Annotated in this window: 33 protein-coding genes (2 of these 33 only partly in view); 14 read left to right on the top strand and 19 right to left on the bottom strand. The window is 55.0% G+C overall.

The genetic code is table 11. The annotated features are described in order from the left end of the window. Positions 1-586, bottom strand: partial view of a thymidylate synthase gene (locus THICY_RS01630; protein ID WP_013834874.1) — the 5' portion only. The gene continues 248 nt to the left of window position 1, outside the view; 586 of the gene's 834 nt are visible here — the first part of the coding sequence; its start codon is at positions 584-586; the stop codon falls past the left edge of the window. Next, positions 583-1,398, bottom strand: coding sequence for a prolipoprotein diacylglyceryl transferase (lgt, locus tag THICY_RS01625; RefSeq protein WP_013834873.1), 816 nt, complete (start codon positions 1,396-1,398; stop codon positions 583-585). The genes THICY_RS01630 and lgt overlap by 4 nt, the downstream gene beginning before the upstream one ends. A 169-nt stretch (positions 1,399-1,567) precedes the next feature. Between lgt and THICY_RS01620 the strand changes: the two genes are divergently transcribed. The 4 genes from THICY_RS01620 to THICY_RS01605 are packed head-to-tail and all read left to right on the top strand — an operon-like array spanning position 1,568 to position 5,568. Continuing rightward, positions 1,568-1,933 (top strand): amphi-Trp domain-containing protein, encoded by a 366-nt coding sequence (locus THICY_RS01620; RefSeq protein ID WP_013834872.1) that lies wholly within the window; start codon positions 1,568-1,570, stop codon positions 1,931-1,933. Then, a complete protein-coding gene (locus THICY_RS01615) occupies positions 1,930-3,528 on the top strand; it encodes an aminoglycoside phosphotransferase family protein (protein ID WP_013834871.1) in 1,599 nt (532 codons plus the stop codon). Before THICY_RS01620 ends, THICY_RS01615 begins: the two co-directional genes overlap by 4 nt. After that, on the top strand, positions 3,515-4,438 hold the full coding sequence (locus THICY_RS01610; protein WP_013834870.1) for a GAK system ATP-grasp enzyme: 924 nt from the start codon (positions 3,515-3,517) through the stop codon (positions 4,436-4,438). Before THICY_RS01615 ends, THICY_RS01610 begins: the two co-directional genes overlap by 14 nt. A gap of 8 nt (positions 4,439-4,446) precedes the next feature. Next, positions 4,447-5,568 carry an HprK-related kinase B gene (locus THICY_RS01605; protein WP_013834869.1) on the top strand — a complete coding sequence of 374 codons (1,122 nt, stop codon included), beginning with the start codon at positions 4,447-4,449 and terminating at the stop codon, positions 5,566-5,568. Between the two features lie 13 nt (positions 5,569-5,581). On the opposite strand, the gene arsJ is transcribed toward THICY_RS01605, so the two are convergent. Both arsJ and THICY_RS01595 read right to left on the bottom strand, forming a co-directional pair. Further along, positions 5,582-6,784: an organoarsenical effux MFS transporter ArsJ gene (arsJ, locus tag THICY_RS01600; protein ID WP_013834868.1), complete on the bottom strand. Its 1,203-nt coding sequence runs from the start codon at positions 6,782-6,784 to the stop codon at positions 5,582-5,584. Next, positions 6,784-7,806, bottom strand: coding sequence for an ArsJ-associated glyceraldehyde-3-phosphate dehydrogenase (locus tag THICY_RS01595; protein WP_013834867.1), 1,023 nt, complete (start codon positions 7,804-7,806; stop codon positions 6,784-6,786). The genes arsJ and THICY_RS01595 overlap by 1 nt, the downstream gene beginning before the upstream one ends. A gap of 152 nt (positions 7,807-7,958) precedes the next feature. Between THICY_RS01595 and THICY_RS01590 the strand changes: the two genes are divergently transcribed. The 3 genes from THICY_RS01590 to THICY_RS01580 are packed head-to-tail and all read left to right on the top strand — an operon-like array spanning position 7,959 to position 10,046. Next, on the top strand, positions 7,959-8,294 hold the full coding sequence (locus THICY_RS01590) for an ArsR/SmtB family transcription factor (protein ID WP_013834866.1): 336 nt from the start codon (positions 7,959-7,961) through the stop codon (positions 8,292-8,294). Next, positions 8,288-9,511: a YeeE/YedE family protein gene (locus THICY_RS01585; RefSeq protein WP_013834865.1), complete on the top strand. Its 1,224-nt coding sequence runs from the start codon at positions 8,288-8,290 to the stop codon at positions 9,509-9,511. The genes THICY_RS01590 and THICY_RS01585 overlap by 7 nt, the downstream gene beginning before the upstream one ends. A 10-nt stretch (positions 9,512-9,521) precedes the next feature. Further along, complete coding sequence (locus THICY_RS01580) at positions 9,522-10,046, top strand: DsrE/DsrF/DrsH-like family protein (RefSeq protein WP_013834864.1); 525 nt, start codon at positions 9,522-9,524, stop codon at positions 10,044-10,046. Here THICY_RS01580 and THICY_RS01575 read toward each other — a convergent pair whose 3' ends face one another. The 3 genes from THICY_RS01575 to ppk2 are packed head-to-tail and all read right to left on the bottom strand — an operon-like array spanning position 10,047 to position 12,315. Continuing rightward, entirely contained in the window at positions 10,047-11,204 is a 1,158-nt protein-coding gene (locus THICY_RS01575; protein WP_013834863.1) for an MBL fold metallo-hydrolase, read from the bottom strand. 58 nt (positions 11,205-11,262) lie between these two features. After that, complete coding sequence (locus THICY_RS01570) at positions 11,263-11,490, bottom strand: hypothetical protein (RefSeq protein ID WP_013834862.1); 228 nt, start codon at positions 11,488-11,490, stop codon at positions 11,263-11,265. A 30-nt stretch (positions 11,491-11,520) separates the two neighbouring features. Then, on the bottom strand, positions 11,521-12,315 hold the full coding sequence (gene ppk2, locus THICY_RS01565; protein WP_013834861.1) for a polyphosphate kinase 2: 795 nt from the start codon (positions 12,313-12,315) through the stop codon (positions 11,521-11,523). 127 nt (positions 12,316-12,442) lie between these two features. Between ppk2 and THICY_RS01560 the strand changes: the two genes are divergently transcribed. Then, positions 12,443-13,135: a YggS family pyridoxal phosphate-dependent enzyme gene (locus THICY_RS01560; protein ID WP_013834860.1), complete on the top strand. Its 693-nt coding sequence runs from the start codon at positions 12,443-12,445 to the stop codon at positions 13,133-13,135. Here THICY_RS01560 and THICY_RS01555 read toward each other — a convergent pair. Together THICY_RS01555 and THICY_RS01550 are read right to left on the bottom strand one after the other, a co-directional pair. Further along, entirely contained in the window at positions 13,132-14,472 is a 1,341-nt protein-coding gene (locus THICY_RS01555; RefSeq protein WP_013834859.1) for a type II toxin-antitoxin system HipA family toxin, read from the bottom strand. The two genes, THICY_RS01560 and THICY_RS01555, sit on opposite strands and share 4 nt — an antisense overlap. Then, a complete protein-coding gene (locus THICY_RS01550; RefSeq protein ID WP_013834858.1) occupies positions 14,462-14,752 on the bottom strand; it encodes a helix-turn-helix domain-containing protein in 291 nt (96 codons plus the stop codon). Before THICY_RS01550 ends, THICY_RS01555 begins: the two co-directional genes overlap by 11 nt. Positions 14,753-15,033: 281 nt before the next feature. Between THICY_RS01550 and THICY_RS01545 the strand changes: the two genes are divergently transcribed. Further along, the gene (locus tag THICY_RS01545; protein ID WP_013834857.1) at positions 15,034-16,365 is read left to right on the top strand and encodes a dihydroorotase; all 1,332 of its coding nucleotides are present in this window, start codon (positions 15,034-15,036) and stop codon (positions 16,363-16,365) included. A 10-nt stretch (positions 16,366-16,375) separates the two neighbouring features. After that, entirely contained in the window at positions 16,376-17,746 is a 1,371-nt protein-coding gene (locus THICY_RS01540; RefSeq protein WP_013834856.1) for an NAD-dependent succinate-semialdehyde dehydrogenase, read from the top strand. A gap of 9 nt (positions 17,747-17,755) precedes the next feature. Here THICY_RS01540 and THICY_RS01535 read toward each other — a convergent pair whose 3' ends face one another. Together THICY_RS01535 and gcvH are read right to left on the bottom strand one after the other, a co-directional pair. Beyond that, the gene (locus THICY_RS01535; RefSeq protein WP_013834855.1) at positions 17,756-18,955 is read right to left on the bottom strand and encodes a class I SAM-dependent rRNA methyltransferase; all 1,200 of its coding nucleotides are present in this window, start codon (positions 18,953-18,955) and stop codon (positions 17,756-17,758) included. Next, positions 18,948-19,334, bottom strand: coding sequence for a glycine cleavage system protein GcvH (gcvH, locus tag THICY_RS01530; RefSeq protein WP_013834854.1), 387 nt, complete (start codon positions 19,332-19,334; stop codon positions 18,948-18,950). The genes THICY_RS01535 and gcvH overlap by 8 nt, the downstream gene beginning before the upstream one ends. Before the next feature lie 123 nt (positions 19,335-19,457). Between gcvH and ggt the strand changes: the two genes are divergently transcribed. Then, positions 19,458-21,143 carry a gamma-glutamyltransferase gene (ggt, locus tag THICY_RS01525; RefSeq protein WP_013834853.1) on the top strand — a complete coding sequence of 562 codons (1,686 nt, stop codon included), beginning with the start codon at positions 19,458-19,460 and terminating at the stop codon, positions 21,141-21,143. A gap of 9 nt (positions 21,144-21,152) precedes the next feature. Here ggt and folM read toward each other — a convergent pair whose 3' ends face one another. Continuing rightward, a complete protein-coding gene (folM, locus tag THICY_RS01520) occupies positions 21,153-21,884 on the bottom strand; it encodes a dihydromonapterin reductase (RefSeq protein WP_013834852.1) in 732 nt (243 codons plus the stop codon). Positions 21,885-21,982: 98 nt separating this feature from the next. Here folM and THICY_RS01515 point away from each other — a divergent pair, with 98 nt between their 5' ends. Genes THICY_RS01515 through THICY_RS01505 form a run of 3 tightly spaced genes read left to right on the top strand, consistent with a single transcriptional unit; the run spans position 21,983 to position 24,170 of the window. Continuing rightward, entirely contained in the window at positions 21,983-22,843 is an 861-nt protein-coding gene (locus THICY_RS01515) for a TIGR01777 family oxidoreductase (protein WP_013834851.1), read from the top strand. Beyond that, positions 22,836-23,666, top strand: coding sequence for a bifunctional DNA-formamidopyrimidine glycosylase/DNA-(apurinic or apyrimidinic site) lyase (gene mutM, locus THICY_RS01510; protein ID WP_013834850.1), 831 nt, complete (start codon positions 22,836-22,838; stop codon positions 23,664-23,666). The genes THICY_RS01515 and mutM overlap by 8 nt, the downstream gene beginning before the upstream one ends. Positions 23,667-23,693: 27 nt before the next feature. Next, the gene (locus THICY_RS01505) at positions 23,694-24,170 is read left to right on the top strand and encodes a hypothetical protein (RefSeq protein WP_013834849.1); all 477 of its coding nucleotides are present in this window, start codon (positions 23,694-23,696) and stop codon (positions 24,168-24,170) included. 11 nt (positions 24,171-24,181) lie between these two features. Here THICY_RS01505 and THICY_RS01500 read toward each other — a convergent pair whose 3' ends face one another. The 7 genes from THICY_RS01500 to THICY_RS01470 all read right to left on the bottom strand — a co-directional run. Further along, positions 24,182-24,787, bottom strand: a complete 606-nt coding sequence (locus THICY_RS01500; RefSeq protein ID WP_013834848.1) for an energy transducer TonB — start codon at positions 24,785-24,787, stop codon at positions 24,182-24,184. Beyond that, complete coding sequence (locus THICY_RS01495) at positions 24,788-25,171, bottom strand: biopolymer transporter ExbD (protein ID WP_013834847.1); 384 nt, start codon at positions 25,169-25,171, stop codon at positions 24,788-24,790. Further along, positions 25,172-25,528, bottom strand: a complete 357-nt coding sequence (locus THICY_RS01490; protein ID WP_013834846.1) for a biopolymer transporter ExbD — start codon at positions 25,526-25,528, stop codon at positions 25,172-25,174. Positions 25,529-25,544: 16 nt separating this feature from the next. Then, positions 25,545-26,207 (bottom strand): MotA/TolQ/ExbB proton channel family protein, encoded by a 663-nt coding sequence (locus THICY_RS01485; RefSeq protein ID WP_013834845.1) that lies wholly within the window; start codon positions 26,205-26,207, stop codon positions 25,545-25,547. 62 nt (positions 26,208-26,269) lie between these two features. Further along, positions 26,270-113,878 (bottom strand): YDG domain-containing protein, encoded by an 87,609-nt coding sequence (locus THICY_RS01480; RefSeq protein WP_013834844.1) that lies wholly within the window; start codon positions 113,876-113,878, stop codon positions 26,270-26,272. A 176-nt stretch (positions 113,879-114,054) separates the two neighbouring features. Then, the gene (gene dut / locus THICY_RS01475) at positions 114,055-114,516 is read right to left on the bottom strand and encodes a dUTP diphosphatase (RefSeq protein ID WP_013834843.1); all 462 of its coding nucleotides are present in this window, start codon (positions 114,514-114,516) and stop codon (positions 114,055-114,057) included. 96 nt (positions 114,517-114,612) lie between these two features. Further along, positions 114,613-115,343: the 3' portion of a SapC family protein gene (locus THICY_RS01470; protein ID WP_013834842.1), read on the bottom strand. Its footprint extends 70 nt past the window's final position; only the last 731 of its 801 coding nucleotides appear in the window; the start codon falls outside the window, past its right edge — the gene reads right to left on this strand; it ends in the stop codon at positions 114,613-114,615.

Here is a 115,343-nt window from a genome sequence, read left to right as displayed (position 1 = left end):
ACGCATAACTGGCAATATTAAACGGCACCCCTAAAAAGGTATCGGCACTGCGTTGATAAAGCTGACAAGATAAACGGCCATTGGCAACATAAAATTGGAAAAACGCATGGCAGGTTGCCAACGCCATTTTGCTGTTTTCAACATTTGCTTGCGGGCTAATGGACTCGTCCGGCAAGTCGGCCGGGTTCCACGCGGTGACAATCATCCGACGACTATTCGGATTGGTTTTCAAGGTGTCAATCACTTGCTGAATCTGATTAATCACTTCGCCATTCGGGCTTTGCCAGGCAACCCATTGCTTGCCATACAGCGGGCCTAAATCGCCCGACTCGGTCGCCCATTCATCCCAAATGCGAACTTGGTTGTCTTTAAGGTATTGAATATTGGTATCGCCTGATAAAAACCACAACAATTCATGAATAATCGAACGGATATGCAATTTTTTGGTGGTCACCAATGGGAAGCCCTGCTGTAAATCAAAGCGCATTTGATAACCAAACACCGACAGGGTGCCGGTACCGGTTCGATCCCCCTTATGCACCCCGTGATCAATAATGTGCTGCAATAAATCTAAATATTGTTTCATCTGTTTTTTACTCCATTAACCAAGCCTGGTTGTTGACGGTACGCCCAAACCATTAACACCACGCCAATCACAATCATCGGCAAGGACAAAATCATACCCATGGTGAGCCAGTCACCGGCGAGATAGCCGATGTGGGCATCCGGGGCACGGAAGAATTCGGCGATAATGCGGAACACTCCGTAAAGTGCTAAGAACAAACCCGCCACCGAACCGGCTGGACGCGGCTTAGACGAGTACCACCAGAGCAACGCAAATAATACCAAGCCCTCTAAAAGCGCCTGCAACAGTTGGCTTGGATATTTCTGCACCATGGTATTCAACATCGGGTCATAGACCCACATCCCAAGTGGCGACTCGGTGATTTTGCCCCAGAGTTCACCATTAATATAGTTACCAATTCGGCCCAAACCTAAACCAATCGTCACTAAAGGTGCGACAAAATCAGCCACTGAGAGAATCGACAGCCCTTGTTTGCGGGCAAACAACCACATCGCTAGGGTAACGCCTAATAAGCCGCCATGAAACGACATACCGCCCTGCCAGACCATAAACAACGACAGCGGATTGGCCACCAGGCCTGCAAAGTCGTAAAACAACGCATAGCCGATCCGACCACCAAGCACCACGCCCAAGGCCGAATAAAACAGTAGGTCGCCAACCTTGTCTTTATCCCAGATCGGCGAAGATTTCGCGCGATACAGTCCGAGCAACCAAGCGGCACCAAACCCCAGTACATACATCAGTCCGTACCAGTGAATGGCAATAGGCCCTAATGCCAAGGCAACCGGATCAATTTCTGGGTAGCTCCACATTTGCAGCCTCTTGGATAAAAAATAATTAAAGTATACTAGTTTAAACCAATGACCTTGCAGCGACAATCAGATATAAGGCAAACCCAAAGGGCATACTATAAAACATAGTTTAATCGCACTGTCATATTCAGGCTTTAAATTAAGCACTAGGTAATAAGGTAAGTCACCCATGAGTAAAAACGATAAATCCACAAAATCCAGTCCTAATGTGTTTGAGCACCAGTCATTGCAAAGCTTAGACGCCGTACTCGATTATCTAGACACCATTCGCGATGGCTTTAAACAAGGTCATCTTCAACTCAGCCAAGAAGACGATAAGGTCACCTTAACGCCAAAAGGCTTAACACGGGTCAAAATCAAGGCCAAACAAGCCAAACAGCATCAAGAAATTCGGATTACCCTCGCCTGGATTCCTGATGAAATAGCAGGCGAGCATGATCAAGCCGATGCTTTATTGTTAAGCAGCAAAGTAAGTCGCAAATCAAAGACGTCAAAAAAGACCAAGAAAAAACACACTGACCGAGATAAGGCATGAGACAACAAACTGTTACGCCGGATGCGCTCATTTTTTTATTTCTTGAGTTGCAAAAACAAGTCCAGTGGCTGCTGAAAGGCTTACAAAACAATGCCCCAGAGAGCATTAACAAAAGCCAAACACGAACGGCTTATATCAATAATTATCTCAACCAATTAGGTGCCGAACTTGCGACATTGTCCCAGCCCATTTCGTGGGCTCAACTCGGTTTCCATGGCCAGCAAGCCAGTCAACAGATTTCAACTCTCGCAAGACTGGCTCAAAGTAAATCGGTAAAAATCGAGGCATCAAAAGCGCGCCTTAAATCACTAAAAAATACATTAAGCTTAACCGACAGCCTATTACAATCATTGATTGAAACATTAAAACAACCTGGAACGCCGGTTACCTCCGTTAATCGAGTTAAAAGCCAGTTACATCAACTCGAGCTATTTTCTGTCAAACAACCTGACACTATAAACGAATATAAGTTAACCCTCTGTTTAGCCCAGTTAACAGCGCAACTGAGTCAGCTTGCTGAACGTATCACCCACTTACAGGTAGGAATCCATTCACAGCCAGAACAGCTGCGTGCCGTGCAAGCTACCCTAGCTCAAATAGAATCCGATACCCTGTCGACCGACACAAATGAGTTCCAATTGGAAACCCTCGCACATACCAAGTCCGGCTGCGTTATCAGCAAGGTCGCTGCTCAGCACGAACCCGGTGCGCCGCTAGGGGTCGTCAAACAAGGACAGCGGATCAAAATCAAACAAGAAAAAAACCAATTTGCGCGCTGGCAAGATTATGCACCAGACCTAGTGCCTGACCTTTATGGCTACCACCGTGACGGCGACCAAGCGGCATTATTCGTAGAGTTTTTAGATGGCATTCGACTCGACCACTGGCTCACCCAAGCAAAACCCAAAGGCTATTTAGCCAGCTTAGCACTCGTCTGCGAACGACTTGAGAGCCTATGGCTAAATCAATCTAAACCTCTACCCAAAGAGGGTGCATCCGGCTTTATGCCACAACTCGATGCCCGCTTAAACGATGTTTGGCATGTTCACGCCAATTTCAAAAAAGAATGGCACCAACTCGGCGCCCTAAAAGGCATTAAATTACGTCAATTAATCAAGCAAGCACATAAACTTGAACAAGAGTTAATGCCACAAAAACATTACTTTTGTCACGGTGATCTCAACTTGGACAATGTGTTATTTCGCCCTGACGACCAGCAAATCTTCCTGGTTGATTTGCATCGCTCCGGATACCATGACTACTTACAAGACATCGCGGTGCTTATGGTGTCGCACTTTCGATTACAAGTCTATGACACCGAACATCGCCAACTGATAGGTCAAAGTATGCGCCAACTTTATCAATTTGCGCAAAATTTTGCGGACTCGCAAGGTGACCCCTTTATACATCCACGCTTAGCCCTTGGTTTAGCACGCTCGTTTATCACCTCTACACGCTTTGTATTAGATGAAACCCATGCTCGAGCACTCTTTGACCGGGGGCGCTTACTATTAACATTATTGCTAGACTACGCCAGCATCAAAGACCCTGCCGACTTTCGGATAGATACGGAGATTTTTTATGGTCCCTACTAAGCTCTCACCACGACACCGTGATTTAAAAATTGCCGTCGTAGGCATTCCGGGCAAATGGTCTAGTGAGCTACTTGCTGACGCGCTGGCGGCACATACCGGGTTTAAGCTTATTATTGATTTAGGCGAGGTATCGGCCGATCTAACAAACAACCGCTTAATCTATCGCGGACAAGATCTAACTGAGCTGGATGCCCTAGTGATTAAAAAAGCCGCTACCCGTTATCACCCTGGCATGATTGATCGTTTAGAAATGCTACGGATTGCTGAAGCACAAGGGGTTAAGGTTTTCTCGTCTGCCGAAAAAATTATCCGTCTGGTTGATCGTCTCAGTTGTACAGTGGCATTACGCCAAGCGGATATACCCATGCCACAAACCCTGGTCACTGAAAATCTTGATGCGGCTTTAGAGGCGGTACACAGCCTTGGAGAGGTCATTCTAAAGCCGTTATTTTCAACTAAAGCGAAGGGCATGGTTTTATTATCAGCACAAACGCCTCTTAAAAAATTACGCGAACAATTGTTCGATTTTCAAAAAGAACAGGGTTTTTTTTATATCCAACAAAAAATCCATTTGCCCAATCAAGACTTAGGCTTGATGTTTTTAGGCGGCCAATACCAGGGCACCTATGCGCGAGTGAATCAAAAACACGCTTGGACAACCAGCACAGAAACCGGCGGCAAATATGCCCCAGCTGAACCCCAAGCTGAAACGCTAGCCATAGCAGAGCGCGCGCAAGCCGTGTTCAAATTAGATTTCACCACCGTGGATATGGCCGAAACAGCCGATGGACCTATGTGCTTTGAAGTCTCTGCATTTGGCGGCTTTAAAGGCGCTTACGATGCGCTAGGTATCAATATCGCCGAGCGATATGCCGACTATGTTATTCAACAACTGCAAGCAACAAAATAGCTGACCGCATGACGATAACGAACACCCCTAAAACCCAACTGATTAGCCTTAATGACTGGCAGTTGTTAATTCACAGCTATGACCCTGAATTACCGGCGCTACTCGCCGAATATTTTGGCGGATTAGTCAGCGATGACCAACAGGCGATACTTGCCTACCTGCAACAAGATTATGCAGCCATTCTAACCCTGCATTGCCGCCCTGCCCATCAGCTGGCTCAGCTTTATGCCTTACCCTGGCAGGATTGGCAACGCGAGCCTGGCAAACAAGGGCGAAAAGAAGCCATTTATGATCTCAGTCCCAATGATCGTTTAATCTACAAGGTGCGCACAGGATTAATCTTTTGGCAACATCCCACCCAGCTACGCGCACTGGGTGACTTGTTGGCCCATCCTAATCAAGTGATTAATTTTATTCTCAGCCAGTATCTGAGCTGGCGGTTGAATCAAAGTAGCTGTGATAACAGCGCCTTACTCGGGCATTGTGCCGCCTTGCACTACCGCAATTACGGCATTGCTATTGCTGGATTTTCAGGTGGGGGTAAATCTACACTCATGTTGCATCTGCTGCGCGAAGGCGATGCCTTTATTAGCAACGACCGCGTTGTGTTGCAACGTTGTCATCAACAAAATTCGAGTGAAAACCCAATCACTTGTTACGGCATTCCGAAACAACCCCGGGTTAACCCAGGCACGCTACTCAACAACCCCGCGTTAAGCGGCATTTTGCCCGATCCAGAGCCTTATGCGGCACTAAGCGAGTCGGCATTGCGTGCGCTGGAAGAAAAATACGACGTCATGGTGGCTAGACACTTTCCAAAGCAACCCTATCAGACTAGCACCGCGCTTGATCTACTGATTATTTTGGATTGGCAGACGAACTCCAGCGAACCGACGCAATTGGTACCGCTCAATATCCACGCCGAACCGAAATATCTATCGGCGATTATGAAACCCGCCGGCCCGTTTTACCAAGACGCACAAGGTAGAACGCCCACACAAGCGCAAAGTCCTAATCCACAAGATTATTTACAGCTATTGCAAAACGGCACCATCCTGCGCTTAACCGGCAAGGTTGATTTTGATGCCGCCAAAGTCGCGATTGATACCTTCATAGCCAACCAACATTAGCCAACCCACATAATCAAGCAGGCTTATTTACATCAGGCTTTTTAACATCCATCTTAATTACCACCAGGCCTGCTATTAACACAAACAGCGCCGAAATCGCTAAACAGGCTTCCATTCCCGCTACCTGATACACATAACCGGATAACAGGGTTCCAACCAAACGGCCAGCCGCATTGGCCATGTAATAAAAACCGACATCTTTAGACGTGCCATCGTGACTCGCAATCGACACGATTAAATAGGAATGCACCGCTGAATTGAGCGCAAACAACACCCCAAATATCAATAGCCCAACGACGATGACCGTTTGTGGCGCCCAATCTAGCAGCAAAGCCATCACCAGCGGTACGCCAGCCAAACTCAGCGCTAACAATCGTGCGGTACCGGCACTGGGATTTTTACCCGATTTCCAGCCGGTCAGTTTCGGTGATAAGGCTTGCACGATCCCATAGCCGATCACCCAGAGCGCCAAATAGGCACCCACATAGGTGTGACTCCATTCTAATACCGACACCAAAAACACCGGTAAAGCAACTACAAACCAAACATCGCGGGCACCGAACAAGAAAAACCGCGCGCCTGACAGCCAATTAAGCTGGGGATTCTTAGCAAACATTTCATCAAACTTTGGCTTGTTTTTGGCTTTGCCCAGCCGCCCATCCAACAGCAACATGGAAATCACTAAAAACACTGTCAGTACACTCGCCATAATCCACATAGCGACCGCAAAACCGACCCAAGCTAACAACAGCGCGCCCACAAAAAAACCCACCCCTTTCAAAGCATTTTTAGAGCCGGTTAACAGCGTCACCCAGCGATAAAGCTGGCCGGATTGATCGGAAGCGAGATTCTTAATCGCGCTTTTGGCACTCATTTTATTTAAGTCTTTCGCAATGCCCGACAAGGCCTGCGCAATCATCACATAAACCACACCGAGCCATTCAGCAGGTACGGTCAACATCAGCAAAGCGCCCACCTGCAACGCCAAGCCAATGTTCATGGTGACATTCAAACCCCAGCGTGCGCCTAACCAGCCGCCGACGAGATTGGTGACGATGCCAAAAAACTCATAAAACAAAAACAGCAACGCGATTTCTAGCGGGCTGTAACCCAACTGCCAAAAATACAGCACCACCAACATCCGCAGCGCGCCATCGGTAATGGTGAAGGCCCAGTAATTACCGGTTACTAGGCCATATTGTTGCAAGGGACTCATTAGCAGGCCTGGTTCAATTTGGCGGCTTTAATCGCCAATTCCACCCAACGCGCGACATAGCCGACTTCGTTGTCATACCAAGCCAACACCTTTACTTGAGTGCCATTGACTACCAGGGTAGATAAGCCATCGATCACCGACGAGCAACGCTCACCCTCATAATCTGCCGATACTAAAGGGCGCATTTCAAGACCTAAAATCCCTTGTAAATAACTTTGTGAGGCTTGCTCAAACAGGCCATTGACCTCCGCCACACTGGTGTCACGATCCATCTCCATCACCAAATCGGTTAGCGAGGCGTTCATAAATGGCACCCGCACCGCCAGGCCATTTAATTTGCCGTTAAGCTCCGGAAAAATTGTGCCAATTGCGGTTGCCGAGCCGGTGGTGGTGGGAATTAGCGATTGAAAACTGGCGCGAGCGCGACGTAAATCGGCATGACCATGGTCTACCACCTTTTGGGTATTGGTGAGATTATGCATGGTGGTAATGGTGCCGTGTTTAATACCAATCTGTTCATGCAGCACCTTAATGACTGGCGCAATGCAATTGGTGGTACAGGATGCACCGGTAATAATCGGATCTTGTCCGGGCACAAAAATATCATCGTTAATGCCCATCACAATGTTTTTAATGCCTTCCTTCATCGGTGCCGCAACAACCACCTGCTTAACGCCCTGATCTAAATAGGCTTGCAAGCTGGCCAGGGTTCTAAATTTACCGGTCGCTTCCAGCACCACATCCAATGCCATTTCACCCCAAGCGGTATCTTCAATCGCCTTGTTCATCGAATAGCCAATCACCTGCCCCGCCACTTCAATCGACTGGCCATCGGCACTCGGCTTGGCTTCATGCCACCAGCGCCCGTGCGCGGAATCAAAATTCATCAAGTGCGCCGAACTGGCCGCGTCACAAGCGGTTTCATTAATGTGCACCACTTCAACATCGTTGATTTCGATTAAATCCCGCAAGGCTAAACGCCCCATACGTCCAAAGCCATTAATTGCAACACGAATTGTCATATGTGTCCTTTCCGAAGTTTTAATTTGTGATAAGTTGGTTTGACTGCCTGGGCTTCGCTATAATTAATAAAAAGACAACTCAAGCGAGCAAGCAATCCATATATGCCTAAACAAATATTAACCGATTTAACCAATCTACGGGTTGCATTTTTATGACAACATCTAAGCTAGCTTTACAGCAATTGGCGGCGCACGGCAAAGTACTCAGTGACCCGGTGCGCCTGCGCTTGCTAACGCTTTTAGCCAGTCAACCAAGCTTGTGCGTCTGTGAATTAGTTAGCGCGACCAAATTGGGGCAAAGTCTCGTATCACGCCATTTGGCCTATCTAAAACGTCACGGTTGGGTCACGGCTAATCGCCATGGAGCATGGATGCACTATCAGCTGGTTTTGCCCTTACCACTGCCCATTGAAACCTGGCTAGATGCTTGGCAAACACATCCTGACTTCGCCGCCGATTTTTCCCGTCTGAGCCAACCGGTATGTTAGCTAACGTAATTTCGAAATGGCGCTTGCACTATAGCCTAGGACGCCAAATCAGTTTAGTCGGCTTTGTAAGCTTGATATCACTCGTATTAATCTGGCTAACTTTGCAGGGTGCTTGGGTGTCAGCCGGCCTGCTGATGATAGGCATGGGCTTAGGCGCGACCTTAAATTACTTTGTATTTGGTTTTAGTAGCAGTTGGCGCAAATCGATTTTAGAAGGCAACACACTCGGCGCACGAGCACAGGTGATTATGCTGGCGGCCGCGCTGTTGTTGTTCAGCCCGCTGATTTGGCTAGGACAGATGGGCGATACCCCCTTTCAGGGTCTGATTCGCCCCGCCGGTTGGTCGGTCATTTTGGGGGCATTTTTGTTTGGTATCGGTATGCAACTGGCCAGTAATTGTTCCTCCGGCACGCTGAATCGGGTGGGCCAATTACAAGCCTTACCCTTGGTAGCTTTAGTAATGATGTTTATTGGTGGCGTATTTGCAGCCTATACCTTCGGTTATTGGGATGCGTGGCCAGTAATAACACCCTGGTCCTTTACTCGCGATGCGGGCTTAGCAGGCCTGGTTATCAGCCTGCTGATACTCGCTGGACTTTATGCCTTGCTAATCCGCTACGAACGCCACCGCACCCAACAACTCACCCAACTGCTCAGCTGGGAACGCAAATTGGGCGCTCAAGGCTATGACAACCCCAAACGTGCCGGACAACTAGTCTTAGCAGGTCTGCTGCTGGCTGGACTGAGTATGCTCATTTTTATTTTGGCTGGCCAGCCCTGGTCAGTGGCGTCGGTCTTTGCACTTTGGCCATTTAAGTTGGCCGAATGGTGGGAACTGCATACCGGCTGGACATTATTCGATTGGTCATTTTGGGAAATTGCTGGGCATTATCAAGACCGCGTGGCTCGGCCAGTATGGTTAGATTCCGTCAGCATGACCACGCTTGGGGTGATACTCGGTGCGCTGGTCGTTACGTTATTTCAACCCAAACCGGTTAACAGTTTACCCGCAGGACAACAACCCATTGGTTATTATGCCCTCGGTGGCTTTTTAATGGGCCTAGGCGCGATGCTCTCTTATGGCTGCAATATTGGCGCACTGTTTAGCGGCATTGCCTCGGGGAGCTTGCATGGCTGGCTCTGGTTATTCGCCGCCCTGTTAGGCAATTGGCTTGCTTTACTTTGGCTTAATCGACACGCCCGCCAACCATCATAAGGATACTCAGATGACCGAGCAACAAGACCAACGTGAACAACTGACAATTATTCAAACCAAAGGCTCGCTGGATTGGGCTTACCCGAGTCTGATTCTTACCAGCACGGCTCGCACACTGGACCAAGAAGCGCATATTTTCTTTAGCTACTACGGCATCCGTTGCCTGCTCAAAGACACGCGCAGTTTACTCGTTTCGCCAGTTGGCAATCCCGCCATGCCGATTCGCTCACCGATTGGCTCGGCAGGTTTTAAAGCCATAGATTGGCGCGGCTACACCCCGGACTTGCTTTGGGCGCTACCCGGCATGACCCGCCTAGCCACCTGGGCGTTTAAACAACAATTGGCCAGCCACGGCCAACTGCCCTTTGAAGAAATGCGCGAATTGTGTTTAGACCTGGGCGTTAAAATGACCGCCTGCCAAATGAGCATGGAGCTATTAGGATTTAAAGCCGAGGATTTAATTAGCGGCATTGAATTTGCCGGAGCGGCCAGCTATCTCGCTGACTCAGCCCGACAACAAAGCTTGTTTATCTAGCTATTCATCAGCTAGAGTAGGATCGCTGACCTGCCCGGTGGTGATTTCATCAAACACACTTAGGGCATTGCGTAAAAACAACTGGCTATACATCGGGCGATCCTGATAGTCTGGCATAGCCACGTGCTGAGCCAAATCTTGCCGCGCGACCCCGTTGGCAATCGCTTGCTTAACCACCGCTTCCAAATCTTTAAAATAATCATAGGTTTGGCGGGTCAACTCGGTCAAATTCGTCGCGCCACCATGACCAGGAATCACCAGTAGATTGTCGAGATCACTCGAATGCGTAGTCACATAATCCACCATGCGCTCAAACGACGCTAACCATTCGCTATATGACGAACCATGTAGCAGGCCTGGTAAGCGCTCAACAAAGCCCAAATCGCCGGTAAATAAAATATTCTTACTGGGAATAAACGCCCCGGTCATGGTTGGCGTATGACCACCGCCAAAATTGACCAAATGCACTTCATCACCACTACCTTCATTAATAATTAACCGATCTTCAAATCGCGTGTAGCGATCGGCCACATTGCGCACCGGCTGAATCAGCAACGGGCCATATTCACTGACCCGTTGCACGGCACGATCAAAGCCACGCGTTTGCCAGAAATCCGCCGCCGCCTGCTCGCTGTAAAGATTACGCACCCCAACATCCATCCAATAGCTGGCGCCCAAATTGGCATGAGACTGGTAATTTTCAATCGCCAACCATTTGATCGGCATACTCGTGTGGCGTTGTAACTTTTGATGAAAGCTATAGGCAACCGCAGGATTCGATCCGGTGTTATACACAAAAATACCGGACTCCAACTCAACCGCGGTAATATTGTTATTTAAACCAAAATTTTCCAGCGTGCCCCACATCAACGCACCTTTGACAAAGAACACCCCTGGAGCGACCTGCTCAATCGCTGGAATCGGCAACACTCGACCAATATAGCCGTGCTGTTGTAATAAACGCTCATGCTGAGAAGCATAGTTTAAGATGGATTGTGCTAAAGCCGAATCACCCAACTGGGAGGCATAGTGTTTAAAGCCACGCGACCACTCATCCTCATAGGGCGATTGCGCTTGCGCTATTGGGGTCGTTAGCAGGCCTGCTGCTAGGGCGAAAATGACGCCTGAGTTGGCTTTTCGATAGATTTTTCGAAGCATGATGTATTCCTGTTTATTATTATCCCAACATCATACCCGATGACCTGCCGAATCCCCACTAATCTTCGGTGCGGCTGGCGCGCTTGCGCATTTTTTTCGCAACACCTTCTAGCTCTTTTGAAAACTCATGATAGGCATCGGAATGCACCACTTCCATCGCGGCATCAATCAGCAACTCGAGCTCTGCAAAATGCTCATCAGTAATCGTTTCAAGCTGAGGGGCATCCAGCATAATTTTAAATCGCTCTACCACTTCTTTGGCGTGACCTTTCATTTTGAGTGTCATTATTTATTCCTTTATGGACATTCACCATCATTAATCGTCTTGAAAAATATCATCACCACTCGATAATATCAAAGGGTCTGGCGCACCAACCACCGCTTCATCTTTGCCATCATAGGGTAGGCTATTTAAAATAAAACGCATACAGGCCAAACGCGCCCGTTTTTTATCATTGGATTTAATCACCGTCCACGGACATTGATTGGTATTGGTGTAAAAGAACATATCCTCTTTGGCCTTGGTGTAATCGTCCCAGCGATCTAAAGAAGCCAAATCCATCGGCGATAACTTCCACTGCTTTAACGGATCATTTTTACGTCCGGTAAAACGGCGTAACTGCTCTTTGCGCCCAACCGAAAACCAAAACTTCATCAAAATCACACCATCGGCAACCAGCATCCGCTCAACTTCCGGCACCTGGTGCATAAACTGGGTATATTGTTGCGGTGTTGCGAAACCCATCACCCGTTCAACGCCGGCTCGGTTATACCAAGACCGGTCAAACAGCACGATTTCGCCTTGCGTTGGCATATGTTCTAAATAACGCTGAAAATACCACTGACCTTTTTCACGCTCATTGGGTTTGTCCAAGGCCACCACTCGTGCGCCACGCGGATTCAAATGCTCCATCACCCGCTTAATGGTGCCACCCTTACCCGCCGCATCGCGCCCTTCAAACAACATCACAATTCGCTGGTCGGTTTCCTTAACCCACTTTTGCATTTTGAGTAACTCGATTTGCAAATCACGCTTCATGGCCTCATAGTCGTCACGGCCCAATTTATCATCATAAGGATAATTACTTTCACTGGATTTAACTTGCTTCACACACACTCCTTACCATCTTGTTTAAACTTATTTATTGCATAATTTAAGCTTAACAACTCAGCGCCGATTGCGCCAAACAAAATAATTAATCGGCTAGAATTAACCCAGTGAATGAAAAGGAAATACCATGTCGCCACAAGATTATGCCCACAACCTTGCCCAAGTTAATCAGCGCATTCAGCAGGCCTGCTTAGCGGCGGGTCGCCCAGCGACAAGCGTTAGCCTGCTCGCCGTCAGTAAAACCCAGCCCGAAAGCGCCGTTGCCGCGTTTCTCGCATTAGGGCAAACCGCGTTTGGTGAAAACTACCTGCAAGACGCACTACCCAAAATAACCGCACATCCCGATGCGCAGTGGCATTTTATTGGCCCCATTCAATCCAATAAAACCAAACCGATTGCCGAACATTTTGACTGGGTAGAAAGTGTCGACCGCTTAAAAATTGCCCAACGCTTAAGTGATCAACGCCCGAGTGACAAACCCGCATTGAATATTTTGTTGCAAATTAATATCAGTGAAGAAGCCAGTAAATCGGGATTTTTACCGAATGAACTCATGGCTGTTGCACAAGAGATTGCGCAATTACCAGGCCTGGTGATTCGAGGCTTAATGGCGATTCCCGCCGCAACCGATGACCCTGTTGCCCAGCGCCAACCCTTTGCACACATGCGCAGGCTGTTTGAACAACTGCAACAAACCCTGCCCAACCAACCGATCGACACGCTATCGATGGGCATGTCTGGCGACCTAGAAGCCGCTATTTTAGAAGGCAGTACCCAAGTTCGAATCGGCACCGATTTGTTTGGCGCGCGCCGAATCTAGAATGTGACCATATTTCTACGCTGATTCAATGTCTTAGCAATGGCAGATATTGTCGTTTTACTAACACCTTGTTGCTGTGCAAGCCAACTAAACTGGCTGATGGCTTCTGCCACGTCTTCAATGACTTGCTTTGCCTCATGCCAATTCGCAAAACCGGCACCTATAGCCAGTTTTTGCATCGCTTTAATCGGCGGCGCTTTACCATATCCCCCAAATGCGGTGGCGTGTTCGTTAAATGGATGTGGGCTGTAGGTTACATCGTAAAAGGGTGCCGGATTCCATTGACCATCGTCCGCTTGCAAAAACGCCCAGTTTTTACTGTGGTCGTCTTGGTTAGACGACAGCAGGTTAAAAATGGCGCGGCGAAATTGCAGTTGTCCAGCAGCTGGGGATTTACACAGCTGACGGCTGGCTTTGATTAAGTCAATGTAATCTAAACTTGGCGTTCGAAAGTCGGCACCCAGCAGCCCGCAGGCGCTGTGCATATGCAAGCGACCCGAACTGGGTTTACTGCCTGAATCAGTGTTCTCAACGACATAATCAAAACGCTTAAGCGCCAGCCACGCAGCCGCACCGCTTGTATGCGGCGCTTCAATGAGTTGCCAGTGCGGTGGTTGACACTTAGCCTGCTCGGCCATTTGCAAATAAACCGCCTCACACAAACCTTCTTCATGCCCGAGCGCGAGATTTTTCGAGGTAAACTTAATTAGCCAGGCCTCATCACCTGGCTGTGCATAGGTTCGACAATGCTGGACTTCCCCAGCAGGCATATAAATCTGCGCCTTGGGCCTTGCCCCACCCGAACTACCGCCGGCGACTAATGCGACCAACACCTGTTGAGTATGCCCATCTAACTCATCGTGGTTGTCGTCTATATAATCTGACATTGAAGCATCGAACAACGTTTGCGCTTCTAAGCCCAAAGTTGCTAAATCAATATCCACAAGTGTCGTGGCTGAAAACTCAGACACCGGAGCAAAAGACAATGCTCCCATGCCTTTATCACCGACAAAAGCCAGCCGGTCCATCGCCGTTAATTGATTCGGCAGGATGCCTTTTTGCCGGAAAATACGATCTTGTAACAGCATGCCCCAGCCGTCGGGCAGACAATCCGCAAATACGCCATGCAGGCCTTGATGCGGCTCTTTAGGTGCGGCTTGTACTTGCGTATGCGCTTGCAAGGTAAAAGGGGACAAATTGCCAAATTGCTGCAAATAGCTGTCTGCATACTGAAAAAAAACGCCTTGCCGATTCTGCGCCAAGACCCCTACAGTGACCTGCTCACCTGAGCTTAACCTACGAGTTACCCTGAGTTTTTGAATGGGTTTAAAACTCATCTTTTAGCACCTCATCAATGCTAGAGGGTGTAGTGATGCGCGCGTTGTTAGATTGTGTGAGCTGATAAAGCCTATCCAATGAGTCGAGGGTCTGCCAAAGCAACAGCAATTGACGAAATGAAATTTGCCCAGTCAGCTCAAATTTCTTAATGGTGGCCGCAGGTACGCAGCTTCTCTCTGCCAGTGCCGCGCGTGAAAGCTTTGCGCGTTGACGTAACTCACGCAAATAAGTCGCATAGGCTTGGCTTACATCGGTATCATCAAGTAAAATAAAATTCATCCGGCAACAACTAAATGGACACAGTTATATCCATTATAGCCTAATAAAACTAAAATTAGATGCTATGGTGTCTATTTTTTAATAAGGCATGGAAATGTTCAATGATAGTTGGTAGCGCTATTGACTCCATACTTTCGGCTTGTTTTAGGATCGTAACAATTTTACTTGTGTCGTTCAAAGGTAGGTTTACGACGACCTCTATTCAAACCATAGGCACGGATGACGAGTTCTTGTTAAACTAGTCATCCATTGCTTAATAGCTGATAACTGACGAGGTTCCCATGTCACGCACTCTAATAAAAAACGCCAGGATAGTTAACGAAAACACCCAGCAAGTTGCTGATGTACTGATCGAAAATGGTCGCATTGCCCAAATAGCGCCGCAGCTTCATATTAAAGCCGAACTTGAAATCAATGCCGAAGGCTTGCATCTGTTACCCGGCATGATTGATGATCAAGTGCACTTTCGGGAACCGGGTATTACCCACAAAGGCGATATCGGCACCGAATCACGCGCCGCGATTGCTGGCGGCACCACCAGTTATATGGAAATGCCCAATGTAAACCCGCCGTCAGTATCCGTTGAAGCACTGGAAGCCAAGTATGCGATTGGCGCGCAAAAATCCTGGGCCAACTATTCGTTTTATCTGGGCGGCACCAATGACAATGCCGACGAAGTCGCCAAGGTAAACCCCAAAAACGTCTGTGGCGTAAAAGTTTTTATGGGCTCGTCCACCGGTAATATGTTGGTGGATCAAGAAACTGCCCTGCGCGCGATTTTTAGTAACAGCCCGATTATTATCACCACCCACTGCGAAGACACGCCGATGATTAAAGCCAACGAAGAGGCGTTCCGCGAAAAATATGGTGACGATGTACCGATGAGCGCGCATCCGATTATTCGTAACCGCGAAGCCTGCTATAAATCGTCCGCTATGGCCGTCAAACTGGCACAAGAAACTGGTGCGCGCCTGCATATTTTGCATATCACCACCAAAGAAGAACTCGACCTATTCACGCCCGGTCCGCTAGCGGATAAAAAAATTACCGCGGAAGCCTGTGTGCACCATTTATGGTTTACCGATGGCGATTACGACACCAAAGGCTCGTTGGTGAAATGTAACCCGGCGGTAAAAACCCAAGCCGATCGTGATGCGATTCGCCAAGCGGTGATTGATGGCCGCATTGAAGTGATTGCCACCGACCACGCGCCGCATACTTGGGACGAAAAACAAAACAGCTATTTCAAAGCACCCGCAGGCCTGCCGCAAGTGCAACAGTCCTTGAGCGCGCTGCTCGACCTGTATCATCAAGGCGTGTTTACACTGGAACAGATTGTGGACCGCACCTCACACAATGTTGCGCGCCTGTTTGAGATTCAAGATCGCGGCTTTATTCGTGAAGGCTATTGGGCGGATTTGGTGCTGGTTGATCTCAACAAGCCACATACCGACACCAAAGCAAACAATTTATACAAATGTCAGTGGTCGCCCTGGGAAGGTCACACCTTTAAATCCAGCGTGGTCAAAACCCTGGTGAATGGTCGTGTCATGTATGACCAAGGGCAGTTTGCCGAGTTTGTGCCGGGCCAACGCTTATTATTTAATCGCTAAGGAGGCGCCTATGGCATTGCAATCCATTAACCCAGCAACCGGTGAAAAACTGGCCGAATTTGAAGCTTGGGACCAAGAGCGCTTGGACTTAGCGATTCGTCGTGCTAACGCCGAATTTTTGGAATGGTCGCAACGCACATCACTGGCCACCCGTTGCGAACTGATCAAAAATGCCGGCAAAATTTTGCGCGCACAACAAGATGAACTGGCCAAACTCATTACCCTGGAAATGGGCAAATCCATTAATGAAGCCAAAGCAGAAATTGAAAAATCGGCCTGGGTGTGTGATTTTTATGCCGAACACGGACCAAAATTTTTGGCCGACGAGCCGATTGCAACCGATGCCAGCAAAAGCTATATCTGTTACCAGCCGCTGGGCCTTGTTTTGGCAGTGATGCCGTGGAATTTTCCATTCTGGCAGGTGTTTCGTTTTGCCGCGCCGGCTTTAATTGCCGGCAACATCGGCTTGCTCAAGCACGCGTCCAATGTGCCGCAATGCGCCCAAGCCATTGAACGTATCTTTATTGAAGCAGGCCTGCCCGCCAGCGTTTTCACCAATTTAATGATTGGTTCGGATAAGGTTGAAAGCGTAATTCGCAGTCGCTATGTGCGCGCGGTCACCTTAACCGGTAGCGAGCCGGCTGGGCGGAAAGTAGCGGCGATTGCTGGTGAAGAATTGAAAAAAACCGTGCTAGAACTCGGCGGTTCCGATGCCTTTATTGTGATGAGTGATGCCGATATTCCGGCGGCAGTAGAAGCCGCGGTTACCAGCCGTTATCTGAACATGGGCCAAAGCTGTATTGCCGCGAAACGGTTTATTGTTGATACCTTCATTTACGAAGACTTTATTACCCGGCTTAAAACCGCGGTCGAATCCCGGTTTGTTGAAGGCGATCCACTGGATCCAGCAACGACTCTATGCCCAATGGCGCGCCAAGACTTATTGGATGAGTTGCATCAACAGGTGCAAACCTGTGTCGATTATGGCGCACGTTTAGTGACCGGCGGCTATCAACTGGATCGCCCTGGTTGCTATTATGCGCCAACGATTTTGGCCGATATTTCCAGTGCCATGCCGGCTTATCATGAAGAATTTTTTGGTCCCGTTGCGTTAATTTTTAAAGCCAGCGAACCGGCGCACGCGGTCGGTCTGGCTAATGCGACTCAGTTTGGTTTGGGGGGGTCGGTTTGGTCTAGCGATGGTGCGACCGCTGAAACCATGGCGCTACGAATGGAGTCAGGGGCGTGCTTTGTGAATGGCATGACCAAGTCTGATCCTCGCCTACCCTTTGGCGGCGTCAAAAACTCCGGCTATGGTCGCGAACTGTCTTATCACGGCATTCGCGAATTTACCAATATCAAATCGATTTGGATTAAATAGCTTGGAGTTTTACCACTTGGGCGCAACGCGGAAAAACAGAGTTTTTAAATACTCGGTTTCCGGAATCGCTGGGTGAATCGGATGATCGGGCGCTTGTCCGGCTTGATCAAATAAGGTGACGGTGCGATCCAGGTGACTGGCCGCGGCTTGCACCTGGCTAATCAAGGTCGCACGCGGCATATGATGCGAGCAGGACGCCGATACCAATACGCCATTGGGCACTAATAACCGCATCGCCAATTCATTAACCCGCCGGTAGCCCTCTGAGCCCGCTTTAAAATCTTTTTTACGCTTAACAAAAGCCGGCGGGTCAACGATGACCACATCAAACTTTTCGCCCTCGGTGGCCAGTGCCGTCAGTACTTCAAACGCATTACCTTGGTAACTGGTCACTTTATCGGCCACACCATTGCGTTCGGCATTCAGATGCACACCGTCTAAGGCCGCTTCGGAGGCATCGACACAAGCCACTTCGCTCGCACCGGCTACCGCCGCTAACACGCCCCATCCGCCCAAATAACTGAACACATCCAGCACGCGCTTACCCGCCACCAATTCGGCACAACGCGCACGCCCCGAACGATGATCATAAAACCAGCCGGTTTTTTGACCACCTAAACCGGGCACCACAAAATTCACGCCGTTTTCAATCAACGTGACCTGCTCGGGCAGCTCGCCATAGGCTAGGGCTTGATAGCGCTCTAATCCTTCCAACTCACGGCTGGCGGTATCATTACGCCACACCACGGCTTGTGGATGATAGAGATTAATCAACACTTGTAAGATATCGTCTTTACAAGCTTCCATACCGGCGGTGGTAATTTGGACGACAAACACATCGTTAAAACGATCAATCACCAGGCCTGGTACACCATCACTTTCGCCAAATACCAAACGATAATAAGGTTGGTCATAATTGAGTTCGCGTAAAGCTTGCGCTTGCTGAAAGCGCTTTTTGAAAAAGGTCATGCCTAGCTGATGCTTGGTATCACGACTAAACACCCGCGCACAAATCAAGCTATTGGGATTGACATACGCAAGTCCCAGCGCTTTGCCATTACTGGCTTCCACAATTACCTGCTCACCGGGGGCAAAGGCTTTTAGGGGCGTAAGTTGGGTATCCACTTCATTACTAAATACCCACATATGGCCTTGTTTGATGCGACGCTCTTCGTTTTTCTTTAGGCGCAGGGCCTTTAAATCAGCCATCAATTTCTGCCTGATAGTCGTCTGCGGTATATAAATCCTCTAATTCGCTCGCATCATCAGGCTTGATCTTAAATAACCAGCCGGCATCATAGGGTTCATCATTCACCAACTCCGGCTCATCCTCTAATGCTTCATTAACCGCAACAATTTCACCACTAATCGGCGCATGAATGTCTGAAGCCGTTTTAACCGATTCAAGCACCATAATATCATCACCGGCGCTGACACTCTCACCCACTTCTGGTAAATCAGCGTTCACCAAATCGCCCAACGACTCTTGCGCAAAGTCAGTAATCCCGACCACGGCTAAGCCCGTTTCATCAATATAAACCCATTCATGGGTAACGCAGTATTTTAGGTGTTCAGGTAGTCGGCTCATATTAGCATTCCACTATTTAAAGTTGCTATGTAAAAAAAATTTTAGCTATTATAACGGAGCTCGCCGCTTAAATCAGTATTGCAAGCCGGCTTCTGTCACACATCTGGTCAAAAGGTTTTAATTATGCGCTTTTATAAAGCCTCGCTCTTTCATATCGGCATCCTTTTTTTATTAGCCATGTCATCCGCGCACGCCTATCAGCACGCGGTCGCGATGCCCGACAGCTACTCGGCCAAGGTGGCACAACAGATACTCGACCGAGGTGGCAACGCGGTCGATGCCGCGGTGGCCGCGTCTTTTAGCTTAGCGGTAACCTATCCGGAAGCAGGCAACCTCGGTGGTGGTGGCTTTATGCTGATGCGCGTGCACCATCACGACTGGTTTTTAGATTACCGGGAAAGCGCGCCAGCCGCCGCACACCGCGATGTGTTTTTAAATGACGAGGGTAATGTCATCCCCTTTGCTTCGCTGTTAGGGCCAAAGTCCAGCGGCGTTCCAGGGCAAGTGATGGGCTTGTGGCAGGCGCATCAACGTTTTGGTCATTTGCGTTGGCAAGAAGTGTTAGCGCCGGCGATTGCATTAGCCGAACAAGGCTTTGTGATTTCGCCAGATCTGGTCGAGGTCGCCAGCTGGTACAGCGGTTGGTCCAGTGACAAGGGTTATACCAATAATTTTAATACCTATTTTGGCAATTTGGTGGTTGGCGAACGCTTAGTTCAACCCGAACTGGCGGCAACTCTTAAGCGTTTGGCTCGCGATGGCGTGCGTGAGTTTTACCACGGTGAAACCGCCGATTTAATTGTCGCGCATCAACAGCAGATTGGCGGCTTGATTACCCATCAGGACCTAGCAAATTATCACGCGATTTGGCGAGAACCTTTGAGTGTTGACTGGCAAGGCAAACGCGTCGTCTCGGCACCGCCCCCCAGCTCCGGTGGTGTTGCGCTAATTCAACTGCTGCAGATGGCCGAACAGCATCAAAACCCACTGCAGACCGAATCTCACAACTCCGCGCAGTACATTCACATTTTGGCCGAGCTGAAAAAACGCGCCTATGCCGACCGCGCCGAATACTTGGGCGACAGTGATTTTGTGACGGTGCCGATCGAAAAATTGCTTGATCCGGCTTATAGCCAACAGCGTGCTGACGAAATTAATCTCAACCAACCGAGCGATACCGAAGCGGTTGCACCAGGCCTGGGGCCTTGGCAGGAATCCGAACAAACCAGCCATTTTTCTATCGTCGATCGCTGGGGCAATGCCGTTGCCAGCACCTTTACCCTGAATATGCCGTTTGGTAATGGTTGGGTGGTGCCAGGTGCGGGGTTTTTGATGAATAATGAAATGGATGATTTTTCTGCTAAACCGGGCGTGCCGAATTTGTACGGTGTGATCGGTAATGATGCCAATGCCATTGCGCCCAACAAGCGGATGCTGTCTTCGATGAGTCCAACACTGGTGATCGCGGATCAAAAAATTGATGCCGTACTTGGCACGCCTGGCGGCTCGACGATTATCACCAGCGTGTTTCAAACACTGTTAAATTGGTACTGGTTTGATATGCCCTCGCAACAGGCGATTGATGCCACCCGAGTGCACCATCAACTTTGGCCTTCTCAACAAATTGGCTTTCACCCGAGTCTTGATGAAGATACCCAGCAACAATTGCGTGACATGGGCTATCAAGTCGAGGCACGACGCTTTTTTGGCGATATGCAGGTGATTAAGCGTCAAGCCGATGGCACCTTAGAAGCCGCATCGGATCAACGGGGTCGCGGTGAAAGTCGTGTGTGGCCGCAACCGCAATAGTTGTTGCGGCTACTTATTACTATCTAGGCGCTGGCCAACCAAGCGGCTACCGCCATCTAAGGACATAATCGTGCCGGTGGTGTAGGGGCTGTCCAACAAATAATCCACTGCTTGGCACAATACCTCGGCGCCCGGCTCCATAGGCAACAATAAGCGATCAAAACGGGCTTGACGATACTCGGCACTATCTTGCGGATGAAAGGTTAACAATGCTGGGGCAATCGCATTGACTTTGACCGCTGGCGCAAAGGCCTGCGCAAACGACAGGGTCATGTTTTCTAGTGCTGCTTTGGTGGCCATATAGGCAATTTTCGCCGGATGCCCTTGCACAACGCGCGCATCTGAAATACTGATAATGTCTTTGTTCGGCCCGTCACAGGCTTGTAACAACGGCAAGCAGGCCTGGTTCAACTCATAGGGCGCCCGCACGTGCACATCAAACTGTTTTTGCAGCGCATTCGGCTCGGAATCCGGCCACCAGAGCGACGCATTATGAATCAGCGCACGCATACTGCCCACCTGCTCCGTTAAACGCGACATTAAGCTCGCTACCGCATCGGCTTGGTTAAAATCGACCTGAAAACCGACCGCACCCGCATCCAGCAAAGCCTCTACGCCGGGTTTACGGGTACGATAGGTAAAGACCAGAGGGTAATCGCCTTGTGCTAACAGATGCTGCGCCAGAGCCAGCCCAATCCGTTGACCTGCGCCCGTAATCACAATTGCCTGTTCGAGTTTCACACTGCCTCCTGATTCCCTTCACAATTTAAACTATAATAAATGAAACAGAATTCTACTGTGTTGGCCTATCGCATAAAAGCGCAAAAAAGGAACAGATCATGAAGATTGTTATTCTCGGCGGCACCGGATTTGTAGGGAAACACCTAGCAAAACATTTATCCCAGCAAGGGCACCAGGTAACTGCGCAAGGGCGCTCGGCGTTCAAAGACCTCGATCACCTAACCCAGCTGATTGATGAACAAGACGTGGTGATACAACTGGCGGGCGCGAATATTGGCGAGCGCTGGAATGAAGCCTATAAAAAAGAACTCTATGACAGCCGTATCACAACCAGCGGCCTACTCAAAAAAGCCTTAGAAAAAGCCAACCAACCCCCACAACGTATTTTAGCGGCATCAGCGATTGGCATTTATCCACAACGCCCCTGCGGCCAACCGCTCGACGAACAATGCACGGATATAGACCCCGGGTTTTTAGGTCATCTTGGCCAGGCCTGGGAAATGGCCAATGCGCAACTGAGTCCCACGCCGCTGATTATGCGTTTTGGTGTCGTGCTAGGGCTTGATGGCGGTGCTTTAGCGAAAATGCTACCCGCGTTCCGTTTAGGCGGTGGCGGACCGGTCGCCGGTGGTCAGCAGTGTTTTAGTTGGATTCATATCGACGACCTGGTGGCGGCCATTAGCTGGGCGATTAACCACCCCGAACTGCAAGGGCCGATCAATATGTGCGCACCACAGCCACTGACTCAAGCCGAATTTGGCCGCGCCTTGGCGCATGCGTTAGGTCGCCCATTTTGGCTACCTATGCCCGAATTTGCGCTTAAGATGTTGTTTGGGGAAGGTGCGCAAGTGCTAACGCATAGCAGTTGTGTTGTGCCCTCGCGGCTGACCGAACTGGGCTTTCAATTCAAATACGCCGATGCCAAATCGGCATTAAGCCAGTTGGTTCGTCGTGCCTGAATTACCCGAGGTTGAAACCACCCTACGGGGTATTGCACCCAGCTTGACCGGTCAAACCGTTGCCGCCCTTCAGGTTCACCAAGGGCGCTTGCGTTGGCCAGTACCCACTGAATTGACCGAAAAATTAGCCCTGCAACCATTGTTGCATTTACGTCGCCGTGCCAAATACCTGCTGTTGGATTTTCCGACCGGCACGCTAATTATTCATCTGGGCATGTCGGGCTCGCTGCGGATTTTGCCGGTCGATACGCCGCGCAAAAAGCATGACCATATTGATTTAATCACCACCCAGGGACAAACCCTGCGCTACCACGACCCTCGGCGGTTTGGCGCTTGGTTATGGACCGAAGACACGGCGGAAAACCACCCACTGCTTAACCACCTCGGCCCCGAACCCTTAGACGATGCTTTTGATGCGAACTGGCTATTGCAACAGGCCAAAAACCGCAAAATACCGCTAAAAACACTGATTATGGATAATAAGGTGGTGGTTGGCGTGGGTAATATTTATGCCAATGAATCGTTATTTTTAGCAGGCCTGCACCCGAATATGGCCGCCAAAGATTTAAACTCGACGCAAGCCGAACGCTGGGTGATGATTATTAAACAGGTATTGGCGAAGGCCATTGAACAAGGCGGCACCACCCTGCGCGACTTTTACAATGCCGATGGACAAGCCGGGTATTTTAAACAGCATCTCTATGTTTATGGTCGCACTGGTCTGGCCTGCCAAGTTTGTGGCACGCGGCTAGAAAAAATGATTATTCAACAACGCGCCAGTGTGTTCTGCCCACAATGCCAACCCCTCATTACCAAACGCTAAAGAATACTTAACCAAGGATACTTAACCATGCCTGCTTTATCCGTTCACCTAACACGACTTCAACCACTCGCTGTAATGCTAGGCCTTGCGTTCGGTTTAGGCTTGCTGACGGCGTGCAGTGATTCCAATCAAGGCCCCAGCTGGCCGTTATTAACCGACTGTGACCTGCATCAGCAGGCCTGCCGCCACCAACAGAATAGTCAACAAGTTAACCTAAGCCTAAGCCCGCAACCGGTACCGATTGCACGACCTATTAACGTTCAAGTCGAACTAGCAGGTTTTGAGGATGTGAGCAAAATCGAGCTGGATATCGCCGGCATTAATATGTATATGGGCTATAACCGGGTTAACTTAAGTGCGGATACTGCTGACCTTTACACAGGGCAAACGATGCTCGCATTTTGCACCAACGAGGTGATGCAGTGGCAAGTCACCGTGCTCGTTCATGACCATGCCGGTCTGGTTACCCAAATCCCCTACCTACTGGAAACGCGCAATCGTTAATTGCCCAGTATTTAGCGTCTTGAACTGGTTACATACTCAAAATTAAATTCGCTGTCTTCTTGGTTCGGCGACGCCGGAAAAGGTGCCGCGCGACGAATATGATCCATGGCTAACTGATCGAGTCGCGCATCCCCTGAGCTACGAATGACTCTCAAGTCGAGAATTTGACCCGTGGGTGACAAGACAAACCGTAATTGGGCACGCCCTCTAAGATGATATGGCACCTGCGGGGTTCGCTGTATTCTTAATAAAACCTGGCGCGTATAGCTGAGTACCTCAGGTGAAAATTGATCCAGCCGTTGCTCTTCTGAAGGTTCTGGTTCTGGCACGGGTTCTGGCACGGGTTCTGGCACGGGTTCTGGCTCTGGCTCTGGCTCTGGCTCTGGCTCTGGCTCTGGCTCTGGCTCTGGCTCTGGCTCTGGCTCTGGCTCTGGCTCTGGCTCTGGCTCTGGCTCTGGTTCAATAATCGCCAGATCAATGATGGTTACGCTCGTTTCAACCGGCGAGGATGGCGGATACTTAGAACGTAAAACATCCCATAACAGAAAAACCCCAACATGAATCGCTACTGACAAAAAAACCGCCGTAACCAGCCATCTCCATCGGCGCTTGGTCATTTAAGAAGTCTCAACAACAATCACCAACTTCTGAACGCCATAGTCACGTAACAGTGTCGCAAAACGCATCAGGTCTGGTGCTAAAACATCGCGATCAGGTAGTAAGCGCACATACGCTTGCTCAGCAACGAGGTCAGGTAATTCGTCTAAAGCCACTTCGTTTTGATGATAATAAATTCGCCCATCCTGGGTTAAAATTAAAGACGGAATAGGCGACTCTGATTCAAGTTCTGCCAGGGTAATGGGGTTAATTGCAACGGCCCTCGGAGACGCAATAGTGCCGCTTACAATAAAAAAGATGAGCAACAAAAAAATGATATTAATCAATGCCACTGTCGATTCAAGCGGTTTTCTCTGCAAGGTATTTAGTCGACGAAGGTTCATTTAAAAGGCCTCAACTAAACGTGGCTGCCAACCTTTAACCTGGCCAATTCTCGCCATTAACTCAACCAGAGTTTGGGCGTTTACACTATCATCAAACGATAATAAAACGATACCTTGCTCCGTTTGCTGCAACATAGCTAATAGCGCTTCTATCGTTATAATGTCTTGTTCAAGCCTCAGAATATCGCCAGACACCTGCACCAACAGCGTTGTTTGCAATGATACGGTTTCAAGGGAGTGCGTGTCAGCGATGCCTGCCATATTAAATGCAATCGCCGCCTCACGGTTAAAGCTAGTGGTTAACATAAAAAATAACAGTAATAGAAAAATGACATCAATTAATGATGTCAGCGACATCCGCCTTCTACGAAAACTAAGCCGATTTGTCATCATGGGCCTGCGTTTCCAAGGGCGAACATAAACCGATATCAATCAACTGCATGGCCAGTTGGGACTCTCTTGCAACGCGCGACTCAAACCAGGTTAACACCATCGAAGTAGGCATCGCTACCGCAAGACCCATCGCCGTTGTTAATAGCGCCACCCATATCCCACCAGCTAATTCAGCGGCATCAACATTTGAACCCCCTGACTGCAGGGCTTGAAAGGCCACTATCATACCAAGCACGGTACCAAATAAACCCACTAATGGCGCCAGTTGAACTACCGTATCCAGAAAACGAAAGCCGGATTGTAGCCTGGCCAATAGCATTTCGGCCTCACCCGTTAATCGACCCCGCCAAGATTCAACCGCATGTTGTTGTTTAGCTTTTAGTACATTGGTTATCAACGGCTTCATATAATGCTGGGTCGCGGATAACTTTTCAGCCGCTTGCTGATCAGCGCCACGATCTATCAGCATGATGATGTCAGCAATCATTTGTTGTTGACCAACACCCCATTGCCTAAATCGAAACATTGTCAAAAAAATAACCGTCATGGTTACAATCGACAATGCAATCAATATCGCAACAACGGGGCCACCCAGAGTGACAAAGGTCAGTGCGTGTTCAACCCCTTGGTGCCATAGGTTCATAGCGAATATCCCTTGTTGTTAAAACACCTTAAAACTCATAAACTTTTAAGTTGCCTGTCACGCTAGTCAAACTCGAAGCGTAGCTCGGTTATTGCTTGATTACCCTCTTGATCAGTCACAATAATGACAACATCCAAGAAACGAATACCTTCTGGCGCTTGTCCTGTAAAGCTCCAATCTTCGGGTGAGAAGCTTAACCAATTTGGTAACGCTTCACCAGATGCCAGTCTTGCTGTAACCGATAGTATACTATCCGCATCACTATGTACAAAGGCCGCTCGTGGCAACTGGTAAACAAAGATCGCACCCGCACTAAACTGCTGTACGGTTGATGCCATAACGCTGACAAAGCCAGCTGGAATCGCACTCGGTGTCGCTGTTGCGCTTGCTACCACGGTGGTGGCCTCACTGACAACCCGCGTTGCTTGCTGTGTTGCACGCTCAACCACTTCAGCCGTAGATCGATCGGTTGGATCTGGCTGACCTGGCTGCTCCGTTACTGGCTGACCTGGCTGCTCCGTTCCTGGCTGCTCTGGTTGCTCCGTTCCTGGCTGCTCCGGTTGTTCCGTTCCTGGCTGCTCTGGTTGTTCCGTTCCTGGCTGCTCTAGCTGCTCCGTTCCTGGCTCGATACCCGTGCCATCACCGATTTCACCAATATCGCCAGGAATATCAACAGGATCAGGATTTAGCTCCGGATCTAGACCCGCACCAGGACCTGCCTCAATATTATCAATATCCAATGGCGCATTTAAGGCCTCAATAATGACTTCAGGCAGCTCGGCATCCGTTGATTCAGGCTGTGGTGCTAAGTAGACATTCTTGCGTCCACCTTCATCCGCAATCTTAAATTCAACGCCAGTCGACACATCTGTCTGATCACCACCTAGCAGAATAATTTCATGGAAGGTGGTGATGTTTTCTTTAACACCCACACCGCCCGCGAAATCGGCATCCACGCCATCGGCATCAACCGTCAAGCTAATGGTGGCTGCACCCAAGCTGTATAACTGACTCTCATTGCCCACAAGACCCTCGAAGTTAATCACAGGGTCACTGCTCACTGATGGTGACCCAATCGCAGCCACCAATAGGGTATGGGTGTTGAGACTTAGGTCATTCACCGTACCATTGAAGGTGATACTTGGGTTCTCAGAAATCAACGTCCGTGCATATAGCGGATCGTCGTTATATAACGAAGGCTCCATCTGCACACCCTCTTCATCTTCTTCAGGTTGGCCTAGGTAATCTTTACCTTCCATAACGTCTGCTACATTGCTGACGTAGTAGTCATATAAGAAACCTTCACTACCGTTATTGCCAATCCAAACAGCCCCGTTATAGGTCTGTGCATTGGCCGTCAGAATATCAGCTAGCAGATAAATGCGACCATCGCCATCAGCAGCATTGAGGGTTAAGTTCTTCAAGCGAGCGAACTCACCACTGCTGTCCCCAATAGTAATAATCTTGGAATCATCATCGGTAATAGCAAGCAGTGAATAGGCACCATCCACCGCGCCATCGAGACGACCCAAGAAGGAAATATGACCTTCAATTGCTTTCAGCGTAATGGTATCCGCATCGGCTAAGTTCGTACCCTCCTGATTTGGTGCCAGGGTCACATTACCGCGATAGATCTGATCGCCAGCCGTCACAACATCCGTAATCAAGGTCACCGGACCGAAGACCACCAGACGCTCTAACTCAACATCGTAAGCCATACCCAAACGAGCCTGGGTGCCCAGCGTGGTAATCTCTCCAAGATCCATGTTGCCGAAGGCCGTATTACTACCCGCAATGGTCGTGCTGGCATTCATCAGCGTGGTGCCACCGGTATAGCTATTATCACCGGCCAGCGTTAGCACGCCGCTACCGGCATTAATCAAGATACCTTCACCAACAATGTTCGATGAGTAGGTAATCTCATCCGAACGATTGAAGCGGACGATACCGTCGTTTTCAACGCTTGTAATCACTTGACCATCCATGAGGGTGTACTCTGGGCCGGCAACTTCAACGGCATTGTCAAAGGTGACCACGATACCCTCAGGAATATACACATTCGCGACGTTATACATATCAGGTATTGCGCCATCTGCCCAATTATTTGGATTCGACCAGCTGCCATTACCTTCTAAGACCCAGGCAACACTCTCACGCTGGGTAATAACCCCATCGGTACCAATTAACGGCTCAATATTGCTGATGAAGTAATTCAAGGCATCGTCACCCGCTAATGTGATATCAATGGTGTAGCCAATATTTTCACCCACATGGCGCGATTCAAACGTACCATCTGGCGTTACCACAACATTATCGTCAGCCAAAATAGTATCGTCTGCATAGGTCACATTCAGCGCAACACCTTCCATAGTGTTATTACCATCGTAGACCTTCGTGATATCGTTAATGGTAATCGCCTGCGTGGCATCAATGGCTTTCGCAAGCACATTCAGACCACCGACCAACTCAACGCGATTGACGCCACCAGAATACGCAACAGACTCTAGGTCAATAGCGAGCTGATAGCCACCCGCTTTCAAGAAGCCTGCGCCGCTGAGCTGCGCTTCATCTTGCAGTAGATTAAAGCTAATCTGGCCGTTATTTGGAATGCCCGTTACCACAATTTCGTTACCCGAACGAACAACGGACAAGTCACCAAAGACATTGCTACCATCGCTATAGCGCGCACTTAAGCCAGCGTAGTTTGGCTGAACCCCATAAGTGACGGTTTGCGTCGGCGCACTCACAATCACACCAGATTCAACAATGGTGTAATCGCCTTGTACAAAGTTCACATTGTAGTTGGTAGAATCAAGCCCTGAACCAACCAATACATTTTGGTACACGCCTGGGGTTGAAACGTTGGCATTGGTACGATTAATCGCCAAGTCACCGGTCAAGTCATCGAGCGTATCACCATTGCGCCAGCCCGAGCCAACGACACCTTGGAAACCAGCCTGATCGGATTCAATCTCAAAGCGTGCGTCATTCACCACCAATAGGGTTAAGTCGGCCCGCTCGATAGTCACATCACTGGTCGCAAAGGTAATATTGTAGTTTTCTAAGCCATTACCTACCGCAGAGGTGCCGATGATGCTATTGGTATAGACCCCCGCATTGGCTGTGCCAATCACACTGCCATAGGTATTGCCCTCATAGGTGAACTGTGCCGTAATCGAAGAAATGGAATCCCCATTAATTAAGTCATCCGCCGTGGCTGCAACAGCACGCAGATTTAACGGCGTACCATAGGTGGTTGTTACTGGTGCCGCAGTCACCACCAAGTCCCGCGCAATCACTTCTAGCGTTACCGGATCAAGCTGGATGCGGTAGTTGCGACCGGCATCAAGCGTACCTTGCGTAATCGCATAGCTACCCACGCCATCGGCCGAGCCCGCTGTGCCATCAAACAGACGCACCACACTAGACAAGGCACCCGAAACAACCTCTTCATCACCATCGACTAGGTTTTGCAATGTATAACTCAACTCAGGCAGTACTGTGTCACCATATGTAATGGACTGACCAACCACCGGCGCAACCCTTAGATCGCGGGGTGTAATTGCTGCCAGGGCAAACAAGGTCTCTGTGGTGATCACATAGTTAGCGGCATCATCACCATCCAAAGTGACACCTTGGTTATCTAAGGTTACGCGGATATTGTTACCGACATTCGCATCATCAAAGAAGGCGCCCGCCACGTCAAAGGTCACAACATCATCAGCGACTAAATCAGCTGAGATGATATTTGAAGCCAGAGCATCCGTATTGCCATCATATTGCTTATCAGCGGCCTCGAAGCTAATCGAAATCGTTTTTGGCGTGATGCTGGCACTAACGTTATCGTGAGCCAACAAGTTATAGTTGTTGGCATCAGCGCCATCCAGCACCAGACCTGCAAAACTTACAAAACTCGCTGTTGCAACATCTTTCGAGTTGAAAGAGCCGCTCACATTGCTCGCATCTAATGTCAGATCATCACCGGCAAACACCATATCTTCAGCCAATAGCGCTACACCCGTAACAACCGCATTAGTTGTGCCGTCATAGACCCTGTTAGCACTGGATAGGCCAGACACCATAATGTCTTTCGGTGTAATGGTAGCCGTCAAGCCCGTGGTATTCGCCAGGCGGTAGTTTGATGCTAATCCACCATTGTCACCATCAAGCAAGGTATAGGTCGCTGTCGCTGTGCGAGCGCCCGCATCCTTGGCATCGAAGATACCCACCGCGTCGGCGGTGACTGTTTCGTTGCCCACAAAGCCTGACAAGGTACCAACCTGAATAGAAGCAACATTGGTCGCATCATAGACGCGATCATCAGCCACTGTACCGGTAACCGTCAACGCCAGTGGTGTAATCTGTGCCGTTACATCCGCATGATCCACCAAAGTATAGTTACCAGCGGCACTACCTGCTAAACTCAAACCGGTGATCGATACCGTCGCGGCATCGACCACATTCTGGCTATTGAAGGTACCCACAGCATCACCCGCAATCGTCAAGTCACCCTGATCAATCGCATAGATAAAGCCATCTGCCGATGTGCCGGCACCCGCTTGGTTTGTGCCACTAAAGACCGCTGTACCGGTAATCGTTGCATTGGTGTTGCCATCATAAACTTTGTCGTCAGCACCCAGGCCGGTGATCGTAATTGCTTTTGGCGTGATCAAGCCCGCACCTTCGGCCACAACTGGCAGAATATAGTTGCCAGCCAGTGTCGAGCCGCTCGCTGTAAAGTCTGCCGCAGTCAAATCTGCGGTTACGGTACGCTGACCGACATGACGCTCATCAAACGCACCAACACTCTGGTTGATAGTGAATGACTCGCCGGCCACCAAATTACCGATAGCAAAGTTGGCGCTGGTCAGTGTCGCACCCGTGGTCGCGTCGTATACACGCGTTGGTGTGTTGATAATTTCAGCTGTCAACTCACGTTGGGTGATCTTCGCTTGATCACTCAAGGCATCGGTAGCAAGCACGTAGTTGCTGGCTTTGCCACCGTTATCGCCATTACCCAGCGTCAAGCCGGAGATTGTCCAGTCCTTAGCGACCACATCACCCGCAAGCAACGCAACATCCTTAGCCAGGACAGTCTCAGTACCCACCACCGTGTCTACAAAACCGCTGGCGCCAACATTAACTACCAATGTTTGGTTATCCACACCAGTCTGAACACTGATATCGCTGATAGCTAAATTCGCAGTACCGTCATAAACTCGATCCGCCACTGTCGCGCTGGCCGAAATCACTTTTGGCACCACATTAACGCGACCGGCATCACCGGAAATGAAGGTGTAGGTAATACCATTATTAATCAGGTTATAAACGACACCAGAATCCGTCGCCAACAAGCTGTCACCATTCAAGGTCAAGGTCTGGTTATTCACTGTGGCGCCGGTTAAGGTTGCATCACGATGTTCGCCAGCATCGACCAGCGTTGTTTGACCTGCCCAAGCCACGGCTAGAGCATCAAAGACAGCCGTCACATCAAGCGTTGGGATATTGTCAATATCTGGCAAGGTGATATCAAACGCCGTTGCATTTAATGTGTTACCCACAATGTCTTTGAGTACTAATTCCTGAGTCGATGCAATACTGGTTATCGTGGCTACCGAATCCAAGAATTTTTGGTTAACCGCGCTATCACCATATTCAACTTCGATTGCACCAGCAGCTCCGCTATTTAGATTCGCAAGATCAATATTCAGCACCGCACTTACGAGTGCAGGCGCTGCACTTGCGAAGATGTATTGGTTGCCGCTTTGAGCAAGGCCGGTAACGCTGTTGCGATCAGATAACCAATCCGCGTTGAAGCGAGCCTGATTACCGCTGGCTAGCACGCCCTCCTCCGCGGTACCAAACTGGCTGAAGGTTTCACTTAATGCCGAGCCCACCGCTGGCGTCCAGCCATAGGACCAGACCTGCCAGTTACCATTGTTGGCTTGAACCGCGTTACGACCTGAAAGGTTGATGAAGTTACCGGTCATGCCCGCATCCAACACCACGTTGCCGTTGTCAGAAACAACGGTCACGCCGTTATTAATCGTGATGCCATCAGCACCCTCACCTTCGGTCAAGCCGTTGCCTGCCGCTAGGGTGATGTGGTCTTCAGCAGAAACGTCTTCTGCAATGACCAGTTTAGCAACGCCGCTGATATTGATGGCCGCACCACTGGTAATGCCATCCAGATCGCCGATGCTGCCGATGGTGAGGTTACTGCCGTCAACCACCAAGGTCAGATCGGCCACATCGGCAGCGACCGTACCGACGTAGTCAGCATCACCCAGTGTATTGGCGCCAACCAAGCTAACCGCTCCGCCTGTCAATAGCAGGTCGCCCGCTGTAATTGCGGAATTCTCTGCGTTCTGCGTCACGCCGTTGGTGGTATTCAAGGCCAACAGCTTGTCAGCACCCAGGGTCAAATCGGCATCGAAGTCGATCTCGTAGAAATCGAAGGTCACATTTGAGCCAGTGCCCACGTTACCCACGATGATCAATGTTGGCGTTCCAGTTGCACCAGAACCATTAAGAGTCAAGGTATCGCCAGCCACCAAATTTGCGAAATCCACTGCTGATATACTGGCTTCGCCAGCCGTCTTGCCGCTCACCCCGAGCTCAAGATTGCCAACACCGACTTGATTGAACGTAATGTTGTTGGCTTTGATGGCGCCATCGAATGAGAGGTGATCAGCACCGATAACCGTCGCACGATAATCTACCGTCAAATCACCGGTCACTGTCAATGCATCACGTTCTGTGCCGGTGACACTGAAATCACGTGCCACATCAATATCAAGGGTCAGATCAGTACCACCGATGGCTAAGGTACCCGATGCAAGCGTCAGGTCACGTGCATTCAAGACGGTGTTGTTTAGCAAAGTCACCGTTTGATCACCCACGAACTCAATATCGCTATCCAGGTCATCAGAACCGATTGTGACGCTACTAAAGCCACCCAAAATGCGCGCCAGCTCGGCCGCGGTTAGATCAAGCGAAGCAACGGTTGGATTGAGTGACTGACTGTTCTCACCGAGTCGGATGGCGCGACCGGACGAGAATGTTTCAATCGCGAGCGAGTTGCTACCCGATGTTGCTGAAGTGATATCAGCAGCAATATCGAACTCATCGGTCACGAACGTTAGAGCACCACCAAACTGAGTTGCACCCGTCACCGAAACCGAGGTGCTGGCCGCAATTGTCAGATTGGCACCCGTCACTGAACCACCCGACACCTCGAACGTATCAGTGGTGATGTCGGCACCGAAAGAGCGGGTAGCCGAGCCATTCAAGATCAGCGCATCAACATCAATCGTACCGTCAGCCGCTGCCGTTATAACCTCAGCTGAGTTGTTCAGTGTCAGTGTAAACGCACCCGAAATGGCTTTATCGAACTGCAAGTTGCCTGCACCAGAACTCAGGACTGCGTCTCCAGTCAGCGTGACTGCCTCTTGGAATTCTTGCTTGCCAGTGCTCTCAGGAGTGCCACCTACTGCCGTGCTGATGTCATCAGCAATTTGCGCAGTACCGGTTACTGTGAGGGCACCCAGCTCATCGCTGCTGCCAACTGCATCACCAAACTCGGCAGCAGCCTGAACACTCAGAGTGCGGAAGTGTGAATCGCTACCGTCGTTGTCGCTATCAAGGGTGTCATCAAAAATAACTGTCGAACCCTTCAAGGTGGTATTGGCACCCAAAGTGACCGCACCTTCGAAGCGCTGCGTCGTATGCGTGGTGATCGAGCCGCCATTGATGTCGGTGTTGCCAGTGACCCTCAGGCTACCCAGCTCACTACCTGCAACACCGACTCCATCACCAAAGACTGCAGCACCGTTAATGGTCAACGTATACATGGCAGAGATGCCAGCCGAAACGTCCTCAGCACTCACCAACGTGCCGTCAAAATCAACCGAGCTCACTGTCATGATGGTGCTGTGGCTCAGGGTCGTGGCACCTGACAGCGTCAGCTCATGCGCGCCGGACACCGTGCCGCCCAAGGTGATCGCACCAGTGCCAGCGTTGGCCGTGATGAACACATCACCGTTCAAATTGACCGTCTGTTCGCCAAGCGTCACAAATTGATCGACTGTAATGTCATCGGCAATAGCAACCGTACCTGCAACATCAGTGGTCAAACTCACTGCCGCCACGGTATCTCTAAAGTCAGTCAATGCTCCGGTGTTGATCGCCAGCATACCGAGCTTGCCATTTGGAGTAGAACCCACTGCTCCCATAAAGGTCACAGCGCCACCTGCGTTGATTGTCAACGTATTCTCATCACCCGCAGCAGAGTCAACATTGCTACCGAAGGTCACCAGGCCATCATTGTGAGAGGCTTCAATAACCAAAGGTGTTGCCGCCTCTGCTTGGGCAATGATCAGGTTCTCATTAAAGATTGCGCCATTAGCCCCGGTCACGGTGACATCATCGGCCAACTGCACTGTGCCGCCGACATCGGTCACTACGCTTACGGCGTTAATCGTGCTCTGGAAGTCAGTCAAGCCAGAGGTATTGACCTCGATGGCACCGACCGCACCGTTTTCTAAGGAGCCAATCGCCTGCTCGAAGGTCACATCGCCGACACCGGCCGTGATGGTCATATCGCCATTCGCGCTGGCCTCAGCATTCACCAAGCCAGTGAAGGTCACAGCCGCGCCTGGAATTGGTTCTTCTACGGTCGTGCCGAAGGTGGTATCAACGGTCAAGTTACTGTTGATCACCACATCACCGGCGAAGGTCACCGTACCGCCCGAGGTGCGATAGCTGCTGTTGGTGGTGATAGTCCCCGCCGAGGTGTACTGCTGGTAACCGGTGGTTGTGACGTTAAACAGCGTCAGGTTGGCCGCAGAAATGTCGAGGCTGGCCAATGGCGTAATCGCACCAATATCACCAACCATGCCGATATTAAGGTCACCCGTGCCCGCTGTCAGGGTAACCGCCAGGTCACCATCAAGGGCACCCAAGAACTCTAAGTCACCGCCGGTCGCGCCGGTATCGATTAAGATAGAGTCACCATTGAGCTCAAGCACATTCTTGAAGCTAATATCAGCGCCCTCGCCCTGCACGCCTGAGCCATCGCCCAAGCCACCGGCCGCAACAATTTCGCTATCGTTCAGGACAATGCCCAGACCGCCTGGGGTTGCCAGCGTAATGGTACCGGCATCACCACCGTCAGCATGACTACCCGATGTAGCATCGGCGCCAGAAGTCGTGATGTTGGTCACGCTGATGTAGGTCTCTGCACCGGTCGTGGTGATGCTGACGTTACCGCCGTTCGCGCCGGCAGTGCCTGTCGTGGTCAAGTCAGCTGTCGCAGTGACCGTGCCGCTGGTGATGGTGAAGTCACCACCCAGGGTGTTCACAGCACCCGACAGAGTCACTGCGCCTGTGCCCGTGGTGATGGTGATCTCGCGTGCCGCATCAACTGCCGTCAAGGTATCGCTAAAGGTTACATTGCTATTAGTCGTGTTGAATGTTGTACCAGCACCTAGGGTGACCGCACCGGTATAAGTCTGCAGACCGGTCGTTGTTATAGCACCGCCATCAATTGCACTGGTGCCAGAAACCGTCAAGCTGGTTAATGCGTCTGCTGCACCAACAGCGCCCGCAAACTCAGCATCACCGGTGATACCCAACGAACGGGTCTCGCTCGCTTGGCTATCGAGTGTGCCGTCGAAGGTTACGTTCGCTGCCGTAATGGTGGTGGCTTGATTCAATACTGAAGCACCAGCCAGGGTGATCGTGCTGGCACCTGCATGATAGGTGGCACCCGTCAAGATAATGACATCGGCCGTAATGTCCTGCGCAGCCGAGGTGAATACGTTGTTCAGGTTAGCCGCCGACGCGCTGGTGACTGTCAAACTGGTCAGGCGGTCACCGCTCGTTGCATCCGAACCCACAATGCCAGCCAAGGTCACTGTACCCGTGCCAGCCGTCAGGGTCAGCGCTTGGTCACCATTCAAGGTGTTCTGGAAGATAATGTCGCCGCCAGTCGCGCCGGTGGTCATCAACAGATCATCGGTCAACACAACCGCCGTCGCAAAGTCGATGTTGCTATCAGTGGTAATGATGTCAGCAGCTAAGCTGCTAGTGCCTGTGCCATTCTGGGTGAAACCATTGGTGGCGGTGATGTTGCCCGTTGCTGCAGTCGTAAAGGTATCTGCAGTGGTCACGGTCATGGTGCCGCCCGCGCTCAAGGCTTGGTTCACGGTCAAGTTCTGACCTGTGAAGGCAACCGCACCAGTGAAGCCTGTTACACCGTTTAAAGTGGTTGTGCCTGTGCCGGCTTGCTGGTTGAAGCTCGTCGCATTCATGGCATTCGCAGTCACATCTTCAGCGCTGACGATGTCAATTGCACCCAGAGGGGTCGTACCCCCCACTTCGCCGGTGAAGGTGATGTTGCCTTCGCCTGCGGTCAGCGTCAGGTTCTCGCTACCGTTCAGGGTGCTGGTGAAGGTGATGTCGCCGGCACCGGTGTTGGTGGTCAGGGCGACGGGGCCGGTCAGCGTCACAGCCGTTGCAAAGCTGATGTCGTTGTTCGTGGTAGTGATGTCGCCCGCCAGGCTATTGGTGCCGTTGCCGTTTTGGGTGAAGGCGCCGGTTGCGGTGATGTTGCCTGCGGCGGCTGTGGTGAAGGTGCCTTCGTTGGTCACTGTCACCGTGCTGCCGCTGCCTAGGGCTGCGTTCAGGGTCAGGGCTTCACCGGTGAAGGCAAAGGCGCCACCCAGAGTCACGGGACCACTAAATGTGGTCGATGTGGTGCCGGCGTCCTGCGTGAAGCTGGCTGCAGTGACGCTTTGCTCAAAGGTGGCCTCGTTGGCATCCGTCACAACGATCGCACCCAGCGCATTGGCATCCGCGTCACCCACTGCACCACGCACCGTGATGTTGCCATCCGTGCCCGCATCCAAGGTCAAGGCCTGGCCGGCGCCGGTGACGGTTGCAGTATTGGTCGCGCCCAACACAATGTTCTGGCCAGACGCACCGCCGGTGCTCAACACCACTGCATCGGTACCCGTCAGTGCAATGGCAGTATCGAAGCTCATGCCAGCGGTAGCCGTCAGGTTGCCGCCCAAGCTGCTGGTACCAGCGCCGTTTTGCGTGAACTGACCCGTGACGGTGATGTTTGCGATATCGGCTGTGGTGAACAGACCCGAGTTGGTCACCGTCATGGTGCCGCCCACGGTGTTGTCTGCAGCGTTCAACGTCAGCACGCGGCCGGTGAATGTGAAGTCATCGTTCGTGGCAACCTGGGCGTTAAAGGTCGTGGCACCCGTGGTGGTGTTAGCCAGCGACTGGGTGAAGCTTGCAGCGGTGACTGCGCCTGCAAATGTCGCCTCATTGGCGTTGGTGATGGTGATTGCACCCAGGGCTGCGTTGCTTACACCGATGGCGCCATTAACCGTGATATTGCCCAAGTTGCCGGCATTCAAGGTCAAGGCCTGGTCACTGCCAGTGATGTTGGTATCGAGGTCGGTACCCAGCACAATGTCCTGACCGCTCGCACCACCGGTGCTCAGCACCACCACATCGCTGCCAGTCAAGGCAATCGCCTGAGCGAAGTTCATGCCGGCGGTGGCCGTCAGGTTGCCACCCAGGCTGCTGGTACTCGTGCCATTTTGCGTGAACTGACCGGTGACCGTGATGTCAGCGATATCCGCCGTGGTGAACACGCCCGAGTTGGTCACATCCATGGTGCCGCCAACCGTGTTGCCAGCAGCAGTAAACGTCAGTGCTGTTCCGGTGAAGTCAAACAGACCGGACAGTGTCATCGCACCGTCAAACTGGGTCAGGACCGAACCCGCACCCTGGGTGAAGCTGGCTGCGTTAAAGGCATGGTCAGCGGTCAATGTGGTCACCGAGTTGATGGTCACGGCACCCAGAGGGGTCGTACCCCCAACGATGCCATTAAAGTCGATGTTGCCGGTACCGGCGGTGATTTCGAGCGTGTTGGCTTCGCCTGACTCTGAGTCCAGCGTGCTGGTGAACAAGACGCTGCCGCCGTCAGCACCGGTGTCAATGACCAACGCCGAGTTCATCTGTGTGGCGCCCGCAAAGGTGATGTTGGCGCCGTCAGTGATGTAGGTGCTGTTGGTGTCGATCAGGCTGCTAGCGGTGTAGAGCTGTGTGCCCGTGGTGGTCACATTGCGCAGCGTTATGTTGGCCGCGGTGACATCCACTGAGGCCAGTGCTGAATCAGCTGCCGCAGCCGTGCCCACATTGGCGCCAGTCTGGAACACCACATCACCCGTGCCAGCGGTGATGGTCATCGCCCGGGCGGTGCCATTGCTGTTGACCGTATTACCGAATGTCACCGTACCGCCGGTTGTGGCTGCTGACTGGCCGCCATTGGTGCTGCTGGTATCGATGGTCACGCCGTTGGTCAAGGTCACCGCATCAGCGATGCCCACTGCCGCATCAGCCGTGGTGATGTTAGCGCCGAGGTTCACCGTGCCACCGCCCGACTGATCAAACGCACCGGCCAGGTTGAAGTTGGCACCGTTGTTAATGGTCAGTGTGCCGGTGTTCGCGATCGTCACTGCACCGCTACCGGTGGTGGTGACCGCTTGCTTGAACTGAACGTTGGTGGCCGTGATGTCGATGCCGTTCCCATTGGCAGGCGTACCCGATGCGTCAATCTGGCCACTGGTGTTGACTGTGCCACCAAAGGTCGTGGTGGTGCCCGCCTGCTGCAAGAACGACACGGCGTTGAACGACTTGTCATCGGAAACCGTGACTTCAGTTGCCGTGGCAATCAGCACTGCACCGAGGCGGTCGTTCGTTCCCGCACCGACATTGCCCTCAAAGGCGATCGCACCGCCACCTACGCCGTTGATGGTCAGGCTATTAAAGGCCGAGTCAGTTTCAGATGCGTTAGGTAGGCTATCAAGCGTCCCGGTAAAGGTCACCAAACCCGTGCCACGGGTGATCGTGACATTGGACACCGCCAACTCGGTGGCGCCATTCATACGTACGATGCCGTTGCCCGCCGAGGTATCGATCTGCTGTGTGCCCAACTCAATAACACCAGCCGTGAGGTCCAAGCCCGCGGATGTCGTCGTCGTTACATTGCCTGAGAGTTGCGTGCGCGTGCCAGCTGACTGAACCAAACTCGCGGCATTGAACGCTTCAGCAGCAAAGGTCACGTCTGCACTCGTGATCAAAACCGCACCCAGTGCATTGCCACTGCCACCGACAACATCACTGAAGGTGATATCGCCCGTGCCAGCGGTCAGTGTCAGGTTGTGCGTGCCATCAAGGGTCTCGCTGAAGGTGATATTGCCACCATCAGTGTCGGTATCCAGAGTTACGGCCTGAGTCAGGGTCACACCCTTCGCGAAGCTGATGTTGGCATCGGCGGTGGTGATGTTGCCACCGAGATTCACCGAACCGGAGTTGGCGGTGCTGACCTGAGCAAAGGCGCCATCGAGGTCGAAGTTCGCGCCGTTATCGATGGTCAAGAGGCCTGCGTTGTTGATGCGCACTGCACCAGCGTTGGTGGTGGTGACACCGGCCTTAAATTGGACGTTGTTGCCGTTCAGGTCGATGCCATTGTCGTTACCGCCACCGATCTGGCCATTGGTATTCACCGTGCTGCCAAAGGTGGTGGAGCCCGTGCCCGCTACCTGCAGGATGGCCTGAGCATTGAAGCCCTTGCCATCGGCAACCGTGACGTTGTTGACGCTGTTGATGGTGACCAAGCCCAGACGATCCGTACCCACGACATCGTCGAAGCTGATGTTGCCGGTGCCGGCGGTCAGCGTCAGATCCTGGCCACCGTTCAGGGTGTTCTGGAAGGTAATGTCGCCGCCGGTCGCGCCGGTATCAATAGCAACAGCACCGTTAATCAGTTCAACGGCGTTGGCGAAGGTGATGTTGGCACCCGCGCCCTGCTCGCCCATGTTATCGCCTGCCCCGCCTGCCGCGGTGATCGTGCTGTTATCCAGCGTGATGGTGCCGGCTGAGTTGGTGGTCAGCGTAATTGTGCCAGCATTGCCGCCGTTGGCGTTGTTGCCGACTTCTGCTGCGCCACCGGAGGTGCTGATATCCGAAATCGTGATCGTGGCAGCCGCGTCGGTGGTGTCGATGGTCACGGCACCGCCAGTCGCACCGGCTTCGTTGTTGGAGTTACCGGCCACACCGGTAGTCACCAGGTTGCCAGTCAAGTTCACTGAGCCGACCGAGTTGATGTCAATGGCGCCTGAGGTGGTGCCTGCATCAGCTGCAGTGGTGGTAATGATCTGACCACCCGCCAGCGTCACACCGCCATTGCCGGCGTTGATCGTGACCAAGCCATTGGCGCCGCCTGCGGTGGTCGTGATATCGGCGTTCAAGGTAACGATTTGGCTGCTGATGGTGATCGCACCGGCATCCGTATCCAGAGCGCCATTCAGTGTGAAAATGCCCGTGCCGCGCGTGGCGTCAGCCTGGGTAAACGAGGTGGCGCTGAAGGTATCAGCCGAACCGGTACCAATGGTGACGTTGGCGGCTTGGTTAATCGTCACGTCACCCAAGCGTCCGCCCGATACCGCACCTACGGCACCCGCGAAGGTGATGTCGCCCAAGCCGGTGGTGATCGTCAAATCACGCGCACTGCCCTGCGAATTCAGGGTGTCGCTGAAGGTTAGATGGGAGTCGATGGTGCTGATCGTGGTGTTATCACCCAAGGTGACCGCACCGGTGTAGATCTGAGCACCGCTGGTTGCCACCAAGTCACCATTGATCGCTGTGGTGTCAGAGAAGGTCAAGCCTCCGAGCTTGAAGCTGTCGCCGACTGAATCTTCGAACACCGCCGCACCGGTGATATCCAGCGTACGGAAGTTCGATGCTGGCGTGTCCTCACCATCGTTGCTGCTATCGAGCGTGCCATCGAAGGTCACGGTGGCGGCTGTGATGGTGGTGTTTTGATTCAACACCGAGGCACCGGTCAGCGTTACCGTGCTCGTGCCTGCGTTGTAAGTCGTGCCCGTGAGCGTAATGGCATCAGCCGTAATGTTCAGCGCGCCGCTGGTGAACACATTGTTCAAGTTCGCTGCCGAGGCGCTAACCACCGTCAGGGTGTCTATACGGTTGTTGCTGCTTGCGCTTGTACCCGTGATGCCAGACAGCGTCACCGTGCCCGAATCGGCGGTGAGGGTCAGATCCTGAGCGCCGTTGAGGGTGCTGCTGAACAGAATGTTACCAATACCTGTGCCGGTGTTGATATCAACCGCACCGGTCAAGGTCGTGGCCGACACAAAGGTCACGTTGTCTGCCGTGGTGATAATGTCACCGGCGGTTTCGATGCCGGCTGAGGCGGTCAGATGCACCGCACCGTCAGCGTTGATGTCGCCCAAGGCAGCCAACGTCAGCAGACCTGCGGTGGCGTTCAAGGTCACGACGCCATCATCGGTGGTGTTGATCTCGTGGTTGACCGTAATCGCCTGGTTATTGATCTGCACACCCGCAATGGCTGTGGTTGCCATGGCTTCGGTATCGGAGCCGAAGGTGCCAGCGTTCAAGGTAGTGGTGCCGGTGCCGGTGGTTTGTAAGAAGCTGGCGGCGCGCAGGCCGTTGACGGTCACGTTCTGGGCGCTGCTCACGGTCACCGCACCCAGAGGGGTCGTACCCCCAACGGCACCGGTGAAGGTGAGGTTGCCGGTGCCGGCGGTTAAGGTCAGGGCTTGAGCACCAGCAGCAGTGGCGTCCAGGGTTTCGCTGAAGGTGATGTCGCCACCGGCCGTGTTGGTGTTCATCAACACGTTGTTGGTCAGCGTTACCGCCTTGGCGAAACTGATTGCATCGTTAGTCGTGGTGATGTTGCCACCGAGGCTCACGGAACCCGTATCAGCCGTGCTGACCTGAGCAAAGGCGCCATCCAGGGTGAAGTGCGCATCGTTATCGATGGTCAATGTACCTGCGTTGTTGACGCGCACTGCACCATCATTGGTGGTGGTCACGCCGGCCTTGAAGCGAACGTTATTCCCGTTCAGGTCGATGCCGTTGACGTTGCTGCCACCGATCTGGCCTGTGGTGCTCACGGTGCCACCGAAGGTGGTCGTGCCTGAACCCGCAACCTGCTCAATGCTCACCGCATTGAAGGCTGCACCAGTGGCCACGGTCACATCTTCAGCGCTGTGGATGGTCACGGCGCCCAGCGCACCGCTACCGCCGGTTGTGGCGCTGCCCACTGCCCCGTCGAAGTCGATATTGCCGGTGCCGGCAGTGATCTCCAGCGTATTGGCCTCACCTGCTTTAGAGTCCAGCGTGCCTTCGAAGGTAACCGTGGCGCCAGATGCATTAGCGGCATTCGTGGTATCGATGGTCAGCGCCGAGTTGGCCACCACATCACCGGCGAAGGTAATCGCGTTGCCATCGCTGATATAGGTACTGTTGGTCTCAATCGTGCCGCTGGCGGTGTAGGTCTGCGTGCCCACGGTAATCACATCACGCAGGGTGATGCTGGCAGCACTAATGTCGACGGACGCCAGATCCGCGCTGTTACCCACGTTCGCCGCGGTCTGGAAGACGACATTGGCGTTACCGGCCGTGATGGTCAGTGCACGCGCCGTGGCATCAGAATCAATCGTGTCACCCAAGGTCACCGTGCCGCCGCTGGTAGCACCGCCCTGTGTTGCAGCCGTGGTCGTGCTCAGCAGCGTCACACCGTTGGTCAAGGTGATGACATCTGCAAAGTCAATTGCGGCATCAGCCGTGGTGATGTTGCCACCCAAATTGACCGTGCCACCGCCGGACTGGTTAAAGGCGCCAGCCAGGTTGAAGTTCGCACCGTTGGCGATGGTGAGCTCGCCAGTGTTCACGATAGTGACATCGCCGAGTTCATCGCCTGCGCCCACAGCACCGCCGAACGTCACATCCGCGGCATTGACCGTCAGGTTGCGTGCGGTGCCATCAGCATCTAGGGTGCTGTCGAAGGCAATATCGCCGTCGGTGCTGGTCAGCTCGACTGGAGCACCCAAAGTAACGGCACCTTCGAAGGTCTGATCATCAGTGGTCTTCACATCGGCGGCGAGTGCCACTGCATCAGTGACCAACAGGCTGGTGATGGTTTCACCGATACCGATGTTACCCGCCAGCGTAATTAGACCGCTGCCGCCGGCATTGCCGATGGTCAGGGCAGAGTCACCATCTTCTTCAGCAGCATCAACGGTGCCGCTGATCGTCAGCGCACCGGCTGTCTGAATCAGCGCGTTGCCGGCCAGAGTGATCGCGCCAGAGATCGTGGCGTCTGTGCTGCCATTAAAGACGGCGCCTGTGTCCGTGCCGCTGTTGTCAAAGCCGTTACCCGCAATGGTCAGCGTGTTGGCAATGGTTTGGCCGTTGATGTCAACACCGGCGCCACTGAGAACGGTTACATTACCCGTACCGAAGGCGCTTCTGGTGATGCTGCCTGGCGTGCCCACCGTGGCGGTATCGGCTTTCAGGATGCCGCCTTCAACGATGGTGTCACCGGTGAAAGTGTTCACACCGGTGATCGTGGTCAGGCCTGTGCCAGCCTGCACCAGGCTGCCCGAGCCGCTGATATTATTGAACAAGGTGTAGGCGTTGCTGCGGTTGACGATCAAAGTGCCCTCATTGATCAAGTCAGCAACACTGCCAGCGGCCAAGCCACCCGTGATGCCGCCATTGCCCAGCTGCAGGGTACCGGCGTCAATGCGCGTGGAACCGGTATAGGTGTTATCGGCCAAGAAGGTGAGCTCACCGACGCCATCTTTAATGATGTCGCCCGTGCCAGAAATCACGCCGCTGACCGAGCCGGTGCCGGCTTCGACCACGGTCAAGGTATTGGTATCCAGCGCCACCGTCGCCAGACTGATATCGGTACCCGACAGCGTGCGGCTAGCACCATTCAAATCAAGGTTGCCGCTGAAGGTTTGCAGGCCTGTGGTGAACACATCGCCACCGAGCTGGGTGTTACCGGATACCGTCAGGCTGGTGAGCTTGTCAGTCACACCCACATCGGCACCGAACTCCGCATCGCCCGTAATCGCTAGCGTGTTGCCGCCATTGACCGCGGCGTTGAGCTTCACCGTTGAACCAGCCAGGGTGCTGGCCGCCGTTACATCCACCGCGGGTTCAATGGTCAGCACTGAACCAGTGGCTGTCAGAGAACCACCGAGGTTGACCTGTCCGCCAGTCTTCAGCGTCAGGTTGTCGCTCGCGGTGGTCGTGCCAGCAATGGAGATGTTGCCGGTATGCGCAGCGTTACCCACGATGATCTCGGCAAATCCGGCTGCAAAGTTGGTGCTGAAATAGCTAGAGGCCAGCGACAAGGTGCCTGCCGCGCCGCCAATACCAATGGTGTTACCCGCGGTGCGCGACTGAATCGTCAACGTACCACTCGAGGCAATGCGATCGGCAGAATTGCTCTGGACGATGGATAGAGTGTTACCGATGATTGTAATGTCGGCCGTGCTCGACACCACATCGCTACCCGCTCGCTGACCCACAGCACCATAGATACGAACATCTTCGGGCGTGGCGCTGCCTGAACCCAAGCCCTCTAGGATGATTGCACCATTGGCGGCCAGAATCGCACCACCTGCATCCACCGTCACACCTGCGTTACGTCCGCCATTACCCTGGATATGAATAGTGCCAGCGCCGGTATTCTGAACCACTGAATAGTGGGTATAGAAGCCCCAGCCATTGCCAGAACTGGTGTTCTCCGATATGCCCACCATGACGATTGCATCGTTGGCATCGCTCGAGTTGGTAATGAGACCACGACCATTGGGTGACTGATCCAGCTCGATACCATTGTTGCGTGGCGAAATACCGTACATGTAGATCGTGCCCGCGGCGGTATCAATGGTCGTGCCGCCACGAGTCCGGATACCGTTGGCGTTACCACCGGTTGCTTCCGCAGTCCCAGGTTCGTTTGCGGGGATCGTTGTATTGACAGTAGCGCCATCACGCCCACGACCATACATGGCCAAGTTGCCACCGCCCGTCAGAATCGTGGAGCCGATCAGTGCAATACCGTTTGAGTTGTTGGCATTACCAACCGCCTCTCCCGTGCCGACGGTTAAATTATTCCACTGAGTCGTATCTGAGCCGCCGCCCATCCAGACATGGCCACCTGCTGTCTCAATGGCAGCGCCCTTGTCGTCAACATTCCATTGCAAGTGAATCATACCGTCCAAACCACCATCGCGATCGGCCCAGAACACCACGTTGCCGCCGTCAGTGCTGACGGTTGTGCCACCGGCTACAACGATATCACCCGAGGCTTCCAGGCGGATGTCCTGGTTGGCCGCTGACGCAGTGCTCAGGGTGTCGCCCACGGTGATGTTGCCGCCGTAGATCGTAACTGCGCCGCTGATGTCGACCACACCGTTGAGCGTGACGTTCTTGTCACCGGTGCCGTCGGCGGTACTGGTCTTGCCAATCGTCAAGCCGGTCAGGCCGTTGGCGAAGGTCCAGCCGGAGATATCCAGGTCGCTGGCGAAGTCATCATCGGCCGGGCGGATCGTCAGGCTGCCGGCACCCTGGAAGTTCGGCGTGCCGGTCGGGGTGACGTTGTTCTCAAGAATCAAGGCGCCACCGGCAATCGTGGTGGTACCTGAGTAGGTCATCTCACCGGTCAGGGTCAGGGTATTGCCGCCACGCTTGGTGAAGGTGCCATTGCCTTCAATATCGTTCGCGGCGGTGATATCGACATTGTGGTCGAAGATCAAGGCCGCATTGTTGGTGACTGCGCCCTGCCCCAGTGTGCCGCTACCGCCGCCCACACCGATCTGCAAGGTGCCATCGGTAATGGTGGTGGTGCCTGCATAGGTGTTGTCGCCCGAGAGAATCAGTTCACCCTCACCCAGTTTGGTGAGGTTGCCATCGCCTGCGATCACGCCAGCGTAGCTCAGCGCTTCGCCATTGGCGACATTGATGGTGCCGTGAGCGCTGCCCAGAGTCACACCGCGGTTGGTATTCAGCGTAAAGGTGTCGGTCGCCAGCAGCGTACCGCCATTGATCGTCAAGTGACCGGCTGTGGCAGTCGACGGTGCTGCACCCAGGTTGTTGTCACTGGCCACCGAGAGCACGCCGCCAGTGATGGTGGTGCTGCCGGTGAAGGTGTTGGTGCCAGTCAACGTCAGGGTGCCATCGCCCAGCTTCTCAAAGGCGCCATCGCCCGAGATCACGCCTGAGAAGGTGGTGCTGCCATCGTTCTCACCGGCACTCAGGGTAGAGCCATCACCCAGCACCAGGTTGCCCGCGCCCTCAATCGAACCAATGGTGTCGGTTGATGCGGCTTCATAGGTCGCACCCGACTTCACATCAACGACGACGTTGTCATTCAAGCTGCCGCTGACAATCAGTCGGCCGCTGTTGACGGTGGTATCGCCTGCAAAGGTGTTGGCGCCCGCCAAAGTCAGTTCACCTGAGCCGGTCATGGTGAGTGCGCCGGTACCGCTGATCACCCCAGCCACATTGCCTGAATCGTCACCCGTGCCGGATTCATTAATCGTCAGGTTATTCGCACCCAACTCAATAGCCTGAGCGCTCAAGCCAGTGACGTTCAGCGTGGTCGCTTGACCCAGCGTGACCGTGTCACCGTAGGTCTGGGTGCCGGTGGTGGTCACTGCCCCGCCGTTGATGGCGGTGGTGCCACCGTTATCCGTTGTGATCGATACCAATGCGCCATCTTCAGCGCCACCGACAACGTTACCAAAGGTGGTGGTGCCCGCGGTGTTCGCGGTCAACGCATAGGCGCCGTTCAATGTATCTGCAAAGGTAATCGCACCGCTGCTGCCAGCGGTCAGCGTGGTGTTCGCACCGAGCGTTACGGCCTCGTTAAACACCATGCCAGCTGCACCTGAAGTCTTGACGATGCCGCCATTGATCTGAACCGTGCCATCGGCATCCGTGGTCAGTGACACCAACTCAGTGCCATTACCGACCGCGCCACCAAAGATCGTGGCACCAGCGGTATTTACGGTCAGAGCAGAGGCGCCATCCAAGGTGCTCTGGAAGTCAATATCACCGCCATCCAAGCTGGTTAGTGTGGTTGTGGCCGCACCCAGAGTCACTGCGCCAACATAAGTCTGGAATGCATCGGTGCGCACCGAGCCGCCATTGATATCGGTATCACCCGAGACTTCAATGCTGCCCAATACACCATCGGTCGCGCCACCCACAGCACCGCCGAATACCGCATTGCCAGTGATATCGAGCGTACGCTCAAGCGAGGCTGGCGACGTTGCACCATCATCATCGCTGTCCAGCGTGCTGGTGAAGGTGACAGTGGACGCGGTCATCTGAGTGTTCTGTTCAAGGATGACCGGGCCAGTCAGTGTGATGCTGCTATTGGCGTTGCCGTCGGTTGCGTAAGTCGTACCGGTGAGGGTGATGGCATCAGCAGTGACTGCCTGCGCGCCTGTGGTAAAGACATTGTTCAGGCTGGCTGCCGAGGCGCTGGTGATCGTCAGGGTGGCCAGGTGATTAGCGCTGGTGGCTGCATTCGTGCCCGCGATCTGCGTCAACGTTACGGTGCCGGTATCGGCGATGAGGGTCAGACCCTGTCCGCCATTCATCGTATTGCTGAACAGAATGTTGCCAGCACCCGACCCAGTATCGATTTCAACAGCGCCGGTTAACGTGACAGCCGATCCGAAGGTGACGTTTTCGCCAGCAGTGGTGATGTCACCGGCGGTCGATACCGCGCCGCCGCCGTTTTGTAGGAAAGCACCCTGCAAGCTCATGTCGCCAGTCGACGTGATTGTCAGCTGGTCGCCGTTGGTGATCGTGACCAGGCCGCTCGTCACATCCGATGTGGTCACCAGGCCATTGAAGCGAACCGTGCCGGTCGAAGTCACATCGAGGTCGCCCAGCGTCAGGCTGACCGCGTCGTTGAAGTCAAAGTTCGTACCGTTAACGTCGATGCCTTCGGCAGCCGTCGTTGTCAGGGCGCCACTAAAGGTCGTGGTACCGGAGCCGTTGACTTGCTCCAGAGAGGCTGCGCTGAAGGCTACTTCAGCGGTTACGTGGGTGGCGCTGTTGATAGTCACCGCGCCCAGAGGGGTCGTACCCCCAACGATGCCTTCGAAGGTGATGTTGCCGGCGCCGGCGGTGATTTCAAGGGTGTTGGCCTGACCGTCTTTGGAGTCGAGCGCGGCGGTAAACAAGACGCTGCCTGCCGTCGATGCTGCACCCGCATTGGTGGTGTCGATGATCAGCGCCGAGTTTGCCACCGTGTCACCCGCAAACGTGATGTTGGCGCCGTTGGCAATGTAGGTACTGTTGGTCTCAATCGTGCCGCTGGCGGTGTAGATCTGCGTGCCGGTCGTGGTGACGTTGCGCAGCGTGATGTCAGCGCCGCTCACAGATATCGAGGCCAGCGCAGAAGCCGCATCCGCCGTGCCTACGTTGGCACCGGACTGGAACACTACATCGCCGGTGCCCGCGGTGATGGTCAACGCCCGTGCGGTGCTATCGCTGTTGATAGCGGCACCGAACGTCACCGTGCCGCCGGAAGTTGGTGCTGCCTCTGGATCCGTCGCTGTGGTGGTGCTCAACAGCGTCACATCGTTGGTCAGCGTCACCGCGTCCGCAAAATCAATCGCGGCATTGGCGGTGGTGATGTTGCCACCCAGAGCCACGGTGCCACCGCCAGATTGATCAAACGCACCGGCCAGGTTGAAGTGCGCACCGTTGGCGATGGTGAGCGCGCCAGTGTTCACGATGGTGACATCACCCAGCGCATCACCCACACCCACAGTACCACCAAACGTCACATCATCGGCATTGACCGTCAGGTTGCGTGCGCTGCCATCGGCGTTCACGGTGCTGTCAAAGGCAACATTGCCCGTAACGCTCTCGAGCTCAACAGCCGCGCCCAGGGTCACCGCGTCATTAAACGTCTGGCTGCCGCTGGTCTTAATGTCGGCTGCTATTGCCACTGCGTCAGTCACCAAGAGGCTGGTGATGTCCTCGCCAATACCGATGTTGCCCTCGAGGGTGATCAGGCCACTGCCGCCGGCATTGCCAATGGTCAGTTCAGAGGCACTGCCTTGTGACTGGGCATCAATGGTGCCGCTAATCGTCAGCTCGCCATTGGTTTGGATCAGCGTATGGCCGGCCAGTGTGATGGCACCCGAGACGGTCGCTGCTGTGCCACTGCCGTTGAAGATAGCGCCGGTATCCGTGCCGTTGTTGTCAAAGCCATCGCCCAACACGGTCAGGGTGTTGGCAATCGTGCGGCCGTTGAGATCGACGGCGGTGCCATCTTGCACCACTACATTGCCTGTGCCGAACGCACTGCTGGTGATGCTACCCGGAGCGCCCGCGGTGGCCGCATTGGCTCTGAGGATGCCGGCCTCAATGGTGGTGCCACCGCTGTAGATGTTGGCACCGGACAAGGTCAGATCACCCGTGCCCTGCTTGGTCAACGCGCCTGAGGTGGAGATCACGCCGGAGATCACGCCCGAAGTGTCGGCACCGAGGATCACGCGAATATTGCCGCTGGTTGAAGTCAGCGCAGCACTGGAAGAGATACCCTTCGAATCGCTGTGAAGGCCCTTGATGCCCTCAAGCACGATGTCGCCAGTGTTGGATTGAATTGTGCCGGCCAGGCGCAGGCCATCATTGTCATTGTTGGCGGTGATTGCCGTATTGCCGCCACCGGTGCCGGTCAGGGTGATTTGACCATTTCCAGTCGCCTCAATCCTCGAGCTACCATTCATCAGGATGCCGTGGTTGGCGCCACCACCATTTGTCGAATTGCCAGCATCCTGCCCGCCACCGGTGCCTTCAATCACCACGTTGCCTGCGGCCGTGATGGTGGTGCCCTCAATACCAACACCCCAGTTACCGCGATTGGTATCGCCGCCAGTATTCGTATTCGCAGAACCGACACCGACGATGGTGATGTTGCCACCGTCAATGCTGGTGCCACCCGTTAAACGCGTGCCAATACCGAAGCGATAATCGGTCTGGAAGCTCTTGCCCGACAAGAACACATCACCACTTCCGGCATCCAGGGTGGCCTTGACCGCATTGATACCCGCGTAGGTCACGCTCAGACCGCTTGCAGATTTCGCTAAGTTCGCGGCATAGGAATCACCCACCGCCAATGAGTTCCAGGTGTCGGCGCCTGCACCACCACCGATCCAGATGTGGCCGCCGTCTGTGGTCACGCTGGAATCGCGATCGAGCAATACGCCGCCCTTATCGTTGCCATCGCGATCGGCCCAGAACACCACGTTGCCGCCATCGGTGCTGATTGCTGTATCTCGATTAACGGCGATGTCACCCGAGGCAATCAGGCGGATATCCATGTCTTCAGCGCGTGCGGTGCTTAGGGTGTCGCCCACGGTGATGTTGCCACCGTAGATCGTGACTGCGCCGCTGATATCCACCGGGTTACTGATCGTAATGTTGCGGTCACCGGTGCCATCAGCGGTCGTGGTCTTACCAATCGTCAGACCGGTCAGCTGGTTGGCCAAAATCCAGTTTTCAAGCACCAAATCGAAGTCACTGGCGAAGTCATCGCTAAATGGCTTCAAGGTCAGGGTGCCGGCCGTATCGACGGTGGTGCCTGGCGTGCCGTCGATCTGCAATTCATCGCCAATGAAGACAACATCGGCGGTGCTTTCTGTGACCGCACTGCCCGCCTTCTGACCCAGTGTGATGTTGGTGCGCGTGCGGACGCCTTCGATGCCACCATCCACGGTGATGGTGCCTGCCGTTGCCAACAGACTGGTGTTGTCGCCCAGGAACACGCCCCAACGAGTCGGGTCACCCGAAGCGTACTCACCCACATAAGTATCGTTGGTGCTCGTGCCCTGAATGAACAGATCACCGCCACCGGTCGCCGCTAGGGTCTTATCACGGCCGTAGTTCAGCAGCACGCCGTAGCTGCCGTAACCTGAGCCGGTGATGGCGATCGCCGTGCCGCTGGTAGCTGCGGATTGGATGGAAAGCGTTCCACTGCCATCGCTCCAAGCCCCATTACCTGCTTGCAGTTCAATACCGTAGGCCTTGTCGCTTTCACCTGCCAATGTGATTCGGCCAGTGCCGGAATCCATCACCAGGTTGCCTTCCTGGCGAAGGCCGACAGCATCCCAATCGCTGTCTTCGTTGGTGCTCTTACCGCGGATAATGATGTCGCCACCGCCACTGCGGATCACAGCACCGTCTTGGATGCGTACACCCGGCGCACTGGCGCTGGTGGCGTAACCATCGGGCAGGCCATCAGCATCCGAGTCAGCGCCACCAGCCAGAACAATCTTGCCGCCGCCAGTCAAACCGCTGGCCGTCGAACCATTGGCAGTGTTAAGCGTGATGTTGCTACCCAGTGAGATACCGCCTGCGCCCGAAGCATCGGCATCCGCCCAGAAGATGATGTCGCCATTGTTGGTCGTGATGGCGCGGCTGTTGGCCGTGGCAATATTGCCCGAGGCTTTCAGTGTGATCGCATCACCGGCGCCTGACGATCCCAGGTCGGCATTGACGTTGATATCGCCGGCATAAACCGTGACGGCACCGCTGATCTCAATGGGATCGGCCAGGGTGACGGTTCTGTCGCCCGTGCCGTCGGCCATGCTCGGCTTGCCAATCGTCAGGCCCGTCAGCGTGCTGGCAAACGACCAGCCACTGATGGTCATGTCGGTGTTGAAGTCGTCTGAATCCGGACGAATCGTCAAGGTGCCGGCGCCCAAGAAGTCTGGTGTGCCCTGCGGGGTGACGTCATTCTCGAGGATCAGCGCGCCATCAGTGATGGTGATGCTGCCGGTGTAATCGACTTCGCCTGTCAGGGTCAGGGTGTTGTTGCCAAGTTTGGTAATCGCGCCTGAGCCGAACACGTTGTTGGCCGCGCTGATATCGGTGTCATGATCAAAGATCAATGCTGCGTTGTTGGTCACCACACCCTGTCCCAGCGTACCTGTGCTACCACCATCACCAATGCGCAGCGTGCCGGTGGTCACTGTGGTGGTGCCATCGTAGGTGTTGGCACCCGAGAGGATCAACTCACCATCACCAATCTTGCTCAAGTTACCGGCACCGGCCATTACACCGGCGTACGTCACGACTTTGGTATCAGCCACGTTGATGGTGCCGTGGTTGCTACCCAAGCTCACGCCACGGTTGGCAGCCAGCGTGAAGCTGTCGGTGGCCAGCAGTGTGCCGCCATTAATGACCAGCTGATTGGGCGCGGCGCTGCTCGGGGCGGAACCCAGGTTGGCATCGCTTGAGATCGACAACACACCGTTGGTAATCGTGGTGCTACCGGTAAAGGTGTTTGTGCCACTCAAGGTCAGCTCACCCGCGCCGGCCATGGTCAGGTTGCCGGTGCCGCTGATGATGCCAGCGATAAGACCTTGATCAGTGCCCGTGCCGCTTTCATTGACTGTCAGGTCAAAGCTGTCCAGGTCAATGGCTTGCGCATCCAGCTCAGTCACATTGAGGGTGGTGATTGCACCCAAGGTGACAGCGTCGCTGTAGGTCTGGCTGCCAATGGTACTCACAGAGCCACCATTAATGGCACTGGTACCTGAGACGGTCAGGCTGCCCAGCTCGAAGGTGCTGCCCACCGCGTCGCCAAATACGGCATTGCCGGTGATATCGAGCGTGCGCTCAAGAGATGCTGCGGTCGGTGTCGCGCCATCGTCTTTGCTGTCGAGCGCTTGCGCAAAGGTCACGCTCGAGGCGGTGATGTCGGTGTTCTGCTCAAGGATGACTGGACCGGTCAGCGTGATCGTGCTTGTACCTGCGCTGTAGGCCGTGCCGGTGAGCGTGATCGCATCAGCCGTGATGCTCTGTACACCCGTCGTGAAGACATTGTTCAGATTGGCCACTGAAGCGCTGTTCACCGTTAGGCTGGCCAGGCGATCGCTGCTGGTCGCTGTGTCCCCAGCAATACCGATCAAGGTCACGCTGCCCGTGCCAGCGGTCAGGGTTAGCGCCTGCGCGCCTTCAACCGTGCTGTTAAAGCGAATGTTCCCGCCGGTCGCGCCGGTAGAAATCGAGCTTGCCGCGGTGGTCAATTCAATGGCGTCATCAAACGTGATGTTGGCGCCGTTGCCTTGGGTATCACCCGCGCCACCGGCAGCAGTAATCGTGCTGGCATCCAGAGTGATCACGCCAGTGTTGGTTTGCAGGGTGATGCCGCCAGCATTGCCGCCCATGCCACCGGTTTGCGTCGATGCGCCACCGCTGGTGGTGATGTCAGACACGGTGATCGCAGCATTGCCGACCAAAGCTCTGATCGCCACCGAACCACCGGCACCACCAGCGCCTGCGGCATTCTCAGAACCCGTGGTGTCGAGGTTACCCGTGAGGTTAATGACGCCATCAGAGTCAATGAAGATCTGGCCCGACGCCGTGCCAGCTGCGGTGGCCGTGGTAGCGATAGCCTGACCAGTGGCCAGATCAACGCCACCGGCTCCGGCTGTGATTGCCACCTGGCCATTGCTACCGCCCGCGGTGGTCGTCACGTTGGCGTTCAAGTCAACCGTGTGGCTGCTGATGGTGATCGCGCCGGCGTTGGTTTCCAGATCGCCATAGAGTGTGAAGGTGCCCGTGCCAGCCACATTGCTACCCTGCGTGAAGCGGGCTGCTTTGAAGGTATCGTTGATGGTCACATTACCGGCCTGGAACAAGGTGACGTTGCCCAATGGGGTCGTACCCCCCACTTCGCCGGTGAAGGTGATGTCGCCCTCGCCTGCCGTTAGCGTCAGGTTTTCGCCACCGTTCAGGGTGCTGGTGAAGTTGATGTCGCCGGCACCGGTGTTGGTGGTCAGGGCGACGGGACCGGTCAGCGTCACAGCCGTTGCAAAGCTGATGTCGTTGTTCGTGGTCGTAATGTCGCCGCCCAGGCTGTTTGTGCCGTTGCCGTTTTGGGTGAAGGCGCCGGTTGCGGTGATGTTGCCTGCGGCGGCTGTGGTGAAGGTGCCTTCGTTGGTCACTGTAACCGTGCCGCTGCTCAGAGCTGCGTTCAGGGTCAGGGCTTCACCGGTGAAGGCAAAAGCGCCACCCAGAGTCACGGGACCATTGAAAGTGGTCGATGTGGTGCCATCGGACTGCGTGAAGCTACCGGCTGTCACCGCTTGTGCGAAGTCAACCACGGCGGCATCAGTGACGGTGAGCGCACCTGTGCCCAGATTGACCACACCACGGATATCGATATCGCCGGACTCGCCCGCGTCGAGTGTCACGGACTCGTGATGGGCGCTGCTGAGCGTGCCCAGAATGGTGATGTCATCATTTGCACCCTTGCCAGAACGGAGAGTGACCACTACTGAGCTGTCGATTAAGACATTCTTCTCAAACGTCACAGAGGCGTTGGAACTCACCAAATCCGAGCCCAACACACTATTGCCGAGGCCGTTTTGCAAGAAGGTGCCACCCACGGTGAGGTCAGCTTCATCGGCGGTGCGGAAAGTGCCGGCGTTCGTCACCGTCATTGTTCCTGTCACAAAGTTCGCCGGCTCACTGATGGTGAGATCCTGCCCAATGAAGGTGAAGTCTTGGGTGACGCCCAACTGATCGCCAAATGTGGTTGAGCTCGTGCCAGCCAGCTGCGTAAAGTTCCGCATCCGGACTTGGTCACTGAACAACACAATATTGGCATCAGCGATCGTTAACTGACCAACGCCCAGGTTCACTTCACCGGTGATACGAATGTCGCCGGCTGAACCCGAATCAAGCCGCAGATGCGGTGCCGATCCGGAAGTCGCACTCTTTAATGTGCCACCCACGGTGAAGTCATCACCGGCAGTGCCGCCCGTCTGAATGGTGATCAAATCACTGCTCTTAAGCGTGACATTGGTGCCAAACGCTATACCGGCGCTGGTGCTGGTGAGGTTAGCGCCAATGGTGCTGTGACCGCTGCCATTTTGCGTGAACTGGCCGGTGACGGTGATGTCTGCCACGTCAGCCGTGGTGAACACGCCTGAGTTGGTCACATCCATAGTGCCACCGATGGTGTTGCCAGCGGCGTTGAAGGTCAGCGCTGTGCCTTCAAAGTCAAAGTTGCCGCCCAAAGTCACAGTACCGTCGAACTGCGTCAAGACCGAGCCGGCACCTTGAGTGAAGCTAGCTGCGTTAAAGGCATGATCAGCGGTCAAAGTGGCGACCGAGTTGATGGTCACTGCACCCAGAGGGGTCGTACCCCCAACGATGCCTTCGAAGTCGATGTTGCCGGTGCCGGCGGTGATTTCCAGGGTGTTGGCGTCACCCGACTCTGAATCCAGCGTGCTGTTGAAGGTGACCGTGCCGGCATCAGCACCCGTATCGATTTCAATATTGCCGGTCAGCGTGGTGGCCGAGGCGAAGGTGACGTCATTGGCATCGGTGGTGGTGATGTCACCGGCGGTTTCGATGCCGGCCGAGGCGGTCAACTCGACATTGCCATCGGCGGTGATGTCGCCCAAAGCAGCAATGGTCAGTATGCCGTCGGTCGCTTCCAGAGTCACCACACCTTCGCCGGTGGTGTTGATGGCGTGGTTGACCGTGATGGCTTCGTTGTTGATCACCACGCCGGCGCTGGCGGTCGTGGCCATAGCTTCGGTGTCATTCAAACCGAAGGTGCCAGCGTTCAAAGTGGTCAAGCCCGTGCCATCCGTCTGTGCAAAGCTGGCGGCACGCAGGCCATTAACCGTGACGCTGTGGGCGCTATCGATGGTCACGGCACCCAGAGGGGTCGTACCCCCAACGAGGTTGGTGAAGGTGATGTTGCCGGTGCCAGCATCAAGGCCTAGCGTGTGCGCTGTGGTAGCGGCGGAATCCAGGGTGTTGCTGAAGGTGATGTTGCCGCCTGCGGTGTTGGTGTTCAGCGTCACGCCCTGCGTCAAGGTCACACCCTGAGCGAAGCTGATACCGGCGTTTCCGGTGTCGATGTTGCCACCGAGGCTGACAGAGCCCGCGCCCACTTGCTCGAATGCATCCGTCAAGTTGAAGTTCGCGCCGTTGGCGATGGTCAAGAGACCCGCGTTATCGATCTCGACCTTGCCGAGGCGGCTATCCGTACTGGTGCCCACTGCGCCCAAGAACTCAACGTCGCGGGCGGTCACGGTCAGTGTATTGGCATCATTGTCACTGGAGTTGACGGTGCCATGGAAGGTCACATCGCCAGCGCTAAGGTTTGAATTCGTGGTGTTGCGGGTATCAATCACCAGCGCCGAGTTAGCCAGCACAGTACCCATAAAGACGACATTCGAGCCATCGGTGATGTAGGTGCTGTTGGTGGTGATCCCGCCGTTTGCGGTGTAACGCTGGAGACCAGTGGTCTTCACATCGCGCAGGCTGATGCTAAAGGCTGAAATGTCGAGCGAGGCCAGTGCAGTGCTTTGACCCACGTGCGCCGTTACCGTCGTGCCAGTCGTCGTATTGCTCTGGAACACCACACTGCCTGTTCCAGCGCGCAAGGTCAGGTTATGGGCGCCATTGATGGCATCGGCGAAGCGAATATCGCCGCTGCTGGTATGGGTGGTCATCAGCAGATCACCGGTCAGGGTGATGGCCCGAGCGAAGGTGATGTTGCTGTTGTTGGTGGTGATATCACCGGCCAAGCTGCTCGTGCCCGCACCGTTTTGGGTGAAGCCTTCATCGGCGGTGATATTGCCTGCTGCTGCGGTGGTGAAGGTGCCCGCGTTGGTCACGGTCATGCCGTCTTCAGCGCGCAAGGCTTGGTTCACCGTCAGATTCTGACCCGTGAAGGTCATGGCACCGGTAAAGTCTGTCACACCGTTGAAGGTGGTGGTGCCGGTGCCGGCGCTCTGGGTAAAGCTGCCTGCGGTCATGGCGGTGGCGGTGACGTCTTCAGCGCTGACCACGGTGATATCGCCGAGACGGCCGATGTTGACACCGTTGTCAGTCGCGGTGCCTACGGCAGCACTGAAAGTCATGTTGCCTGCGCCCGCGGTCAGGGTCAGGTCTTGGCCACCGTTCAAGGTGTCACCGAAGATAATATGACCGCCCGTAGCGCCGGTGCTGATGCTGGCCGCACCGTTAATCAGCTCAGCGCGGGTTTGAATATCGATGGTGGCACCAGCACCCAGCACGCCGTTGCCATCACCGAGGCCGCCCGCAGCGGTAATCGTGCTGTTGTTCAGGCGAATCAGTCCCGTTGATGGGTTGGTGCTCAGCGTAATGGTGCCTGCATTGCCACCATTGCTGCCACTGCTTGTGGCTGCGGCGCCACCACTGGTGGTGATGTTGGCGACGGTCAGCGTGCGGGCGTTACCCGAGGCATCGATCAACACAGAGCCGCCTTGGCTGCCCGCGGAGCCGGTTGTCACGACATCACCGATCAAGTTGATGTCGCCTGTACCAGCGATCTCCACAGAGCCAGAGGTGCGTCCAGCAATCGCGGCTGTGGTGCGGATGGTCTGATTCTCAGCCAACTCGATGCCGCCGGTGCCTGAGTAGATCAGCACCCGACCCAGATCGTTAGCGCCCGTTTTGCCTGCCGTGGTGGTGATATCAGCATTAAGCGTCACAGTCTGGCTGTTAATTCTGACCTCACCCACATTGGTGTCAAGATCGCCCTCAAGCACGAAAGTACCGGTGCCGCGAACAATCTGCGAGAAGGACGCCGCACTGAAATCACTCGAAATCGTCGTGCCAGCCACCTGGTTGATGGTGACTGCGCCCAGAGGGGTCGTACCCCCAACGGCACCGGTGAAGGTGAGGTTGCCGGTGCCGGCGGTTAAGGTCAGGGCTTGAGCACCAGCAGCAGTGGCGTCCAGGGTTTCGCTGAAGGTGATGTTACCCGCACCGGTATCGGTGTTCAGGGTGACGCCTTGAGTCAGCGTTACGGCCTCAGCAAAGCTGATCAAATCGTTGGTGGTGGTGATATCGCCACCCAAGCTCACCGATCCCGCACCCACTTGGGCAAAGGCGCCATCCAGGGTGAAGTGCGCATCGTTATCGATGGTCAATGTACCCGCGTTGTTAATGCGAACCGCACCATCGTTGGTCGTGGTGACAGCTTGCTTGAACTGCACCGCACCGGTGGTAATGTCGATGCCATTGGCGTTTTCTGGGTCACCGCCGATCTGGCCGGTGCTGCTCACGGTGCCGCCGAAGGTGGTGGCGCCAGTGCCCGCAACCTGCTCGATGCTCAACGCATTGAAGGCCATGCCATCAGCGACGGTGACATCTTGTGTGCTGTTAATGGTGACGGCATCCAGAGGGGTCGTACCCCCAACAATGCCTTCGAAGGTGATATCGCCCGTGCCGGCGGTGAGGGTCAGATTTTCGTCGCCATCGAGTGTGCTCTCAAATTCAATGTCGCCATCAGTGGCGCCGGTGTTGATGACTACGGGGCCTTCTTCCAGCATCACACCACTCAAGAATGAGATGTCTCCACCGTTGCCCTGCGCTCCATTGCCAGTGCCTGCACCGCCCACTGCAGTTAGGGTGCTAGCATTCAGGGTGATGACACCTGTTGGATCTGCATCTCCATCCGCGTCAAAAACTGCGAGAGTAATGCTGCCCGCGGAAGCCCCGATAGCTTCTTGACCGTTGCCAGCTCCGCCACTGGTAGTAATGTTAGCGATATCGATCGATTGGCCAGATGCAACCTCAACATACCCACCGGCACCCCCACTTGTACCAGTGCTAATCAGATCTCCTGAGAGCTCCACAGCACCCTGAGATTCGATCAAGATCGCACCAGAATTCACGCCTGCAGTTCCATCAGCAGTGGTGGTGATCGACTTGCCGCTGGACAAACTAACTCCCTCAACGAAAGCACCAAGCAGCACTGCGCCTGCTTGATCCTCAAGATCATCCTCATCCGTGCTGCCAGCCAAGGTCGTCAGATTAGCTTCAAGAACCAGCCCACCCGTGAGAATTCGAATCGCCCCGGTGTTTGTGGTCATATCACCCTCCAGTTTGAAGGTGCCCTGAAGATCTTCCAAACCTGAAGGGTTAAAGGCTTGCGTATAAGAGGCCGCTTCAAGTCCAGCCGTGATGGTGACGTCATTAACAACAGTCACCTCAATATCACCCAGAGGGGTCGTACCCCCGACTTCGCCGGTGAAAGTGATGTCACCGGTGCCGGCGGTGAGGGTCAGATCCTGAGCGCCATCAAGCGTGCTAGCAAATTCAATGTCACCATCAGTGGCGCCGGTATTGATGGTCACTGGGCCATCTTCCAGCGTCACGCCACTCAAGAATATGATGTCACCACCGTCACCCTGCGCCGCCTCGCCTGTGCCTGCGCCGCCCGCGGCGGTCAGGGTGCTACCGTTCAGGGTGATTACACCTGCAGGATCTGCATCTTCATCCGCGTCAAGAACTGCGACGGTAATGCTGCCCGCGGAAGCGCCGATAGCTTCTTGACCGTTGCCTGCACCGCCGCTGGTTGTGATGTTGGCAATACTTATTGAATCTTGCGAAGCGATGAGGACGAACTCACCTGCGCCACCCGTAGCACCCGTGGTAATTAAATCACCTTCCAGGTTCACGGCACCTGCCGCAGCGATAATGATTGCTGCCGAATTTCGATCATTGTCTTCGGCGGTTGTGGTGATCGACTTGCCTTCCAACAAGGTTACACCGCCCACAGCTGCCTCCAATACGACCAAGCCAGCCATGTCTGAAATTTCATCGCTGGACGAGCTACCCGCTTTAGTCCTCACGTTAGCTTGCAGATCCAATGCACCGGTGCTAATCCAAATGCGGCCTGCGCTCGTGGTCATATCACCCAGCAGCTTGAAGGTGCCCTGTGGATCTGACGTATTTGCCTGGTCAATGCCCTGCGTGTAGGAAGCAGCCTTAAGCCCAGCGCTGATGGTCACGTTATGAGCAACGGTCACCTCGATATCACCCAGAGGGGCCGCACCCCCAACAGGGCCGTTGAAGGTGATGTTGCCGGTACCGGCGGTGAGCGTTAGGTTCTCGCCGCCATTCAGCGTGTTGTTGAAAGTGATGTTGCCGCCTGTGGCACCTGTGCCGATGTCGACTGCACCGGTCAAGATGGTAGGCGAGACAAAGGTGACGTCATTGGCATCAGTGGTGGTGATGTCACCAGCGGTCTGAATTTCCAAACCAATAAGTTGAACACCGACATCAGCGGTAATATCGCCGTCCGAGAGAATACTCAGTATGCCCTGTTGCGCATTTAAAACCATCACAGCGGTATTGGCGCTATCGGTAATGTTAATGGCGTGTTCAACTCTAATGGCATCGTTTTCAATTTGCACGCCTGTACCACCCGTGGTCGCGATGGCTTCGATGTTATTTGAACCGAAATCACCCGCCTTCAAGGTGGTCAAGCCCGTGCCAGCCGTCTGCTCAAAGCTGGCGGCACGCAGGCCATTCACAGTGACGTTTCGGGCGTTGGAAATGGTGACCGCACCCAGAGGGGTCGTACCCCCAACGAGGTCTTCAAAGGTGATATTGCCCGTGCCAGCGGTCAGAGTCAGATCCTGGCCACCGTTCAGAGTGTTCTGGAAGGTGATGCTGCCGCCAGTTGCGCCCGTGTCGATGACGGCCGCACCGTTGATCAGTTCAACGGCGTCTGCAAATGTGATGTTGGCGCCGTTACCTTGCTGACCCATGTCTTCAGGCACACCACCGGCTGCCCTGATGGTGCTGTTGTTCAGCTTGATCACACCGGTATTGGTGGTCAGTGTGATCTCACCCGCGTTACCACCGTTATCAGTGCCTGGGTCTGCTGTCGCGTCGCCACCGCTGGTGGTGATGTCGGCGACAGTGATGCCAGCCGCACCGGTGGTGGTAATCGTGACATCGCCACCGCTGCTACCATTACCGGAAGCGTTATCGGCACCAGCGGTATCCAGATTGCCGGTCAACACCACATCACCCGCAGAGTGGATATCGATGGCGCCTGAAATTGTGCCTGCCACATCTGCCGTGGTGGTGATTGCTTTGCCATTGGCCAAGGTCAGCGCAAGACCGTCATTGTCGCCTGCACCCGCGTTGATGGTCACCAGACCATTAGCGCCGCCAGCGGTGGTCGTGACATTGGCGTTCAGCGTGACGATTTCACTGCTAATCGTGATCGCGCCGGCGTTGGTGTCCAGGTCGCCGTTCAAGAGGAACGTGCCCGTGCCTACCGTCGCATTGGGCTGGTTCAAGGATGCGGCGCTGAAGGCTTCGCTGATGGTGATGCCAGCGACCTGATTGATGGTCACGGCGCCCAAACGTTCGACGCCACCAACAACATCCGAGAAGGTAATGTTACCCTCGCCGGCGGCCAAGATCAGGGATTGATCGCCTGCAGTGGTGGCATCCAAAGTATTAGAGAACGTAATGTGGCCAACGCCAAAGGAACCTCCGTTCGTCGTCAATCTCACGCCCTGACTCAAAGTCACATCCTGAGCAAAGCTAATGTCTGATCGATTGGTATCAATGTTGCCACCCAGCACAACTGAGCCAGACCCAACCTGAGCGAATGCACCCGCAAGCTCAAAGTGCGCATCATTATCAATGGTTAATAGCCCTGCATTATTCATGCGAACTGAACCACCAGAACTGGTTTTCACCCCGGCCTTAAAGCGCACAGTATCGGCATTGATGTCTACGCCATTGCCCGTCAACCCGTTCGAATCAATAACACCAATGGTTCTGAGTAAGCCACCAAAGGTGGTTATTCCCGAACCGGCTTTTTGCTCGAAGCTCAGCACCCTAAATGTCTTGTTATCTGCCACCGTCACATCGGTCGCTGTGGTAATGGTGACAGCACCCAGAGTGCCATTGGTACCTGTGCCCACATCATCCATAAAGGTGATCGCACCACCACCTTGGCCATCAATGGTTAAGCTATAGACAGACAAGAAAACGTCGTTATTGAGCACTTCAGTACTGTCGACCGTACCGGTAAAGGTCACGGCACCCGTGCCGCGGGTGATGATGACATCGTCATCCAGGCGTGTGGCGCCGTTCAAGCGCACGATACCGTTGCCGGTGTTGGTGTCGATGGTCAAGCCATCCAAGCGGATGTTGGTGGCGGTGATGTCAACGCCCTCTTCCGCCGTGGTGGTCACATTGCCCGTGAGCGTGGTCAGCGTGCCGCTTTCTTGCACCAGGCTTTCGGCCTCAATGGTGCCCGAGGCCAGGGTCTCATTGGCGCTCTTGATCAGGATAGCGCCCAGAGGGGTCGTACCCCCAACTGGGCTGGTGAAGGTGATGTTGCCTTCGCCGGCGGTGAGGGTGAGGTTCGGACCACCGTTTAAGGTGCTGGAGAAGGTGATGTTGCCGGCGCCTGTGCCCGTCGACATCGCAACCGTATCAGCAAAGGCCAGGGTCACGCCGGTGGCGAAGCTGATGGCACTGTTGGTGGTCGTGATATTACCGCCAATGGTGCTCGTGCCCGCGCCGTTCTGAGTAAAGCCTTGATCGGCGGTGATGTAGCGACCGCCTAAAGTTGCAAATGTGCCTTCATTGGTCACGGTGACCGTACCAGCGCTGTCAATGTGACCATTGATCGTCAGGTTCTGGCCGGTAAACGCAAAGTTATCCGACAGATCCACTTCCATGAGCGAGGTAGACACGGTGCCGGCTGACTGCGTGAAGCGGCCTGCGGTGATCTGGTCACTGAAGTTGACCGCTGACGCATTGGTGATCGTCAGGTTACCTGTACCCAGATCCACTTCACCGGTCACCGTAATACTGCCGTCCGAACCAGCGTTCAGCGTCAGTGACTCGTTATCCGCACTGGTAATCGTGCTCATGAAGCTGATGTTGTTACCCGATGCGCCACCTGAGGTCACAGTAATGAGGCCAGTGCTATCGAGTGTCACGGCATTGGCAAAGGTCACGCCAGCACTCGTACTCTGCAGATTCGAACCCAAGGTCACGGTGCCGCCGCCCAACTGCTGGAAGGCATTGGTCACGGTGATGTTGGCCACATCGGCGGTGGTGAACACACCGGTGTTATTAACCGTCATCGTGTCACCGACCGTGTTGTTCGCCGCATTCAACGTCAACGAACGGCCTGTGAAATCAAAGGCGCCACTCAGAGCCACAGTGCCATCAAAGGTGGTCAGGCCGGTGGTCGTGTTCGCGGCAGACTGGGTGAAGCTTGCTGCGGTCACGCTCTGCTCAAATGTGGCCTCATTAGCGTTAGTCACGACAATCGCACCGAGCGCATTGGCTGCCACACCACCGACTGCGCCGCGCACCGTGATGTTGCCAGCCGCGCCGGCGTTCAAGGTCAAGTCTTGGCCGACGCCAGTGATAGCTGCGGTATTGTTTGCGCCCAACACAATGTTCTGGCCGGACGCGCCGCCGGTGCTCAGTACCACAGCGTCGCTACCCGTCAGTTCAATGGCGGTATTGAAGCTCATGCCAGCGGTAGCCGTCAGATCGCCGCCGAGGCTGCTGGTGCCAGTGCCGTCTTGCGTGAACTGGCCGGTGACTGTGATATCTGCCACATCAGCGGTGGTGAATAGACCTGCGTTGGTCACATCCATGGTGCCGCCCACGGTGTTGCCACTGGCGTTGAAGGTCAGCGCCTGGCCGGTGAAGTCAAATGCACCACTCAGATCCACGGTGCCGCCGAAGGTGGTTGCGCTGGTGCCCGCTTGCTGCTCGAAGCTCACGGCGTTGAACGACTTACCACTTGCAACCGTGACGTCCGTTGCTATGGCAATGGTTACCGCGCCGAGGCGACCGATATTGTCTTCGGCGGTATTCTCTGCCGCACCCACGTCACCCTCAAAGGTGATATTGCCCGTGCCGGCCGTCAGAGTGAGATCCGCTGGATCATCCGCCAATGGATCTGTATTCAGCAGGCCTGTGAATACAATCGTGCCGCCTAAGCCGGTATCAATATCAACCGCATTAATCTCAATTGCATTGGTGAGCAATGTATCGCCAGCAAAGGTGACATCGGATGAGGACGTAAACACATCGGCGCCCGAGATAATCTCATGTGACGTCAACACCACCGCCCCATCGGAATTAATGGTGATGCCCGCTTCTAGAAGGATGTAATCGGTGTCATCGTCAGACCCTGTCTGCAGGGATACCCCACCCCCCTCTGTGGTTGTGATATCACCCCAAACGTAGATCTCCAAAGTCGTGATATCGACGCCCGTCGCCGCATTGGTATCAACCTCACCGAGCTCAGTCCTGCCCGTTCCTGCCGTCTGAGTCAGGCTGGCCGCAGTAACAGCAGAATCGAAATACAAGTCACGTGCGCTGGTAACAACGACGTCTCCAACACGGCCGCCATCATCATCGTCACCAACCGCGCCAATCAATGTCACATCGCCCGAGCCTGCGGTAATGGTTAGATCTTGCTCACCCGCAACGGTCTCATCAAAAGAGATATCCCCGCCACTTGAACCCGTGGTGATGGTCACAGCCCCTACGGTCAGTAACACAGGGGTTTCAAAATCAATATCGCCACCCGCGCCCTGGGCACCCTCGCCATCACCTGCGCCACCCACAGCGGAGATCTGGCTGCCCTGAAGTTCAATATCGCCAGTTGCTGAAGAAATGAAGATATGCCCAGCATCAGCACCGGCATTGTCGCTGCCATCTGCGGCCGCGCCACCATCGGTCGTGATGTTGGTCACGGTGATGTCGCCGTCTGCCATGATGGTTACCGATCCGCCGATGCCACCTACTGCCCCAGTGGTGATCAAATCGCCGAACAGATTAACCTCGCCCACTGAATCGATATCAATCCAGCCCGATTCGATTCCGGTGGTGCTGGCAGTGGTGGTAATTGCTTGGCCCGACACCAGTGTAATGCCACCCAAACCGGCCCCAATGAAGACCTCGCCAAGGTTTTCATCACCCGAGGTGTTCGTAATGCTTGCATTGAGCTGCACCTTGTAACTGTCTATCGAAACCGGGCCATCCGACGTATCCAAAGCTGCATTGAGAGTGAAGGTACCTGTGCCTGTAAAGAACTGCTCAAATGCTGCAGCTTTGAAGGTATGCTCTTCGCCAGATATCCCAAGGGTTACATCGTAAGCATCATCAATGGTGACGACACCCAAGCGGCCGATATTCTCTTCGGCATTGTTCTGGGCAGCGCCGACGTCACCCTGGAAGGTGATGTTGCCAGTGCCTGCGGCCAGGTTCAGATCCTGGCCACCGTTGAGTGTGCTTTCAAAGGTAATGTCGCCGCCGGTCGCACCCGTGTCGATGGCAGCTGCACCGTTGATCAGTTCAACAGCGTCCGCAAACGTGATGTTGGCACCCGCGCCCTCAGCACCATTGCCATCACCCGCGCCACCGGCAGCAGTGATCGTGCTGTTGTTCAGCTTGATCACACCGGTAGTAGTGGTCAGGGTGATCTCACCGGCGTCACCACCATCATTGTTACCGGCTGTCGCGTCGCCACCGCTGGTGGTGATGTCGGCAACAGTGATGCCAGCCGCACCGGTGGTGGTAATCGTGACATCGCCACCGCTGCTACCATTACCGGAAGCGTTATCGGCACCAGCGGTATCCAGATTGCCGGTCAACACCACATCACCCGCAGAGTGGATGTCGATGGCGCCCGAGGTGGTGCCCGCATCAGCTGCGGTGGTCGTAATCGTCTTGTTCAGTGCCAGACCCAAGCCGCCTGCACCCGCGTTGATCGTGACCAAGCCATTGGCGTCGCCAGCGGTCGTCGTGACATTGGCGTTCAGCGTGACGATTTCGCTGCTGATGGTGATAGCGCCGGCGTCAGTATCAAGGTCGCCGTTCAAGAGGAACGTGCCCGTGCCTACCGTCGCATTGGGCTGGTTCAAGGATGCGGCGCTGAAGGCTTCGCTGATGGTGATGCCAGCGACCTGATTGATGGTCACGGCGCCCAAACGTTCGACGCCACCAACAACATCGGTGAAGGTGATGTCGCCCTCGCCTGCAGTCAGCGCCAGAGTCTCGGTACCCGCGGTCGTGGCATTCAGCGTCTCGGTGAACGTGATGTTGCCGGCGCCCGCACCGGTTGATAGTGTAACATCCTGCGTGAGCGTGACATCGGTAGCAAAACTTATGTCATCATCCACAGTTGTGATGTTGCCACCAAGATTGACTGTATTTGGCAGTTTAGGATTGGTTGACACTCCCGTCTGCGCAAACTGACCCGCGATACTGAAGTTTGCGTCGTTATCAATGGTAAGTTTGCCCGAGTTTTCTATCGTGACTGACCCACCACCTGTGGTGGTCACAGCCTGCTTAAATCGGACATTCTTTGTGGTTATTTCAATGCCATTAAAGTTTGGATTTCGATCGATGGGTTCAATTTGACTACTTGTATTCACAGTACCGCCGAAGGTCGTGGTACCTGAACCCGTTAATTGGTGAATAGATTCTGCATTAAACGCGATACCATCTGACACCGTCACATCAGTCGCAGTAGCAATTTCGACCAATCCTAGGCGACCATGCGTCTTAGCACCCACAGCGCCTTCGAAATTAATTGCACCGCCGCCATCATGATTGACGCCATCGTCGTCGATGCTCAGCGCTGCGAAAACCGAATCGTCGTTGTTCGAATTGGCAATACTGTCAAGCGTGCCTGCAAAGGTCACTGCACCCGAACCGCGGGTAATAGTCACATCGTCATCAAGCCGCGTGGCTCCATTGAACCGAACAATGCCATTATCCTGGCTGGTATTTATAGTCAAAAGCTTCAGTCTGATATCGGTGGCAGTAATATTCACCCCAGCAGATGTGTCCGTGATAACGTCTTCAGTCAAAGTGGTTAACGTGCCTGCCTCCTGTATCAGGCTTGCCGCAGTCACTGCTCCGGAAAAAAGCGTCTCATTGGCGCTGTGGATCAGAATGGTTCCCAGGGGATCATCATATTGAACACTCAACTCAGTTGACGGGTCTGTAGCGCGAAAGACTATGTTGTAGGGGCCATCCCCTCCTACCCGAGAAGCAAATGTGATGTTGCCGGTGCCGGCTGTCAATGTAAGGTCGTTTCTTCCACCCAAGCTGCTATCGAACTCAATGTCACCGCCATTGACATCAGTATCAATCTCAACATTTCCGGTTAGCGTTGTGATGGAGGCGAAAGCCACCTTGTCAGCGCTGGTCGTAATGTCGCCAGCCGTCATAATTTCCACAGAACTGGTCAGCTGAACAGCACCGTCGGCATTGATATCGCCGTCGGCCTCAATGATCAGCTTGCCATTGGTGGCTTCAAGAGTGACCACACCGTCACCTATGGTATTAATCTGATGCTTTACGTCAATCGACTCGTTATTGATGACAACGCCTGCTGCACTGGTCGTTGCAAGCGCTTCTGTCTTGCCAGTAAAGAAACCAGCATTGAGTGTGGTTTTACCGCTACCACTTGTCTGCTCAAAACTCGCGGCGCGCAAGCCAGTAATTGCCACATCGGCGGCATCAGCAATCGTGACTATACCGAGCGGATGCGATTGACCAATCAGTCCTAGAAGATCAATATTGCCCGTGCCACTATCGAGCGTAAGATTGCGCGCCAAGCTCGTGGCAGAATCAATCGATTGATAGAACTTAATTGCGCCGTCGATTGCAGTCAGGCTTGTGTCAGCACCCAGTGTGACAGCATCGTTAAACACCATGCCTGCCACGCCAGAAGTGGTGATTGCACCACCGTTAACCTGAGTGGTACCCGCCGCATCGGTGACAATCGACACCAACTCGCTACCTGAAACACCGCCCACAACACCACCAAAAGTGGTAATTCCTGCGGTATTCGCGGTTAGGGCAAAGGCGCCGTTTAGCGTGTCAGCAAAGGTGATCGCACCTGCGTTCTGTGCAGTCAGCGTAGTATCGGCACCTAACGTAGCCGCGTCGTTAAACACCATACCTGCGGCGCCAGAAGTCTTAATAATGCCGCCGTTGATCTGAACCGTACCCGCCGCATCGGTGACAATCGACACCAATTCGGTGGTGTTACCCACTGCGCCACCAAATATCGTGGCACCGGCCGTATTCACAGCCAAGGTATAGTCGCCATCGAGCGTGTTCTGGAAGTCAATATTGCCAGTGTTTGTGCTGGTCAGCGTGGTATTCGCGCCCAGTGTCACGGCACCGGTGTAGGTCTGGATGCCCGTGGTTGTGACCGAGCCACCGTTGATCGCACTGGTACCCGACACGCTCAGGCTACCCAGTGATCCGTTGTTGGCACCACCCACAGCGCCTTCAAACACAGCATTAGCGGTCAAGCCCAAGGTACGGGCGTTGTTGGCACTGCTATTCAAAATGCCGTCGAAAGTAATCGAGGACAAGGCGCCATTGTTGGCCGCCTGTGCCGTCATCGTGGTGTTGTTACCCAACACGGTCGAACCGGTGTACAGCTGAGTGCCCGTAGTCACGACCGCATCGTCGCCGCCATCAATGTTGATGGTGGCAGCCGTAGCGTTAACAGTAGCTGCCGTCACATCACCCTGGAAGGTCAAGGTGCCCGTGCCAGCGGTAATAACCAGATTATTAGTACCCGTCAAGGTACCAATAGTGATGTCAGCACCCGGTGAGTTGACCGTATTCAGCGTGGTATCGGCCGACATTTGAACTGTGCCCAATGTCATCGCGGCGTTGCTGGTTTCAATCGTACCCGCTGTCACCACTGTGGCAGGCGCAGTCGCCGTCAAGCCACCGGTGAACTCGATGGTGTCGGTCTCTTGATCACCCAGAGTCACGGTGCCGCTGGTGCCAAAGGTGGTGTTGCCAGCAATCGTGTTGTCACTGCCGGTGAAGCTGATGGCGTAACTACCCGTGCCCACCGTCATACCCGTCGCAATCGTGACGTCATCTTCAAACGCAATTGTCTTACCAGCTTGTGCCACATCATTAGCAATCGCCAACGTATTAGCCGCTAAAGTACCTGCAAAAGTAACGCCCTCACCGCGCGTTAAGGTGATAGTACCGATATCGGTGCCGACGCTGCCGGTCACCGTTACGGTGCCTGCGGTGTTAAAGGTCACATCCGACACCGCACCGTCTGCGGTACCGGCAATCGAGGCCACAGTGATGTTGCTCGCCGTGTTACCACCAATGGTCAGATTCGCGTCATCCGCTAAGGTTAACGCTGACACCGTAATGTTGCCGGTTGACACACCGCCGATCACGGTAACACCAGATACCGCAACACCCGTAGTCGCATCACCCAGAGCTATCTCAGAAGCACCTTCACCACGAACCGTACCACGAACATTCACAAGGCTTTGCGTTGCCGCAGTTACGCCATTAGTAAACACAAGGGTATCCGTATTATCGTTACCCAGCGTCAAGACACCGGTGTTGGTGAATGCGACGTTGTCGGTGATGGTGGTCTGATCACCCAGCAGACTTAAGGCGTAGCCCGCAGCTGCTGTGGTCAGGCTGGTGGCCGTCAAATTCTGTTCAAAGGTCACCGCACCGGTGGCGCCAGTTGCTTGCACTGTCAGCGCATCAATGCCTGACACTACGCCCGAGACCGTGGTGGTGCCTGTACCAGAAATAAGCGTCAGGCTGTTATTAGCGCCTGTCACACTGGCCAATTGAATCGCACCCGCGCCAGATCCGCTAGACAACGTAATAGTCTGTTCGGCGCTATCGGCATCAACCAACAATGTCAGCGCACTGCCAATAGTCAGAGCGGCATTGTCAGTGGTGATGTTCGCACCCAAGTTCATTAGGCCGGCGCCGTTTTGAGTAAAGCCACCGTCAGCGGTGATGTTGGCACCCGCCGCTACGGTCAGTAGACCGGCATTGGTAATCGTTGTACTACCAGTACTGCTCCAGGCCTGGTCAATGTTGATTGCGGCACCGGTTAGCGTAGTGCTGGTAGCAGTGACCGTATCTTGATAGGTCTGATCGCCAGACGTCGTTACATTGGCCTGCAAGGCCAAGTCATCTTCAACCATCAAGCTGGTGATGGCGTGTGTGCCGCCGATGGTGCCCGAGAGGGTGATCAGGCCTGTGCCCGTAGCCGTGTTGCCAAGAGTCAGTGCCGAAGCGCTGCCTGCGGAAGCGGCATTAATGGTGCCGGAAATTGTGAGTGCACCGTTGTTGCGAATCAGCGTGTTGCCATCAAGCGTCACAGCACCAGACACAGTTGCCAAGTTGGCGCTGGTGTTAAAGATCGCACCAGTGCGGATACCAGACTGGTCAACACCCTGCCCCTGAACGGCGATGGTGTTGGCGACGGTGCGGCCATCCAGATCCAGCGCGGCATCGCTTTGAATGGTAACAGCGCCGGTACCGAACGCACCGCCTGTCAGCGTATGACCATCCAAGGTGCTGTTGGCGCCGGCTTGCAAGATACCATCTGCCACAGTGGTGTTACCGCTGTAGGTGCTCACGCCCGCCATACGCAGCGTGCCGGGGCCTTGCTTGATGAAGTTACCGCCACCGCTAATGGCCGCTGCAATCAAGCCATTGTTGCCGAACTCTTCCACCGTCAGGTCAAAGCCCGCGTTATTAATGGCGGCTGCACTGAAGTTGGTGACCGAGAAGGTCGTGTTAGCCCCAAGCGTCATGGCCTCGCCATAGCTCTGAGTGCCGGTGGTGGTCATCGAACCACCATCAATCCGAACCGTACCACCCACATCGGTGGTGATGGTCGCCGCCGTCACTGCCGACTTAAACCAGGTCTGACCGTCGCTATTCACGGTCAAATCACCCAACTCACCATCGGTTGCACCACCGACGATACCGTCAAAGGTCACGTCACCCGAACCGGCGTTAATCGTCAGGTTATAACCTTCTGTTGCTTCAGAATTCAACGTGTTCTGGAAATGCACCGCGGCGTTGGTCGTAGCCAGTGTCACCGAGGAGCCCAAGGTCACCGCACCAGCGAATGTTTGCGTACCTGCGGTGGTGATATTGGCGTCAATCACGCTGGCGTCATCGGTATGCAGGCTTGCAATTGGGCTTGAGCCGCCGACGATGCCGGACAGCGTCACCAAACCGGTATTCGCGAAGGTCAGTGCTGAGTTCGCAGCACCGGTAGCTTGGTTGATTGTGCTGTTGATCACCAAGGCGCCAACATTGCGTACCGTCACGTTATCGGACAGCTCGATGTTGCCGTTCACGGTAGCCGTGCCCGCGGCCGAGTTAAACAAGGCGCCAGAATCGTTGTGACCGGTACCAGCCAAGGTCAGGTTGTTGGCAACCGTCAAGCCATTCAGATCCAGGCCTGCTCCGCTCTCAACAGTCACGCGCCCCACACCGAATGGTCCATCGGTAAAGCTTGGGCTCTCCGTGCTGGAAACACCGGCTTGCAACACACCCGCTTCAACCGTGGTGCCACCACTGAAGGTGTTATCGCCCGATAGGGTGAAGGTGCCCGTGCCCTGCTTGATCAGGTCGCCGTTACCCTCGATGACACCGGCGAAGGTGGTGCTTTCATCATCACGACCGACACGCAAGGTGCGCGATCCGAGATTCACCGTACCACCTGTGCTGCCACCGCCGCTTAAGCGATCAATGATGCTATCAAAACTAATCAACTGCAGTGTGGCGTTTTCGGCATTTGCAATTTCGACCCGAGCGTTGGTCAAAGCCTCTGCAGAACCCGCCACCAAGGTGCCGTCATTAATGGTGGTGATACCCGTGTGGGTATTGGTGCCGGTCAGGGTCGTCGTACCCTCGCCCTGCTGGATCAAGTTACCCGCACCACTGATGTTCTGGAAGATCGTCACCGAGTCGCTGCGGTTGATGATGAAGGTGCCGTTGTTCACAAAGTCGGCATTGCTATTTGATGCCAGGCTGCCCACTGTGCCGCCCGCACCCAACTGCAAGGTACCGGTATCAATCGCGGTCTTGCCGGAATAGGTGTTGGTGCCGGTCAAGATCAGGGTGTTGGCACCCACTTGGGTGAAGCCAAACGCACCGCCCGTCTGACCAATCGCACCCGAGATCGTGCCGTCTTGTGAAGCGCCGATGCGGGTATCCGAAGCCAGAGTGATGGCACCGGCGTAGGTGTCAGCCGTTGTGCTGGCGAATTCCAAGGCCCCGAGCTGTGTCGAACCATCAAGGCTCCAGCCCAGGCTGTTAAGCGTCAGGGTGTTATTAATCGTTTCACCACCCATGTTCAGTTGCAGCGTGCCGCCAGCCTGAACTTGGATATTCGAGGTGCCCAGTGACAGCGGATCTTCTTGAATCAGGCGGGCCTCTTCGATGATGGTTTGACCCGAGAAGGTACCTGCGCTAGTGATGCGGTAGGAGCTTTGTCCAGCCGTACCTGTGCCGCGCACACGCAAGGTGCCATCACCCGCAATCGGGTTATTGATTGTCAAAGCAGTGTCGTTACGGAACACATCCACTTCAGCGTTCTCAGCAATGGTGACAGTGCCACCGTTACCCAATGTACCAGCCGCTGCGCCGACGCCAATCTGCAAGCGGCTATCGTTGTTAATGTTCCAAGCGCCCGTGTTGGTGTTCGCACCGTTCAGGATCAACAGGCCTGCTTCGGTGGTCACGGCACTGTCACCGCTCAGTGCACCGTCGATACGCAGCGTACCGGCACCGATCTTAGTCAGATCCTGATTGCGGGTACCGCCGTTGCTGTTGAAATGTAGCATCGCCGCAGCATTCTCAATTTCGATGGTAGCGGCTTGACCAGACGCATCGAACCACAAGAAACGATTAGTTTCTTGTGCACTCGTGCCGGTGTAACGCAAAGTACCACCCTCAATACCGATAAAGCCTGTGCTGCCAGAGCCTGAGCCGACGTTACTTGCAGCACCGTCTTTGATGTCAGCGACTGACAAGACACCGCCTAAGATTGTGGTGTTGCCGGTGTAGATGTTGGCACCTGTGAGGGTCAACAGTCCGTCGCCCTGCTGGGTGATACCGGCCGTTTGGCGATGGCGCCAATTGGATGTGCCAAGTGCATTCATTAATTTGGCATCGATCGTCAGGTCTGCTGACTGGTCAATATCAAATACGGTACCCACCGCTTGATTGGAACCGAGCGCAATCGTTCCTGTGCCATCAATCACTGAGCCTGCGCCAGTCACCGTCACCGTTCCCGCCAACGCCCAGACCAGGTTGTCGTTATCAGAAATACCGTTCACCGAGGTGAGCTGGCCACCATTGATCACGAGATTACCGAGGCGGTTCCAGCTGCCCTCTGTATTGGTGATCGTGCCGCCGGCGTTAATGGTGATTGTTGGCAGCACCGCAACGTCGTGTCGACCATAGATATCCGAGCCACCGAACACAAACGTGCCGCCATCATTGACGACGATGGTGTTATTAACGTGATTGGCCAACTTCTCTTTTTGCGTGCCATCGACACTGAGGGTACCGGCATCAACCGTCATGCCGCCAGTGAAGGTGTTGACGGCGGTCAAGCTCATGACGCCAGCGCCAGTTTTAACGATCGGGGCAGGGTTTGACAGAACCGCCGAGACGAGAAGATCCACCGCATCGTCGCCATCAGCAACATCAAACGTGATCGTGCCACCGCCGAGATTGAAGAGCGCGGACCCACCCGATGGATTAACCTGGCTAATCACGTTTTGTGCACCACCCGTGCTTTCATAGGTGGTGTTGCGGTTGACAAAATTCAGTGACGAATTAGTGAGCGTGCCACCACCATTCGCATCAAACCGGAAGGTTGCACCATTGAAATCGATGCGATTGCCGGTGATCAGTAACGTCGAGCCGTTGTTGATTTCGATCAGGCTACCCGCGCCCGCAGCGGTGGACGTGCCGTAACCGCCAAATGAGTTAATGGTTCCATCAGTGCCCGTGGACTTGAGTTCCAACGTGCCCTCATCAATGATGGTATTGCCTGTCCAAGGATGGAAGCCCTCAATCGTGAGCTTGCCGCTGCCCATCTTGGTCAGGTCACCCGTACCTGTGATAAGCGCACGGATAGCTGCATTAAACCCATTGGTATCGATTGTGCCGCCGCCGTTTAGAAGAGACAATGTTAGAGAATTGTTATCCCAAACTGTCAGATCAGCTGTTGCGCGCAGCGTCCCGTCGTCAAATACGATCGCTGCTGCTGCACCCGACGTTCCATTAATAATTTGGCGCGCCGTCTCAAGAACGCCGCCATTCGTAATCCTGATGGTCGACGCTGTTGCATCGCCACCCAACCGGTTCAACATAAGACGATAACTAGGACTAGTATTAACTCCAGCGACACCAACGGTTACGGTTCCGCCATCGACAGTCAGCAAACCAGTGCCGACCGTACCGCCTTCGTGAGTGCCGCCAATGAACGTATCAGCCCTATTATCTGCGTTTAAATTGCCAATCGACAGGGTGCCATCCGTGCGCACAATGACCTCAGCAGTACCTGCGACACCGAAACCCACACCGAAGTCACCGCCTGCACCTGTTTGAACAAAACCAGAAATATCAAGTGTTGCGCCAGCACCTGACACATCCAGACGGCGAATACCCGAGATCGAACCCGTGCTTGTGACCGTCACCGTACCACCGCGCACATACAAGTCACCGGTGTAGGTCGACAAATTCGTCAATGTCAGCGTGCCGGTGCCAATCGATGTTAGGTTCAGCTTGCCGCTTGCCGCTGTATTATCTTGCAGTTCACCCGCAAAGGTGCTGCTGCCGTTATTCACACCAACCGTCACTGTGCCTTGCGCACCTGAGCCACTGCGTAATACACCTTCGCCGCTGAGTTTGTTCACACGTACGTTACTGCCACGGTTCTCAAATACCGCATCTTCAGCAATGATGAGATCTGCTAGGTTGTTGGTGAACACTTCATTGCTGCCAGCGCCAGTCTGCAAAGTACCAGCCTGGACATCAATCACAGCGCCTGCAGACAAGGCAAAGGTACCTACACCAGTGCCCGTACCATTCCAATTAAGCGTGCCTTCACCGGTCTTCAGTAACGTACCTTCACCGGTATAAGTGGTGGTGTAGGCATTGAGCGTTTGCCCTGAGGCTACCTCGTAGTTGAGGATCGTGCCAGCATCAATCTGGTAGGAAGTCGACTGGTTGTTGCCTGTTAAACGAACCTCACCGGCTTCAATCGTGACACCACCCGTATGCGTGTTGTTATTTGTCAGCGATAGCTCGCCGCTGCCGGTCTTGGTGAAGTTGCCAGTACCCGAGACCACGCCGCTGACCGTCAACAGGTCAGAAGCCGTTGCCAGTGTCACGGTTGAATCGGTGCCAGCACCAAACGCCAAGAGGCCCGTCCAAGTGCTCGCGCCTACTGAAATCAGTGTGCCGCCCTGCATCGTTAATGGCTCGCCCTGGGTGTAGTTCACACCATCGAGTTCAAGCGTGGTGCCGCTCTTAACAAACGTGCCGCTTGCGAGCGTTTTGCCGGTTGAGTTACCCAAAGCACCATCAACCGTGACAATCAATTTACCCGCATTAATCGTCACGCCACCGGTGTGATCATTGTTGGACGACAGGGTCAAGGTACCCGTGCCCGTCTTATCAAGCACGCCTGAGCCACTCATAGTGCCGGCATAGGTCTCTGAATTGCCATCGGCAATAATGAAACGTGTGATGGCGTTGTTGGTGATGTCACCCTGAATCGCGAGCGTGTCACCTTTGAGCACACCAGCGGTATTGATCGTGCCGCCGGTATAGGTATTGGTGCCGGTCAGCGTCAGAATACCGGTGCCGACTTTCTCAAATACACCAGCCCCTGAAATAGCGCCCGAGAAAGTTGTCGAGCTGTTGTTGGCGCCCGCACTTAGGGTGTACGGAGCGTTTGCGTTATCCGCATCCACGCCTAAGACAATTGAGCCGGCTCCTGAAATCGAGCCAATCGTGTCATCGGACGCCACTTCATAGGTGCCATCACTGTTCACAATTACGTTTACGTTGTTGTTCAAGCTACCGGTCACAATCACGCGGCCATCATCAATCGTGATGTCGCCGTTGTTGGTGTTCGCACCCGCCAAGGTCAACTCACCCGCACCGGTCATGGTCAATGCGCCGGTGCCACTGATAGCCCCTGCCACATTACCTGCGCTGCCGCCCGTACCCGACTCATTAATCGTCAGGGTGTTGTTGCCCATGACAATGGCTTGTGCGTCCAGGCCGGTGACATTCAAGGTGGTGTTAGCGCCAAGTGTGACCGTACCTTCGTAAGTCTGGCCACCGGTGGTCGAGACCGACATGGTCGTGCCATCGCCATTCAGGGCGGTGGTGCCCGAGACGGACAAGCTGCCGAGCTCTTCAAAGAATCCAACCAACGCGTTAAACACCGCATTGCCGGTGATCTCGAGCGTATCTTCTTCGCTCGCGCCACCAGTCGCACTGCTATCGAGCGTGTCGTTGAAAGTGACGGTGGCACCTGCAATGAAGGTGTTCTGGCTCAGCGTCACCGGACCGTTGTAGGTCACCGTGCTGCCCGCTGCATAGTCGCCGCCGGCCAAGGTGATCGCATCGGCCGTCACAGCCTGTGCACCAGTGGTGAACACATTGTTCAGGCTGGCCGTGGTGGCGCTATTGATGGTCAAGCTGGCTAGGCGATTCGCACTATCCGCCGTTGTGCCCACCGCACCATTCAAGGTCACGTTACCCGTGCCGGCGGTCAAGGTCAGCGCCTTGGCGCCGTTGATGGTGTTGCTAAACAGGATGTTGCTGTTAACGGTTTCGAGCGTCGTGTTGCTCAACAAGGTGGCCGCGCCGGTGTAAGTCTGGGTGCCATCGGTGTTGACTGTGATCGCAGCTACACCTGTCTTGCCGAAGGTGCTGGCTTGGGTCACTTCAATGGTGCCCAGCGCAAAGCTGTTACCGACGTTGCTTTCAAACGTGGCGTTGCCCGTCACTTTCAATGTACTTAGCGCGGAATTGCCAGCATTGGCTGAATCTTCAACGCTATCCACCTTACCCGCAAAGGTGGTGGTAACAGCGGTAAAGGTGGTGTTTTGCTCAAGCGTGGTGGCACCGGTCAAGGTGATGTCACCCGCTGTAGCGGTGTAAGTGCCATTGGTTAGGTCGATGTTGCCGGCCGTCACGGTCTGGTTGCCGCTGGTGAACACATTGTTCAGCGTGGCATTGGCGGCGTTGTTGATGGTCAGGCTGGCTAGGCGATCCGTGCTATTGGCACTGCTACCCATCACACCCACTGCTTCAATGTCGCCGGTGCCAGCAGCCAAGGTCAGCGCGTAGCCGCCGTCAATCGCATCGCTGAAGGTGATGTTGGCATTGTTAGTTGTCAGGCTCGCAGCACTGGCCAACTGCACAGCGCCGGTGTAGGTCTGGCTGCCAGAGGTGGTCAAGTTCACCGAAGCACCCAAAGCTTCTGCCTCAAATCTCGTTTGTCCTGACACTGACAAGCTACCCAACGCATGGGTCTGACCCACATCAATAGCAAACACGACATTGCCCGTGATGCCTAAGGTGCGATTGTTTGTATTACCCGACGCGTTATCGCTGTTGAGCGTGCTACCCACAGCACCTTCAAATGTGATGGTGCCTAGGGTGCCACTGTCATCAGCGGTGAGTGTGGTATTCGCGCCCAGAACTGTGGAACCTGTGTAGGTCTGATTACCGGTAGTGATCACGGCACCGTTGCCGCTATTGATATTAATCGTTGCCGCAGACACTTCAACTGAAGCCACATCGACCACATCGTTCAATGTCACACTACCCAGACCAGAATTCACCTCCAGCGCTTGCGCACCCGTCACGGTGTCATGAAGAACAATATGTCCTGCAGAACGAGGTCCACCGGTGCTGATCGCACCCACGCCAGCAGACAGAATAATCGGATCGTTGATGGTGATGTCCGTGCCCGCGGTCGTAATCGAACCGTTGACCAGACGAATTTCATTTGCCGACAGGGTGATCGCACCGGCATTGGCATTCAAATCACCGGTTAGGGTGAAGTTGCCATCCGCTTTGTTGGCGCTCGCTTGGTTAAACGAGGCGGCCTTAAAGCCGTCACGAATCTCGATGTCATTGACAGTGTTAACGGTTACCGCACCCAAGCGACCTGTGTCACCCACCGCACCAGTGAACAACACATCACCCTTGCCGGTGCCGAGTGTCAAGGCATAGGCATTGCCACTGCCATCAACATCGCTATCCAAGGTGCTCAGGAAGGTGATGCCTGCGCCGTCTTCGGTGGCGGTCTGGGTATTCAGTTCCACATCGTCAATCAAGGTGACCGCACGCGTGAAGGTGATTTCATCGTCAGTGGTGGTGATGTTGCCACCCAAGCTCACCAGGCCTGCACCGTCTTGGACAAAACCGCCGCCAAGGTTCAGTGCGGTACCCGCCGCGATCGTCAACAGACCGCTGTTGGTGATGGTGAACTGACCAGCGCCTGTGCTAGAAGCACCGCCGTTCAGCGTAATCGCGCCACCAATCAAAGTGGTGGTATCCGCTAAGGTCACCGCACCGGTGTAAGTCTGAGCGCCGGTAGTCGTTACCATCATGGCATTGGTGCCATCGCCGTTCAACGCCGTCGTACCTGATACCGACAAGCTACCCAGTGCCGTGCTATTACCGACCAGCTCGTTGAAGATCGCATCGCCGGTAATGGCTAAACTGCCGCCATTCACGGTGCTGTTGAAGGTACTGGTGTCCGCAGTAACGCTCGTGGCGGTGGTTAAGGTCAGCGCACCATTCACGGTCAGCGTATCCAGCGTCACATTGGAGCTATCAATGGTATTGCCAGTCGATGTAAGGGTCAGGCTATGAGCCGTGTTATCCGCATCAATCCCGTTCACATCCTGACGCAAACGAATCGTGCCGCCGGTCGTACCGGTGCTCACAGTCGCATCGTTCGTCAGCAACAACTCAGCATTGATATCGATGTTGGCCGAAGCCGTGGTCATGTTGCCATTCAGGGTTGCGCTATTGGCGGTGATGGTGATGGCGCCCAGGGCATCCGCGTTACCCACTGCGTCATCAAAGAACACATTGCCTGCCGTGCCGGCCTGAATAATCAGGGTGCTGGCGGGGTCTCCAGCTTCATCATGGCTATTCACCGTGCCGGTGAAGGTCACATCCGCACCAGCTGCCGTGGCCACACCTAGACTTGTCGAGATGTACGTATCGTGGTTAAAGACGGTGTTGCCAGTAAAGGTGATGGCCGCACCATCGGTGATATACGCACTGTTGGTGTCAATGGTGCCGGTGGCGGTGAAGGTCTGTGCACCGCTGGAGTAGACACTGCGCAGGGTTATGTCGGCAGCCGAGACATCAAGGCCGCCGAACAAGTCGCCAGAGTCTGCCACGCGGGGGTCATTGCCCACAATCGCGTTTTCATTGAATAGCACATTGCCGGTACCGGCTGTCAGGGTCAAGACACCTGTACCGGTGATGGCCTCATCGAACGTGATGTTGCCAGCCACACCAGCGCCTGTGCTGATGGTGATGTTCTCATCAACGATGACGGCTGTACCGAAGTTAAAGTTGCCACCCGTGGCGGTCAAACCACCAGAAAGTCTTGTCGCACCGCTGCCGTTAAAGGTAATTCCACCATCAGCCGACAAACTACCGCCCGAGGCCAGCGCATATTCACCTGAGTTGGTGAAGGTGGCCGAACCGGTGGCGGTGTTAGCGCCCTTCAGCGTGATGGCATTGCCAACAAACAAGAAGTCGCCCGCTAAGTTAAAGGCTTGCTCGAAGGTGGTTTGACCGGATGCTTTCACAGTCAAATCGGCATTGGCAGAGCCGCTGTTCTGGCCAACCGGACCGCCGAAGGTCACATCCACCGCATTCAGTTCGGTATCGGCCACCAAGGTCATGGTGCCCGTGCCGAAGTGCAGGTTATTGCTGGTGTTGATAGTACCGCCCAAGTTACCGCTGGCGTTGCCACCGAAGCTCAAGCCACCGGTGAAGGTGAATACATCAGTATCCGCATCACCCAAGGTCACTGAGCCAGTGTTATTAAAATCAATGGCTTGTGTGAAGGTATTCATGCTACCGGTGAGGCTGACATCAAACGCCTTCGCAGCGGTCACCAAGTTGGCCAGGGTGACATTGTCGGTGAAGCTGGCTTCTGCCTCGCCAGCGTTGATGGTGAGGGTCTTGCCTGCGCCGCTGACTACGCCATTGAAGATGATGTTTGCGCCTGCGGTAGTCGCATCATTGTTGGTTGAATCCACCGTGCTATCGGTCAGCAGCGTCAAGGTACCCGAACCGAAGTTCATCACAGCGTCAACACTTCGGACGGTTGCCGCCACATCCATGGCGGTGTTGTTGCCAACACTCAAGCCATCGGTAAATATAAAGACGTTGCTCGCAGCGGTGGCACCCAAGGTTACTTTACTGCTGTTGGCAAAGTCGGTGGTGCCGGCAATCGTATTGCTCGCACCCAATAACGTCAGGGCGTAAGCACCGGTGCCCACCGTCATACCTGCGCCTAAGGTCAGGTTGTCTTCGAACACCAGGGTATCGCCACTGCCCGCGACGCCATTGGCTAGCTGCAGACTGGCCGCATCAACGCTATCGGTAAAGGTGGCGCCACCGACTCGGCTTAGGGTGATGGTGCCGATGTCGGTACCAATCTCACCCACTTCCAAGGCACCGGTGGTGTTCACCACGAGGTTCGAAGCCGCACCATCGGCGGTGCCGCTAATGCTATCGACCGTGATTTCGCTCGAGCCCACATTGGCCGCACCACTGGCATCACCCAGGGTCAGGGTGGTGCCATCGGCTAGGGTAATCGCACTTAAGGTAATCGCACCGTCTGTAGTGCCATCGGCCGAGCCACCGATTTGGGTGTTACCCGCAATGACAATACCGGTATCCTGGTCACCCAGTTCAATCGTTGCTGAGTTGGCTACTTGAATAACCCCGTGCAACACCACCTCACTCGGATTGCGCGCTAAAAGCCCGCCGGTCAACATAAAGACATCCGAATCGTTATCACCCAAGGTTAAACGCCCACGGTTCAAGAAGGTCATCGGTGCGACAATCGCATTATCCGAGCCCAACAAGCTGACCGCATAATCAGCGTCTGCCGTGGTTAAGCTGGCTACCTTCACATCGTCTTGGAAAGTCACCGCGCCCGTTGCAGCTGCCGCTTGAATGGTTAAGGCATGAATACCACTAACCATCCCGCTTACGGTCGTGGTGCCCGCACCTGAAATCAGCGTCAGGCTATTGTTGGCGCCAGTAATCGCGGCCAACTGCAAATCACCGCCGTTGTCACCGGTGGTAATCTCAAGCGTTTGCGCGGCATTTTCAGAATCAGCCAACAGCGTCAACGGTGCGTTAATGGTCAGGTTGTTGCCACCGGTGGTGATATTCGCACCCAGAGCCATCGAACCACCCGCTAGGGTTATGGTATTAGTCACGGTAACATCACGCAGATAGCGCTGCTCACCGCTAGTGGTGATGTTGGCGCCGACTTCCAGCAGAGTATTGGCGGTCAGGCTGGTGATGGCCTCCACGCTGCCAATCGCCCCAGTGATGTTGATCACGCCGGTGGCGCCATCGGTGTTGTTCAGACTCAGTGCCGAAGTGCCACCGCTGGTCGCGGCATCAATCAAGCCCTGCAAGTTCAGGTTACCGGTAGTGAAGATCGAGGCATTACCCGTCAGGGTGATGGCACCAGCGTAGGTGGCGGCATCGCTGCTGGTGTTGCGCAACGAACCGAGGCTGGCCGCATTGCCCTGCAGGTTCAGCGCATTGGCGACATTTTGGCCCTTGAGGTCGAGCGCGCCGCCATTGACGGTGATGGTCGATGTACCAAAGGCGCCATTGGTGACGTTACCGCTGTCCACGGTCGATGAGGTACCGGCAACCAGCACACCGTTAGAAATCGTGGTGCCACCGGTGTAGGTGTTCGCTGCCTCAAAGGTCAAAGTACCCGCGCCAGCGCTAATAATCGCACCCGTACCGCTGATAACACCAGCAACCACACCCACGTCAGCTTCCGCAATCGTTAAGGTATGACTATCTAAGTCAATCGCATTGGCAACCAGGCCTGCTGCGGTCAAGGTAGCATCAGCGCCCAAGGTCACCGCACCGGTGTAATCCTGTGCGCCGCTGGTCGCGACTGAAACGCTGCTGCCATCGCCGTCTAGGGCGGTGGTGCCGGATACCGTGATGCTGCCAAGCGTGAAACTGCTACCCACATCGCCGCCAAATACCAAATCACCGACAATGTTCAAGGTGCGGTTATCCGTGACCAACGTGCCTTCGTCATCCGTGCTGCTGCTATCAAGCGCACCGGCAAAGGTGATTGTCGTACCCGACAAGCTGGTGTTGGCACCCAACACCGTGGCGCCGGTAAACAACTGGGTGCCGGTGGTTGTGATCGAGTGCGCATCTAGGTCGCCATCGCCATCCACTGTATACGCCGCGTTCAACTTAATCGTGCCGGCGGTCACATCCAAAGACTCAATCGAAACCAAACCATCCAACTGCGCGGTGCTCGCGCCAGCGGTCAAGGTCAAGCCGTGGGCACCAGTCACATCGCCGACAAGGGTAATCTTGGCGCTGTTACCAGCATCGACGCTGTTGAGCGTGAACGCCTCGGTCAAGTTCAGACCACCAATGGTGATTGCACCACCGCGGGTGTTGATGGTGCCCGCCGCATTCAAGGTACTGGCGCTGTTCAAGGTCAGGCCGCCACTAAAGGTGTAGCTCGCCGTGTCACCCGCTGCCAGCGTAATCAAGCCGGTGGAGTAAATGTTGCTGCCACCGGCAATGTTTACACCGCCGCCAAACACGATATTGAAGTCACCATTGGTGCCGACCGTGCTCATGTTTCCGGTCAGATCCAGGTCACCGGAGAAGGTGATGGTTTCGCTGACGGCACTGCTGTCAGCGAACGACAAGCTGTACGCATTAACGTTGCCCAACAGCGTCACATCACCGCTGATCTTTAGCGCCGCACCTGAGGCATCCAACAGACCGGAGATGGTCAGACTGCTGTCCTCAAGCGCACCGACTTTACCTGAGTCGGTCACGGTCAGTTCACGTGCCGCTGCCAGCATCACAGCACCGTCTTGAGCGCGCAAGATACCGCTGTCAAAGATGGTGATGGTGTTGTCGGCATCGCCGAGCGCCGCGTTCGAAGAAATCTGCAACGCCGCACCCGAGACAGTGATATTGGCTTCGAAGGTGTTCTCACCCGAGAGGCCCTGTGTGCCCAAGCCTGTGATGTCTAACAACCCAAAGTCGCCAGCAATGGTGCCAGCCGCGTTCATCTCACGGCCTTCAGCCACCACCAATGCAAAGCTATCGTTAACCGTCAGCGTCGTGCCTTGGGTCATGCCCAAACCACCGACGCGCAAGTCATCGACCGTCAAGGTACCGGCGGTCATGTTTAGCGAGCCAATCGCCAACGGATCTTCCGCCTCAACTGGCAGCTCTGCCGCACCCTGGAAGGTTACGCTATTGAGCGTGACCAGGCCTGCTTCGGCTGAGCCGCGACGGCCAGCCAAGGTGTCGTTAAATTCAATTTCTGCGCCTTCAGGCACAATCACATTGGCGACGTTGGCCAAATCAGGCACCGCACCGACCGAACCAATAGCCGTCACTTCGCCATTCACAACTGTCGCACTGGCCCAATTTGAACCATCAAACCAGTTGCCCGAAGTGCCACCGACCCAAATAGCGTAGTCGAGCTGATTAATGGTGCCGACTTGTGCACTACCAAGGTTCACAATGTAGTTGTCACCGAAGTTGCCGTCATCAATTTCAACCGACAGCAACTGCACCTCGGCATCGCCATCAGCCACATTCTTGCTGGTAAAGCGCAGTGAGGCATTGGTCAGCGCGTCATCGCCCAATAGAATGTTGCCATCGCGAACATCGCTGTTCAGCGCCAAAATTTCAGCGACAGACAAGCTATAGGCCAGCGTGCCGTCGTAAGTCTTAGTGACCGCCAACGGATTAATAGTGATCTCGCGCGCTTCGATAAAGCCCACCAGGTCTGGTTGACCAACCAGCTTGTAGTTGCTCGCCAGGCCTGCGGTTTGATCAGAGCCCGCATCTGCCAAAGTATAGGTCACCGCCACTTCATGGCGACCCACATGGCGTTCGGCAAAAATACCCGTGCCTGTCACATCCAGCGTCTCAGACCCAACCAGACCTAACAAGGTTGCGTTGGTGGTATCAATCTGGGCATCAGTGGTGGCGTCATAGTCGCGCGTCACCACTTCAGCGCCGGTAATCGTTAAGGCCTTCGGTGTGATGTTTGCCGCAATACCCGAGACATTGCCCAACAGGTAGTTACCGGCCAAGCCACCGTTGTTGCCATCGCCTAGCGTGAAGCTGGCGGTAACCGATGAGGCTTCCAGCACATTCGGGCTATTAAATTCGCCCGTTGCCGCACTGATCACAACCGTCTCATCACCAATAAAGCCAGCTAAGGTGCCGAAATTGTCGATTGTGGCTGTTGTATTGCCGTCGTAGATCTTGTCAAACGCGGTGGTGCCGGTCACGGTCAAGGTGACTGGGTTGATGATGCCTTGCAGGGTTTCGCCCGACAAAATGTAGTTGCTGGCTAGACCATTAGCGCCATCAGACAAGGTATAGGTCACCGTAACGTCTTGTGATGTGATCTGGCCCTCGTTGTTGTACGCCACGTTGGCGGTCGCAAACTCACCCGTGCCCGCTACAGTCAGTGCTTCGCCATCAACCAGGCCTGCTAAGGTGCCTGCTGTAATACTGGCATCGGTGGTGGCGTCGTAATCACGCGTTTCAACGCTGCTGCCCGCAATGGTCAATACACGCTGAGTAATGCCCGCATCTACCACCAAACCGTTGGTGCCGAGGGTGTAGTTACCCGCCAAGTCACCCGTGAGCGTGAAGCCGCTCAAGGTCACGTGGGTGGCGTCAAGCACATTGGCGCTATTGTAGACACCGGTGATGGTGCCGCTATCCAGGCTGACATCGCTGACATCCGCAGCCAACACACCATCCAATGTGGTGTTTTCTTGAGCCAGCTGATCGTCGACATCAAAGTCCGTGGTGCCGTCGTATTCACGATCGGTGACGGTTAAGCCATCAATACCGATGAGCAACGGATTAATAGTCGCGGTGACCGTGGGTATCACAACCACGTAGTTGCTGGCCAAGCCGCCATTGCTGCCATCAGCCAGTACAAAACTCGTTGTTACGTCTTGAGCGATAACCGCATCGGTATCCTCATCACGCGCAACATTGGCGCTGTCAAAGGTGCCCGTGACGCTATCAATCGACACCGTCTCAAAGCCGACAAAGCCCGACAGCGTGCCATTGGCAATAATCTGCGCAATATCGGTGCCGTCGTAATCGCGATCGGCCGCTTCCGTACCCGTCGCCGTCAACTCACGTTGGGTGATCGCCACATTGGCGTTGTTGCCGCCGGCGACGGTGAAGGTATCTGAGACCAGGAAGTAGTTCTTGGCATCATCACCGCTTAAGCTCAAACCGCTGAGGGTGTAGCCGAGGTTGCTACCCACATTCGCCTGGGCATACTCGCCACGACCGGTAATGGTGATCGCGTCATTCAAGACCTGGTTTTGTGCGGCAAGGGTCAAACTGCCCATGGCGGTAGTGCCATCATACTGACGATCGCCACCCTCGGTGATGTTGACCACATTGATCGCTTGCGGGTTGACCGTCAGCCAGCCGTCCATGAACTCGGCGCTTTCGAAGTTGCCGCCAACTTTCGTGGCGTGATCACCTTGAATCTGGTAATTACCCACATTCAACGCGTTGCCCGTGCTGCGAGAGTTGGCATCTTCAATGGTGTCGATGGTGAAGGTCAGTGCATCCACACCGTCTTCACGGGCGATGAAGCCGCCACTGCCATCGGCCACCACATCCAAGGTCACAATCGACTGGGACAGCGCTGAGAAATAACGCGCGTGCGTGGTGGTCTCAGTTGGATCGGAACCATACTCAGCGGTTACATCACCCAAGGTGACCAGCAACTCGCCCGGGCCAACAATGGTGAAGGCGTCAGTAAAGGTGGCCTGATTTTCGACAGGCGTCAATTCGGTGCCGTCATTGTCTTCGAAGGTAATGGCGTAGTTGGTCGAAGTCGCCTCGACAAAAATGTCATAGCTCGCACGGCCCTCTTCGCCCGCTGCGCGGCTGATGTTGAAGCTGGTGAGGTCAGCAAGGGTCTCGCCGGCCACAAAGCCATCGGTGCGCACGGTGAGCGTTGGGTCAAGCTCGGTCATCACCTTCTTAATGTCGTTGGCCGTGATGGTCAAGGCGGCTTGTTCAATCACCGCCGACAAGATTTCATCATCGAGGATGTAGTTGCTGGCCAGACCCGCATTTTCCCCAATACCGTCGCCCAACAGGTAGTTGACCAACACGTTCTGCTCGGCTGCCACCGGCACAGTCAGTTCGTTACCATCTTCATCGATGGTGGTCAGAACCACGTCTTTGCCAGCAAAGGTACCGACCACGTCAGTGATCGTCAGCGTTTCATTACCCACCAGGCCTGCTATTTGACCGACAGTCACCGCTGCGTTGGTGGTGCCGTCATAGGTGCGGTTCGCCACCGTGGTGCCGGTGATGGTCAACACCGCTGGGGTGATATTGGCGGTGGTGGTGGTTTGGCCACCAAAGGTGTAGTTACCGGCATCTTCGCCAGCGCCGGTGATACTGGTGATGGTCAAAAGCTTATCGCCACCGACATTGGCGGTATCAAAGTTACCAAGGATGGTGTCAATGCTGAGATCGTCCGCATCGCCATTGACGTCAACCACCAGGCCTGCGGCCACCAAGTCCACACCACTGAAATCGAAGGTGGCCGTTGTGCCGCCGTCATAGACCTTGTCGTTCGCCAAAATGCCACTGAGTTCCAGCTCACGCGGCGTAATAGTGCCAGTCGTGGTGGTAGGCAGGGTGAAGGTGTAGTTATCAATATCGCCACCGACCGCATTCAGGGTCAGGGTGACGTTCTTATCGACACCCGCGTTGCGGTCAGCAAACGCACCTGTGCCTTCCAAACGGAAATCATCGCCTTCGACAAATCCGCCGCCAAGCGTCAAGTTTTCAAGGTCGATTGTTGCATCGGTGGTGCCGTCGTATTCGCGGGTCGCCGCAGTCACACCCGAAATCGTCAAGCTCGCCTGGGTAATGGTCGCAGTCAGGTCGTCTGGCTGCGCCACGCGGTAGTTGTTGGCTGCATCACCGGTTAGCGTAATACCTGAAACCGTGACGTTCTTGGCGGTGACGTCAAATATTTGGTTGCCCTGGCCGTCGAGCACCGGATCGCCATTGGCATCCACGCGACCAACCAAGAACACGTTCTTGTCATCAAAGGTAGCCACGGCATCGCCTAGCACAATCGACAACTTGCCAGCGTCGTCAGAAATCAAGCCCGTGGTTGGGTCGACGACCAGATCTCCTTCTTCATCAAAGTTCATGATCTCGTCAAAGCCCAGGGTTTGACCTGGCTGAGCACTCAACGTAGTAATCAAGGTGCCGTCATAAACACGATCGTCGGCCTGCACACCAATCACCGCCACTTCACGTTGGAAGATGGTGGCGTTCATGTTGTCAGTGGTCAGCATGTAGTTACCCGCTTTCGTACCAGCGAGCGACATACCGGCCACGTTCACCGTGTGGGCGATCGGGTTGCCGTCATCACCCAACACCACGTTGCCGCCATTGACAAAGCTTGCCGCCGCCGTACCGGTCACCGACACATCATCGTCACCCAAACCAGTGACTGTGGGGCCAGATTCCTCATCGAGGATGAAGCTGGCATCGTCCGTACCGTCATACACACGGTCTTCAATCGCAATGCCTTCGAGCAACAGCTCATACGGATTAATCGTTGCCTCTAATCCTTCAGGGCTTGTCACAATGTAGTTGGCCGCATCGGCACCCGAGAGCTGGTAGCCGGTAATGGTCACACCCTGGGCAATCACATTGCCGTTATCACGTGCCACGTTGGCGCTATCAAAGGTCGCTATCGCTTCGGTGATATCGACCTGAATATCGTCACGCCCAAAGGCGGTTACCGTACCAGCGTCAATGATGAACGCATCGGTGGTGGTGTCATAAATCTTGTCGTCCACCACGGCACCGCTCACTTCGATGGTGGCTTGGCTAATGGTTGCCGTCAAAGTGGTCGGCAGAATCAACTGGTAGTTGATCGCCAGGCCGCCATTGGCGCCATTGGCCAAACCAAAGCCGTCCAACGACACCATCTGCGCGATCGGATTGCCGTCATCATCGAACTGCACGTCTTTACCAGCAAACTCAGCGCGGGCGTTAATCGCTTCACCGAAGATATCAAACCCGCTTTCACGGATGTTCAGAGTTTGGGTGCCAATACCGGTGTCCACGCTCGTGGTGGTCAGCGTGTAAGCGGCATTGATGGTGCCGTCATACTCACGGTCCGCAATTTCAAAAACTGCCGCATCCAACACCAAATCCATTGGGGTGATGGTGGCCATCAAATCTGGCGATGAAATTAAGTTGTAGTTCGCCGCATCGGCGCCACTAATAGTTAAACCAGTCACCGTCACTAGCTGCAGGCCTGGTAGACCGGTTTCAGGATCCAGCACCACGTTCGGAGAAACAAACGCCCCGGCAGCCGTACCGCCCAAGTTCACCACATCGCCGTCGAATGCGGTGATAAAGGCCTCGCCATCCAGCGTCGCCGCGGTGGTACCGTCATAAACACGGTCTTCAGCTGTCAAGCCATCAATCACCAGGTCGGCACGCTCGATTTTGCTGTTGGTGTTGTCGACAAAGGTAATGTTGTAATCATCAAAACCGATGACGATCCACTCCATGACCGGGTTGTCATTCTCATCCAATACCGGCTGGCCAGCATCATCGAGCACTTCGGTTTGAATTCGCGAGCCGATTTGCGCGCCGGTCAAGGTCACTGTCTTGCCCTCGCCCGCGTTCTTATCAGCAAATGCCGCAATCACCTCACCGAGTGAATCTGGACCAAACAAGGTGCCGCCCACCACTTTAGCCTCAGCGCCTTCCACATCGGTGGTGGCGTCATAGACGCGGGTGAAGTCTTCAATGCTGATGCTGATGTTAGCCTGGGCGATATTGACCGTAGGCAGATCGCCAATAGCCGTGCCAAACACCGCTTCTATGTCGTAGTTGTCGGCATCAGCACCACTCAAGGTGATGCCGCTGACCACAATTTCTTTATTCTGGTTGGCATGACGGTCGACCATGGTACCAACTGCGCTGCCCAAGTCTAAATTGACCGTGTCACCGTCCAACAGACCATCAAAGCTAAAGTTACCCGCCACATCGACGTTCAGCTCGCCGTTGTAATCACGGTCCACACCCTCAACACCGGTGACCAACAAGCCCAATGGCGTGATCATGCTCGAGGTATTGGCCGCAAAGGTGATGGTGTAGTTATTGCCACTGTTGCCATCAGCGATGCTCACGCCCGAGACATTGACGGTTTTATCGTCCAGGACGTCACGATTGGCAGCGCGGCTGACGTTCTCGTTGTCAAACTCGATAGTGGCGCCGCTCAAATCAAACTGGTCATCACCGAAAATCTGCGTGCCATTGACAGCCTTGGCAATGGCATCAGTGACGTCGACCGTGCCGTCGTACTCTTTCTCGATGTCCTCAACCGAGATCACGATCGCAGCTGGCGTGATGTCCGCTGTAAACGACAGCGGGACGACGTTACCAACGTCATCAACCGAGTCAATCACCACCTCATAGTTGTGTGCAGCCGCACCACCGAGGGTCACGCCTGTCAGGCTCACGGCCTTGCCATCGCCCACGTGCCGGGCAGTGTCGAGTATCGGATTGCCATCCTCATCAATCTCGTCAGCAAACTCGCCGAAGGCGGCTGAGATGGTCACGTCGTCATTTTCAATGATGGCAGTTTCCGACAAGCCACCGAGAGCAAACAACTCGCTTGGCCGCTCAAAATCGCCATTGCTAACATCAAACGTGGCCTCGGCCGTGCCGTCGTAGGTTCTGTTTTCTGCTTCGATGCCTGACACCGTAATCACGCGGCGATCGATATCGGCCGTCACATAATCGGGCTGAACAAAGAGGTAGTTGGCAAAATCGGCGCTGCTTTCATCCAGCGCGTAACCCGTGATGGTAACCGCCACATCCAAGCCGGCATTGGCGCTTACGAACTCGCCGATTGCACTACCGGTCAGGTCCAGATCGTCACCGGAGATCACCCCGCCAAACACGGCGCCATCGGCGTTCAGATCAACATCGGTGCTGCCGTCGTATTCACGGCTGTCGGCGGTAATGCCCAGTACCGTCACTTGTTTCGGTGTGATGTTGCCGGTCAAAGTACTCGGCATTACCAGGTTGTAGTTGCGTGCGTCATCACCGGCCAAGAAAGCCCCGTCAACCGTGACTGCTTTGTCGTCACCGACGTTACGATCATTAAACAGCGCCACCAAGTCGTCGGTGTTCAAGGTCAATGCATCGCCACTGATTGGCGTCACACCCAAATCACCCGTAAACGTAGCAATCGTGGTGCCGTCGTATTCACGATTGGCGATCTCTAGGCCGTCGATGCTGATGTCGGCCGCAATGATGTTGCCAGTCACGTCTGTGGGCAACACGATTTCATAGTTGTCGGCCAATCCGCCGTTGGTGCCGTCGCTCAAGCTCCAGCCACTCAAGGTGACGAGCTTGTCTTGGCCAGCGTTCCAGTCCGCAAACGTGGCGGTGGCGCCGCTCGTGACCAACGCAACCGTTTCATCACCCACCAAACCTGACAAGATACTGCCGGTGTTGGTAAAGCTCGTGGTCGTTGTGGTGCGGTCGTAGGTCTTGTCTTCAACAATCACGCCACCGAGCGTGAGTTGCGCGCGGGTGATTTCACCCAAGTTGCTGCTGTAGGTGGTGCTACTGGTGAATGTGTAGTTGCTGGCAGAAGCGCCATCGAGCACCAGGTCAGCAACATTGACGGTCAGTCCAATCTCCTCGCCTGCATTGGCGCTGACAAATGTGGCAAATGCGGTCTCGCTCGTCAAATCAAAACCAATCGTCAGTGAATCATTGGCCACCAGGTTGGTGACACCCAAGTTCACCAAGTCGGCTTCTAGAATGTTGGTGGCGTCATAACTGCGGGTACCCGAGACAGCCAGATCAATCACACGCTGATCAATCGTCGCCGCGCCACCGATGGTGATGGGGTTGCCCGCATTGGTCAGCAAGTAGTTGCCCGCCGCGGTGCCGGTTAAGCCAAACTCGCCACTGGCGGTAAAGCTGGTGTCGCCCGCATTGGCACTGGCCAATTCGCCACTGAAATTGCTTGAGGTGACACTGACATTATCGCCATTGACGATACCCGCCAATTCAAAGACAAAATCAATATCCGATACGCTCAAGCCCGTGGTGCCGTCATAGACGCGTTGTGCCGTTGAACCGGAACCGATGGTCAACACGCGTTGTAAGATGTCGCCTTTGCTCTCAGAGAAATCGCCACCCACAACGGTGTAGTTCATCGCCGAGGCGCCGCTTAGGCTCGCGTTGGTGATATCCAAGGCGAGGTTTGTACCGGCATTGGCCTCAGTAAAGTTAGCGGTTACTGCTAAATCTAAGCTATCGCCACCGACTAAGTTGTTGAGCGTAATTGTCTTGTCCAGAAGCTCGGTGGTGCCGTCATAGACCATGCTGCCCGTGATGCTGGCGTCAATCACGCGCTTGGTGATTTCACCGATGCCGCTTAACGCGGTCGTGCGTAACACATAATTGCCATCTGCATTGTCTGCCAAGCTCAAGCCATCGATCGACCAGGCCTGCTGACCGGCATCAGAGCCTGCAAATCCGCCAGTGCCTGTGACGGTAATGCTGTCGTCGTTAACAACGTTGGTCAGTGACAAGTCGCCACCCAACTCGGTGGTGCCATCGTATTCGCGGGTGGTGCCAGTCAGATCCACCTCAACCACGCGCGCAACCACGTTCAAGTTACTGTCGTTGATGACCTGAATGTCGTAGGTATTGCCGTTATGCGTTTGTTCTGTATTAAAGCCGGTACCCATATCCAAGGTGTACGCATAACCGCCGACATTGGCGGCGCCACTAGCACCAGTGCTGGTGATGCTGGCGCCGGTGCCCAACACATCATCCAATGTCACACCGGTGGTATTCGGTGCTTCATCGGTGAAGGCCGTGCCGACCATGTTCAAGCTGCCGCCGCGCACGTCTTGCAGGTCTAGATCACCCAAGCTCGCGGTCAAACGCACATACTCATCGGTCATTAAATCGGTGATTGCCTCGCCATAGGTGACGTTGGCATCGGCGGTACGAATGGTCAGCAAGCCGCCTTCGGTTTCTGGCAAGTCGCTGGCAAAGATATAACGGTTACCGTTTTCATAGCCGTTGCCGGTTAGGACTGAACTGCGGCTTGCCGAGGTGTCATCCCAGCTTGCACCCCAGACCGCGCCATTGCCGCTTGAAAGAATGCTGTTGGCGTCAGCGGTTGAGCCGAACTGGTTCAGAGTATTGTCGTTTTCATCCCAGCCTGCGGTCCAAATCGTCCAGCGACCACCGGCTACCACCGCATCCGCACCGCGCTCGTTGATGAACTTACCGGTCGTGCCAGCGTCTAGTGTCACGTCACCTTCTAATGAGACCACTTGGCCAGTCGAAGCAATCGTGATGGCGCTTGCCGAGGTATCCAGCAAGATATTGCCGACCACGCTCAGCACGCCTGCCACGGTGTAAGACGTTGCGCCGGTCATCGCAAAGCTCTCGGCATTGCCAAGCGCGCCCAGCGTCACCGCACTGGTATCACTGTTGATGCTGATATCGCCGCGAGCAGTCGAGGCAATATTGCCAATAACATTAGCGCCACCGGTCAAGTCAATGTCGCCCGCACCCGCCAACACCAAGTTGGTCGCGGTGATAACGCCTGAACTCTGTTCGATATTGCCGCCCTTGGCGCTTGCGAGCGTTAAGGTCTTGCCCGCAGCAACGGCCAGATCGTCACTGATTACGATGCGGTTAAAGTCCAGGCTTAAGTTGCTCTGAACATTAACGCTGTCTTTAATCCGCAAAACCGGATTGATTGCGGGCTCAGCCGCATAAGTACCCGCACCACCAATGGTGAGCGTGCCGTTGGCACCGGTCACGACCAAGTTATCCAGCGAAGTCAGGTTGGTTTCACTGCCTGAGGCCGTGCCAATGGTGAAGTCACCCGCCCCGATTTGCTCCAGCGTGATGTTCTCACCCTTGAGGTCGCGGGTGATGTCGAGTGTCTGGCCGCCACGGAAGCGCAGGGTCAAGTCACCGTCGGCCGTGACGGCGTCACCGGTGGTGCCGTTGGTGGTGATGTCGCCCGTGGCATCAAGCAAGATCGAACCAGTCGAGCTGGACAAGGTAGCAGCCGAAGCCAGGGTGATGTCATCACCAAAGATGCGCAGCTCATTCGGGGTCGTACCCCCATTGATGGTGATGTTGCCGCGCTCGCTTGGGTTGGCACTGCCAATGGTCACGGCGCTGAACTGGCCTTGGATCTTCGAGAGATCGGTGGCGTTTGCGCCAGTACCTAGGGTGAGGCTGCCGTCTTGGCTCAAGAGTGTGAGGCTGTCGGCACGATCGCTACCCGTGCTGCCTAAATCGCCCACCAACGCAATGGTGGCGGCTTTCAAGGTGGCCGAACCCACCAGATCAGTGTTGCCCAGGGTAATGCTGTCGGTTGCCAAAATAGAGCCCACGCCGCCGGTGCCAATCGTGGCCGTGCCCGTGGTGCCGGCTAGATCGTTGATGGCCACATCAGTGATGCCACCGCGCTGACCAATAGCGCCTTCAACCGCAACCGCACCACTACCCGAGCGCAGGGTTAGGCTACCTGTGGCACCACGGACCATATCCAGACTATTGCCCAAGGTGATGGCACCATTGGCGTCCGCGGTATTGATGGATGTGGTGCCCAACAGGTTAATTGGCGTGCTGTCATCACCGATCTCAACTGAACCGCCGGCGGTGATGGTGCCGTGCAGATTCACTTCCGACGATGCGGTAGCCGTGACCGCACCCGCAAAATCAAAGCTCGAACTTGCACCACCCAAGGTGAGCTTGCCGGTGTTATCAAAGGTGAAGCCACCGATGCTGCCACCGCCCACATCGCCACCGAACTTGTTACTAGAGCCGGTGAATGCCAGGTCGTAGGCATTGCTATCGGCACCAATGGTTAAGAGCGCACGACCATCATTAATGCCTGTGTTACCGGTCACACTGCCACCAAAGCGCAGGCTTGAGCCGGCAAAGTTAGTGATGTCGATGGTGTTGGCGGCGAGGTTGCCACCAATCGAAATATTGTTGGCACGGTCGATCGTAACGGTGTCGAGGTTGCCAGCAACGTTGGTTGCTACTGTTACCGTGCCGCTGGTGTTGATCGTGACGTCGCTCACGATGCCGGCGCTGCCACCCGTGGCTGAGACGGACCCGAGGCTCACAGCCGCCGTCGTGGTGCCCGTACCCAGCGTCAAGCTCTGATCTTGCGCCAAGAAGATGCCACCGGTGCGAATCGTTGAGCTTGCTTTGTCGCCACTGTCAATCGTGGCGGTTTGCAACACATCCAAGCGATTAAAGTTGATGGCGCCATCGGTGGTGAGATCAGCGTTCAGGCTCGTGTCGCCCGCCACGTGCGTGATACCACCCATGAAACGCAAGGTCTCGGTGTTGGCCGTACCCAGTGTGACCGTACCCGTGGTGCCGAATGTACCCACACCCGAGACATCGATGACATCACCGTCGAGGTTCACCGCGGAATTGCCGTTGACGGTGAGGCTGCCCGCATATAGGTTGTCTTGGATATTGACGGGGCTTTGCACCGAGGTCAGCTCAATGCGGTCAATGCGATCGGTGGTGCTGCTACCAAGCGCACCGGCGAAGGTCATGCCGTAGTTACTCGCCGCTGACAACTGGCCAATGCCGTTATCCACAGAGCCCGCGTTGATAGCACCTGCCACCCGCAAAATCACGGTCGAGTTGCCGCCCACCGCCGTGCCAGCAATATCGCCCACTGACAACTCATGGGCCGTCATGTCAAGTGAGCCCATGTCAAGATACAAGCGCTGGCCCGCCGTGACATTGATGTCACCCAGGGTCGTATTGCCGCTATCCCAGGCAGCTGCGCTAGCGGGCTGGGTAATGCTCGAGGCTTTGGGCACAGCGCCCGTCAGAATCATCGAGTTACCGGTCACATTAACGGTCGCGGCACCGAGATCCAAGGTGCCACGGCTAACGAGTTCGTAGTCGGTCAGGACTTGACGACCAAAGCTGTTCTCGACGAACGTTTCGTTGATTTGGGCCGCGCGCACTTCGAGCACGCCCGCCAGGTTCAATTCGGACACCGCACTGGCATTGACCGAGTTGGCAAACACCGTGGCGCCGATACCAGTGACCGACAGCGAACCGGTGTTGTTAAAAGTCACAGGACCGCCGCCAATGAACGACGGACCATTCAAGCCAATGTTGTAGGCGCCGGCATTGACCGTCAAGCCCGCGGCGGTCTTGGAGCCATTGGCCAAAACGCGCAGGCCATTGTTGAAATTGATCCCTTGGGTAATACCGTCCAGGGTGACTGTGTTGGCGAGCACCTGCTGCGCAAAGCTCAATTGAGCGCCCTGCTCAATGCTCAAGTCATTGACCCGCACCGAGCCATCGACCGTCACGTTGCCATCGATATCAAGGGTCAGATTGCTGTTGGCCTGGTTGCCTGAGACCACCCCGAGGGTGAGACCCGTGGCATTGCCCGTGCCCAGTGTCACATCAACACCGCTGGCAATCTCGGTGTAGCCCAACTGAATCGTGCCGGTGCCGCTGCCACCCAGGGTTGAGTCGTGGGTGAAGATCGTGCTGGCACCAGTGCGCCGGAAATTAATGCCGCCAGCGCCTTCAACCAGCACCGAGCCGCCCACCTGCACGCGATTCGGTGCCGTTGCAATCACGCCATCGGTAAAGGTGATGCTGTCACCACCGTTACCCAGGACGACGCGACCACGGTTATTAAAGGTGGTGGCACCCCCAATGGTGTTGTCCGAACCGATGAAGCTGACGTTGTAGTTGCCCGTGCCGGCCAATACCGTCAAGCCACCGAGGTTAGTGTCCTGCCAGAAATCAATCGTGCGGCCGTTGCCGCTGTCTTGCAACACGACGCTGTCTTGTGTGACGGCCTCCTCAAACAGCACACCACCTGAGCGCACCACGGTCAAGGTACCCGAGCCAGAGACTTGGCCAGCGATCACTAAGTTGCTTGCGTTGTTGGCGCGGTTGATCACCAGGTTGGCGTCGTTGGTGATGTTGCCTGTCCCGATCGTGCCCGTGCTGCCGGCGTTACCGATTTGCAGGGTGCCGGCATTAATCGTGGTCGTGCCGCGGTAGTTACCACTGCCCGACAGAATCTGCGTGCCTGTGCCGTCTTTGACCAGGCTGATTCTGCCCACGTTGGCACCCGCATCGCTGATATTGCCGCTGAAGTGGCCGTTGGTGTTGCCCACACCGAAGATCAAGCTGCCGTTGGGGCTTGCAGTGCTACCACCGAGCGTCGTGCGAACAATCTGGCCCGAGCCATCCAAAGCGTCAATGCGTACGTTGGTGTTGGCTTGATCGGCGGTTGGCGCAATGCCGCTGTCCCACAGGTTCAAGGTCGCGCCACCGGACACCGTCAAGGACGCTTGGTTAGTGGTCCAGTCGGTCTTGGCGCTGTTGACCAAACGGGTCTCACCGCCGGTGATGATGATGCGGCCACCCTGAGCCATGTCGATGGTGCCACCGGCATTGCCCACCAGGGTGCGGTTGGCGTTACGCGGGGCGCTACGAATCAAAGTACCCGCACCGGTGTAAGTAATCCCACCGGTGTTGCTAAAGGTGGTGAGGTTGGCGCCGAGCTCGACTGTGGCACCGGCTTGTACTTCAATGCCCCGGGTATGGGTGCTGGTGGTCACCAGATTCAAGCGGCCGTTTTCTGCGACGGTTTGGACCGTGTAGTTGTTTTGATTATTGGTAAAGAAGGTGGTGCCTGTGCCGCGCTGAACCACACTACCCGTGAATGGCTCTGTGCGACCCGTCACCGCATTACGCGTGAAGGGCTCGATCTCACCCGAGCTGGTGATCACCTGATTAAAGGTGACATTGTTGTTGCGGTTAATGACGAAGTTGCCGTCCGTGACCACCACTTTGCTGCCACCCAGCGTACCGGTGTTACCGCCATCGCCAATTTGCAGCGTGCCGCCCTGAACGTGGGTCACACCGCTGTATGTGTTGTTGCCGGTCAAGATCTGCGTGCCTTCACCGACCTTGATGAAGTCGCGCACGCGATCGCCGGCACGCGGGTTCAGGTCAATGATGCGGCCCGAGAACACAGCATTGGGTGCACCCACGCCATCCGCCACACCGATCACCGGCGAGCTGCGGAAGGAGGTGCCGCGCCAGCCAGCCGCCCAGGTACCGCCACCGGTCAAGGCGTCAATACGAATTTCAGCTTCGACACTGCGGAAGGTCGCACCCGAGGCGATGTTCAAGCTGGCGAGGTTGTTGTCCCAGTTCTCGTTGCCCCAAGAGCCCGCCACCAGCGTACCGCCGGCGATATCAATCCAACTACCCGCACTCATGGCGAAGGTCGCCGCGCGTTGACCCCAAACCAAGAGACCACTGCCGCTCTTGCGCAGGGTGCCCTGACCGGTAAAGGTCATGTCCACCGGCATATCGCGCGTGCCGCTAGCCACATGGAAGTCCAGCACCGCACCGCTGTCGATCTGATACTGCGTTGAGCGCGTGGTGCCATCAAAGCGCAAGGTGCCACCCATCACATGGGTATTGCCGCTATAGGTCACCGAGTCCGTCAATCGGAGCGTCGAGTTGTTGGTGCTGTCCAGGGTCAAAGCCAATACGCCATTGCCGGTAAACACATTGCGCACGCGACCGCCATAGGTGGTGTCAATCGACTGGTTCACCAACAGCGTGGCCGGGGTATTGGATTTGGTGAAGCCGGCATCGGCTGGGCCATCCCAGCTTTGAATCACGGTGCGGTTGCTACCCGAGCCGGCGACGATGTTGCCGATTTCCTGATTGGTGCCACCTAGGGTGAAGAAATTCCAGCGGTTACTGCCGCTTTGGAACTCGACGTCGATTGGGTTCAGCGCACGACCCGTAGTGGCGTCAAACTCACCCACCTGGTTGTTTTCACTGAACAACAAGCGTGCCACGCCACTTTGGCCCGCAGAGCGACCCAGGATGATGCGACCCTGCTGATTGCTTGGCAATGCGCTATACAACTCGGAATCGCGGTACAAACCACCACCGGCGCCAATAATGACCAGCTGCTCACGGATATGGGTGTCACCCAAGTAGGTGTTTTGGCCACTCAAGGTAACCGTGCGGTTACCGGTAAAGTTCAGGCCATAGGCATTCTCGCCCGACGAAATATCGCCCGTGATGGTTAGGTTGCCGTGATTCAGCGCACTGATGCGAGCATTGCCGGTCAAGAGGATGTTGCCTGCATAAGTCGCTGCTGCCCGACCGCTATAGGTGTAGGCAAAGAGAGAACCCCACTGCGTGCCGTTGGGTTGACGCCAGCCCTGGCCACCGATTTCCAGTGGGTTGGAATAGGTGCCACCGGCACCCAAATACAACTGACCGTTGTTAATCACCTTGATGGTCGGCAAGGCGGTGCTTAACTGCGCCTGGCTAAAGGCCACCAAGCGGGCATCATCAAGAATGAAGGTGGCATCGGCCGATAGGGTATTCAGCCCAGTGAAGCGGTAGTCACCGGCACCTGCTACGGCCGTGTTGTTACTGGCAAATATCAGGGTGCCGTCACCACTGATGGCGTGACCGATACGGATCATGCCCTCGACGTTTTGTCGGTCGGTGCGATAGTATCTGAGCGTACCATCCGCCCCGATATACACCGGGTTATTGTTCAACAGCGAGCCACGGGTGTTGCCATCCCCGATTTGCAGCGTGCCTTCAAGCACATCGATACCACCGGTATTACGCGTGCCGGCTGAAATAATCAGCGTACCTTCGCCCTTCTTGGTGATCTTCAATGGATCACCAGCGTTGGTGCCGCGTGTCCAGGAGTTACGCAACACACCGCTAAAGGTTAGGTTTTGGTCCTGATTGATAATCAAGTGACTGGCGCCGGAGCCCTGCGAGGTGTCTTCAAAGTTCTGAATCACCGCCCACTGCGGGTTGCGCAGCGTAGAGATATTGCCCACTTCCTGCGTGGTGCCGCGCAGGGACAGGTAGGAGTAGGCGCGCACCGCATCAAACACGATGTCGACGTTGGCGCCAAGCTGATTGTCCTCACCGAACTCTAGGTTAGCGGCCACATCTGGGTAGACCCAGCCGGCACCCTCGTCGTGGCGGATGATGACGGTACCCGGGTTGTCTTGAAGTGTGCCCGGTGAACCCGCGACATTATACAAGGCTGGACCATTCGGATTAGCCAACAACAACTGACCGCCCGAGACAATGGTGTCGCCGCTGTAGGTGCTCGCACCGGTCAGGGTGATACGACCATTACCCCACTTCTGCAGCCAGTACCCGTTGCCGCCATCATCGATCGGCGAGTTGATGACCCCATTCTCGCCGCGTAACGCACCAATGCGCGTGTTACCCGTTAAGGTAATATCGCCCGTAAAGCCACCACTCTTGAGACGGAAGGCACCAACACGGCCAATATTCTCTAGCCAGCCTGTGCCCTCAATTTGCAAGTTATTCACCACCGTGCCCGCGCCGGTGTCAAGCATCAGCGTGGCACCACTTTGAACCTTAATGATACCGTTGCTACCAACGCCCTCATGGTGCGTCAACAACAACCGAGCACCCGCTAAGACCTCGGTATTCCCGGAAAAATTACTGGACTTAGAGACCGTATAAGAACTGCTAGACCGAGTTGGCTGGCCTGCAAACTGCAAAACACCAGTACCACTAATTGTATTATTCAAAACGATAGCCGAAGTATCACCACGGAAAAAGCGTAGGAAGCCGCCTTCATCAATCTGAATGTTGCCGCGAATGGCACCGGTGGTACCGCCACGGCCAATCTGCAGCCGTGCACCATCGGCAATGGTGGCCTGGCCGCTGAAGGTGCTGTTGCCACCAAGATCGACGAGGCCGGCATTGACATTGATTGCGCCCGTGCCAGAGATCACTCCATCCCACTCTTGCTTGGCGGTGGAATTGACATTCAGCGTGGTGCCAGCGTTTAGCTGGATACGGCCGCCATAAATATTACTGCCGGGGCCAGACAAACGCGCGTTACCCGAAAGTACCAAGGTGCTGTTTTCCAGCACACGAGTATTTCCACTGAATTTATTGTTGAAGTTAGTCAACTCAAGCGAACCGCCGCCTTTGACATCGAGGCTGGCTGCCCCGTTACCGCGCTGGGTCAGCGGTGCATCGATGGTCAATGTTTTATTGGTGTCGACATTAACCGTAGTGCGCTGGCCATCACGCATACCAAACATCGCCGTGGTGTTGTCAGTGGCGCGCGTGATCGAAGCGTCATCAGTTACCGTAATCGTAGGACGATAGAACTCGTTGAGCGTGCCACCGAGAATCAGCTCGCCACCGTCCATCTCGAGCTGGAAGTTGTTCCAGAAGTGATTGCCAAAGTCTGCACCACCGACGGTGCCGCCATTGATGATCAAGCGATTGACCGAGGCGCCACGCTGCCAACCGAATGTGTTGGCGGTGGTGTAGTTAACCGTGGCACCTGAATTCACTGTCAGGGTGCCACGAATGGTGCCCACTTGACCACCACGGCCCAACATCAAGGTGCCGCCATCGACGGTGGTGCCGCCGGTGTAGGTGTTCAACGCATTCAGCGTTAAGGTGCTCGCGCCGTCTTTAATCAGCTGGCCTTGGCCGCTGATCACGCCGCCGAATGTTTGATTGACGGTGGTGTCGAGTTTGAGCGTCGCGCCACGACCAATCAGGATGCGGCTGTTGTAGACACCCGCCGTGCCGGTACTGGTCAGGCGACCCCCTTCGGACAACAGCAATGTGCCTTGGGCGACGTTGGTCAAGCCGGTGTAGTTGTGCGAGCCAGTCAAGACCAGGGAACCGGCACCGCGTTTAATCAAGGCACCAGTCGATGAGGCTGATACCCCACTCAAGGTCAATGTGGTGTTAGCGTCGGTGACAGAAATCGTGTTGTTACTGCCATTGGCAAAGGTGAAGTTGCGATCGGTCGTGACATCGCCACCGCTGTAAGCCAAGGTACCACCGGCAAAGACTAAGTTACCCGCTGCATTGCTTGAAGCGCCAATCGAACTGGCCACACCGCCGTTGGCCAGGTTGCCCACGTTCAAGGTGCCACCACGCAAGGTGGTGGCGCCGGTGTAGGTGTTTAAGCCGGTCAACGTGATCTGGCCAGCACCAAACTTCTCAATCCCATAATCACCCGAGATCACGCCGCTAATGGTGCCGCCTTGGTTGGTCCAGGCACCGATCCGGGCGTCGCCGATCAAGGTGATGTTGCCGTCCACGGAACCGCTGACGATACGCAAAGCACCCAAGCGGCCGGCGCTTTCATTCCAACCGATGCCGGCGATTTCAAAGTTATTGGTCAACGTGCCATTACCAATGTTCACAAACACGCCACCACCAGCCTCAACGCGCACCGTACCGTTGCCGATGCCCTGCGTGCTCTGAATACCCAAGCGCGCGCCGCTGCGAACGGTCACGTTGCCGGTAAAGCCACCGCTGTTGCCACCCATGCGGTAGTCACTTTGGTTCAAGCGACCCGTGCCGATAAATTCAATCGTGCCAGGGCCTGACACGGTGTTATTTAGGGTCATGGTGTTGCTGCGGAAGTACGCCAGCGTGGCACCGTCATCGATAGTCACCGTGGTGCCACCGAGCGAGCCGACTGTCGTGCCAGTCCCGAGCTGGAAGGCACCTTCGGAGATGGTGGTATCACCGGTATAACCGTGGTTAGCGGTGTGGATGATGCGGCCAGCACCGGTTTTAGTTACGCCGCCCGTGCCCGTACCGAAGATACGATAGGAGCCAGTCGCTGTGCCTGAGGCCAGATGCATTTGCAAGCCGGCAGTGCCAAGCAGGTTCACACCGCGCGCTCTAAAGCCTTGCTGGGCTGCCGCACCGTCTAGACGCAAGATACCTTCGCGCACCACCGCGCCACCAATCTGATTCTGACCGGTGATAGTCAACATCCCTGCGCCGCGCTTATCAAAATAGCCCCAGCTGATGCCGTTAAAGTGACCAATACGGCCACTGAACACCAGGTCGTCGCCGGCGCCACCGGTGACATTGGCAACGTCAATAATGCGCGTGGCACCCCGGCCAATACGCAGGTCGGCCGAGATTTCTGAAGCAGAGGTACCACGCACGGCAATGTTGCCATCGAGATAGAACTCACCATAGCTGGGGTGACCTTGGCCTGTGCCCGCCAGCGTGCCGCCTTCTTTGCCATCGGCGCCTAAGTTCAACTGCGCGATCTTCATGTGGTCGTTCGGACGACCCGCGAAGTTCGCCTCGAGCACACCGCCGCTGTGAATGTTGATGGTCTTGTTGGTGTACTGACCACCCAAGGCACTGTGATTGGTCACAATCACACGACCGCCGGCAATGGTGGAAGCACCACGCCAGTAGTTGCTGTTACCCGACAAGGTCAGGGTGCCTGGGCCATTGAAATTAAACGCTGACTGACCATTGCGTTCACGAACTTGGGCGCTAATCACCGCATGGGTGCCTTCAGCGGCATTAATAGTAATGTTGCTGCCATCGCGAATATGCAGATTGGCCGAGGTATTGCCGTTGGCACGGCGAATCACCGCATTGCCCGACAAATTGATCGTCGGGTTAAAGAATTCGTTAAAGGTGCCACCGAGGATTAGCTCACCGCCGTTCATGGTCAGCTCGAAGCCAGACGCTGTGCCGTCTTGGGTATAACGACCCCAGAAATGGTTGGCAAAGTTACTGCCACCGACGCGACCACCGTTGATGGTCAATGAAGTGACCGAGCGCAAATCGCCTGTCGGTGCGTTCGGGAACCAACCAAAGGTGTGGTGGGTGCTGTAATCGACCACGCCCCCCGCATTCACGGTCAACGCACCTCGAATCGTACCGGTACCCGCATTCGCGAACTGCAGCAGCAAGGTGCCGTTGTCCACAACCGTGCCACCGGTATAGGTGTTGGCTTTGTTCAACCGCAAAACCCCGCCGCCGGTGCCATCCAAGGTCAAACCGCCGACGCCAGCCATTGGTTTGGCGATACGGGTGTTAAAGCCGTTGGTGTCGACGGTTAAGCCACCTCTATTAATGGTGACAATCAGACGGGGGTCATCATTGTCCGGGTGGATCAAGTCACCACCCCTGAGCGCCTTCAGCGTACCGCCATCGAAATTGATCTCGGCACGACCTTGATAGCCTTCGCTCAATACCCGGGCGGTCTCAAGCGTACCGCCCTGGTTGACGTTGATGGTGGCGCCGGTTGTGGTCGTGTTCACCGCACCGGTCGCCCAAGGGTTGAGCCACACGCGCGCACTGCTGGAGCCCGCCACAGGCCCGCGTCCACCCTCACCAATGTTGACCACACCACCGTCGTTGATGTTCAACTCACCGGTACCCGCCGCGCCGGTGTTGTGTAAGCGCCCGCCGATGTATACCGACCCGAAACCTGAACCGATGTTCAAATCACCTGAGACGTTCACTGTGCCGTGCGAGCCTTGGCCTGTGCCAATCGCAAAGGTGCCGCCCGTGCCGGTGGTTAATGAACCACCAGCGGCAATGTTCAAAGTACCGTCGCCGTAGACGTTCACAAGCGACGTGTTGGTCATCTGACCAGAAATCGTCAGCGTGCCACCATCGACCAGGGTACCGCCGCTGTAGCTGTGGTTGCCAGAGAGGTTCAGGTTACCGGGGCCGGCTTTGAGCATGCCGCCGGTACCACCTGCTGATGTACCCGACAGGGTCAGGGTGGCACTTGATTCCACCACGTCAATCGTGGTGTTGGCACCACCGGCCATGGTGAAGTTGCGGTTTGAGCTCGTCGTCACACCGGTGTAGCGCAACGCACCACCGGCCAGTTGCAGGTTCGCTGCATCAGCTACCGAGGCACCAATTGAACTTTCCACACCGCCATCGGCGAGTTTCGATACGCTCAAGGTACCGGCCGATACACGGGTTGAACCAGTGTATGTGTTGGCTTCATTGCCGAGCGTCAGCACACCGCCCACGGCGTTGACATCGAGTGAGCCTTCACCGGAGATGGTTCCGGTGAGTGCAGCACTCATCGAATCGATGCTGAAGGTGGTTGTCCCGGTGTCTTTGAACTCATGGTACTGATATTCAACGCCACCAATGGTGACCGTACGAACGCTGCTACCACCCGTGGCAGCGCGCTCTGATACGCCACCTACGTAGCGCACCACGACAAGACCGGAACCACCGTCACCGCCTTCCGAGCGGGAGTTGCCGGCGTTGCCGCTGCCACCACCACCACCACCGGTATTAGCCACGCCACTGTCGGCTTTGGTGGTGGTCGCCGCGCGTCCAGCACCGCCACCGCCTTGACCACCCGCACCAGCCGCGGCAGTGGCACCAGTTCCAAACCCATGCACACCACCGCCGCCGCCGCCACCGAACCAGCCTGAACCGCTCGCGCCAAGACCTGCGTCACCAGCCCAGTCGACATCAAGACCTGCACCACCATCACCAGACTTGGTGGCGGTCCAATCGCCACCAGGGCCACCTGCACCACCACCGCCACCGGTGGGGTAACCGTTCGCGCTAGTACCGCGCCCGGTACCACCAGCAAATCCTTGTCCTTCGGTTCCAGGTGCGGCTGCATAGCGCCAGCCTTGGCCGCCGCCACTGGCGATGCTTGCACCCGATGCGCCTTGTTCTGCGGTCCAGGACCCTCCGTGACCACCACCGAGTGCCGTCACACCAAATATCGATGACGCGCCACCCGAGCTTGATGTGGTGCGGATGCGATTGGCATTCATTCCTTGGTCGTTGATGGCTCCCTTACCGCCGGCACCGACGGTGACATTGAAAGTACCGCCTGCGACCACTTGAGTGCCGGAGAGCACGCCACCGCCACCACCACCACCGCCGACCCAGGCGCCGCCACCACCACCGCCACCGACGACCAGGTAGTCCACCTGAATACCCATGGCGATTGAGACCAGGCCGTTCAAGACGATGTTGTTGGCGATCTGTGTGCTGTTTGAGAGCAATAAACTCGTGCGATCGGCCATGGTCAGGGTGCCACTGCCCAGTGGTGTGGTGTGAACATTGTTCACCGCACGCGAGGCTAAGGCCAGCGTGCCTGATTCAACCGTGGTGCCGCCGCTGTAGGTGTTATTCGCCAGCAGGTTCAGCGTGCCGCCGCCTTTGAGGGTAACTGAACCCACACCGCTGATGAGTTGATCGACGGTAATCGAACCGGTGCGATTGATGACGAGGTTGCCGCCGCCAACCACATCAGCATCACCGTTATCCAGAATAATGTCACCGCGACCAGCCATGCCCGAGGCACTACCGTCACCCAACTGCAGGGTACCGTCTTTAACGGTGGTGGTGCCGGTGTAAAGGTTGTTGCCGGACAGTGTTAAGGTGCCCGTGCCTTCTTGTACCAGGTTGCCCTTGCCCTCTAAAACTTGGGCAAAGGTCAAGTTGTCCGATCGCTTGATCGCCAGCGTGGCGTTTTCTGCCATGTTTAAACGACCAGTGCCCAGCGTTCCAGTCGTGCCACCGTCACCGATGCGCAAGGTACCGGCATCAATGCGAGTGGTACCGCTGTAGGTATTGGTCGCTGTGAGGGTAGTCGTACCCGTGCCCGCCTGTACCAACATACCTGTGCCGGAAATAGCGGTACCGATGGTCAGGTCAGCCGTGCGATTAATTTCCAGACGCCCGGTGTTGACAATGGGGCCAGTGCCTAATGGATTGGCGTCTTCTGCGCCGGTGACTTTTAGAGTACCGGTTGCGATATTGGTGCTGCCATAGGTATTGGCACCTGACAGGGTCAGCGTGCCGTCACCAGCATTGGTGGTTAGTGCACCAGGCCCAGTGATGTTGCCGCTAATCGACGCTGCCAAGTTGGAGTAGTCGAGTGCGAAGGTGCTCGTGCCGACTTGGGTGAACGAGTGGACGGTGTAGGTGACACCTAATTCACCAATGATTCCGTCACCCACAAATGAGGTAATCGTACCGCCTGTGGCGAAGGTTTCGCCTTGGTAGCGCACCACGACGATACCGGAGCCGCCTTTACCAGCACCTACCGTGTTCTGAGAACTGCCACCGCCACCACCGCCAAGGCCATCTGTTCCATCGCCCCAATTAGTTTTGCGGGCGTCACCGCCTTTACCGCCACCGCCGAGACCCCCATCACCCCCGGTTGAGGTGTTGTTAGCTGTGCTGCCGAAAACGCCTCCTCCACCACCACCGGCGTAGTAAATCTGCGTACCTGTGATCGAACTTGGCAGGCCATCTCCGCCTTTACCGCCATTACTTGTACTGCTTGCTGGACTCTGTCCTGCCTCACCAGCGCCACCACCACCACCTGAAGGGTAATTCGGCTGAGTCGTATTACTAGACCCACCATCATTACCTTGACCTTCAGTGCCCTCACCTCCAGAGCCGGCGTGCCAACCGCCACCTCCTGAACCACCATCTACTCCTCCGACCCTACCTCCGTTAGAACTATTGCTATCACCACCTCCACCACCGAAGGCAATAAATCCAAAAGCTTGGCTGTTGCCGCCGCTCTCACCCGCACCAGCGGTGACCTGTCCACCCGCACCCACGACAATGTTGTATGTCGTGCCATCCAGAGTGAGGAGCGACTCGCCTACGTTGGTCAAGAAACCACCAGCTCCACCGCCACCGCCGGTGGATGCGCCACCCGCACCGCCACCACCCACAATCAGATACTCGATATCAATCGGCTGAATGGTCAGGCCGATGGTGGCGTTGCCGGTGAGTGTGATGTTGTTGGCAATGTTGACGCCGTGGCCAAGCATCAATGCTGAACCACCGGCAAGTGTTAGGTTGTTGGCGCTGACACCCAGGCCTCTGGATGAGCGCAGGGTGAGCGTACCCTTTTCAACCGTGGTGTTGGCAAATAGGGAGGCGCTGTTGTCATTGTCGAGGATTAAGTTACCGAGACCGGATTTAATCAGTTCGGCGACCTTGCCATCGACTTCCGTGTCTGTTGCTGAAATCTCACCCGTGAGCGTTAGCGTGCTCGTGGGGTTAAACACATCAATGCGGCCTTCTTTGCCGTCATTAATCGTAATGTCACGACTGATAGTGCCGGTAGCACCGGTATAGCGCAGACCACCGCCATCGAATACTAGGTTGGATGTGCCGAGTGCACCTGTTTGTGTGCCTAGACCAGAGACACTGATCAAACCACCGGACATGGTGGTGGTGCCACTGTAATCGCTAACAGTGCTGCTCAGCGTCAGCATGCCGGTGCCGATTTTGGTGAGGTTACCGGTGCCGGTAATTTTCCCCGCAAAACCACTGTCGGAGTTATTGCCACCGATGGTCAGGGTGTTGTTGCCTAAATCGATGGTGCCGCCCGTGGTGCCACCACCGGCTAGCGAACCAATCGAAAGATTGGTGTTGCTCAGGGTAAGTTTGGCGCTAGCAACGTTTTCAATGCGGATTGAAGAATTGGTGCCTAGCGCACTGGCGTTGGTCGCGCGCAGTTCACCGGCTGAAATCTGAGTGCTTCCCGTGTAGTCATTGGTGCCCGACAGGGTCAGTGTGCCCGTGCCTAGTTTGGTCACGTTGCCTGCACCCGTGATATCACTGAGGACAGTAAAGGTAGCGCCGGAGTTAACGTTAATGGAGCCGTGGTTGCTGCCCAATGTGATGCCACGATTGGCTGACAGGCTAAAGGTGCCGGTTGCCTGGAGCGTGCCACCATTGATCACGAGTTGACCGGCGGTTGCAGTGGCCGGCGCTGCGCCAAGTGCCGCGTCGGCACCAATCGACAAGGTGCCGGCTGAAATCGTGGTGATGCCGGTGTAGGTATTGGTGCCGGTCAGGACGAGCGTTCCGCTACCGATCTGGCTTAGCGAGCCCGTGCCGCTGATGGCGCCACCAACCGTCAAGGTACCCGTGCGGTTAAAAATCAGCGAGGTGTCATTGGTGATAGCACCCGTGCCAATTTGACCGGTCGCACCGCCAGCACCAATTTGCAGGATACCGTCAGAAATCGTGGTGCCACCGCTGTAGGTGTTGTTGCCGGTCAGGGTGGTCTTACCCGTGCCCACCTGTTCTAGCGAGCCCGTGCCGCTGATGGTTTTAGCGACAGTGACCTCATCATTACCCGCAAAACGCAACACGGCATCGTTGGTAACCAGGCCTGCTCCACCAAGGCTACCCGCTGAATCTTCATTACCGATTTGCAGGACGCCATCACTGATGCTGGTAGCACCGGTGAAGGTGTTACCTGTCGACGTCAAAATCGTGGTGCCCGTTCCGGCTTGGGTTAGCTGTCCCGCACCCGTGATAGGTCCACCCAACGTCTGCGTCGCAGTCGTGTTGAATCTTAACGTGCCACTGTTGGCGATAGAGCCTGCATACGAGCCGATAGCCGGTGTTGCCGGATCTGCGATTGGATCAGTTGTATGCCCCAGGGTGCCGGAGATATCGACCGTGCCACCCGTAATCGTCGTGGTGGTTGACGCACTACCGAAGGTGTTGTCACCGGAAAGTGTCAGCGTGCCCAGGTCTGCTTCTAGGGTTAGGTCTTCTGTACCGGAAATGTTGCCGGATAACGCTGCTTTCAGGTCAAGCTTAAATGCGTTAGCAGATCCGACATCCGTGAAGCTGTGAACCTGATAGGTCACACCATTTTCACCGATCGTGCCATTGCCTTCGAAGTTAGTAATGGTGCCGCCTGTTGCACCGGCTACCGAGCCGACGTAGCGAACGATGACGATGCCGGAGCCGCCATCGCCACCTTTCTCATTACCGGAACTGGTGTTAGCACCGCCGCCACCACCGCCGGTATTGGGTGCGCCATCTATGTTGGCGTTGTTGTAGTCAACTCCCGACGAATTGTTTTGGCCTTGTGCACCGCCGCCCTTACCACCCTCGGCGATCTTAGTACCAGCGTGGCTACCACCACCGCCACCACCGGCAAACCACACCTCGCCATTTATGACCTGACCGACACCTAATTCATCTGCCAAGGCAGCTGTCAGCAACAGGGTGGTCTTGCCGTCACCGCCAGCGCCACCGACATTTCCGTTTGCATCGTCACCGGCCTGCCCGGCGCCACCGCCGCCAGCGCCACCGTAGTTTGCTGTATCACTTGAGGCATCACCGCCACCAAAACCAGTGCTTCCGTCTGCACCTTCATTATTCGGCCCGTTAGCGCCGCCACCACCGGATGCGCCTTCCCCAGCTGCCTGATTCCGTCCACGACCCGATAAAAATGCAGAAGCACCATGCCCGCCACCAAAAGCAGTATCGTTAAATGCTGAGGATGAGCCCCCAGACGTCGCATCTCTCTCCGGACCATTACTGGTCGAGCGCGCACCCAAGCCACCGTCGCCTACGACGATTTGATGTCCTAGGCTATTGAGAACTGTCGAACCCTCAACAAATCCACCGGCGCCACCGCCACCACCGCGACGCGCACCACCACCACCACCGCCACCCACAATCAAGTACTCGACTTCTAGCGGCGCTAACCCAATCGTTGCCGCACCTGCCAGGGTGATGTTGTTGGCGATTGAGACGTCATGGGCAAGGAGCAGCGTAGACCCCGTGTTCATGGTCAGACTACTGAGCGCAGAGTCACCTAATGCAGAGTTGGATCGGACGATCAAAGCGCCGGTGCTCTGATTCAGGGTAACGCCACCTGTAAAGGTGTTGTTGCCAGATAGTGTTAGTGTTCCACCACCGGCCTGGGTGATCGACCCACTGCCTGACATCACTTCAGCAACAGTGATGTTGTTGCTGCGGTTAAAGATCAGTGACGCATTGTTGGTGATATTGCCTAGGCCAATCATGCCGCTTGTGCCACCCGCGCCAAGCTGTATGGCGCCAGCAGAAATCGTGGTGCCACCGCTGTAGGTGTTGTTGGCCGTCAGGATTGTCTTACCTGATCCCGTCTGTTCGAGTGTGCCTGTGCCGCTGATGGTTTTAGCGACTGTGACGTTTCCATTACCCGCAAAGCGTAAGACGGCATTGTTGGTGACTGTGCCTGTGACACCAAGACTGCCGGCTGCGCTGGCATTACCGATTTGCAGCACACCACCACTGATGGTGGTGGCACCGGTGTAGGCGTTACCTGTTGACGTCAAAATCGTGGTGCCCGTTCCGGCTTGGGTCAGTGCTCCGACACCCGTGATATTTCCAGACAGTGTTTGTGTCCCAACACTGCTAAGTCTTAAGGTGCCACCCGTATTGAGGGTGATGTTGCCAGCATAAACACCGGTGTTGGTACCCGTGTTGCCCAGGGTGCCGGTGATATCGACAATGCCACCCGCAATCGTGATAGTACCGGTGTAGGTATTAGCACCAGACAGCGTGAGGGTACCTGAGCTTGATTTGCTTAATGCACCTTGACCACTGATGACACCACTTAAGGTTTGGGCTTGCGTGCTCGCAAAACTCAGTGTGGCGTTAGACGCTATGGCGATGTTGCCGGCATAGGTGCCACCACCGAGGCGACCAGAAACCGATAAGGTACCTGCGTCAACGGAGATGTCTCCCGTAAAGGTGTTGTTACCGGAGAGCGTCAAGGTGCCCGTATTGGATTTACTTAAAGTACCTTGCCCGCTGATGACACCAGTTAAGGTTTGATCTTGCTCGCTCGCAAAACTCAGCGTAGCGTTACTCGAAACCGCAATGGCGCCGGCGTAGTCAGTACGGAATCTACCAGTACCAGTCACAGCCAATGTACCGCCGCTGACAGTCGTCGAACCGAAGTGAAGGGCACTGCCCGACAGCGTAAAGGTTCCGGTACCAACTTTTGCTAGTGAACCGGTACCTGAGATAACACCCGAAAAAGTCGTGGACGTATTAAGCCCACCCGTTTGCAGCATGGTGTGATGATCAAGGACGACAGAGCTCGCACCAGATAAGGAACCGATCGAGACGGTTAAAGGCGTTGATGGGGCAGAAGCCGGGGTTTCAATCCGAAGCTGGGTACCCGCCGTATTGGAAACAGTGACCGCTGAGTTGTTACCTAAGCCGCTGGCGTTAGTGACCGTAACGCGGCCGGTGATGGTGGTATTGCCCGTGTAGGTATTAGCACCTGCAAGGGACATCACGCCGCGCGTGGAGTCAATGTTTAGATTGCCATCACCGGAAATAGTGCCGGTGAGCGAGGCCCTAAAATTATCTGCTATCGAAAAATTGCCGCTACTAGTAAATCGGTGGACCGTAAAGTTGCCCGCGGTGTTTTGTGTGATACCGCCACCGGTCGCTGTCGCAGAGCCCGTGTAGCGGACGACGACCACGCCGGAACCACCAGCACCGCCAGCTCTATAGTTACCCCCAGTACCACCGCTACCTGTGTTGGCTGCGCCCGGGTTTCCGCCTCTTTGCGCAGATCCTTGACCACCGGCTGCGTCGCCACCTTGTGCATAGGTTACCGAATTACCCGTTATATCTAGTGATCGTCCAGCCCCGCCGCCGCCAACGACTGTATAACTGGAAACGGCTGAACCCGCACCACCAGCACCACCACCACCACCAGGACGCCCACCTGCAAAGCCAGGGCTAGCTAATGAACCGCCAGCTCTATCACCACCCTTGTTGCCTTGGCCTTCGGTTCCGGGAGCACCTACGTAGGCAACACCAGCGTTATTAGAGGACATATCGCCAGCAGCCGCACCACCGCCGCTGCCTAGCGGCATTTCATCAGTATACTGTGTTGGAGGCAAATCTGAACCAGCATTAGTTGAGCCGATCACTGACCCACCACCGCCGCCACCACCGTAAGCGGTCTCACCAAACGCGGTACTGTTTTCACCTCGCTTACCCACAACATTTCCACTAACACCACCAGCACCACCAGCACCAACGGTGATACCATGCGGCGAGGTATTGAGAATAGTCGCGCCTTGAATTAAGCCGCCAGCGCCGCCACCGCCTCCGCCACCAAAGTCACCAGAACGACCAAAGTCTGTTCCACCGCCACCGCCACCACCAACGATCAAATACTCAACCTCGAGGTTCGCAAACGTCAGGTTCGCGCCACCTGTGCCGATGTTGATGTTGTTGGTGAGCGTGGTGCCGTGTGCCAAGGCGAGTGTGGTGTTGCCGCTTAGGTTCAGCGCGCCTGTACCGGTGACCAAGCCTGAACCGGCTCTAAGGGTCAGGCCACCGGTGCTTGAACGCGAGATATCCGCGTTAATGACAATGTCTTTAGCGGCTTTGAGCTCAAGCGTACCCGTGCCCGCCGCACTGATTGCGGTTGCCACCGTAATGGTGCCGCCATCGCCTGTCGAGTAACGCGGGCCGGTGGTGATAGTGACGTTATTGCTAAAAAGCGCCGTTGAAATCGTACTCGCGCTGATGGTTGAAACATTAAAAGTGCCACCATTGGAGGCATCAGTACCAGAGCCGCCAATCGTAATGTTAATTGGATCGAGCAACCATTCCCCGGTCCTGCCGCCTGCGGCCTCATTGGCCTTGGTGGAGACTTGGATGCCTTCGACATCCAGGAAGAAGCCCGAGGTTTCGATTTGGCCGCCATCGCCGCCCTGTGCGCCGCCTTCGGCTTTGAAGGTGCCTTGGGTGATGGTGCGGCTGTCGGCGTTGGTGATGTCGGACCAGGCGACAATCATACCGCCGTCGCCTTGTTCGGTCGCCGAGGCGTCTAGGGTGACGTTTTCGGTGATGGTGACGGTGGTGGCTTGCGGCAGGTCGCCTTGGCCTTGCCAGTCGCCGCCGATTTTGATGTCACCGCCGCCGGTCGCGCCAGTGGCATCGAGCTTAGCTTGCTCGCTAATATGGATGTGTTCACCGAGGATGAGGATATCGCCGCCTTTGGCTTGGTCTTGACCCGACACGTCGAGCTGACCGGTTACATTAACTTGGCCTTGGGCGCCGCCTGCCAGGATGAGTCGACCGCCTTGGTTTTCGATCGATTGCGCTTGCACTAGACCGTCGATATTAACCACACTGCGATAGATTTCGCGTTGGGCTTGGGCGGTCATAATCACCACACCGCCATCGGCTTGCACTAGGCCGCCGCTTTGAATAAGACCGTCGATTACGCCTTGTTCTACGTTAACTTGTACTAGCTGATCACCTTGGAAGTCGAGCGTAACGATGTCGCCCGAGGCAAAGGCTATTTGGCCTTGCGGGGCTTCGATCACGCCGCTGTTTTTAACTCGGTTGGAGATAAAGGCAACCACGCCGCCATGGGCTTTAATGTGGCCTAGGTTTTCGATTTCGCCGGTGCTAAATCCGAGGTTTTCGAAGCGGTGTTTGTTGTTTAAAAAGTCTTGGTCGGAGAGTTGTAGTGTTGAGGCAATCAGGCCGCCCACATCGATTTGGGCTTGTTCACCAAATAAAACCCCACTTGGGTTGATCAGGTAGACCAAGCCGTTGGCATTTAGGTTACCTAAAATTTTACTGGGGTTGTTTTGGACAACGCGGTTAAGCGCGGCACTGGTTGAGCTGGGCTGGTGAAAGTTGACCGTCGCGTCTTTACCAATGTTGAAGCTGTTCCAGTTGGTGATGAGCTTGTCGGAGTGCTGATGAATGTTGAGCACATTGTCGGCTTGCTGGAAGTTGGCTTGACCGTGCTGAACTTGGCCACCACTGGGCAGAGCTCCGGGGTCGAGGGCATGGGATACACCAGCAAATCCAAGCATCGTGGCTGCGACTGCGCCAACTACGCCGCTTTTTCGCTTGCCTTTGCCTGGAGTGATTTCTGCAACGGCTACAAACATTTGCTTAGCATCCGACCACACCAGACGGTAGGTGTGGTTGAGTGATGCGCGCTTCATTTTGTGCTTAGATTTGCTGTTAATCATAACGCCCTTAAACTACTTACACTTTTAATTTATGGGTTAATTTTAAGGTATTAGATTTTGCTGGTATACACCCAAAGCGCAGTGGAACAACTTTTTTTTGGTAAAACGGGTATAAATGCAAACTTTCTTTTTTTATGCACATTCTTTCTAGGGATGCTGATCGCTTTTTTGTGTATTTAGTGCTGACCCGAGTGCCCGAAACCACTAGCTTCGCGCACTGTTTCGGTAGCAAATTCAGTGACTTGCTGAAACTGTGGTTGTAGTACCGGAACAATGATCATTTGCGCAATTCGCTCGCCAATTTCGATGGTGTAGGGGGTATTACTGCGATTCCAGCAGGATACTTTGAGTTCGCCTTGGTAATCGGAGTCAATTAATCCCACCAAATTGCCTAAAACGACTCCGTGTTTATGACCCAGGCCTGAACGAGGCAGTAACATAGCGGCTAAACCGGGGTCGCTTAGGTATACCGCCAGGCCGGTGGGGATTAGCAGGGTTTGCTGCGGCGCGATGGTGAGGGGTTCACTGATAGCGGCGCGTAAATCCAGGCCTGCTGATCCGGCGGTGGCGTAGCTGGGTAGTGGAATACTTTGGCCAATACGAGGGTCTAGTACTTTGTATTGAATAGGGTCTGTCATATTTATGATTTCCATGGGGTTGTTGTTGATTGATTGAAAAAAAAACGCTCCTTACGGAGCGTTATTTTATGCCATTTTCAGGTTATTAAAATCCGCTTAGTGCTTCGCTGGCGCTTTTTGCTTAGCCGCCGCTGACGTTTCTGCTGGCTTTGCATTATTGAGTTTACCTGCCATACGATCCATTAGGTCGTTAAAGTTGTTAAGCGACAATAGGTGTGCGTAGATTAAACCTAGGTACCCTTGAGTCATTAGGTTTTTAACTTGCTCGGCACTTAGCTCGTTAAGCTTTTTCTCGTTGATAAGGTATAAGCCGTTTAGCTGAAGGGTTTCACCCGAGTTTAACTGCATGGTGCTGCTGGCTTGTTCTAGCAAGTCCAATTCTTTTAGCGTAGCAATGAAGTTTTGCGTTGCTAGTGCGTCACGCTGGAAGGCTTGCAAGAAGTCGATGTTACGCTGAAGTAACTCGGTTGGTTCGCCCGCTTCGCTGAACAATGGCTCGCCTTTTTTGTCGTTAAACTGTGGGAAGTCTTGGTCAATACATACGGTGAATTGATCTTCGTTTTCTGCAATGACAAATGGGTAACGACGAACAAACGCTGGGATGTAAGGTGAGCTCCATTCGCCGTCTTGGCCTACGTAGACGTTTTCGTTGTCACGCATACCTAGTACACAGGCTAGGGCATATTGCTGCTCGCCTTCGGCTTCTGGGTTGCCCAGTGCGGCAAATGCCGTTACGTAGTGCTTTGAAATCAACGGTAGTTCGGTCAAGGCAATCATGACGCTATTAGTTTCTGATGCAAACGCGAAGTTTGGCTTGTCTAGGAATT

Source organism: Thiomicrospira cyclica ALM1 (assembly GCF_000214825.1).
Lineage (GTDB): Bacteria > Pseudomonadota > Gammaproteobacteria > Thiomicrospirales > Thiomicrospiraceae > Thiomicrospira > Thiomicrospira cyclica.
The sequence above is the reverse complement of the archived record's forward strand: the minus strand, read 5'-3'. Positions and strand labels throughout refer to the sequence as shown.

What these genes read in the sequence shown, in the direction of transcription:
- lgt (WP_013834873.1), bottom strand. Translation starts at nt 1,398, where the DNA reads ATGTGGAGCTACCCAGAAATTGATCCGGTTGCCTTGGCATTAGGGCCT.
- THICY_RS01620 (WP_013834872.1), top strand. Translation starts at nt 1,568, where the DNA reads ATGAGTAAAAACGATAAATCCACAAAATCCAGTCCTAATGTGTTTGAG.
- THICY_RS01615 (WP_013834871.1), top strand. Translation starts at nt 1,930, where the DNA reads ATGAGACAACAAACTGTTACGCCGGATGCGCTCATTTTTTTATTTCTT.
- THICY_RS01610 (WP_013834870.1), top strand. Translation starts at nt 3,515, where the DNA reads ATGGTCCCTACTAAGCTCTCACCACGACACCGTGATTTAAAAATTGCC.
- THICY_RS01605 (WP_013834869.1), top strand. Translation starts at nt 4,447, where the DNA reads ATGACGATAACGAACACCCCTAAAACCCAACTGATTAGCCTTAATGAC.
- arsJ (WP_013834868.1), bottom strand. Translation starts at nt 6,784, where the DNA reads ATGAGTCCCTTGCAACAATATGGCCTAGTAACCGGTAATTACTGGGCC.
- THICY_RS01595 (WP_013834867.1), bottom strand. Translation starts at nt 7,806, where the DNA reads ATGACAATTCGTGTTGCAATTAATGGCTTTGGACGTATGGGGCGTTTA.
- THICY_RS01590 (WP_013834866.1), top strand. Translation starts at nt 7,959, where the DNA reads ATGACAACATCTAAGCTAGCTTTACAGCAATTGGCGGCGCACGGCAAA.
- THICY_RS01585 (WP_013834865.1), top strand. Translation starts at nt 8,288, where the DNA reads ATGTTAGCTAACGTAATTTCGAAATGGCGCTTGCACTATAGCCTAGGA.
- THICY_RS01580 (WP_013834864.1), top strand. Translation starts at nt 9,522, where the DNA reads ATGACCGAGCAACAAGACCAACGTGAACAACTGACAATTATTCAAACC.
- THICY_RS01575 (WP_013834863.1), bottom strand. Translation starts at nt 11,204, where the DNA reads ATGCTTCGAAAAATCTATCGAAAAGCCAACTCAGGCGTCATTTTCGCC.
- THICY_RS01570 (WP_013834862.1), bottom strand. Translation starts at nt 11,490, where the DNA reads ATGACACTCAAAATGAAAGGTCACGCCAAAGAAGTGGTAGAGCGATTT.
- THICY_RS01560 (WP_013834860.1), top strand. Translation starts at nt 12,443, where the DNA reads ATGTCGCCACAAGATTATGCCCACAACCTTGCCCAAGTTAATCAGCGC.
- THICY_RS01555 (WP_013834859.1), bottom strand. Translation starts at nt 14,472, where the DNA reads ATGAGTTTTAAACCCATTCAAAAACTCAGGGTAACTCGTAGGTTAAGC.
- THICY_RS01550 (WP_013834858.1), bottom strand. Translation starts at nt 14,752, where the DNA reads ATGAATTTTATTTTACTTGATGATACCGATGTAAGCCAAGCCTATGCG.
- THICY_RS01545 (WP_013834857.1), top strand. Translation starts at nt 15,034, where the DNA reads ATGTCACGCACTCTAATAAAAAACGCCAGGATAGTTAACGAAAACACC.
- THICY_RS01540 (WP_013834856.1), top strand. Translation starts at nt 16,376, where the DNA reads ATGGCATTGCAATCCATTAACCCAGCAACCGGTGAAAAACTGGCCGAA.
- THICY_RS01535 (WP_013834855.1), bottom strand. Translation starts at nt 18,955, where the DNA reads ATGGCTGATTTAAAGGCCCTGCGCCTAAAGAAAAACGAAGAGCGTCGC.
- gcvH (WP_013834854.1), bottom strand. Translation starts at nt 19,334, where the DNA reads ATGAGCCGACTACCTGAACACCTAAAATACTGCGTTACCCATGAATGG.
- ggt (WP_013834853.1), top strand. Translation starts at nt 19,458, where the DNA reads ATGCGCTTTTATAAAGCCTCGCTCTTTCATATCGGCATCCTTTTTTTA.
- THICY_RS01515 (WP_013834851.1), top strand. Translation starts at nt 21,983, where the DNA reads ATGAAGATTGTTATTCTCGGCGGCACCGGATTTGTAGGGAAACACCTA.
- THICY_RS01505 (WP_013834849.1), top strand. Translation starts at nt 23,694, where the DNA reads ATGCCTGCTTTATCCGTTCACCTAACACGACTTCAACCACTCGCTGTA.
- THICY_RS01500 (WP_013834848.1), bottom strand. Translation starts at nt 24,787, where the DNA reads ATGACCAAGCGCCGATGGAGATGGCTGGTTACGGCGGTTTTTTTGTCA.
- THICY_RS01495 (WP_013834847.1), bottom strand. Translation starts at nt 25,171, where the DNA reads ATGAACCTTCGTCGACTAAATACCTTGCAGAGAAAACCGCTTGAATCG.
- THICY_RS01490 (WP_013834846.1), bottom strand. Translation starts at nt 25,528, where the DNA reads ATGTCGCTGACATCATTAATTGATGTCATTTTTCTATTACTGTTATTT.
- THICY_RS01485 (WP_013834845.1), bottom strand. Translation starts at nt 26,207, where the DNA reads ATGAACCTATGGCACCAAGGGGTTGAACACGCACTGACCTTTGTCACT.
- THICY_RS01480 (WP_013834844.1), bottom strand. Translation starts at nt 113,878, where the DNA reads ATGATTAACAGCAAATCTAAGCACAAAATGAAGCGCGCATCACTCAAC.
- dut (WP_013834843.1), bottom strand. Translation starts at nt 114,516, where the DNA reads ATGACAGACCCTATTCAATACAAAGTACTAGACCCTCGTATTGGCCAA.